This window comes from Prosthecobacter sp., assembly GCF_049294395.1.
Taxonomy (GTDB): domain Bacteria; phylum Verrucomicrobiota; class Verrucomicrobiia; order Verrucomicrobiales; family Verrucomicrobiaceae; genus Prosthecobacter.
On sequence record NZ_JBAQCR010000151.1, the window covers coordinates 1 to 83,071 of the forward strand.

73 protein-coding genes and 1 other RNA gene are annotated in these 83,071 nt (G+C 59.8%); 43 read left to right on the top strand and 31 right to left on the bottom strand.

Annotation, left to right across the window (positions count from 1 at the left end; translation table 11 throughout):
• On the bottom strand, positions 1 to 576 hold a 576-nt coding region (locus WAW39_RS10115; RefSeq protein WP_422318349.1), incomplete at its 3' end, for an RNA polymerase sigma factor.
• Positions 577 to 722: 146 nt separating this feature from the next.
• Here WAW39_RS10115 and WAW39_RS10120 point away from each other — a divergent pair.
• The gene (locus tag WAW39_RS10120) at positions 723 to 1,328 is read left to right on the top strand and encodes a hypothetical protein (RefSeq protein ID WP_422318351.1); all 606 of its coding nucleotides are present in this window, start codon (positions 723 to 725) and stop codon (positions 1,326 to 1,328) included.
• Positions 1,329 to 1,334: 6 nt separating this feature from the next.
• Here the strand turns inward: WAW39_RS10120 and WAW39_RS10125 are convergent, their stop codons facing one another.
• A complete protein-coding gene (locus WAW39_RS10125) occupies positions 1,335 to 2,225 on the bottom strand; it encodes a phosphotransferase (RefSeq protein WP_422318353.1) in 891 nt (296 codons plus the stop codon).
• Positions 2,226 to 2,246: 21 nt separating this feature from the next.
• Complete coding sequence (gene tsaA / locus WAW39_RS10130; protein ID WP_422318355.1) at positions 2,247 to 2,921, bottom strand: tRNA (N6-threonylcarbamoyladenosine(37)-N6)-methyltransferase TrmO; 675 nt, start codon at positions 2,919 to 2,921, stop codon at positions 2,247 to 2,249.
• A gap of 86 nt (positions 2,922 to 3,007) precedes the next feature.
• Here tsaA and WAW39_RS10135 point away from each other — a divergent pair, with 86 nt between their 5' ends.
• The 3 genes from WAW39_RS10135 (at position 3,008) to WAW39_RS10145 (ending at position 8,172) form a co-directional block, all read left to right on the top strand.
• Positions 3,008 to 4,330: a hypothetical protein gene (locus WAW39_RS10135; protein ID WP_422318357.1), complete on the top strand. Its 1,323-nt coding sequence runs from the start codon at positions 3,008 to 3,010 to the stop codon at positions 4,328 to 4,330.
• Between the two features lie 71 nt (positions 4,331 to 4,401).
• A complete protein-coding gene (locus WAW39_RS10140) occupies positions 4,402 to 5,184 on the top strand; it encodes a 3-keto-disaccharide hydrolase (protein ID WP_422318359.1) in 783 nt (260 codons plus the stop codon).
• A gap of 267 nt (positions 5,185 to 5,451) precedes the next feature.
• Positions 5,452 to 8,172 (top strand): beta strand repeat-containing protein, encoded by a 2,721-nt coding sequence (locus tag WAW39_RS10145; RefSeq protein WP_422318361.1) that lies wholly within the window; start codon positions 5,452 to 5,454, stop codon positions 8,170 to 8,172.
• A 98-nt stretch (positions 8,173 to 8,270) separates the two neighbouring features.
• Here WAW39_RS10145 and rnpB read toward each other — a convergent pair.
• An RNA gene (gene rnpB / locus WAW39_RS10150) (RNase P RNA component class A) lies at positions 8,271 to 8,710 on the bottom strand.
• 111 nt (positions 8,711 to 8,821) lie between these two features.
• On the opposite strand from rnpB, the gene WAW39_RS10155 reads away from it, so the two are divergent.
• Positions 8,822 to 9,295, top strand: coding sequence for a hypothetical protein (locus WAW39_RS10155; protein WP_422318363.1), 474 nt, complete (start codon positions 8,822 to 8,824; stop codon positions 9,293 to 9,295).
• A 14-nt stretch (positions 9,296 to 9,309) separates the two neighbouring features.
• On the opposite strand, the gene WAW39_RS10160 is transcribed toward WAW39_RS10155, so the two are convergent.
• The 6 genes from WAW39_RS10160 to gcvT form a co-directional block, all read right to left on the bottom strand.
• Positions 9,310 to 9,777: a DUF3828 domain-containing protein gene (locus WAW39_RS10160; protein ID WP_422318365.1), complete on the bottom strand. Its 468-nt coding sequence runs from the start codon at positions 9,775 to 9,777 to the stop codon at positions 9,310 to 9,312.
• Positions 9,778 to 9,823: 46 nt separating this feature from the next.
• Positions 9,824 to 11,353, bottom strand: a complete 1,530-nt coding sequence (locus WAW39_RS10165) for a sulfatase (RefSeq protein WP_422318367.1) — start codon at positions 11,351 to 11,353, stop codon at positions 9,824 to 9,826.
• Between the two features lie 25 nt (positions 11,354 to 11,378).
• Entirely contained in the window at positions 11,379 to 14,207 is a 2,829-nt protein-coding gene (gene gcvP, locus WAW39_RS10170) for an aminomethyl-transferring glycine dehydrogenase (RefSeq protein WP_422318369.1), read from the bottom strand.
• Between the two features lie 53 nt (positions 14,208 to 14,260).
• Complete coding sequence (locus WAW39_RS10175; RefSeq protein ID WP_422318371.1) at positions 14,261 to 15,085, bottom strand: aspartyl/asparaginyl beta-hydroxylase domain-containing protein; 825 nt, start codon at positions 15,083 to 15,085, stop codon at positions 14,261 to 14,263.
• 85 nt (positions 15,086 to 15,170) lie between these two features.
• Positions 15,171 to 15,551: a glycine cleavage system protein GcvH gene (gene gcvH / locus WAW39_RS10180; protein ID WP_422318373.1), complete on the bottom strand. Its 381-nt coding sequence runs from the start codon at positions 15,549 to 15,551 to the stop codon at positions 15,171 to 15,173.
• Positions 15,552 to 15,572: 21 nt separating this feature from the next.
• Positions 15,573 to 16,688 carry a glycine cleavage system aminomethyltransferase GcvT gene (gene gcvT, locus WAW39_RS10185; RefSeq protein ID WP_422318375.1) on the bottom strand — a complete coding sequence of 372 codons (1,116 nt, stop codon included), beginning with the start codon at positions 16,686 to 16,688 and terminating at the stop codon, positions 15,573 to 15,575.
• Positions 16,689 to 16,833: 145 nt separating this feature from the next.
• Here gcvT and WAW39_RS10190 point away from each other — a divergent pair, with 145 nt between their 5' ends.
• On the top strand, positions 16,834 to 18,957 hold the full coding sequence (locus WAW39_RS10190) for a M3 family metallopeptidase (protein WP_422318378.1): 2,124 nt from the start codon (positions 16,834 to 16,836) through the stop codon (positions 18,955 to 18,957).
• Positions 18,958 to 19,036: 79 nt separating this feature from the next.
• Here the strand turns inward: WAW39_RS10190 and WAW39_RS10195 are convergent, their stop codons facing one another.
• Complete coding sequence (locus WAW39_RS10195) at positions 19,037 to 20,242, bottom strand: MFS transporter (protein WP_422318380.1); 1,206 nt, start codon at positions 20,240 to 20,242, stop codon at positions 19,037 to 19,039.
• 134 nt (positions 20,243 to 20,376) lie between these two features.
• On the opposite strand from WAW39_RS10195, the gene trxB reads away from it, so the two are divergent.
• The 4 genes from trxB to WAW39_RS10215 all read left to right on the top strand — a co-directional run bounded on the left by trxB (position 20,377) and on the right by WAW39_RS10215 (position 23,420).
• A complete protein-coding gene (gene trxB, locus WAW39_RS10200) occupies positions 20,377 to 21,309 on the top strand; it encodes a thioredoxin-disulfide reductase (protein ID WP_422318382.1) in 933 nt (310 codons plus the stop codon).
• 76 nt (positions 21,310 to 21,385) lie between these two features.
• Positions 21,386 to 22,000 carry a L,D-transpeptidase gene (locus WAW39_RS10205; RefSeq protein ID WP_422318384.1) on the top strand — a complete coding sequence of 205 codons (615 nt, stop codon included), beginning with the start codon at positions 21,386 to 21,388 and terminating at the stop codon, positions 21,998 to 22,000.
• Between the two features lie 21 nt (positions 22,001 to 22,021).
• Positions 22,022 to 22,366, top strand: a complete 345-nt coding sequence (locus WAW39_RS10210; RefSeq protein ID WP_422318386.1) for a rhodanese-like domain-containing protein — start codon at positions 22,022 to 22,024, stop codon at positions 22,364 to 22,366.
• 79 nt (positions 22,367 to 22,445) lie between these two features.
• The gene (locus WAW39_RS10215) at positions 22,446 to 23,420 is read left to right on the top strand and encodes a magnesium transporter CorA family protein (RefSeq protein WP_422318388.1); all 975 of its coding nucleotides are present in this window, start codon (positions 22,446 to 22,448) and stop codon (positions 23,418 to 23,420) included.
• A gap of 18 nt (positions 23,421 to 23,438) precedes the next feature.
• Here the strand turns inward: WAW39_RS10215 and WAW39_RS10220 are convergent, their stop codons facing one another.
• The 3 genes from WAW39_RS10220 to WAW39_RS10230 form a co-directional block, all read right to left on the bottom strand.
• Positions 23,439 to 32,600 (bottom strand): autotransporter-associated beta strand repeat-containing protein, encoded by a 9,162-nt coding sequence (locus WAW39_RS10220; RefSeq protein WP_422318390.1) that lies wholly within the window; start codon positions 32,598 to 32,600, stop codon positions 23,439 to 23,441.
• A 378-nt stretch (positions 32,601 to 32,978) separates the two neighbouring features.
• On the bottom strand, positions 32,979 to 34,487 hold the full coding sequence (locus WAW39_RS10225; RefSeq protein WP_422318392.1) for an arylsulfatase: 1,509 nt from the start codon (positions 34,485 to 34,487) through the stop codon (positions 32,979 to 32,981).
• A complete protein-coding gene (locus WAW39_RS10230) occupies positions 34,484 to 34,636 on the bottom strand; it encodes a hypothetical protein (protein WP_422318394.1) in 153 nt (50 codons plus the stop codon). Before WAW39_RS10230 ends, WAW39_RS10225 begins: the two co-directional genes overlap by 4 nt.
• Positions 34,637 to 34,694: 58 nt before the next feature.
• Here WAW39_RS10230 and WAW39_RS10235 point away from each other — a divergent pair, with 58 nt between their 5' ends.
• Positions 34,695 to 35,867 (top strand): right-handed parallel beta-helix repeat-containing protein, encoded by a 1,173-nt coding sequence (locus tag WAW39_RS10235; protein WP_422318396.1) that lies wholly within the window; start codon positions 34,695 to 34,697, stop codon positions 35,865 to 35,867.
• On the opposite strand, the gene WAW39_RS10240 is transcribed toward WAW39_RS10235, so the two are convergent.
• The 4 genes from WAW39_RS10240 to WAW39_RS10255 form a co-directional block, all read right to left on the bottom strand.
• Positions 35,868 to 37,043 (bottom strand): serine hydrolase domain-containing protein, encoded by a 1,176-nt coding sequence (locus WAW39_RS10240; protein WP_422318398.1) that lies wholly within the window; start codon positions 37,041 to 37,043, stop codon positions 35,868 to 35,870.
• Positions 37,040 to 37,525 carry a TPR end-of-group domain-containing protein gene (locus WAW39_RS10245; protein WP_422318400.1) on the bottom strand — a complete coding sequence of 162 codons (486 nt, stop codon included), beginning with the start codon at positions 37,523 to 37,525 and terminating at the stop codon, positions 37,040 to 37,042. Before WAW39_RS10245 ends, WAW39_RS10240 begins: the two co-directional genes overlap by 4 nt.
• A gap of 104 nt (positions 37,526 to 37,629) precedes the next feature.
• Entirely contained in the window at positions 37,630 to 38,205 is a 576-nt protein-coding gene (locus tag WAW39_RS10250) for a DUF2062 domain-containing protein (RefSeq protein ID WP_422318402.1), read from the bottom strand.
• A 2-nt stretch (positions 38,206 to 38,207) separates the two neighbouring features.
• A complete protein-coding gene (locus WAW39_RS10255) occupies positions 38,208 to 39,011 on the bottom strand; it encodes an undecaprenyl-diphosphate phosphatase (RefSeq protein WP_422318404.1) in 804 nt (267 codons plus the stop codon).
• Positions 39,012 to 39,194: 183 nt separating this feature from the next.
• On the opposite strand from WAW39_RS10255, the gene WAW39_RS10260 reads away from it, so the two are divergent.
• From WAW39_RS10260 to WAW39_RS10270, 3 genes are all read left to right on the top strand, one after another.
• Positions 39,195 to 40,049, top strand: a complete 855-nt coding sequence (locus WAW39_RS10260; protein ID WP_422318406.1) for a M23 family metallopeptidase — start codon at positions 39,195 to 39,197, stop codon at positions 40,047 to 40,049.
• Between the two features lie 86 nt (positions 40,050 to 40,135).
• Positions 40,136 to 41,644, top strand: a complete 1,509-nt coding sequence (locus WAW39_RS10265; RefSeq protein ID WP_422318408.1) for an OmpA family protein — start codon at positions 40,136 to 40,138, stop codon at positions 41,642 to 41,644.
• A gap of 51 nt (positions 41,645 to 41,695) precedes the next feature.
• Positions 41,696 to 44,011 (top strand): tetratricopeptide repeat protein, encoded by a 2,316-nt coding sequence (locus WAW39_RS10270; RefSeq protein ID WP_422318410.1) that lies wholly within the window; start codon positions 41,696 to 41,698, stop codon positions 44,009 to 44,011.
• Here WAW39_RS10270 and WAW39_RS10275 read toward each other — a convergent pair whose 3' ends face one another.
• Both WAW39_RS10275 and WAW39_RS10280 read right to left on the bottom strand, forming a co-directional pair.
• Positions 44,012 to 44,656, bottom strand: a complete 645-nt coding sequence (locus WAW39_RS10275; RefSeq protein ID WP_422318412.1) for a bifunctional nuclease family protein — start codon at positions 44,654 to 44,656, stop codon at positions 44,012 to 44,014.
• A gap of 61 nt (positions 44,657 to 44,717) precedes the next feature.
• Positions 44,718 to 45,281, bottom strand: coding sequence for a gamma carbonic anhydrase family protein (locus WAW39_RS10280; RefSeq protein ID WP_422318414.1), 564 nt, complete (start codon positions 45,279 to 45,281; stop codon positions 44,718 to 44,720).
• A gap of 120 nt (positions 45,282 to 45,401) precedes the next feature.
• Here WAW39_RS10280 and WAW39_RS10285 point away from each other — a divergent pair, with 120 nt between their 5' ends.
• On the top strand, positions 45,402 to 45,674 hold the full coding sequence (locus WAW39_RS10285; RefSeq protein ID WP_422318416.1) for an HU family DNA-binding protein: 273 nt from the start codon (positions 45,402 to 45,404) through the stop codon (positions 45,672 to 45,674).
• Positions 45,675 to 45,730: 56 nt separating this feature from the next.
• Here the strand turns inward: WAW39_RS10285 and WAW39_RS10290 are convergent, their stop codons facing one another.
• Genes WAW39_RS10290 through WAW39_RS10300 form a run of 3 tightly spaced genes read right to left on the bottom strand, consistent with a single transcriptional unit; the run spans position 45,731 to position 46,713 of the window.
• Entirely contained in the window at positions 45,731 to 46,021 is a 291-nt protein-coding gene (locus tag WAW39_RS10290) for a CopG family antitoxin (RefSeq protein ID WP_422318418.1), read from the bottom strand.
• A 17-nt stretch (positions 46,022 to 46,038) separates the two neighbouring features.
• The gene (locus WAW39_RS10295) at positions 46,039 to 46,317 is read right to left on the bottom strand and encodes a BrnT family toxin (RefSeq protein WP_422318420.1); all 279 of its coding nucleotides are present in this window, start codon (positions 46,315 to 46,317) and stop codon (positions 46,039 to 46,041) included.
• An 18-nt stretch (positions 46,318 to 46,335) separates the two neighbouring features.
• Entirely contained in the window at positions 46,336 to 46,713 is a 378-nt protein-coding gene (locus WAW39_RS10300; RefSeq protein ID WP_397380537.1) for a VOC family protein, read from the bottom strand.
• Positions 46,714 to 46,811: 98 nt separating this feature from the next.
• Here WAW39_RS10300 and WAW39_RS10305 point away from each other — a divergent pair, with 98 nt between their 5' ends.
• The 8 genes from WAW39_RS10305 (at position 46,812) to WAW39_RS10340 (ending at position 54,770) form a co-directional block, all read left to right on the top strand.
• Complete coding sequence (locus WAW39_RS10305; protein WP_422318423.1) at positions 46,812 to 47,570, top strand: SDR family oxidoreductase; 759 nt, start codon at positions 46,812 to 46,814, stop codon at positions 47,568 to 47,570.
• Positions 47,571 to 47,761: 191 nt separating this feature from the next.
• The gene (locus tag WAW39_RS10310) at positions 47,762 to 49,222 is read left to right on the top strand and encodes an acyl CoA:acetate/3-ketoacid CoA transferase (RefSeq protein WP_422318425.1); all 1,461 of its coding nucleotides are present in this window, start codon (positions 47,762 to 47,764) and stop codon (positions 49,220 to 49,222) included.
• On the top strand, positions 49,219 to 50,361 hold the full coding sequence (locus tag WAW39_RS10315) for a thiolase family protein (RefSeq protein ID WP_422318427.1): 1,143 nt from the start codon (positions 49,219 to 49,221) through the stop codon (positions 50,359 to 50,361). The genes WAW39_RS10310 and WAW39_RS10315 overlap by 4 nt, the downstream gene beginning before the upstream one ends.
• Before the next feature lie 87 nt (positions 50,362 to 50,448).
• Entirely contained in the window at positions 50,449 to 51,153 is a 705-nt protein-coding gene (locus WAW39_RS10320) for a succinate dehydrogenase cytochrome b subunit (RefSeq protein WP_422318429.1), read from the top strand.
• Between the two features lie 18 nt (positions 51,154 to 51,171).
• Positions 51,172 to 53,088 carry a fumarate reductase/succinate dehydrogenase flavoprotein subunit gene (locus WAW39_RS10325; protein ID WP_422318431.1) on the top strand — a complete coding sequence of 639 codons (1,917 nt, stop codon included), beginning with the start codon at positions 51,172 to 51,174 and terminating at the stop codon, positions 53,086 to 53,088.
• A gap of 15 nt (positions 53,089 to 53,103) precedes the next feature.
• Positions 53,104 to 53,391: a hypothetical protein gene (locus tag WAW39_RS10330; RefSeq protein ID WP_422318433.1), complete on the top strand. Its 288-nt coding sequence runs from the start codon at positions 53,104 to 53,106 to the stop codon at positions 53,389 to 53,391.
• A complete protein-coding gene (locus WAW39_RS10335) occupies positions 53,384 to 53,959 on the top strand; it encodes a DUF6036 family nucleotidyltransferase (protein WP_422318435.1) in 576 nt (191 codons plus the stop codon). Before WAW39_RS10330 ends, WAW39_RS10335 begins: the two co-directional genes overlap by 8 nt.
• Before the next feature lie 22 nt (positions 53,960 to 53,981).
• The gene (locus WAW39_RS10340) at positions 53,982 to 54,770 is read left to right on the top strand and encodes a succinate dehydrogenase/fumarate reductase iron-sulfur subunit (protein WP_422318437.1); all 789 of its coding nucleotides are present in this window, start codon (positions 53,982 to 53,984) and stop codon (positions 54,768 to 54,770) included.
• Positions 54,771 to 54,776: 6 nt separating this feature from the next.
• On the opposite strand, the gene WAW39_RS10345 is transcribed toward WAW39_RS10340, so the two are convergent.
• Complete coding sequence (locus WAW39_RS10345; RefSeq protein WP_422318439.1) at positions 54,777 to 55,514, bottom strand: hypothetical protein; 738 nt, start codon at positions 55,512 to 55,514, stop codon at positions 54,777 to 54,779.
• Positions 55,515 to 55,611: 97 nt separating this feature from the next.
• The gene (locus WAW39_RS10350) at positions 55,612 to 56,625 is read right to left on the bottom strand and encodes a hypothetical protein (RefSeq protein ID WP_422318441.1); all 1,014 of its coding nucleotides are present in this window, start codon (positions 56,623 to 56,625) and stop codon (positions 55,612 to 55,614) included.
• Between the two features lie 98 nt (positions 56,626 to 56,723).
• Between WAW39_RS10350 and WAW39_RS10355 the strand changes: the two genes are divergently transcribed.
• From WAW39_RS10355 to WAW39_RS10370, 4 genes are all read left to right on the top strand, one after another.
• Positions 56,724 to 57,419 carry a zinc metallopeptidase gene (locus tag WAW39_RS10355; protein WP_422318443.1) on the top strand — a complete coding sequence of 232 codons (696 nt, stop codon included), beginning with the start codon at positions 56,724 to 56,726 and terminating at the stop codon, positions 57,417 to 57,419.
• Positions 57,420 to 57,461: 42 nt separating this feature from the next.
• A complete protein-coding gene (locus WAW39_RS10360) occupies positions 57,462 to 58,172 on the top strand; it encodes a prolyl oligopeptidase family serine peptidase (RefSeq protein WP_422318445.1) in 711 nt (236 codons plus the stop codon).
• 33 nt (positions 58,173 to 58,205) lie between these two features.
• Positions 58,206 to 60,392: an alpha/beta hydrolase family protein gene (locus WAW39_RS10365; RefSeq protein ID WP_422318447.1), complete on the top strand. Its 2,187-nt coding sequence runs from the start codon at positions 58,206 to 58,208 to the stop codon at positions 60,390 to 60,392.
• A gap of 253 nt (positions 60,393 to 60,645) precedes the next feature.
• Entirely contained in the window at positions 60,646 to 62,832 is a 2,187-nt protein-coding gene (locus tag WAW39_RS10370; protein ID WP_422318450.1) for a hybrid sensor histidine kinase/response regulator, read from the top strand.
• A 13-nt stretch (positions 62,833 to 62,845) separates the two neighbouring features.
• Here WAW39_RS10370 and WAW39_RS10375 read toward each other — a convergent pair whose 3' ends face one another.
• The gene (locus WAW39_RS10375) at positions 62,846 to 63,691 is read right to left on the bottom strand and encodes an SPFH domain-containing protein (protein WP_422318452.1); all 846 of its coding nucleotides are present in this window, start codon (positions 63,689 to 63,691) and stop codon (positions 62,846 to 62,848) included.
• Between the two features lie 151 nt (positions 63,692 to 63,842).
• Between WAW39_RS10375 and WAW39_RS10380 the strand changes: the two genes are divergently transcribed.
• Positions 63,843 to 64,199: a glutaredoxin family protein gene (locus WAW39_RS10380; RefSeq protein WP_422318454.1), complete on the top strand. Its 357-nt coding sequence runs from the start codon at positions 63,843 to 63,845 to the stop codon at positions 64,197 to 64,199.
• Positions 64,200 to 64,205: 6 nt separating this feature from the next.
• Entirely contained in the window at positions 64,206 to 64,838 is a 633-nt protein-coding gene (locus WAW39_RS10385) for a DUF2959 domain-containing protein (RefSeq protein WP_422318456.1), read from the top strand.
• Between the two features lie 142 nt (positions 64,839 to 64,980).
• Here the strand turns inward: WAW39_RS10385 and fdhA are convergent, their stop codons facing one another.
• The gene (gene fdhA, locus WAW39_RS10390; protein ID WP_422318458.1) at positions 64,981 to 66,177 is read right to left on the bottom strand and encodes a formaldehyde dehydrogenase, glutathione-independent; all 1,197 of its coding nucleotides are present in this window, start codon (positions 66,175 to 66,177) and stop codon (positions 64,981 to 64,983) included.
• A gap of 221 nt (positions 66,178 to 66,398) precedes the next feature.
• Here fdhA and WAW39_RS10395 point away from each other — a divergent pair, with 221 nt between their 5' ends.
• The 6 genes from WAW39_RS10395 to WAW39_RS10420 all read left to right on the top strand — a co-directional run bounded on the left by WAW39_RS10395 (position 66,399) and on the right by WAW39_RS10420 (position 73,461).
• Positions 66,399 to 67,169: a platelet-activating factor acetylhydrolase IB subunit gene (locus WAW39_RS10395; RefSeq protein WP_422318460.1), complete on the top strand. Its 771-nt coding sequence runs from the start codon at positions 66,399 to 66,401 to the stop codon at positions 67,167 to 67,169.
• A gap of 65 nt (positions 67,170 to 67,234) precedes the next feature.
• A complete protein-coding gene (locus WAW39_RS10400; protein WP_422318462.1) occupies positions 67,235 to 67,849 on the top strand; it encodes an HAD family hydrolase in 615 nt (204 codons plus the stop codon).
• A gap of 81 nt (positions 67,850 to 67,930) precedes the next feature.
• Positions 67,931 to 68,488: a UvrB/UvrC motif-containing protein gene (locus WAW39_RS10405; protein ID WP_422318464.1), complete on the top strand. Its 558-nt coding sequence runs from the start codon at positions 67,931 to 67,933 to the stop codon at positions 68,486 to 68,488.
• Between the two features lie 76 nt (positions 68,489 to 68,564).
• A complete protein-coding gene (locus WAW39_RS10410; protein WP_422318466.1) occupies positions 68,565 to 69,689 on the top strand; it encodes a protein arginine kinase in 1,125 nt (374 codons plus the stop codon).
• Positions 69,679 to 72,210, top strand: coding sequence for an ATP-dependent Clp protease ATP-binding subunit (locus WAW39_RS10415; RefSeq protein WP_422318468.1), 2,532 nt, complete (start codon positions 69,679 to 69,681; stop codon positions 72,208 to 72,210). The genes WAW39_RS10410 and WAW39_RS10415 overlap by 11 nt, the downstream gene beginning before the upstream one ends.
• 30 nt (positions 72,211 to 72,240) lie before the next feature.
• The gene (locus WAW39_RS10420; RefSeq protein WP_422318470.1) at positions 72,241 to 73,461 is read left to right on the top strand and encodes a hypothetical protein; all 1,221 of its coding nucleotides are present in this window, start codon (positions 72,241 to 72,243) and stop codon (positions 73,459 to 73,461) included.
• Here the strand turns inward: WAW39_RS10420 and WAW39_RS10425 are convergent.
• The gene (locus WAW39_RS10425) at positions 73,454 to 74,329 is read right to left on the bottom strand and encodes a discoidin domain-containing protein (protein ID WP_422318472.1); all 876 of its coding nucleotides are present in this window, start codon (positions 74,327 to 74,329) and stop codon (positions 73,454 to 73,456) included. The genes WAW39_RS10420 and WAW39_RS10425 overlap by 8 nt on opposite strands.
• 149 nt (positions 74,330 to 74,478) lie before the next feature.
• On the opposite strand from WAW39_RS10425, the gene WAW39_RS10430 reads away from it, so the two are divergent.
• The 4 genes from WAW39_RS10430 (at position 74,479) to WAW39_RS10445 (ending at position 78,376) form a co-directional block, all read left to right on the top strand.
• A complete protein-coding gene (locus tag WAW39_RS10430) occupies positions 74,479 to 75,837 on the top strand; it encodes an MBL fold metallo-hydrolase (RefSeq protein WP_422318474.1) in 1,359 nt (452 codons plus the stop codon).
• 9 nt (positions 75,838 to 75,846) lie between these two features.
• Entirely contained in the window at positions 75,847 to 76,323 is a 477-nt protein-coding gene (locus WAW39_RS10435) for a dihydrofolate reductase (protein ID WP_422318476.1), read from the top strand.
• Positions 76,324 to 76,637: 314 nt separating this feature from the next.
• A complete protein-coding gene (locus tag WAW39_RS10440; protein WP_422318478.1) occupies positions 76,638 to 77,360 on the top strand; it encodes a metallophosphoesterase family protein in 723 nt (240 codons plus the stop codon).
• Positions 77,357 to 78,376, top strand: a complete 1,020-nt coding sequence (locus tag WAW39_RS10445; RefSeq protein WP_422318480.1) for a glycosyltransferase family 9 protein — start codon at positions 77,357 to 77,359, stop codon at positions 78,374 to 78,376. Before WAW39_RS10440 ends, WAW39_RS10445 begins: the two co-directional genes overlap by 4 nt.
• A 10-nt stretch (positions 78,377 to 78,386) precedes the next feature.
• Here WAW39_RS10445 and WAW39_RS10450 read toward each other — a convergent pair whose 3' ends face one another.
• Genes WAW39_RS10450 through WAW39_RS10460 form a run of 3 tightly spaced genes read right to left on the bottom strand, consistent with a single transcriptional unit; the run spans position 78,387 to position 80,993 of the window.
• Complete coding sequence (locus tag WAW39_RS10450; RefSeq protein ID WP_422318482.1) at positions 78,387 to 78,653, bottom strand: hypothetical protein; 267 nt, start codon at positions 78,651 to 78,653, stop codon at positions 78,387 to 78,389.
• A 20-nt stretch (positions 78,654 to 78,673) separates the two neighbouring features.
• Positions 78,674 to 78,907: a hypothetical protein gene (locus WAW39_RS10455; protein WP_422318484.1), complete on the bottom strand. Its 234-nt coding sequence runs from the start codon at positions 78,905 to 78,907 to the stop codon at positions 78,674 to 78,676.
• 28 nt (positions 78,908 to 78,935) lie between these two features.
• A complete protein-coding gene (locus WAW39_RS10460) occupies positions 78,936 to 80,993 on the bottom strand; it encodes a multicopper oxidase domain-containing protein (RefSeq protein WP_422318486.1) in 2,058 nt (685 codons plus the stop codon).
• A 134-nt stretch (positions 80,994 to 81,127) separates the two neighbouring features.
• Between WAW39_RS10460 and WAW39_RS10465 the strand changes: the two genes are divergently transcribed.
• The 4 genes from WAW39_RS10465 to WAW39_RS10480 all read left to right on the top strand — a co-directional run bounded on the left by WAW39_RS10465 (position 81,128) and on the right by WAW39_RS10480 (position 82,944).
• Positions 81,128 to 81,451, top strand: a complete 324-nt coding sequence (locus tag WAW39_RS10465; RefSeq protein ID WP_422318488.1) for a hypothetical protein — start codon at positions 81,128 to 81,130, stop codon at positions 81,449 to 81,451.
• Positions 81,448 to 81,921, top strand: a complete 474-nt coding sequence (locus WAW39_RS10470; protein ID WP_422318490.1) for a hypothetical protein — start codon at positions 81,448 to 81,450, stop codon at positions 81,919 to 81,921. Before WAW39_RS10465 ends, WAW39_RS10470 begins: the two co-directional genes overlap by 4 nt.
• Before the next feature lie 9 nt (positions 81,922 to 81,930).
• The gene (locus WAW39_RS10475; protein WP_422318492.1) at positions 81,931 to 82,503 is read left to right on the top strand and encodes an RNA polymerase sigma factor; all 573 of its coding nucleotides are present in this window, start codon (positions 81,931 to 81,933) and stop codon (positions 82,501 to 82,503) included.
• Positions 82,504 to 82,614: 111 nt separating this feature from the next.
• Positions 82,615 to 82,944, top strand: a complete 330-nt coding sequence (locus WAW39_RS10480) for a hypothetical protein (RefSeq protein WP_422318494.1) — start codon at positions 82,615 to 82,617, stop codon at positions 82,942 to 82,944.
• Positions 82,945 to 83,071: the final 127 nt, after the last annotated feature.

Consider the following 83,071-nt stretch of genomic DNA (forward strand, 5'->3'; position numbering starts at 1 on the left):
GCGCTCCACGTGCTCCACGTGCTCCGCCAGCATCGCACGGCCACGCGCCAGACGCTGCTTCACCGCGTCTTCAGACAGCCCCAGAGACTCCGCCACCGCGCCCACGGATTCCTGCTGACGATAATACAGCACCATGGGTTCTCGATAATTCGATGGCAGGGTCTGCAGCGCGCTCCAAAGCATCGCCGTTTCCTGTTCATTGATCGCGCACTCATCGGGCGAAAGTTCGCCTGATGCCGGATGCATCACCTCATCTAGCTCAGTCGCCATCGCGGTGGGAGTGCGCTGCTGACGGCGCAGGAAATTATGGATCACATGCCGCGTAATGCCGCAGAGCCAGCCGCGAAGATTGCCCTTCTCACGCAGATTGCGCAACTGCTGCCACGCAGTGATGAAGGTTTCCTGGGCCAGGTCTTCGCTCACATGCACATTGCCGCAGGCGCTGTAGGCCAGCCCGCAGACGAGCGACTGATGTCGCTCCACGATGCGGCCGAAGGCCTGTGCGTCGCCCAGCAGGCTGAGTTCCACGAGTTGGGTGTCGTCTGTAGTTCCAGGGATGAGTGTTGCAGTATTCATGTCATCCTCCAGTGGTCGCCGCCGCATGCGCGGTGACAAAAAAATGTGTTCTTTCCCGCGAAACGTCAAACACAACGCAGCCACCAACCACTCAAGACCGAAACTTGCGCTATCATATCCAGCAGGCCGTGGCAAAAATCTCCCCCATGAAACTCTCCAGCTCTTCTTTCTTAACCGGGCTGCTCACCTGCCTTTTCGGAGCGCTCCAGCAGACTTCGGCTGAACCGATTCAGGTGAAAGCTCAATTTGTGCATGAGGATGGCCGTGCGATTTCTGGCATGACCGTGCGCATGGTCATTGGCAGCGAGAAAGATTCACGCGCTCCGAGTGCGGGAAAAACCCTCACCACCGACGGTGAGGGCCGCGTGAGCTACACCATCGATGCTCCCATCAAGGAGCGGAAGATCCAAACCGGCTCCGCCTTCTTCCGTTCGGCAGCGCAATTGATTGAGGTCGGCATCGAGATGGAATTGCTGGGGCGCCGGGCCTTGTATTGGATTGAACTGGACCTCATCAAGGCCGGCCCATTGATGGGCCAGGCTGCCTACGTAGCAGGTTCCAACGGTCGCTTTGACCAGATGCTCAAGTTCAATGATAAAACGCATAGCTGGTCCTTTCCTGACGATCCCAAAGGCATGCAACTGACCGGCACGGGAGCGAATGTTCTCCAGCATGACATGAAGAAAAACGCCGCAACGGGTCGCTGGGAAATCGATCTGAAAGTGGAAAAGCAGAAGTGGGAACAGCGCTGAAGCAGTTCAAGCCACGGCCATGCGGGCTCCATCCGTGAATGTCTGGAGCCAGTCGATGCGTCGCTGAAGCCGCGACTGACGCTCCTCGTTTGGATTCGGGTAGAGGATCGGATACCAGGCGGTCATCACAGCCGCGCGGCCGATGAGACTTTGCTGCAAGGCGCAGGCGTCAATGCTCCCTCCTGCCTCGCAATACGCATCACAGATCGCCTGCACAGTGGCGTGGTCTTCATCAAGAATCTGCGCATTCCAGATGATGGAGGCCACATCCCATTCGATGGGCCCAGCGAAGGTGTCTTCCCAATCGGTCCATAGCAGTCCGCGCGTGGTGTTTATGAGGTTGCCCATGTGGGCATCTCCATGCAGAGCCTGATGCGGATAGCGGTTGAGCACCTTGATGGAGCGCGTGAGGTGATCCCTCAGCATCTGCTGCGTGTCTGAAGGAAACAGTTCACGGTTTTGCAAAATCTCGAGGCTTTCCGTGAGGATCGCCAGCTTGGGAAGTGGCTCCTCAAAACGGCGCATGATGTCGTGGCATTGGCACAGCGTGTGCCCGATTTCACTAGCATCAGGCTCGGTATCCACGCGAGTGACAAACTGCCAAAAATTCATCGGATAGCCCAGATGCTCATGGGGCCCCGGCGGAAGATCGGGGTGCAGCGGGATCACCGGTGCGCCGCTCTCCGTCAAATGGTGGGCGATGGCATTCTCCCGCGCAAACCACTCCGTGCCCTTCCGTGGCCCGTCCACATCCTGCACCACGCGTGCCACCAGCGTTTCCGTGAGACGCAGCACCAGCGTGCTGCCGTTTTGAAGAATGTCGCAGCGGTCCGGCGTGATGCCATGGGCAATGGCTGTTTCCGTGGCGGCGCGGATGGGAAGATCGGTGTCGGTCATGAATTATTAAAGCGCTAAGACTCACCCCACCCACTCGCACGATTTCACGCACGCCCCTGCGAGCGTCGCTGCCCAGCGCACGCGCCAGCCAGCAATCTCCGTGGCATATTCCCGAGCTTCATCGTCGTGGTAAGCGGGCTGTGGCTGCAGGGCGAGCGATTGGTCAATGATCACACGCACGTCATCGGGCACGGCGCTGTCACAGTCCCAGCGCACCGGCAGCCGCTGCGGTGCTTCATCCGCGAAACCGCTGCGCGCATCAGGCAGCGAATCGGCAAAGCGGACATAGGGTTTGATGTCGAGAATGGGCGTACCATCGACGAGATCGACGCCTGAAACAAACAGGCGCGGCGCGGCATCGCCTTCGAGTTCCACGCGATCCAGCTTCACCACGCTGAGTGTCAGCCGGTTTGGCCGAAAGGGCGAGCGCGTGGCAAACACCCCGCGCCGTTCATTGCCCCCGAGCCGTGGCGGGCGCACCGTGAGGGCTGTGGGCTCTTCGATGACCAGATGAAACTGCGTGATGAGCCACAGGTGGCTGAACTGCTCAATGCCACGCACCGCCTCCATGCGCCGGTACGCAGGCTCAAACTCCACCACGCCCCAGGCACTGGGGACCAGCCCGGACTGCCGTGGCACACCGAACTTGTCGGTGTAGCACGTGCGCAGGGTGGCGATGATGTTCAATGAAATCATGAGACGAAGTGAGCGCGCACTTACTTGTTCGCATCCATTTTCTTCATCACTTGCCGAATCGGACGCCCACCTCATCTTCATCACACATGCCCCCCGCCCGCCTGCTGCTCTCCATTCTGCTCCTATCGCCCCCCCTCCATGCCGAACGCATGAGCTGGCTGGAGAACGACCGCATCAAGCTGGGCGTGGATCTTGATCATGGCGGTGCCATCACCTTTCTGGCCAGCGTGAAGGACGGTGCGAATGTGATCAACAACTTCGATCTGGGGCGGCAGGTGCAGCTTTCATTTTACTCCGGCCCTGTGCCCTTTGAAGCGGATGGGCAGAAGCCCGCGGAGCACTGGCGGCACATCGGCTGGAACCCGATTCAGACAGGTGACGATTTCAAAAATGCCAGCCGCATTGTGACGCACAAAAACGACGGCAAGCAGATCCACCTCACCTGCGTGCCGCTGCAATGGCCCCTCAACAACGTGCCGGGAGAATGCACCTTCGACTCCTGGCTGGAACTCGACGGCGCGGTGGTGAAGGCACGGGCGCGGCTCACCAACACGCGCAGCGACATCACGCAGTACCCTGCACGTTTGCAGGAGCTTCCCGCCGTCTATGCCAATGCTGCATTTCCTCGTGTGGTCAGCTACATGAATGACAAGCCCTTCACCCAAGATGCCGTGTCCGCAGCGCCCGCACCTCAGGGCAAACATCCGTGGTCTTTCTGGACCGGCACCGAGGGCTGGGCGGCGCTGCTGGATGAGAAAGACTACGGCCTCGGACTCATCACTCCGGGGCGAGTGCACTTCACCGGCGGCTTTGCCGGCAAGCCAGGCCCCAATGACACCCATGGCAACAGCACCGGCTATCTCGCGGGTCAGGCACTGGAAATTCTCGATCACAACATCGTCTATGAATTCCGCTACGAGCTAGTGCTGGGCACCATGCAGGAGATCCGCGCACGCGCAGACATACACCGCCCGCAGAGAAAACCCTCCTGGAGTTTCACGCAGGATCGCCAGGGCTGGCACTACCAAAACGCCCGGGACACCGGCTGGCCGGTGAAAGACCACCTGCACCTACAGCTTGAGCAGGACGATCCGCAGATCATCAGCCCGCAGACTTTCTGGCAGGCAGCAGATGCACCGTATCTCATCATTGATGCCGCCTTTCATACCAAGCAGAAACAGGGCATCGTGATGTGGCAACAGCATGGGACACAGGGCTACTCATCAGAAAACAAGATCTCCTTTCCCATCACCGCTGACGATGAATTTCACCGCCATGTCATTCCGCTGTCCTCCATCCCTAGCTATCGCGGCGGCATGCTGCGCCTGCGGATCGATCCCGTGGGCAGCGCCGAAGCTGGCGCATGGATGAAGGTGCGCAGCATTCAGCTCTCGGCCAAGCCGGAGTGAGTTGCATATGGGTGAAACAGTTCACAAGAGTCGGCGTCTTTCTTCGTTTAGTCGCACACCTCTCCATTACCATGCTCCGCTCAACCATCTGCGCACTGTCACTCGCCATCGCACTTCCCATTGCTGCCAAAGACCAGGCGGCACCGGAAGGTTTCACCCCCATCTTCAATGGCAAAGACCTCAGCGGCTGGAGCGGCAGCGACAAATACTGGTCCGTCGAAGACGGCTGCCTCACCGGCGTCGCCGATGGCAAGCTGGACTACAACCGATTCATCACCTGGAAAGACGGCAAGGTGAAAAACTTCGAGCTGCGCGTGAAGGTGAAAGTCACCCCCGGCGGCAACAGCGGCCTGCAATATCGCGGCCAGGAGCGCCCCGACCTCGGCGAGTGGGTCGTCACGGGTTATCAGTGCGATGTTGTCCCGGCGAAGGACGACTACAACGGCATGCTCTACGAAGAGCGCGGACGCCGCATTCTTGCTCACACCGGCGAGAAGGTCATCATCGATCCCCAGGGCCAGCCCTGGGTCGTCGGCAAGCTGCCCATCCAGAACTTCCCCGCCGACCAATGGCACGACTACCGCATCCTCGTTGAAGGCAATCACCACCAACACTGGATCGACGGCGTGCAAACCGTGGACGTCATCGACCTCGACGAAAAAGGCCGCGCTCTCGAAGGCGTCATCGCCGTGCAGGTCCACGTCGGCCCCGCCATGAAGATCCAGTACAAAGACTTCTTCGTGAAGCATCTCCCCGCCGATCTGCCCATTCGGACCGCTGCCGAAGCGATCATCCCCGCAGACGCCGTGAAGGTTGTGCCTCAGGGTGGCAAGCCGAAAAAAGCTGCGAAGTAATCAGTTGCTCACTTCCACACGTTTCCAGCTCCAGACACCTCGGATTGAAGTGCCCCACGGCGCGCCAGTCTCGCACAGGGTATGCCTTTGAAAGCGGTCACTGCGTGTCGGGTTTCTTTGGCTCCCCTCACTTGTGGTGCATGGCGCTACATTCCGTTAACTGGGAACTTTAACTGATGCGTTTTTGATTTTTTTGATTCGGAATAAGCCCGTTTCTCATCGCTATGCAGCTGTTGTGTGTCATTAAAGTCCCCCCTTTTTTGACCCATGTTTTGTGTTCTGACTTCCTGGAGAATCATTCCGGCCCTCATTCTCTTTGCCTTCGTATCGCAGACCGCTGCCAGCACTTTGATCTGGGATGGAAACACCAGCACCACAGGCCTTCAGGACGGCGGGGGAAACTGGAACAACTCGGACACCAACCGGTGGCACGATGGTTCAAGCTACCAGATCTGGAGCAGCACCACACCGGACAGCGCCATTTTTGGCAATGCCAGCGGCGCGGCGGGCACCATCACGCTCACATCGCCCATTTCCGCCAATGACCTCACGTTCAATCCCGCAGGCACCGGCACTTACACGATCACAGGTACGGCGACCAACAAGCTGACGCTCACCGGCGATCACACGCCTGTCATTCAGGTCAACCTTGATTCAGCGAGCGCCGCCACCATCAACGCAGTCGTCGCCGGGACTCAGGGACTTACCAAAACCGGCGCCGGCATTCTGGTGCTGGGGGGCACCGTGGCCAATGAATACACCGGCAGCACCACCGTTTCCGCAGGCACCCTGAAAATGTCAAAAACAGCCGGCCTGGCAGCCATCAATGGAGATGTCATCATCGACGGTGGCACGCTCCAATGGACTGCGGCCAATCAGATGGCTGACACCGCCAGCGTGACATTGAACACCGGCACGCTTTGGATTGGCGGACAAACGGAGACCATTCGCAATCTCACGCTCAATGGTGGCACCACCAATGGCGGCACCGGCTCCAATGGCGGCACCTTTACCATCACCGACACTCTCACCGTCACCAGCAACACCAATCTGGGGCTGAACAGCGGCGCCAACTGGTCTGCAAATACAGTCGTTTTCACCGGCAGCGGCACCGCCCTTTCTATGACTGGCAACAACAGCACCGTCATCTCCCAGTTCGTGGTCGGCACTGGCGGACTTTCGATAACGAGTCGAACGATCAGCCTCAACACGGGCAACGCAGGAAACTCCACCGCGAAGGGCAGCAAGATCGTCCTCAACGGCAACGTCACCGCCACAGGTGTGAACACCTTCAATAAAAATGGCACCAATGTCGGTGTGGCGCAGGTGGATCTCGGCAGCGCCACGCGCACCTGGAATGTCACCACGATATTGAGCACGGATGTCACCAACGTCGGTATTGCCATTGTCGGCACCGGCTCTGCCGGGCTGACCAAGACCGGGGGCGGCACGCTGCTTTTTTCCGGCGAAGACGCCAACACCTACACCGGCCTCACCACCATCTCGGCCGGCATTCTTCAAGTCGGCAAAAATGCAGGCGTCAATGCGATCGCCGGCGACATCCAGATCAACTCCGGCGGCAAGCTTGCTTACACCACGCTCAATGACCAGCTCGCAGACACCACCTCCATCACGCTCAATGGTGGCACCATCAACTTCAACAACCGTACTGAGACCTTTGCCAACCTCTATCAGATTGCCGCTGGCAGCAATGTGAATCCGGATCAAGGAAACGGCTCCATCGTCACCATCACCGGAACGCTTCGTGCCACCGCCGGTGGCACCATCAATCTCAACAGCGGCGGTCGCTGGACCGTTTACAACACGGAGTTTGCCAGCACCTTTACCGGGAATGCCATCGCGCTGAATGGCAACAGCACCACCAGCATGAACCGCTACACCGCAGGTTTGGCCGGCAACGGTGGCATCAGCCTGACCGGCCAGACCATCAGTCTTGCCAAAGGCACCACAGCCTCGGCCAAAGGCAGTGAACTGGTGCTCGACGGCACGCTCACCGCCAGCGGCACGAACAACATCAACGCGGGCGGTGGCACCATCGGCGTGGCGCAGGTGAATCTTGATGGGGGCCAGCGCGAGTTCAACATCACCAGCGGCACCACCACCAGCAACGCCGCAGTGGTCAGCACCACGGTCACCGTCACGAATGACGATTCCACGCCCACGGCTGGCGGCGTCACCAAGACCGGTGCTGGCACCCTGGTGTTCACGGCGGTGAACACCTACACCGGTGCCACCGTGGTGCAGGCGGGGACGCTGCGCCTTGGCAGCACAGGTTCCATTGATGCCTCTCCCACCATCACCGTCGCCAGCGGTGCCACATTTGATGTGGCCAGTGTCAGCGGCGGCTATGCCGTGAAGTCCGGCCAGACCCTGCAAGGCGGCGGCACCGTTTCCGGAGCCACCACGATCAACAGCGGTGCCACACTCTCCATGGGCACCACCGGCGGCGATGTCACCCAGACTCTGACGGTGACTGGAAATCTCACTCTCGCCTCCGGTTCCACCACCGTGTTTGATCTGGACACGCCCACCTTCACCAGCACCAACAGCTTTGACGGCAATGACGTCGGCACCGTCGGCTACAACACGTACATTCAAGGCTTCGCCACCGCCTCCACCGGCGACCACGACCGACTGATTTCTTCCGGCAGCATCACTCAGGCCGTGGGTGCCGCCATCACCGTCCTGGCCAATGGCATCACTCCGACCTACGGGCAAATCTTCAACTTGGTGGACTGGCAGACCACCTTCAACGCTTCCTCGAATCTTGGCACCAATTACCGCACTGGTGCGGGGGATGGCGCATTCGACCTCGACCTGCCGGACATCTCCGCCAGCGGCCTCGTTTGGGACATGAGTTTCTTTGCCTCCAGCGGCATCCTCGTCGTCGTGCCGGAACCCTCCCGCGCGCTCCTCCTTCTCATCGGGCTCGGCCTCGCATCGCTGCGCCGCCGCAGGGCTCGATGATGGAAGCCAGCAATCTGACAGGTTTTGAAACCGCCTGTGCAGCACCGCGCTCCTGTGTCACCAAAGGCGAAGGCGCCGGGATTTCTCCCGACGCCTTCATTGTGGATCGGCCCTCATAAGCCGGATTCTGTGTCCCCGATGCCCTTCGACACCTGGCTGTGATCATTTATCTGTCAGGCTGATCACTCAGCCTGCCCCCGCTTGCGCAGTGGAGCGACTATTACCCGGAGTTATCCATCCCTTGCGGGACTTGCGGCCAGGCGGGCCTTTCTCCTGTTCTGTCTTGCACCGCATGAGGTTTGTCGTGCCCCCTTCCTCGCGGTTGGGGCGGTGGGCTCTTACCCCGCCGTTTCACCCTTACCCCCTTTCGCTCTTGCGAGTTACGGAGGGCGGTTTGTTTTCTGTGATACTGTCTGTGACTGCGGCTTGCACCGCAGCCCCCACGCTTTCACGTGGCATGCTGCCCTGTGGTGTCCGGACTTTCCTCTGGCATCTCCGCCTTGCAGCAAAAATACCAGCGATCACTCCGACCGACCCGCCGTGAGAGTAAGGGCTTCAGCGGAAAGGGCAAGCCGGGTGTACGTGGAAAGATGCCGTGAAACTTATTCCCCGGCTCCGGTGTTGAACCGCATGCACCCACCACCGCGCCATGAAACTCCTGCCTTCTTTTCTGCTCGCCCTCACAATCAGCTTCTCTCTGACCCATGCCGAAGACGCCCCGAAACAACGCCCCGATGCCGCAGGCACCGGCGGCCCGGGCCGCAAGAAGATCAAGGAGATGCTGCTGCAGAAGTTTGACGCCAATAAAAACGGCACGCTCGATCCCGATGAAAAAGCTGCCGCCATGAAAGCCATGCAGGAACGCCGTGGCGGCGGCCCCAAAGGCGGCTCCCCCGGCGAACCCACGAAAGGCGGTGGCCCGATGCAGGCGATGCTTCTGCAAAAATTTGACGCCAACAAGAACGGCGTCCTCGATCCCGACGAAAAAGCTGCCGCCATGAAAGCCATGCAGGAGCGCAAGGGCAAATCAGGCGGGTTCCCCGGTGCTGCTGGCCCCAGCACGGAAAGTGGCAGCAAGTTCCGCCGTCCGCCGGAAGCACCAAAAGAAGGCGACGCCAAATAAGCTGGCAGCGATCCTTACTTCGCAACGCTGTCCTTGAGCAGCTTCAGCAGCGCATAGTCTGCGTACTGGATGTCGCTGATCTTCCATGCGCCGCCCTGCTGCACGCAGTGGAAGGTGATGCGCTTCTTCTCTTCAAAGTTCACAAAGGTCACCAGGACGGTGGCCTTGCCCTCTTCCGTCTTCGCCGGGTGGATCACGAAATTTTTGATCTCCATGTCCTGGGCGTCGTAGAGCGGGTCGCCATCGAGCGCGCCGACTTCGCCTTTGGAGTCGATGGAGTCCTTCCAGAGGAGATCTCCAAGCTCCTTCGTGAAGTAGTGGTCCACCAGCGCCCGGTCATTGTCTTGGAAAAAGGGTGACGCTTTTTTCTTCTCCGACTTGTAGAGCTCCGCGACCAGCGCATCTGGCGTGGCAGCCTTGTCAGCAGCGTGAAGAGTCAGACCGCAGGAAACAAACAGCAAAAACAAAGTCAGGAGGCGCATGCGGCTGTTATCGCCGCAAACGCGCCAAAGTCGAGTTCATCGTGCCTCACTCGTCCGCGTCCTTCTTGCCCTTCTTTTTGGGCGCATCCGGCAGAGGCACACCGCGCTGGCGGGCCTCCCACTCCGCGTAGCCTTTTTTGCTGTGATTTCCCACATACTGATAGGTGTCAAAGATCGCTCCATTACCCAGCACGCGCGGGTCTTTTTCCTCTTTGAGCATGGTCTCCAGCTTCGCGCGCAGCTCTTGTTTCTTCACGGCAAACTCGGGCACGTTGGCCAGGTTTTTCAGACACTCGGGATCCTGGGCGATGTTATAGAGCTCCTCCTCCGGGCGGTAGTTAAACGCGAGATCATAGAAGAGCTCCTTGTTCTCCACGATCCATGATTTCGTGGGCCCATCATCGCAGTTGCCGTAGCCGGTTTCCGGATTGCAGGCGGGCCAGCGCTCCGGGTGGTAGTTGTGGCTGTAGAAAAACTCGGGCGTGCGGATGGCGCGCACGGGATAACCCCAGTCGTTCGGACGCCCCAGATCGTGACGCTCCTTGCCAGCCAGCATGACTTTGCGATCTTCCACGAAGCCGCTTTTGTCACTGCTCAAAATCTTTACCAAACTGCTGCCGCTCATCTGCTCATGCTTCGGCAGTCCGGCCAGTTCGAGATAGGTCGGCGCAAGATCGCGCACGTTGATAAAATCTTCAACGACACGCCCCGGCTTGATCCCCTTCCCCCAACGCATGGCAAGCGGCAGGTGATAGCCGTCCTCATAAATCTGCCCCTTCACCCGTGGAAACGGCATGCCATGATCCGAAGTCACAATGACCAGCGTGTCCTCCAGCAGGCCGGACTTCTCCAGAAGGTCGAGCGTCTGCCCGATCTGCTTGTCGCCCCATTCCACCTCGATTGCGTAGTCCGCCAGATCACCTCGCACCGTGGCGTTGTCCGGCAGGTAGCCGGGCACCTTCACGTCCTCGAGTTTCTTGCCCAGACGCACACCGGAATCGAGCTCATAAGAGCGGTGCGGCTCCTTGAATCCCATCCAGAAACAGAAGGGCTGCGCCTTTTCGCGCTGCGCCAGAAAGGCTTCGAAGTTGCGAGGGTAGTCCGTGGTCGTGATGCCCTTCGCTGGTACTTCTTGTTTGAATTCATCAAACGCCGGCCCGGCAGGATTGCGCGTGCGGCCTTCCAGTTTGAACTCGCCCGGCCCCCAACCCTTGCCAGTGAGGCCCACGGTGTAGCCGCCTTTTTCCAACAGGTCGGGATACACGGCAAACTTCGGCGGGAAGATGCCCCCATGGCAAACCGCCTCCTCAAGCTGCCAGGAGTTGCGCCCCGTGAGGATGGTGGCGCGGCATGGACTGCACTTCGGATTGGAGGTGAAGGCGTTCTTAAACAGCACCCCTTCCTTCGCCACACGGTCAAAGTTCGGCGTCTTGACCCAGTCACAGCCATACGCACCCGCATGCTGCCAGCCCCAGTCATCAAAGATGATGAAAAGGATGTTCGGACGCGGCACATCCGCAGCACGGATGCCGGCAGCGAAGGCGAGAGCAGCTAGGACGGCCAGATGGAATTTCATGCGCCGTGAAACGCATGAGAAGTCCTCAACTTGCAGCCGCTTCTTCCACGCTCACACAGGTGCAGACGAGGTGGCGGTCGCCATACACGTTGTCGATGCGCGAGACCGGCGGCCAGTACTTGGACTCCTGCACCCACGGCAGCGGGAAGGCGGCGGCTTCACGCGTGTAGGCGTGCGGCCAGTCGCTCTTAGTGACGGCGGCGGCGGTGTGCGGGGCCTGCTTGAGCGTGTTGTCCGTGGGATGATACGTGCTGCTTTCGACACCGATCATCTCCGCGTGGATGCACTGCATGGCCTCACAGAAGCGGTCGATCTCGGCCTGGCTCTCGCTCTCCGTGGGTTCGATCATGAGCGTGCCGGAAACAGGCCAGCTCATCGTCGGCGCATGATAACCAAAATCCATCAGCCGCTTCGCCACGTCTTCCACGGTGACCTTGTGGAAATGGCTGAAGTCGAGAATGCACTCGTGCGCGACGAAGCCCTTGGAGCCCTTGTAAAGCGTAGGGAAATTCGCCTCCAACTTTCTGGCGACATAGTTCGCATTGAGGATGGCGTACTTGGTCGCATCAACAAGACGCGGCCCCATCATGGCGATATACATCCAGGAGATCGTGCAGATGCTGGCGCTGCCCCAGGGAGCGGAGCAAACCGCGCCTTCACGGCGGTCCGTCTGCCATGTGTGGTGCCCCGGCAGATGCGCACGCAGATGCGCGGCCACCGCGATGGGCCCGACGCCCGGCCCGCCACCGCCATGCGGAATGCAGAAAGTCTTGTGCAGATTCAGATGGCACACATCCGCACCGATGCGCCCCGGCGAAGTCAGCCCCACCTGCGCATTCATGTTGGCGCCGTCCATGTACACCTGTCCGCCATGGTCATGCACCAGTCGGCAGACTTCGACGATGGACTCCTCAAACACACCATGCGTCGAAGGATACGTGACCATCAGCGCGGCCACCTTCTCTTTGTTCGCCTCCAGCTTCGCCTTCAAATCATCGACCGAAATATTGCCCTGATTGTCACAGGTCACCGGCACGACTTTGAATCCGCTCATCACCGCGCTGGCCGGATTTGTGCCGTGCGCCGAGGTGGGAATGAGGCAGACATCGCGGTGGTCCTCGCCGCGTGCGGCATGGAAACGTTTGATCGCCAGCAGGCCGGCATACTCACCCTGAGACCCCGCATTCGGCTGCAACGACACCGCATCAAAACCGGTGCATTCAGCCAGCCAGCCTTCGAGGTCACTGAACATCGAGCGATAGCCCTCGGTCTGATCATGCGGCGCGAAGGGGTGCAGGCCGTTCACTTCCGGCCAGCTCAGCGGCATCATCTCCGCCGCCGCGTTCAGCTTCATCGTGCAGGAGCCCAGCGGAATCATGCTGCGGTTCAGCGCGATGTCCTTCGACTCCAGACGGTGCAGATAGCGCATCATCTCCGTCTCGGAGTGGTAGGAATTGAACACTGGATGCGTCAGAAACGCGGACTTGCGGTGGTGCCGCGCGGAGCAGTGCAGCGGATTTTCATCATCGAGCACCGGCGGCTGCTGCGCCTTGGAAATGCCAAAGGCTGTAAGCAGGTTGAGCAGCTCTTCTTCCCGCACGCGTTCATCCAAAGCGACTCCCACCGTGGTGGCGTCGATCTTGCGCAGATTGATGCCGAAGATCAGCGCGCGCTTGAGCAGGTCATCGGCGTTCGGCACGCGTACGCTCAGCGTGTCAAAGAAGTCGTCGCTCAGCACATCCAGGCCCGCACGCAGCAGCTCGCCAGCCAGCCATACCGCTGCGTCATGCACACGGTGCGCGATGGTCTTGAGTCCCTGCGGCCCGTGATACACGGCATACATGGACGCCATCACGGCAAGCAGCACCTGCGCGGTGCAGATGTTGCTGGTGGCCTTTTCACGACGGATGTGCTGCTCACGTGTTTGCAGAGAGAGCCGATAGGCAGGTCTGCCGGAGGCATCCTTGGAAACACCGATCAAGCGACCGGGCAGCCGGCGCTTCAGCGCATCACGCACGGCCATGAAGGCAGCATGCGGGCCTCCAAAACCCAGCGGCACACCAAAGCGCTGGCTGTTGCCCACGCAGATGTCCGCTCCGAATTCACCCGGCGGCCTGAGCACCGTGAGCGCAAGCAGATCAGCACTGACGACGAGCAAAGCTCCCGCCTCATGAGTCTCGTTCGCCAGTTCGGCAAAATCATGAATGACCCCCAGCGTGTCAGGATATTGCACGAGGACGGCGGCCAGTCCCTTGGTGCCATCATGCTTCCATTTCAGCACATCCCCCACCTCCACGCGGATTCCCAGCGCATCCATGCGCGTGCGCACCACCTCGATGTTGTGCGGGTGGCATTGGTCGGAGACAAACACGCGTGATGCGCCAGCCACCTGCGCCACCGCAAGGCCCAATGCTTCAGCACACGCAGTGCCTTCATCGAGCAGCGAGGCGTTCGCCACATCCAGCGCCGTGAGGTCGCGGATCATCGTCTGAAAATTGATCAATGCCTCAAGACGGCCCTGCGCGATCTCCGCCTGATAAGGCGTGTAGGCTGTGTACCAGCCGGGATTTTCGAGGATGTTCCGCTGAATGACCGGCGGTGTGAAGGTGTCATGGAAGCCGAGCCCGATGAACGAGCGCATGACCTTGTTCAGGCCCATGATCTGCCGCATGCGGCGCAACGCCTGCTCCTCGCTCAGCGGGGGTGCCAGATTGAGCGGCTCGCGCACGCGAATGCCTTCCGGCACCACCTGGTCGATGAGCTCATCGAGCGTTTTAAAACCGAGCGTTTGCAGCATGCTCTCCGCCTCGGCGGCGGAGGGACCAATGTGACGGCGGGAAAAGTTTGTAGGCATCGAAATCGGAGCGGTTTGAGGAGGCCGCCACGGTATCTAGCCGAGGGCCTGTGTCACTTGCCAAACAAGGCCCAGAATTTTTTCTCGGAGGCCTTCTGCTTGCCCTTAGCTTCGCGCAAAAACGGTGCCAGCGAGGCCAGATTCAAGATCAAGTGATTGAGAAAATTGAACGGCGCCCGCAGCGGACGCTCGAAATCCACGAACAGCACCACGCGATAGCCGTCGGTGTCGTTCCAGACTTCGTGATTGTAAGTGTCATCAAAGATGATCGCGCTGCCCTCCTGCCAGGCATAGACCTGATCGGCGATGCGAATGCGACACTGGTGGCGCGGCTCCGGCACCATCAGCCCGAGATGCATGCGCAGCACACCCGCGAAGGGGCCCCGGTGCTCAGGGATGTGTTTGTTCGGAGAAAGGATGGAGAAGAAGCCGGTCGTGCAGCCAGGGATCTGGGCCAGCACTTTCATGGTCTCCGGGCAGTGGCGGGCGTTTTCCTCGCAGTCCATGCCGACCCCTTTGAGAAAGAACGTCTTCCACTGGTCATCGCCCTGGATCATGCCGACCTCCTTCACGATGTCCTGAAAGCTGGGCATCGCATCGCGGTATTTCATCACTGAGTCGACTTCGGCACGAACCTTCTGCCAGTCTGCCTCAATACCCTTGACCCAAGGGAAGTGCCGCGAGTCATAGATCGGCGGATCACCATGAATGGAACAATGCGCAATGACCGCCTCGACGACGTCCTGCAGACGATTGGTGATGCGCTCCACCCAGCCGTTGGCCGGAAAGGTGCGATGACGGCGGTGATAAGCGTCAATCGGCTTGAGCTGAAAGCCGGCTGGGACGGTGGCGATGGAAGAGGATGCTTCGGGAGGCATGGGACTAAACTCCGTGACGAGTAACGAATCCGTCACTTTTTGCAGCCAAAAAATAGCGCGTCAAACGCTCAAAACCACACAGGCTTCAGGCAATGTGTTTGCCGTAGGTGGCGGCGTCCATCAATGCCTCAAACTCCGCAAGATTGGAGGACTGGATTTTGAAAATCCAGCCACCGGCATAAGGATCACGATTGAGAAGACCCGGGTCGCCGGTCAGCGCCTCATTGACGGCCACGATTTCTCCAGACACCGGAGCATAAATATCACTCGCCGCTTTGACAGATTCGATCACGCACACCTGCTGCCCCGCAGTGACCTGGGTGCCCACCTTGGGAGGGTCCACAAAGACCACGTCCGTCAGTTCCGCCTGCGCATGATCCGTGATTCCGACCGGAGACGGGCTTTGGGTGGGATCGATCCATTCGTGGGAGTCACGGTAGCGGAGGTTTTCGGGGACGTTGCTCATGGGGATGTCTGTTTGGGAATATTAAAGGGAGGGCTTGCGATAAAACGGCTTCTTCACCACTTCCGCCGGGAAACGCCGCCCGCGGATTTCGATTTCCAGCGTGCTGCCGATCGTGGCGGCGCTCAGCGGCACGTAGGCCATGCCGATGCCGGCTCCGAGGCTGGGAGACTGCGTGCCGCTGCACACCTCGCCGATGATCTCCCCGGCAAATGCCACCGGATAATGCGGCCGTGGTGGCGGAGCCGCGCCCGTCATGCGGAAGGCGGCCAGCTTGTCGGGCAGTCCGGCGGCTTTTTGCGCCACAAGAGCTTCACGGCCCGTGAAGTCGCCTTTGTCCAGATCCACAAAGAAGCCGAGTCCGGCCTGCAACGGCGTGCGCGTTTCCGAAAGATCATTGCCATTGAGCGGATAGCCCATCTCAAGCCGCAGCGTGTCACGCGCCCCGAGTCCGCAGGGCATGCCACCAGCAGCCTTCACGGCATCCACGATTTTGCGGAACCACGTCTCCGCCGTCTCTATGGGCATGAAAAATTCAAAGCCTTCCTCCCCGGTGTAGCCAGTGCCGCACAGCCACATCGGCCCTTCACTGGTCATGGAGACGAGGATGGTGTTGTGCTCAGGAAAAGATGCGGCACTGCCAAAGACCGCTGCCGCCACTTCACGCGCCTTGGGTCCCTGAATGGCCAGACCGGCGGTAAAATCACTCGCGTTGGCCATCATCACCTCATCATCCTTGTTGAGCTGCGTTTCCAGATGCGCCCAGTCCGCATCAATGCGCGAAGCATTCACGACGAGGTAAAATTCACGCTCGCTGGTGCGGTAGGCGATCAGGTCATCAATCACGCCGCCGAGTCCGTTCAGCAGCAGGGTGTACTGCCCCTGGCCGGGCTGCAGCTTGGTGATGTTGTTGGTCAGCACCCTGTTCAGAAAAGCCTCGGAACCGGGGCCGCTCACGATGAACTGGCCCATGTGGGAAATATCAAAAACGCCGACGCTCTGGCGCACGGCTTTGTGTTCATCGACGATGCCGGTGTACTGCACCGGCATGTCCCAGCCGGCAAAGGGCACCATGCGAGCCCCCATTTCCACATGCACGGCGTGTAGAGGAGTACGGCGAAGAGGAGTGGTATCAGACACAGTGCGCGCATGTTGTGAAGCACGGAGGCTTTGTCAATTCTCGCGGCATTTTAAGCCAATTTCTGAATGCCAATCTTATTTGCAGGCCCTCGCATCCACTCCATACTCCGCCTCCCCAAACGCCCGCGAAAAAAAAGCCCCAACCATGGCAGCCCCTTTCCTCACCCAGGACTTTCACATCCGCTGGTCCACCCTGACCCCCGAACACATCGAAGCAGACATCCGCGCCGCCCTTGAAAAAGCGCAGGCGAATCTGGATGCCGTCATCGATCAGGACCGCGGCAAGCTGATGAACTTTGACTCCGTCGTGCTCGGGCTCGACGAATGCACCCGCGAACTGAATGAAGCCTGGGGCCTGGTCACCCATCTCGATTCGCTGTGCAACTCCCCCGCCCTGCGTGAGGCGCACAACAAGATGCTGTCGGAAGTCAGCTCCTTCTTCGCCAAGATCCCCCTCAATGAGCACCTCTGGGACCTCTTTGTCACCTACAGCAAGACCGACGAGGCGAAGCAGCTCACGCCAGTGCGCAAACGCGCCCTGCAGGAGGCCATGGAAGGCTTCATCGAGGCTGGTGCCGATCTGCCGCCGGACAAGAAGAAGCGCATGGAGGAGATCGAAGCCGAGCTCTCCAAGCACACGCAGAAGTATTCCGAGAACGTGCTCGATTCCACGAACAAGTGGGAGCTGCTCATCGAGGACGTGGATCGTCTCAAAGGCCTGCCACAGACCGCCATCGAAGCCGCCAAGGCGGATGCGCTGGCCAAAAACCTCGGCACGCCTGAGAAGCCCGTCTATCGCTTCACTCTGAAGGCTCCCTCGATGATTCCTGTCATGGAATACCTCGAAGACGAAAGCATTCGCCGTCAGGTCTGGGAAGGCTCCTGCAGCATTGGCTGCGGCGGCGAACACGACAACACCGAGCTCGTCTGGAAGATCCTGCGCCTGCGCCATGAGAAGGCGCAGATCATGGGCAAGGCAAACTTCGCCGATCATGTGCTGAACCATCGCATGGCCAAGAACGGCCAGAGCGCCCTCCGTTTTATCACGGACCTCTATGAGCGCGTGCATGAGGCCTTCCAGCGTGAAACCATCGAGCTGCAGGAATTCCGCGCCGACAACGCCCACCAGGCCGTCGATCTGTTCGAGCCCTGGGAAGTCTCCTTCTGGAGCGAACGGCAGCGCAAATCGAAGTACGATTTTGATGAAGAAGAGCTGCGCCCCTTCTTCCCCATCGACAAGGTGCTCAACGGCATGTTCCAGCTGGCCGAAAAAGTGTTCGACCTTCGCATCACCAGCCGCGAGGTCGTGTACGTCGAGCCCGGCAAGGACGCCCCCGCCAATGTCAGCTCCCAGCCCGGCAAAGCAGGCCCTGTGGAGGTCTGGCACCCCGAGGTGAAATTTTACGAAGTGCGCAATGAGAAGGGCGTGCACATCGGCTCTTTCTACGCCGACTGGCATCCGCGTGACTCCAAGCGCGGCGGTGCCTGGATGAATTATCTCCGAATGGGCGTGCCACCCAGCGGCGAGCGCGACCGCCGCCTGCACCTTGGCCTCATCTGCGGCAACATGACGCCGCCTGTGGATGGCAAGCCTGCGCTGCTCACGCATGATGAAGTCACCACCGTCTTCCATGAGTTCGGACATCTGCTGCACCAGCTCTGCGGCAATGTGGAGATCCCCTCGCTCAACGGCGTCAGTGTTTACTGGGACTTCGTGGAGTTGCCCTCGCAGCTCATGGAAAACTTCTGCTGGGAGCGTGAGAGCCTCGATCTCTTCGCCCGCCATCATGAAACTGGCGAAACGATCCCTGCGCGCCTCTTCAAAAAGCTGCTCGCCGCCAAGAACTACCGCAGCGCCAGCGACATCATGCGCCAGCTCGCTTTCGGCAAGCTGGACCTCGAACTGCACATGCACCACGCGACCGATGAAGGCGTGGACCTCGACAAGCTCGCGCGCTCGATTCTCAAAGGCTACATCATGCAGCTCAAAACTGAGCAGCCGACCATGGCACGTCGTTTCGGCCATCTCTTCAGCAGCCCCGTCGGTTATGCCGCCGGCTACTACAGCTACAAGTGGGCCGAAGTGCTGGATGCCGATGCCTTCACCCGCTTCCAGCAGGAAGGCGTGCTCAATCCCACCGTGGGCCGCGAGTTCCGCGACACGATCCTCAGCAAAGGTAACTCCGAAGACCCCGCCAAGCTCTTCCAAAAATTCATGGGCCGCGACCCCGACGCCATGGCCCTCCTCGTCCGCGCCGGTTTGGCATAAAGTAGGATGGGCGTGGCGACAGCCCGCCCGTCCATGAGCGTGTGGAAACATCCACGACTACGCGCTTCCCAGACCTATTCTACGTCCTCGCCGCCCGTCCTCGATACGCCACGGCAAAGAACACACACACCGCCGCAGTCAGCGCCGTCTCTCCCCACCAAAAGCGGGGCCAGTCGGTGGTCTTGCCCACCGTGCAGGCATCAAACCACCAGCCACCGCCGAGGTAGCCGAGGAGATTACCCACACCGCTCATCAGCATGGCCAGCAGCGCCTGCGCGCGCACCCGCCATTTCGGATCAATGCGCTCCTCCAGGTAAATCTGTGTAGTGATGAAATAGAGCGTATAGGCAAAGCCGTGCAGAAAGGTGCCAAACACCACACTCGGCAGCGTGTTGAACGTATTGAGAGAGTAGCGCACCACACAGATCGCAATGCCGGAGAGGAAAACCCACTTCAACCGGAAACGCGTCAGCAATCCCGACAGCAGCAGCATGACCACCACCTCGGTCGTCTGACCAATCGAGATGACTGCGGAGATGTTCTGCACGCCAAGATCATGCAGCTGACGTGAAGTGTAGGGATAAAAAGCCGCCAGCGGAATGCAGTACAACGCCGCCGTCAGAAAGACCACCCGGTGATCCCGGTGTATAAGCAGCCCCAGCGCATCCAGGCCAAGGACCTGCTTCCAAGTTCGGTGCTGCACGATCTCCCCGGGCGGAATCATCGGCAGCCGCCATGTCAGCGTCATCACCACCAGCCACAGTCCCGCAGCGGTGACTCCTGCCAACAACGATGCATCGGCACGCAGCACAAAGCTCACGATCCAGCAGCCGACCATCCAGCCCCCCGTTGCCCAGGCACGCAGCGGACCGAACTGAACCTTGGCATCGTGCAGCTGGGAGAACACAATGCTGCTGGTCACGCTCCAGGCTGGCAAAGCCACAAGAGCCAGGATCTGCGCGCAGATCAAAACCGCCGCATCACTCCAGCCCCAGGCCAATGAACCACACGTGAGGAGCAGGGCAATGCTCGTTGCCGCTGTCAGCCACCGCAGCAGCAGCACCGGCGAGTGTTTTTGATCCGCCAGCGCTCCCACAAACAAAGGCGAGATGAACGCGGCGGTCGCAGTCGTGGCAAACACCCAGGGCACCAGATGCCCCCGGCCGTGCGCATTGAAGACGTTCGCCAGCGGCACACTCCACATCCCCATGGGCATCGCTGTGCAGAAAAACAGCGTCGCCAGCGATTTGCGGCTGGCCTTGGCATCCGGGGCGGGGTTGGACATCGTTGTTATTTTTGAAATAAGCCGGGAGGCGGTAAACTCCAACAACGAGTCTGTAAAAAGCGTTGGTTGCACCCCCGGCTCACCTTTCCATCTTCCGCGACCTTTCTACCTCCCCTCCCAACCTCCCCTTTCTCATGGAAAACGTCATCATCATCGGCACCGGCTGCGCCGGATACACCGCAGCCATCTACACCGGCCGCGCGAACTTGAAGCCTCTGATCCTCTCTGGCAACATGCCCGGCGGCCAGCTCACCACGACCACGGAGGTCGAAAATTTCCCCGGCTTCCCGAACGGCATCATGGGCCCGGAGCTGATGATGAACATGCAGACGCAGGCTGAAAAGTTCGGCGCACGCATCGAGTACGCCCTCGTCAGCAACGTCAAAAAGACCGCCGCAGGCCACTTCGAAGTGCACACCGACGGCGGCACCGTCTATGAGACCCACACGGTGATCGTCGCCACCGGCGCCTCCCCCAAGCACCTCGGCCTGCCAAACGAAAAGGGCCTCATCGGCCGTGGTTTGACCAGCTGCGCCACCTGCGACGGTGCCTTCTACCGCAACGTCCCCGTCTGCGTCATCGGCGGTGGCGACAGCGCCTGCGAAGAAGCCGGATTCCTCACCAAATTCGCCAGCACCGTCTATTTGATTCATCGCCGCGACGAATTGCGCGCCTCGAAAATCATGGCCGACCGCGCCCTCGCCAATCCGAAGATCAAACCGGTCTGGAACTCCACAGTCAGCGAATACCTGACCGACGAGAAGGGCGAAATGCGCGCCGTGACCCTCGAAAACCTCGTTACGGGTGAAAAGAGCGAGCTGGAGCTGAAGTGCGTCTTCGTCGCCATCGGCCACGTCCCGAACGGCCAGTTCCTCGGCGATCTCGTCGACACCGACGAAGGCGGCTACATCCTGCAGACCGAAGGCACCCGCACCAAAACGGAGGGCCTCTTCGCCGCCGGTGACGTGGCCGACCATGTCTATCGTCAGGCCATCACCGCCGCGGGCCAGGGCTGTGCCGCCGCCCTCGAAGCGGAACGCTACCTCGCCGATCACGGCGTGCATTGATTGACGCTGGACAGATGCGCTGCGGCAAGGCATATGAATCGCGGCTTCCCAAGCCGCGCACACGTAACCCTTACGCATGAGTCAATTGGTAATCCCCCCAGCCGTCCGCCTCGCTCTACTTTCCGCACTTGCTCTGCTGGCCTCCTGCCAGAGCTCGTCTTCGCGTGGACAGACGCAGTACCTCGAAGCCTTCTCCACCACAAGCGTCCCGCATTCCGCGCTGTACAATGCGGACCAGGACTCCTACTGGGATGGCGACGGCATGTCCGGCGCGCCCAGCATCATCATCGATATCAGCGACCAGAAGGCCTACTTTTACAAAGGCGGTGCGCTCGCGGGTGTCTCCGCTCTATCCACTGGCGACGAACGGCACGCCACCAAAACTGGCAACTTCAAGATCTTCGAGAAGGACCAGTGGCACAAATCCAATCTCTACGGCGACTTTGTGGACAGCGCAGGAAACGTCGTCCAGGCCAACGTGGACGTCACCAAGGACAAGGCGCCTCCCGGCACACGGTTCGAGGGCTCCAAGATGCACCACTTTATGCGCTTCGTCGGCGGCATCGGCATGCACGAGGGATTCCTCCCCGGCTACGCCGCTTCCCACGGGTGCGTCCGCATGCCTCCGCACATGGCGGCCATTTTTTACAACAACGTCTCCAAAGGCACCCCCGTCACGGTTCGTCCCTGATGCTTCGCTGCTGCTGAAATCATGACACCGGAAACACCGCTCGAAATCGACCCTACGGATGTCAGCAATCTGCTGCAGCATCCCGGCGAGCGCACCTTCCGGCTCATCGACTGCCGCGAAGAAAGCGAATGGCAGATCTGCCACCTGCCGCACGCGCAGCTCGTCCCTCTCTCACGCTTCGGTGAGCTGGTGCCCCAGGTGTTCACCGACACTCAGGAGCACGTCATCATCTACTGCCACCACGGCATGCGCAGCCTCCGCGCCGCCCAGTTTCTGCGGCAGCATGGCTTCGCCCGTGCCCAGAGCATGAGCGGCGGCATTGACGCATGGTCGGACATGGTCGACCCCGCTACGCCACGTTACTGACACACATCCGGGTGAGTTTGCTGTGGCACCCAGTGCCTGCGCGACTACCCTCACGCTACCCCCGCACACGCACCCACGCATGGTACGACTCATCACACAGCAAGGACAGCTCATCGACTGGAATGACGAAAAGACACATCCGTTCCCGGATAATCTCGTCTTCCTCGATTTGCTGAATCCCGGCCGTGCTGAGGAGCTGGAAGCGGAAAAATGGCTCGAATACCAGCTCCCCACGCGTGAAGAAATGCAGGAGATCGAGGAATCCAGCCGACTCTACACCGAGAAGGGCACGCTCTACATGACCGCGTGGCTGCCCGTCGGACTGGACAACCCGGATCCTGACAACACGTCCATTTCCTTCGTCATCGCGCCCGACTGCCTCACCACCGTGCGCTATGCCGACCCGCTGTCCTTCCGCATACTCGCAGATCAGGCGAAGCGCCAGTGCACCCTGCCCCTGACCAGCGATGCCGTTTTCCTCCTCCTGCTGGAGCTCATCGTCGCCCGCATTGCCGATGCGCTGCAGGGTGTCGAAGGCGACATGAAAAAAATCTGCCGCGACATCTTCAGCCTCGATCCGCACAAAGCGCACGCCGCGATGGAAAAAGACCTCAGCGATGTCGTCAAGCTGCTGGGCCGCCGCAGCGCCCTCGTCGCCAACGTGCGTGAGAGCCTCCTCAGCATCAGCCGCATGCTGCAGTATTTCCTCAACAACGCCGCCAGTTGGATGCGCGGAGACCTCGCCGCGCAGTTCCGCAGCGTCATGCGCGACATCAAGAGCATGGACGACTACACCAACCAGCAGACCCAGGAAATGACCTTCCTGCTGGAGTCCACCCTCGGCCTCATCAACATCCAGCAGAACCAGATCATCAAGATCTTCACCGTCGCCAGCGTGCTCTTCATGCCGCCGACCCTCATCGCCAGCATCTACGGCATGAACGTCGGCCTGCCCGCCGCCACCAACGGCTGGGCCTTCCTCCTCGTCATGATCATGATCGTGCTCTCCGCGATCCTGCCCATCGTCTACTTCAAGCGCAAGCGACTGCTGTAAAACAGGCGCGGCCGCCGGCTAGAACTGGTAGCTGAAGCGGATGCTGCCAAAGTGCGCCTGCAAATCATGGCGGAAGAACTGCCCCTGATAGGACAGCATGAGGCTGAACCGGTCGGTGAATGCAAGGCTCACCCCAAGTCCGGCCACCAGATAATCCTGACCAGGAGCCTGCTGGTCGCCAGTGGAGGAGAAGGGCACATTGATCAGTGACACACTGGTGCCGTTGTTGTTTTTGATGTTCTGCCGCTCATAGCTCAGACGCACCTGCGGTGTGATCGTCCCAAAGCTTGCCTTGATCTGCTTGGAGGCAGACCAGCCAACCCGGCTGACCAGAGATTGATAACTCTGCGCGTTGTAATGCAAGGCCGCCAGACCGCCGCCAGTTTCATTGTAGGCGTCAATCGAACCATGCAAGTAGTCCACGCCTGCGAAGGGGCCGGTGACCAGCGTATCATTCTGGAAACGCATGTTCCAGCCTGTGTTGTACTGCACCGAGTGCGTGTAGGTGCGGGTTGAGCCAAAGGCCGTCGGGAATGCCACCCCAGTGTTGCGAATGGAGTCCATCTGGTAGGTGCCAAAGCTGTAGAGCAGGCTGTTCCAGAAGCCGCCACGCACATAGGAGACGTAAGCAGACAGCGCCGGACCTTCGAGATGCAGGCTGCCTGCATTGCCGGTGTACCCCTGGCTGCTCTGCAGGAAGGATGCGGCAAATCCGAGGGTCAGCCCCCGTGAGAAATGACGCTCTGCACCGACGCCCGAAGCCCACGAGTCAATCTGCACACCTGACTGCGTGCGGATGGGATTGAGTTTGACGTTGCCGTAATTCACCGTGGCAAACACTTCCCATTGGCGGGAGCGCGCCACCCGTTTGGCTATGGGCGAGGCCTTCTTGGGATCACCGTCCCCTTCACCGACAATGACCCCGTCATCAAGTGCAGCGGTGATGGAGCCTGAATCGTCGTCCTCTTCACCACCACCAGCCCGAAGATTGAAGAGGTGCCCGTTCAGATCATTCGTCACGGTGTTGCCACCGGACACCAGCGCCTGCACTTCGACAGCGGCAAGTGCCAGACCGCCATTCGTGTCGATGATGGAGAACACACCATTGCTCTGGTCGAGGTAGCTAGTGAAGCCGCTCGCCAGGTGCAGGCTGCTGTCATTCAAAGCCAGACTGGCCGCGAAGCTCCCCGCATTGGCATCGCCGCTGTTGAGGTGAACCAGCTGCCATTGGTCGCCGCCGCGGAAGTTCGTCATGTCATTGGGATTACCGATGACGACCGTGCCGCCAGCCGTGGCATCCACCTTGCCATGCAGATTGATGGAATCTGCTGCCGTGGCATTGCCGGTGTTGTTACCCAAACCCGCGCCACTGAACAAATCCAGCCGGATCACGCTGCCAGCCCCCATCACCACGGCTCCCGAGCCCGATGTGGTGAGCGCGAAATTCGTCGGCGTCGCCGCCACTCCTGGATCACCCACGCTGAACGTGCCATTGATGAACATGGACTGGTTCACCGCCGTGGTGATGGCACCGGTTCCAGCCAGCATGCTGTCACTGCTGAGGTCCAGCCGCGTCGTGGTCACCGATGCATTGGCAATCAAGGCAGCGCTGTTCTGCACCGTGGTGGGACCGCTGTAGTCGCTGTCGGCGCTGACCACCAGCGTCGTTCCATCCACCACAAGATCGGAACTGGCGCTGGCTCCACTGATGCCTGTGCCGCTCACATACACCGTCCCGCCTCCCGTGATGGTGAGCACCGTGCCGTCCTTCACCAGACCGCCCGTGAGGTTCAAGATACCACCACCCGCATTGATGCTGGCATTCGTTTCCGCAGTGATCGCCCCAGTGTAGGTGCTCGTGCCGCTGTTGCGTAGCGCACCGCTACTGCCCGTACCGCTGCCATTAAGAGAAAGGGATTCGGCAGTACTGTAGTTCACGTTGTTGAGCAGCAGTGTCGCACCACTGCTCACCGTGGTGCCCGCGTCTGCTGTGCCCAGCGCATTGTTGTGGGTCACTTCCAATGTACCTGCGCGGACGTTCGTCGTGCCCGTGTAGGTGTTGTCGCCATTGAGTGTCAGCGTGCCGCTGCCGGCCTGGGTCACCCCGCCGCTGCCGCTGATCACACTGGCAAAATCGCTTCCCTGAACCACTCCATCCGTGCGATTGAATGCCAGCGTGCCATTGCTGATGAGCGCACTGCTCGTGGACAGCGAACCCGTCGTGCCACCGTTGCCGATCTGCAGCACTCCCGCACCGATCGTCGTGGCACCAGTGTAGCTGTTCGCCCCGGTGAGAACCCAGGTGCCAGCACCAGTCTTCGTCAGCGCGGTGGCATCCCCATTGTCGCCGATGATTGCGGCAAGGATGTTGCCACCCGTGTTTGTCCCGGTGAGGGTCAACGTGCGAACGCCGCTCTGACCGTTGAAGTCCATGCTACCGGTGTTCGTAAAATTCACAGCTCCGGTGCCAGAAGCATCCAGCGTGCCTCCGCTGCTGCCAATGCTGAACAGCCGGTCCGTGCTGGTGGCTCCGCCGGTGTACTGCAAGGTGCCGCCATTGAGCACCAAGTTGGACGCGGCATTGGTGGATGCCCCCACGTTGCTGCTGGCACCACCATCTGCGAGGACCGCCACACTGAGCACCCCTGCGTTGATCGTCGTGCTGCCTGTATAACTGCTGGTTCCAGTCAGCGTGGTGGTCCCGGAACCCGCCTGGGTGAATGAACCGCTGCCGCCGATCGCATTGGCAATGGTGAGGGCATCCGAACGGTTGATGATGAGGCTGGCGTTGTTGATCACTGCTCCCGTACCAAGCGTCCCCGTCGTACCGCCCGAGCCGATCTGAAGCTCGCCCGCGCTGATGGTGGTGGTTCCAGTGTAGGTGTTGCTGCCGGTGAGCGTGAACTTCCCCGAACCTTCCTTGACCAGTGACAACGCTCCTGCGCCACCGTCCCGAATGACCCCGCTGAAGATGGTGCTGGAGTTGTTGCTGCTGGTCGTCAGGGTGGCCGCAGTGGTGGAATTGTTTTGCACGGTGCCTGAGCCGGCCAGCGAGCCGATCCGCGTGTTCAGTCCATTCAGCTCCAAGGTGGCATGCGCCCCCACAATGATGGCCGATGCCAGATTGCTGCCGCCGATTTGCAGCACCCCGGAACTGACCGTCGTGGCTCCCGTGTAGGTGTTGGCTCCGGTGAGCAGCCAGGTGGCATCACCTTCAATGCTCACCGAGGTGGCCCCGCCAAAGTCACCAATGGCTGCGGCGATGATGTTCACCCCTGTCGCGTTCGTTCCGGAAAGCACCAGCGTGCGCGCACCACTCTCGCCATTGAACCCCATGCTGCCCGTGTTGGTAAAGTTCAGGTTGCCGCTGCCGGACACATCAATGCCCCCGCTGCCGAGCCCCAGGCTGAACAAGCGATCCGTGCTCAGGTTCGCGCTGCCTGTGTATTGCAGTGTGCCACCATTGATCACGAGATTGGTTGCCGCACTGCTGGAGGCACCGATGCCGCTGTTCGTCCCGCCGTTGGCAAGGGTCGTCACATTGAGCACCCCTGAGGTGATCGTCGTCACCCCGGTGTATGAATTGCTTCCGCTGAGCGTGGTCGTGCCCGCGCCTGCCTGGGTGAATGTTCCGTTGCCGCTGATGGTGTTGGCAATCGTCACTGCATTCGAACGGTTGACGACAAGGCTGGCGTTGTTGGTCACCGCACCGCTGCCCAGCGTGCCGGTGGTGCTGCCACTGCCGACTTGCAGCACTCCCGCGCTGACGGTTGTGGTGCCGGAGTACGTGTTCGTTCCCGTGAGCACCCAGGTGCCGGCCCCAGATTTCACCAGCGCTGTGGCACCACCGTTGTCGCCGATGGCTGCGGCAATCGTGTTGTTGCCGGTGTTCGTTCCGGTGAGGGTCAAAGTACGGGCACCGCTCTGGCTGTTGAATCCCATGCTGCCCGTGTTGGTGAAATTCACCGCGCCAGTGCCTGAGGAATCCAGCGTGCCGCCGGAGGTCGTGACCGTGAACAGTTTGTCCGTGGAAACTGCGGCGCCAGTGTAGCGCAGCGTGCCGCCGTTGAGGATGAGGCTGGAGGCCGCGTTGCTGGCGGCACCGATGTTGCTGGCCACCCCACCGTTCGCCAGTGAGGAAACGCTCAGCACCCCGGCGCTGACGACCGTGCCGCCGGTGTAGGTGTTTGCCCCCGTCAGCGTGAGCGTGCCAGAACCGTTCTTGTTGAAAGCCAAAAAGGCGCTGCCGCCATTCTGTATGAGTCCGTCAAAGGTCGTGCTCAGGGTGCCGCCAGAGTTCAAGGTCGCCCCCGTGGACGTGCCGTTCTGCACCGTGCCCGATCCGGAGAGGGTGCCGATGGCATTGGTAAAGCCATTGATTTCGAGAATAGCACCGCTCTCGAGCGTGACTGCGGAAGAATTGCTGAAAACATAGGATCCACCCGCCTGAAGTTTTCCTGCGTTGATCAGGGTGGCACCCGTGTAAGTGTTCGCACCTGAAAGCATCCAGGTGCCAGCACCTGACTTCGTCAGCGAAGTGGAGCCGCCGTTGTTGCCGATCACTGCAGCAAGGGTGTTGCTGCCGGTGTTCGTGCCGGTGAGGGTCAGCGTGCGTGCGCCGCTCTGGCTGTTGAAGCCCATGCTGCCGGTGTTGGTGAAGTTCACCGTGCCGCTGCCTGAGGCATCCAGCGTACCGCCGCTGATCCCCACGCTGAACAACCGGTCTGTGCTGGACCCGATTCCCGTGTATTGCAGCGTGCCGCCATTGAGCACCAAGTTGGTGGAGATGGAGGCGGCAGCGCCAATGCTGCTGTTGCTGCCTCCGTTGAACAGCGTGACGGCTTTGAGCACCCCGCTGTTGATCGTGGTCACTCCGGTGTATCCGTTGCTTCCGCTCAGCAGCCAGGTGCCGGCACCGGACTTCGTGATTGCTGTGGCTCCGCTGTTGTCACCGATCAGAATGGAGATGGTGTTGCTGCCGGTGTTGGTTCCGGTGAGGGTCAGTGTGCGCGCGCCATTCTGACTGTTGAAGCCCATGATGCCCACACTGGTAAAGTTCACCGCACCACTGCCCGATGAGTCCAGCGCACTGCCCGCCGCGGTTCCCACGCTGAAGACGCGGCTGGTGCTGACAGCACCTCCCGTGTACTGCAGCGTGCCGCCGTTGAGCACCAGATTGGTCACGGCATTGGTGGCCGCACCGATGCCGCTGGCAGAACCACCATTGGCAAGACTGGAAATGGACAGCACACCACCATTGATCGTTGTGGCCCCGGTGTAAGAATTCGCACCAGACAGCACCCAGGTGCCGGCGCCGCTTTTCACCAAGGCGGTGGAACCGGTGTTGTCACCGATGACAGCAGCGAGGGTGTTGCTGCCCGTGTTCGTGCCCGTGAGGGTCAAGGTACGTGCGCCAGTCTGGCTGTTGAGCCCCATGCTGCCTGTGTTGGTGAAATTCACCGCCCCGGTGCCGGAGGCATCCAGCGTGCCACCGCTGCTGCCAATGCTGAAGAGACGATCCGTGCTGACAGCGGCACCCGTATATTTCAAAACAGCGCTTGTGTTGTTCAGGATGAGGTTTGTGGCGGCGTTGCTGGAGGCACCGATGTTGCTGGCACTGCCACCATCCGCCAGGGTCGAAATACTCAAGGTGCCGCCCGTGATGGTAGTCGCGCCGGTATAAGTGCTGCTGCCCGACAGCGTCAGCGTTGTGATCGCCCCCATTTTGGTCAGGAACAGGGTGCCAGTACCGCCGTCCTGAAGCACGCCGCTGAATGCGCTGCTGATGTTTCCACTGACGATCAAACCCGAATTGTTGCTGCTGCCATTTTTTACAATCCCTGAGCCGGAAATCGAGCCGACTGCGGCTCCCAAAGGATTCCCGTTGGTGGCCAATGTACCACCGCTGTTGACGATCATCGCGGACGCATTCCCCAGTCCGCTGGCAACCCCGGCAGAGAGAATCCCCGCGTTCACCGTGGCACTGCCCCAGTTGTTGCTCAGACCGCTGAGGGTTGTGGTTCCCGTGCCGTTCTGGATCAAAGCACCTGTTCCGCTCATGGTGCCGGAAATCGTGATCGCATTGGATCGGTTGATGATGAGCGTGCCATTGTTGGTGATCGTCCCGCTGCCAAGCGTTCCCGTCGTACCACCGTCGCCTATCTGCAGTGTGCCGGCACTGATCGTGGTCACACCGGCATAGCTGTTGGCACCAGTCAGAATGGTCGTACCCGTTCCAGCCTGGGTGAGCGCACCTGTGCCGCTGATGCTGTTTGAAATGGTGACACTGTCAGAGCGTTTAAAGGTCAGGTTGGCATTGTCCGTCACTGCGCCGCTGCCGAGCGTGCCGGTGGTGCCGCCGCTTCCGACCTGCAGCACCCCGGTGCTGATAGTCGTCGTCCCCGTGAAGTTGTTCGTTCCAGTCAGCACCCAGGTGCCGACACCAGATTTCGTCAGCGAAGTGGCGCCACCATTATCTCCGATCGCAGCAGCGAGTGTATTGGCCCCCGTGTTCGTACCCGTCAGCGTCAAAGTGCGCGCACCGGTCAGACTGTTGAACCCCATGCTGCCTGTGTTCGTGAAATTCACCGCCCCTGTGCCTGAGGCATTCAGCGTGCCGCCCAAGGTGCCGATGCCAAACAAACGGTCCGTGGAGGAACCGGCGCCGGTGTATTTGAGAATGCCATTGTTGAGGACGATGTTGGTTGCCGAATTGCTGGCCGCCCCCAGATTGCTGGCCACACCACCGTCAGCGAGGGTCGCAACAGAAAGAGTCAGCCCGCCCGCAATGCTTGTCACGCCTGTGTACGTGTTGGTTCCGCTCAGGGTGTGCGAACCGGCATTCACCGTGACCCCGCCCGTTCCGCTGATGGTTTGTGACAGGGTGAGGCCGGCCGTGTTGTTCAGCATGAGCGTGCCATTGTCCACAATGTCCCCGCTGATGGAGCCGCTGCTGCCAAAGTTCCCAAGGATCAATGTGCCTCCGCTGATGGTGGTCAGGCCCGTGTAAGTATTGTTTCCGGTCAGCATCCAGGTGCCTGTGCCAGATTTGATCAGAGACGTGGCACCTCCGTTGTCGCCAATCACTGCAGCGAGGACATTGCCCCCACCATTGGTCCCCGTCAATGTCAGGGTGCGAGCACCAGACTGCCCGTTGAACCCCATGCTGCCCGTGTTCGTAAAACTCAGCACGACTCCGGAGGAGTCGAGCGTGCCCCCTGAGGTTCCCACGCTGAACAACCGGTCGATGCTCACGGCACTACCGCCCGTGTACTTCAAAGTTCCGCCGTTGAGAACGAGGTTGGTTGCCACATTGGAAGACGCGCCAATGTTGCTGTTGCTCCCGCCATTCGCAAGGAATGTGACGTTCACAACCCCCGCATTGATGACCGTCACACCAGTATATGAATTGCTCCCGCTCAGCGTGGTGGTGCCGGCACCCGCCTGAGTCACCGAACCGCTGCCGCTGATGGCATTGGCCACCGTCAGACTGTCAGAACGATTGAAAGTCAGATTGCCATTGTCGGTGACTGCCCCGCTGCCCAGGGTGCCGCTGGTGCCGCCATTCCCCACCTGCAGCACACCGCCGCTGATCGTCGTCACCCCCGTGTACGTGTTGTTGCCCGCAAGCACCCATTTTCCGGTTCCAGACTTGGTCAGCGCGGTCGCCCCCGAATTGTCGCCAATCACCGGCGTCATCGTGTTGTCCTGCGCATTGCTGCCGCTCAAGACGAGTGTCCTTGCTCCAGTCGAGGAGCCAAATCCCATGGCTCCCGTATTGGTAAACACCAGCGCCCCGCTGCCGGACGCGTCAATGGTCGCCACAGGATTGGCCGTGCCCGTGGGCACTTCAAACAGGCGGTCCGTCGAAGCTCCCGTCCCCACATATTTCAACGTGCCCAGATTGGTGATGGACAGATTGCCTGCAGCAGAACTCGAAGCCCCGATGCTGCTGGCCACCCCGCCATTTTTAATGTCACTCACCGTCACAACTCCCCCGTTGCTGATGATGCGGGTCACCCCGGTGTAAGTATTGGTGCCGCTCAGCGTCAGAGCTGTGTTTCCATTGCTGGTCACGCCACCAGCACCGCTGATGGTCTGCGCCAGATTCACCGATCCCGAACGCGAGACAAACAATGTCCCTCCAGTGTTGATGATAATGTTCCCGGAGCCAATGCTCCCGGTGCTGCCACCCACGATGCCAATCGACACCGCGCCTCCGTTGATCGTTGTCGTCCCTGTGTATGCATTGTTGTCATTGGTCAGCCGAAGCGTCCCAAACGTGTTTGCCTTCACCACAGAAGTCGCGCCACCGTTGTCACCGATGCCGCTGGCCAGCGAAATGATGCCGCCGGCGGTGCTGTTGCTGAATGCGAAGGTCAGCGTGCGCGCGCCAGATTCACCATTGAATCCCAGGTTGCCTGTGTTGGTAAAGTTGAGTGTTCCAGTCACAGGAAGAGCGATGGTGCCGCCTGCGGTGCCCACACCAAACAAACGGTCCGTGTTCGCGGTGATGGTGTTGGCATACTGCAGTGTGCCACCTTTGAGGACCAGATTGGCCGCCTCATTTGTAGAAGCACCTATGTTGCTGCTGCTGCCTCCGTTGGCCAGCGCGGTCACGCTGAGCACACCGCTGCTGATGGTGGTCGCCCCCGTGTAGGTGTTCATGGCAGAGAGCGTCAGTGATCCCGTGCCGTTCTTGGTCAGGCCGGAGCTGCCGCCGAGCACAGCGCCGATGATCGTATTCGCATTGGTGGTGATCGTTGAATTCGCAAGCGTCAGCGTATTCCCGCCACCCAGCACAGTGTACGCAGAATTAAACACCATGTTCCCTGCCGTCACAGCGCCCCCAAGTGTCACCGTACCCGCCGTCCCGCCAAAGATCGCAGAGTCCGGCGTGGAGTTGTTCCAGAGGGTGTCACCACTGCCGGTGTTCCAGTTGCCCAGTCCATCAGTCCAAGTCCCACTCCCACCCGTGATGATGCCACCATCTCCAGTCACAGTGTCCCAAGTCAACGTCGCTGCCTGCGAAACAGCTCCCATCTGCCCAAAGCCTGAAACAGCCAAAAATAACACCCCCACTCGTACCCGGAACCGGCGGAATACCTTCAAGGACACACCCACTTGCTTGGTCACCCTGAAGTAATGGGTTTCACAGGCTGCACTAAGATCATTGTTCATGTGTCGATTTATAAAAAGTTTTAACCACCAATTATCTTTTAAGATTTAATCTTGAAACAGGCATCAAACGGCAGCCTGACTTTCCACCAGCGCGCTGAATTCACCTTCAGAGAATACTCGCTTAGCGAGTAACAGCGCCTGCCCGTGCCAGCAGCAAAGACTCGCAGATGCCGCTGTGAAATAATAAGAAATTCACCTCGTGTGGAGGAGTGTAAACACAGGTGAAGCGGTCGATTTGCATAGTCCTAGGCGGCGAATTAAATTAAAGATTATATCAAAATAAGATAAAACTTTACCATCCCGCAAGGATAAAACTTCACTCCATGCAGGGTTCGACCAGCCCCGCCAACCTAAAAGCAAACATTCAAGATCAATTGATTACTTATCCAGGATCACCATCGGAAAATCCGCACTAGGTGCATGCTGCCCCGCCATAATCGTTTTCATCCTGGCGATGAGATCGGCATGACCGGCAGCCACGTCTCGAGTCTCGGCGGGATCGGTGGCAATGTTAAAGAGTTCTTCTGTTACGGTGGCAGCTTTGGCCTTCCCCTTGCCTTTGGGGGCAAGATTTCGGCGCACAAGTTTCCAGTCGCCCATGCGCAGGATCTGCTGGCCGCCGTAGCTGGCAAACTCACGGTAGAGGAACTCGCGCTCCGGCTGTTTTTCGCCTAGCAGCGTCGGAGCAAAGCTGATGCCGTCAGTTCGGGGCGTTTGGTCTTTGGCCCCCACGAGTTCGAGCAGCGTGGGCATCCAGTCCTCAAAACCCGTGATACGGTCGCTGGTCGTTCCGGCCTTGATCCTGCCCTGCCAGCGCACCACGCAGGGAGAACGGAAGCCGCCTTCATACAGCGTGCCTTTGCCATCGCGCCGGCCTTCGTTGGAGTTGAAGAAAGCGCAGTCCGTACCGGCGAGTCCCTGGTGCGTACCGCTCACCGGGCCGTTGTCACTGACAAAGACGAAGATCGTGTCCTTATCGAGGCCCAGTTCCGTGATGAGCGCCTGCATGCGCCCAATCTCACGATCCATGCGCGTGATCATCGCGGCATACGCAGCCTTGGGCTTGAAATGCGGAAGGTAGCCGTTGCCACCGGGATAGGGCGGGTCATCAAATTTGCCGAGGTATTCTTGCAGCGAATCATCCGGCACCTGCAGCGCCACGTGCGGCACGGTCGTGGGCCAGTAGAGAAAGAACGGCTTGTCCTTGTTGGCACGGGCGAATTTCAGCGCCTCTTCCGCGATGAGATCAGCCGAGTACTCGCTGCCCTTGAAGCGCTGGTAGCTCTCCGGCTTCGACGGGTCTTCATCAGCCCTGAGCTTGTCATTCGAAGGAAAGGGCGGATTCTTAAGCTCAATGGTGTGGTCGTTGTCCCACAGGTAGGTCGGATAAAAGTTATGCGCCACGCCCTGACAGTTGTAGCCAAACCAGCGGTCAAAGCCCTGCTTCAGAGGCTCCCCGGTGGAACCCGGTCCACCCAGGCCCCACTTGCCAAAACCACCCGTTGCATACCCGAGCGGCTTCAGGACTTCAGGAATAAGAACCGTGTCAGCGGGAATGGGAAACTGACCTTCGTGCTCGGGTTTGCCCAGCTTAGGCAACCCCTTGGCATCATCCGCCTGCCGGTTGTCGCGAATGAAAGCATGCCCAGGGTGCAGGCCGCTCATCAGCACGCAGCGTGACGGCGCGCACACTGCATTGCCAGAGTAGTGCTGCGTGAAACGCATGCCCTCGGCCGCCATGCGGTCGATGTTCGGAGTCCTGATGATCTTCTGCCCATAGCATCCCAGATCCCCGGGCCCGAGATCGTCAGCCATGATGAAGATGACATTGGGCTGGCGGGCCTGCACCGTCAGCGTCAGGGCGAGCAGAAGAAAGAGAGACTTCATGGTGGATGAGAAACGGCAGCAGGAGCAGTTTGTTTCGCTTTCTGCTTCGGCAGCGAATCGATCTTCCATTGCAGCCACAGCGTCAGCAGCAGCATCGCCGCAATGAGCAGGAAGATGACATAAAAGCCGGGACGGGAGAGAAACTTCATGAGATGAATCAGGCAAATAAAGCGAGTTTCACCCTGCTCGCTCCGTCTTTCCCTTGCCATGAAATTCACCGCCCTGCTTGTTCTGTTTTTTGCCGCCCTCCAGTCTGCACGGGCGCTCCCGGAGGCGGAGCTGCAGCGCTTCATCAATGAGGCCATCAAAGCCGGCGGCGGTGAGGTGGTCATTCCCCCGGGCGTACATGTCATCGAGCGCGGTCTCATCGTGAAAGACGCCAAGAAACTCCGCATCATTGGTCTCGATGCCGAGAACACCGTTCTGCAACTTCCGCCCGTCGCCTATGCACTCGCTACAGGCACCACGGCCGCAGGCACCACGACGATCCCGGTGAAATCCCAGCGCGGATTCAAGCCGGGCATGCGTTTGAAGATCGAGGCGGATGGCGAGCTCGACAGCTTCACCCAAAAGCCCAGGCCTTACCATCTTGCCATCGTGAAGGCCGTCGAGAAGGAGACCATCCAGCTCGAATCAGCACTCAAATTTCCCGTGCCAGACGGCACCATGATCCGCCATGAGGATGCACCGAACCTCATCGAAATTCGCGGAGCCAGCGAAGAGGTGAGAATTGAAAAGCTCACACTGGACGGCGGTCGCGTGGATGGCGACCCAGCCATTCGCGGCCATACGCAGCTCTGCGCCGTGTTGGCCTCGGGAGCCTACAACTACGAAAAAGGTCCCACGGGACCAAAGATAAAGAAACTCGGCATCTCCCGCTGCTTCATCCAGAACTGCCACGGCCGCGGCATCGCCTTGTACTCCGTGGAAGGAACCGAAATCGACGGCTGCACCATTCGTGACACCTCGGATGAGGCGATCGACTTTGATCACTTCACCGTGAAGTCCATCGCCACGCACAACCACATCGCCCGCTGTCTCCTTGGGGTGGAGTTGAATGATGCGAACGACTGCCTCGTGGCCGGCAATGAATTCCTCGAATGCGGCACCGGCATCAATCTCTGGCGCTGGTGCAAGCTGCCCGGGCTGAACGAAGGAAATCTGATCGTGCAAAACGTCTTTGAACGCACCCGGGGCAACGCCGTGCAGATCGCCACCGGTACGAAAGGCAACACCGTCGCACAAAATGAAATCAACGCTTCCGGCAAAAACGGCATCATCCTGTCCGGGGAAGCCCAGATCGTGAAAGCGAACAAGATCACAGGCAGCGGCATGAAGGCCCTTGTGATCCAGGAAGGCAAACACGATGTCTCCGAATGATCACCCGCCGTAAAGCGCCCGCACCAACCCCAGCGCGCGCTCACCCGGCAGAGCACCGATTTCCATCTGGTTCATCGCGTAGGCAAAGCTGATGCCGTTCTCAGGATCCGCAAAGGCAAGGCTGCCCCCTGCACCGGGGTGGCCGTAGGCGCGGCGGCTCGGGCCATAAAGCTGTCGCAGCTTGCCGCCATCAGACTCAGGGTCCTCGTTCAAGGGATCCTGCATCATGCCCGTGGAGAATGCGATGGGAGTGAGCAGCACGGAATCCACCTCCTGCGTAAGCGTCTGCTCAAACCGGCGCACCACTGTTTCAGGAATGAGCTGAACACCATTCCACACACCGCCCTGAGCCAGCATGGAGTAAAATTTGGCAAGCCCCTGCGCACTGCCCACGCCACCCATGCTCGCGTAACCGCGTGACCACATTTCGCTTTGATTGAAATCGCTGACCGCGTTCAGGCCAAAGGGCGAGGTGAACGTGCGCTGCGTGAGCGTGCCCGCCGTATTGAAAGCTTTGATGAAAGGCTGGTCACTGTTGGCAATGCTGATCTTCCCCGGATAGACCGGCGAGACGCGGTCCCACTGCGCACTGGGGAGCCCGATCCAGAAATCGAGCGCCATCGGGCTGCCAAACACCTCACGATAATACTCACCCAGCGATTCCGCCTCCGTGAGCCGACGCACGATTTCATCCAGCAGAAAACCAAAGGTGCGTGCGTGATAGCCTTGGCGCGTGCCAGGCTCCCACAAGGGCCGCTGATGTTCCAGCGCCTGAATCACGGCATCATAGTTATAGATGGGCGTGCGCTCATCCAAGGCGCACAAGCCTGCGGTGTGAGAGAGCAGGTGAATGAAGGCGATGTTGGACTTTCCACCTCCGACAAATTCGGGCCACACCTCCGCCACCGGGCATTCCAGCGGGATGCCCGCCTCTTCCAGCGCAAGCAGGCAGCACACGGCGGCAGGGCCTTTGGTGGCGGACCACACGGGGACGAGCGTGTCGCGGTCCCACTCCCGGGTATGTGCCCGGTCACGATGACCATGCGCAAGGTTCAGCACCTCCTGCCCATGCTGCCAGATGGAGACCGAGGCCCCCATCTCCCAGCGGGTGCGGAAGCTCTCTTCGAACCATGCGCGTACTGCCTGAAGATTTGCGGAACTGACAGGGGAACTCATGCGTGGTGGGACTCTAGTTGCGCCCGCAAACAGTCGAGATCGCGGTCTCTTCTGGCATGCTGGCGCAGTTCACCGTCCATCTCAAAAGCCCGCTTCAGATAGGAGAGAGATTTGTCCAGATGTCCGAGGCAGGCGTTGTAGCAGCCCATGTTGTAATAGTAGACCGGCTTGGCTCGCAGGGTGGCGGGGCCGCGCGAAAGCACATCCACCGCCTCGGCGGTGCGCCCGAGTTCATGCAGGCAGAAAGCCGCATGGATGAAGCCTCCGGGCTCCATCGGTTCCTGGGAGCAGAGCTTGGTGGCCAGTGTCAGGGCCTCTTCCCACCGGTGTCCGCCCATGAGGCAGAGCAGCGTGATCTCGATCACATCTACCCGGTTGTGCATTTCCGCCGGCAGTGGTGACAATTCCACCCGAGCCTCGTCAAAGAGACCCAGCTCCACGTATCCCTGGGCGGCGATGATCCTGCGTTCAGCTTCGGTCATTTTTTGAGTAAGAATGGCCTGATCAGAACGCAAAGCATGCGCGGGAACAAGGTTTTTCGTGCCTGACGACACGCAAAAAAGAGGTTCATTCGCCCATGGATGCTTCAAACAGCGGCCGCTTTCACGTCCCGCAATTTTTTTGCCATCTCCATGCGCAATCCAATTTCCCAGCAGCTCCAGGTGGCGATGTAGCTGACGAGGGACACCACTGCCCCGAGGATGATGCCCCCCATCAGCATGACCGGCGCATGCTCCTTGAGCACGATCCAGGCATCCACCATGGACTCCGGCAGATGCTTGGGAAACGGTGAGGTGGGCACCGTGGTGTACAGCGCCAGCACCCATTTCCCAATGGCATATTCCAGCCACGCCATGAACGGCACGGTGAATGGATTGCTCACCCAGCACATGGCGATGGCAATGGGGATGTTCACCCGGAAAATCGCGGACAGAATGACGGCCGTCGGCATCTGGATCGGCAGCAGTTGCAGGGTGATGAACATCCCCACCGCCATGCCGCCGGAAAGCGTGTGCTGCGTGGGCTTCCACACGCGCTTGTCGAGAAAGTGCCGTGCAAACCACCGCCGGGCCGGGCTTTGCCTCAGCTTGCGCGGATGTTTGAGAAAGCGGATGGTTTTGAACACCGAACGGCGAAACCAGCCCCGGGCGAGCGCGAGCATGATCAGTGTCCTCCCCCATTATAAACCCAGATCAGCAGCGCACTGCCAAGCGCGATGCGATACCAGGCAAAACCGTTGAACGTGTGTCCCTGAACAAAACGAATGAGCCACTTCACCACGATGAAGGCGGAGACGGCTGAAACCACCGTGCCGAGAACCACCATGCCCCAGTCTTCATCACCTGCCTTGCCGTCCTTGATCACGGAGAGGATTTTAAACGCCCCGGCCGCCATCAGAGTAGGAATACCCAAAAGGAAGGAAAACTCCGTGGCGGCAGGCCGTGAAACGCCAAAAGCCAGCGCCATCAGAATGCTGGCCCCCGAACGCGAGGTCCCTGGAAACACCGCCGCCAGCAGCTGCGCCAGCGCCACGGCCACCACAACCGCCCAAGTGATGTCCGCCGTACCCGCCTTGTCTTTGTGCAAAAATTCCAAAGCCAGGATGATGAAACCGCCAATCAACGTGGCCCACGCCACCGGCGGAATCGTTTCCGGCAGCTTGATGTCTAATTTCTTGATGATCAATCCACCGACGGCGGTGATGAAAAAAGACACAAACAGCTTCGCCAGATAAGTCCGTGTGGTGGCATCCCCCAGCGTGGTGGCCAGATGTTTCAGCCGCTGGGTGAAAACCGCCAGCACCGCCAGCACCGCACCGCTCTGGATCACCACATTGAACAAGTCGCTTTTCTGCGGCAGCCAGTGCAGATTTTGCGGGATGAGAAGGTGCCCTGTGGAGGAGATGGGAAGGAATTCGGTGACACCTTCAATGATGCCGAGGAGAATAATCGCAAGCCAGTCGGGCATGGCGGGTATGGAAAAAGGGGGTGGTGGTAAAGAGCTTGGAACAATCAGGCGGGTGGCGCAGTTTGCAACTTCACTGAATGCATTGAACCTGATAATTCGCAGCAAGCCGCCGTTCTCTTCCACCGCAATGGTTTTCAGGCTGGCCTTTGCAACGATTTCGACTACCATCTCCATCCCTTCGGCATGCCAGCCAGTGCCTCCCATTCTCCCATCTCGTTGTCCGCCCCCCGTTTTTCGTGGTGGCACGCGCTGATGTGTGCCTGCGCCGCGCTGCTCCTGACGGTGCCTGCCGCCGCCCAGTCCGGCTCCACGATTCGCGTGCGCCTGGCGGATGGCTTTGATTTTCCTGTGGGCAAGCCGGACGCTGACGGCTTTTACAAAGCACGCGGCTACTGGCCCAACGGTCATCTGGGTGAAGACTGGAACGGCCGCGGCGGCGGGGACACCGATCTCGGGGAGCCGATTTATTCCATTGGCCGTGGCGTGGTGATTTTGTCACAAAACATCGGTGTTGGCTGGGGTAACTGCATCTTGGTACGCCACATTTTCCGCGAGGCTGATGGCAAAGTCGCCATGGTGGATTCGCTCTACGGCCACCTGCATGAGCGCAAGGTCAAGCTCCATGACCTCGTCGAAAAAGGCCAGCTCGTCGGCACCATGGGCGGCAACAACGGCATGTACCCGGTGCATTTGCACCTTGAAGTGCGCAAGAATCTTCAGATCGGCATGAACCGCTCCTCGTTTGCCCGTGATTCTTCCAACTACTACAGCCCGACGGCCTTTATCAACGCACGTCGCGTGCTGCCTTCAAGCATGCAGAAATACTCCGTGCCGGTGAACAATTTCGCCCCCTACGGTCGGGCGCTGGCGGACACCAACAGTGATGGCTCAAGCGCCGCCAGTGTGGATGTGCCCGCCTTCAAAGGCAGCTCTGGCTCCGCCAAGGACGATTCCAAACAGGATGATGACTTCTGGTCACGCCTGAAAGCCAAAATGCGCAACGGCCAGACAACGAACGCTACTGACGAGAAACGCTGAGCAGGCCACGGCAGATAATAGCCCTTGATTCATCGCTACCCGTGGTGGCATCTTTGCTGCTATAATAGGACCTCTTACTCCCGGCCATGCAAATACCGCCCCGCTCCTCCCCCTCCCGATCCGTTTACGGCGGCAGTCTTGTGCCTGTTCTCATCGTCGTGGGCGCACTCGCGCTCAGCACCGCCATTTTCTTCCTCTTTACCAAGAAGAAAATTCAGTCCCAAAAGGACGCCGTGGCCGAAGCTCCTGGCTCCACCGACTCACCCGCCAGGTCAGCCGCTGAGGCCGCCAAGTCGGCTGCAGCCGCAGTCCCTGCCAAGCCACCCATGGTAAAACCTCCGGAGCCTCCTAAGCCTGCACCTCCGGCCTTTGCCTTCGCCCGCCCGCTGGATCTGGGCAGGCAGCTGGTGCGCAGTCTTACCACGGGAGATTTTGCCACCGCTGGCAAGCTCGCAGCCGCCTCAGATGCGGAGCAGTCAAACAGCGCCGCCAAGCTCTTCGAAAAGCTCGCCTCCATGGGCTACAAGCCTGCGGCGGAGGATCAGGTGGAGCTGCTCGGCCTTGTCGAAAATCGCACCCGCATCACCCTTCCCTTTGTCATGGCTGGCTCGCAGGAAACCGTGCGCATCCAGCTCGATCTGGAGCGTGACGAAAAAATGGGCTGGAAAATCGCCAAAGCCACCCTGCCCAAGGCCATGAGCAGTGCCATCGCCGCCATGCCGGCCACTTCCCCTGCTGCGGCTCCTGCAGCCGCAGCCGCAGCTGCAGCCACACCTGGCACTCCGGCATCTAAAACGGCCCCAGCCCCTGTTGTTGCAGCCTCCATGAAGCCGCTCTTCACCGTTGAAGACGGCACCGACGCGCTGGCCTTCGCCAGTGATTTTGTCCGCCACCTTCTAAAGCACGACTTCAATGCCGCACGCGCTTTTGTCGATGACAAAAAAGTCCCGGTCGAGCGCCTCCTCGGCCTCTGCATCGTCTTTGAGGAAGGCCAGTATTCTTTGAACCCGGCCAAGCCGCTCATCGTGACCATCGCCAACCCCGAAGTCTCCTGGGTCATTGCCCAGGTGCAGTCGGAGTCGCTCCAGCAGAACACCGAATTTGGCGTGGAGCTCAAGCGTGCGGACACCGCCCAGCCATGGAAAATCGTGGGACTCAATCTCTCAGACATCCTCGGTGCCTTCGCCAAAAGCGCCTCCAAGCTCGGCGTGCCCTACACGCCCATCGTGAAAAATCCCAAGGGCGGCGAATCTCTCGCCCTCTACTTTGAATACGACCGCGCCGAACTGCACCCCCGCGCCCTGAAGCAGCTCGAAGTCATCGCCGCCCTGATGAAGGCGGACCCGTCCAAAAAACTCCGCATCGCCGGCCACACCGATGAAAAAGGCGAGGATGACTACAACATCCGTCTCTCACGTGGACGCGCAGAGTCGGTGAAGAAGCAGCTCGCCGCCCTCGGCGTGCCAGCCGAGCAGGTGGAAACCACCGGCCTCGGCAAAGCCCAGCCGCTCAGCCCGAACAAAAAATCCGACGGCACCGACGATCCCGAAGGCCGCAGCCACAACCGCCGCGCTGAGATCTACCTCGATTTCTGATTCTTTGCCGCGTCTTGCACCGTTGTCGCGTCCGCCTAGTCTGGCGCACGCATGAAGAAAAAGTCCCCACCCGCCCCGCCACCACCCGAATCATCGTGGAAGGCCGGGCTGTTCCTCGGTGGCATTGCCGCAGGCGTGGTGGCCTTGGTCTCATGGGCTTTATGGCCGCAGAAAAAGTACACCCCTCTGCCCGCTCCCGTGGCGGTCTCCCTCGCGAAAGCTGAACCCTACGCAATGCCGGACGAAAAAACGGCCTTCGCCCAATACGCCGGCTCCCAAAGCTGCCGTGAATGCCACGCCGATCAGTTCGCCAAGTGGCAGGGGTCCCACCACGGCCTCGCGGAACGCAAACCCGACCCCAAGCTCGACGACCCGGGCTTTGTTCCCACCCGCAGCTTCCAGCACGGCACGCAGACGACTGAGGTGCGCAAAAACGGCAGTGACTACGAACTGACCGCCCTCGGCTTTGGCAATAAAATCACCCCCTACCGCGTCGAACGCGTCATCGGCCACGACCCACTGCGCCAGTTCCTCGTCGATGGTGGCCATGGCCGCCTGCAGGCCATGGAAGCCTGCCTCGATCCAAAGAAAAACGAGTGGTTCAATGTCTATGGCAATGAAGACCGCAAGCCCGGCGAATGGGGCCACTGGACCGGTCGCGGCATGGTGTGGAACCAGATGTGCGCCTCCTGCCACAACACCCGACTGCGCAAAAATTACGACGCCAAGACCGATGCCTACCGCACCACCATGGCAGAGATGTCCGTGAGCTGCGAATCCTGCCACGGCCCCATGAAGCCGCACAACACCTGGCAGCACGCCCATCCCGGTGCCAAAGGTGATCCCACCCTCACCAAATTCACCCGCGACCAGCACATCGAAAACTGCGCCGGATGCCACGCCCTCCGCAGTGAAGTCACCGGCGATTTCGTCCCCGGCGAATCCTTCTGGGACCACTACCGCCTCTCCATCACCGATCAAAGCGACACCTTCTACCCCGACGGCCAGATTCGCGGAGAAGACTACGAGTTCAGCAGCTTTCTCAGCAGCCGCATGCACAACGCCGGCGTGCGCTGCATGGACTGCCACGACATGCACAGCATGAAGACCGTCCTGCCCGGCAATCAGCTCTGCATGCGCTGCCACACCCCCGGCGGCTTCCCCAATGCACCGCCCATCATGCCTGAAGCGCACAGCTTCCATCAAACCGCCAGCACCGGCAATCAATGCGTGAACTGCCACATGCCCCAGACGGTTTACATGCAGCGCCACCCACGCCACGACCACGGCTTCACCATTCCCGATCCGCTGCTCACCAAGCAGTTCAACGTGCCCAACGCCTGCAACAAATGCCACACCGACAAAACCACCGACTGGGCGCTCGAAGCCACCCAAAAGTGGTGGGGCCCCAAAATGGACCGCAAAACGCGCACCCGCGCCACGCTCATCGCCCAGGCTCGCCAGGGAAATGAAGAGGCCCGCAGCGGACTCATTGATCTGCTCAGCAGCGATGAAATCCCCCACTGGAAGGCCAGCACCACACTGCTCCTCGACCGCTGGATCGACCAGCCTGCCGTACAAACCGCCGTGACCGCCCAGTTGCAACACGCTCATCCGCTCGTACGTGAGAGCGCCATCCGCACCCTCGAACCCGTCTTGCAAAACGGCTCGATCCGCTCCGCCATCGAGCCCCTGCTCAATGACCCCGCACGCAGCGTTCGCGTCTCCGCTGCATGGGCTCTGCGCGAAAGCCTGCACCTCGACTCCCCCGCCGGCCAGGATCTTCAGCACATGCTCAACTGGAACGCCGACCAGCCCAGCGGCCAGATGCAGCTCGCCCAGTTCGAGTTCGCCCGGCGCAATCTTTCCGCCGCCACTGCGCACATGGAAACCGCCATCCGCTGGGATCCCAACTCACCCCCTTTCCACCACGATCTGGCCATGATGTACAGCACCACCGGCCAGACCCAGCTCGCCATCGCCAAGCTGCGCGATGCCATCAAACTCGCTCCCAATCACGCCGAGTATCATTACGAACTCGGCCTCGCTCTCAGCGAAACGGGCGACATACCGGCCGTGATTCAATCCTTAGAGGAAGCCACGCGGCTCGATCCCAGCTTGTCACGCGCTTGGTACAATCTGGGCCTCGCCAAAAACGGCCAGGGCGACATCCCCGGAGCCCTCGGCGCATTACAACGCGGCGAACTCGCCAATCCCCGCGATCCCGGCATCCCCTATGCCCGCGCCACCATTCTCGCACGGCAAAACCGTATCCCCGAAGCCATCGCGGCACTCGATCGCGCCTTGCGCATCTCCCCCGGCTACGGTGAGGCTCTGGAACTCCGCGCCGCTTTGACGAGGCGCTGATCAGCCGTCCGCCTTCTTCCACTCCTCACCTTCCTCGTCGTCGTCATCGCCGCCGAAGCCGTCGTCATACTCATCCTCACTCTTGCCAGGTTCGAGGCCCGCAATCGTGTTGATGTCTTCATCGCTGAACTCCTCGATGTCGTCCTCATCATCATCTTCGTCCTCCTCCGCAGCCGCTTCAGCCGCCTGCTGCACTTCCAGCCCCTTCTTTTCGATCTGCGCCAGCGTGTCGCTCACATCTTCCACCGTATCCCACACAGACTTCGCCACAAAAATCGGCGCGCTTTGCTGCACCGCCATCGCAATGCTGTCGCTCGGGCGCGCATCCAGCTCGATCACCTTGCGCGTCGTCTGCAGTTCGTTCTCCGCAGAGATGATGAGCCGCGCATGGAAGACGCTGCCATTGATGTTGTTGATCACCACGCGCTCCACCCTGGCGCCAAAGGCCAGCAGCAGATGCCCCACCAGATCATGGGTCAGCGGCCGCTCTTTGGAGACCCCCCGCATGAACATGGAAATCGCCGTCCCCACCGACTCGTCGATGTAGATCACGAAGACCTTCGTTTCATTCCCCAGGAAAACGGCAAAGCTGCCCTCCAGCGGCAGCACCGCTCTCACCTGCACTTCGATGACGTCCTTGTTCATTAACTCCAATTAAAAACCGCACGCAGCCCGATGGCAACACACACCGTGGGTTTTTGTGCGCCTAAACTGGAGCCCCCCCGGCGATCTCCACCACCCCTCCGCCAAGTCCCATGGCCAGGAAACGCCGCGAGACCTCGACATACTTCAGCGCCAGCTTCGCATTCGTCTGCTGCTCCTCCAGAGACAGTGCACGCACCACCCGTGCCGGTGAGCCGACGACCAGCGAGCCCTCAGGAATGATCGTGTTTTTGGTCACCAAAGCTCCCGCCGCAATGATGCTGCGCGCTCCGATCTGCGCACCGTCCAGAATGATCGCCCCCATGCCCACCAGCACCTCATCCCCCACGGTGCAGGCATGCACCACGGCGCGGTGCCCCACCGTCACGCGATCCCCCAGCACGCACGCGCAGTCATCGCTCACATGCAGCACGCTGCCATCCTGCACATTGCTTTGCACACCCACCACGATGCGGTTGATGTCTCCCCTTAGGACCGCGCCGAACCAGACGCTGGACTGCGCCCCCAGTTCCACCGCGCCCAGCACAATGGCTCCTTGGGCAATAAACACATCCGCAGCCACAGAAGGCCGTGATTCAGGAAGCAAGAATTTCTTTAATGGATCCATGGGCAGGAAGAAAGATTTTATGATTGTGAAACGAATCGGAAAGCGCCATAAAAAGCGCCGCGCCACATGCATTCTGGAACGGACTGACCTTCTATCCAACAACGAATCTCACCCACGCTCATGAACAAAGCTCAACTCATCGACGCAGTGCAGGAAATCCTTGGTGGCGACACCTCCAAGCGAGCCGCCTCTGAAGCTCTGGACGCTGTGCTGACCGCCATCACCAAAGGTGTGAAAAAGGGCCCCGTGCAGCTCATCGGCTTCGGCACCTTCAAGCCGGTGGACCGCAACGCACGCATGGGCCGCAATCCCAAGACCAAGGAGCCTGTGGAAATCAAAGCCTCCAAGACCGTGCGCTTCGTCGCCTCCGCCGCTCTCAAGTCCTCACTCTAAGACAGGCCACTCACTTTCCCCCGCGCTTCGTTCACGGAGCGCGGGTTTTTTGTGCCTCAGTCTTTCAGTTCTTGCTCCATGCGCTCACTCAGCCACTGCTTGATCATGCTCTGGTAGTTCAGGTAGCGCCGGCGGGCCACCCGCTTGATGCGGCTCAGCATGCGCGGGTCAAACCGCAGCGTGATCGTGGTGGACTCACGCACATCCGCGCGATGGATGGACGCCTGCATCAGGCGCGCGTCCAGCTGATGCCTGGCCCAGAATTGTCCTTCGGCTTCGTCGCCATCAAATGCCGGCACATCTTTCCATGCTCGGACAGGCTTCAAATCGGCAGGTGCGGTTTCCATGATGGTGCTGGGTGGGTTCAGAGTTCTTCCGCCTTCTTGCGCTCGAAAAAGTCATGCTCCCCGGGAGTCATCAGCCGGGCGAAAATGACACGGTAGTGTTTGCCGTCGGTCCAAAACACACTGAACACCGACTTCCCCTGAAGTGATTTGCCCAGGTTGTAGTAACGAGCCTCCGCGCTCCCCTCCTGGCCGTCCGGCAGCAGCTTGATCGAGAACGGATCCTCAAACGACTCCTCAATATCCTTCGGAGGAAGGAGTGAGAGGTCAAACGCGGCGCCGATCCAGTCAAAGTCCATGGAGTTGTATTTACGAGATTATTTGCGGTATTCGATCAGTTCTATCTCATAACCCTCGGGAGCGTCAATGAAAGCAAATACACCGCTCGAGCTGGGGGTCGGCCCGTCCGAGAGCGGATAACCCAGTGCAGCGGCATGTTTGGCAAACTCTTCAATGCTCTCCACCTCAAACGCCAGATGCGTCAGATCGCTGCAAAAGGTCACCGGCCCGCTGGCGGGAAAGCTGCAAATCTCAATGAGTTCATCGCTGTTCGGTGTCTGCAGAAAGACCAGCTCGGAACCACGCGGCGACTTGTGGCGGCGCACTTCCTTCAGGCCGAGCACCTGCGTGTAAAAGTTGATCGTCTTTTCGAGATCGTTCACCCGGTAGCGGGTGTGGAGGAGTTTTTTGACCATGATGCACGGTTTATGCCACAGGCTGCAGGACGTGGCAAATGATCCTCCATGTAGAGGAAAGCTTGATGTGTCGGGCGACGTCTCCTAAATCCTCACACATGATTTCCATCGATCTCACAGGTAAAGTCGCCCTCATCACCGGCGCATCGCAGGGTATCGGCACGCAGGTGGCCCGCACCTTCCATCGTGCAGGCGCCACGGTCGTCATCAACCACCTCGGCACCCCCGGCACCACGGAAGGCGCTCAAGCCCTCGCCGATGAACTCAACCTCCTCCGCACAGACAGCGCCAGCATCATTGCTGCAGATGTCGCCAAACCCGAGCAGGTGCAGAGCATGATGGGAGACATCCAGGCCCGTCACGGCGGCCTCGATTTCCTGGTGAACAATGCCGCCATCATCAAGGACCGCACCATCGCCAAAATGGGCCTCGATGAATGGGACGCCGTCATCGATGTGAACCTCTCCGGCGTGTTCTACTGCTGCAAATACGCCCTGGAGATCATGCGTGATGGCGGTGCCATCGTCAGCTTCGGCAGCATCGCCGCCATTCAGGGCTTCTTTGGCCAGGCCAACTACGCCGCCGCCAAGTCCGGCGTGCAGGCCATGATGCGCGTCCTCAGCCGCGAAGCCGCCCGCAAGCAGATCCGCGCCAACGCCATCGCCCCCGGCGTCATCGATACCGCCATGGCCGCCACCATTCCCGAAAATGTCCGCGCCGAGATGATCAAAAACGTCCCCCTCGCTCGCTTCGGCACCACAGAGGAAGTCGCCAATGTCGTCCTCTTCCTCTGCTCTCCGCTGGCATCGTATGTCACCGGCCAGACAATCGAAATCAACGGCGGCTGGAGAGGCTGACTAAATACTCCAAAACAGCTCTCCCTCTCCCCGCCCCTGACTCACGACAACGCATATTCCTCTTCGGGGAACCGGAGCGCAGCGGAGATAGACGAAGTCAAAGGGCCGGGGTGAGGGGACAACGGAAGCCCTTCGCCAGCATGAAGTGGCCCCTCTACATACCTCCCCTCCAAGGAATATAAAACGTTTCAATGCGCGCCCCAGCCATACTAGCCACAGCAGACGAAGCCATCGCCGCCATTCCCAGCGGTGCCACCGTGGCCGTCAGTGGTTTCGTCGGTGCCGGACATGCGGAAATGCTCACTGCCGCCCTGGAGCGGCGCTTCCTGCAAACCGGCACGCCAAACGATCTCACTCTTTATTACTGCGCAGGTCAGGGAGACCGCGCAGAGCGCGGCTTGAACCACCTCGCCCATCGCGGCTTGCTCAAACGCATCGTCGGTGGCCATTGGAACCTCGCGCCAAAACTCGGGGCGCTGGCTCTGGCCAACGAAGTCGAGGCCTACAACCTGCCTCAGGGCGTCCTCTCCGTCCTCACCCGCGAAATCGCCGCCAAACGTCCCGGCTTGTTCACCCAGGTCGGGCTGAACACCTTCATCGACCCCATTCACGGCGGCGGCATGCTCAACGCCCGTACCACCGAACCACTCGTGGAGCGCATCGAACTCGATGGTCAAATCTGGCTGCGCTACAAACCCATGCCCATCCATGTGGCCCTGATCCGCGCCACCTATGCCGATCCTCGCGGCAATCTCAGCATGGAGCGCGAAGGCCTGATCAGCGAGGTGCTGCCGATGGCGCAGGCCGCGAAAAATCACGGTGGCATTGTCATCGCCCAAGTTGAAAAGATCGTCGATCAGCTGTCCGATCCCAAATCCGTACGCGTCCCCGGTCTGCTCGTTGATTACATCGTCACCTCGGGCGGCCAGCAGCATGACCAGACCTTTGGCGAAGTCTTCAAAGAAGACTTCGTCGTCACAAGTGACGGCACTTTCACCCTGCCCCCAATGCCGGAATCCGAGCGCAAACGCATCGGCGCGCGTGCGCTGCGCGAAGTGCGCAACGGCGACATCGTCAATCTCGGCATCGGCCTTCCCGAAGCCGTGGCCATGGTCGCTGCGGAAACCGGCCGCCTGAGTGAATTCACCCTCACAGTCGAAAGCGGCCCCACCGGCGGCGTGCCTGCCTCCGGTCTCAGCTTTGGCTGCAGCCACTTTCCAGAAGCCATCATCGACCAGCCTTCTCAGTTCGACTTCTACGACGGCGGCGGGCTCGACATCGGCGTGCTCGGCGCCGTCGAAATCGATGCCGAAGGCAGCGTGAACGTCGCCAGCTTTGCAGACCGCTTCGCAGGCGTCGGCGGTTTCGTAAACATCGCCCAGTGCGCACGCCGCCTCGTCTTCTGCTGCACGTTTCAGGCAAAGGGAAACGCCAAGTTCGTGAATCACATCCAGCACGTCTGCTTCCACGGCCCCTCCGCCATCGCCCGCAGCCAGCAGGTGCTTTACGTTACTGAACGCGCCGTGTTCGAACTCACCCCGCACGGCCTCCGCCTCATCGAAATCGCCGCTGGACTCGATCTGCAACGCGACGTCCTCGATCACATGCAGTTCAAACCCCTGCTCGCAGAAACCATCTCCATCATCCCATGAAACCCGTTTACATCATCGACGCCAAGCGCACCCCCATCGGCCGTTTCGGCGGTGGCTTGAAAGCCCTCACCGCAGCAGAACTCGGACACGCTCTCGGAGATGCCATGCTTCCACAGGAACTGCGCGCCCACATTCAGCAGGTCATCCTCGGCCATGTTCTTCAGGCAGGCAGCGGCATGAACGTGGCGCGTCAGATCGGACTCAAGCTCGGCCTGCCGCAGGAAGTCCCCGCCTACACCGTCAACATGGCCTGCGGCTCCTCTCTCAAAGCCGTCGCGCTCGCCGCCGATGCCATCCGCAGTGGTGAGAACGATCTCGTGCTCGCCGGCGGCGTGGAGATGATGAGCCGCTCCCCGCATTACGCCATGGATCTGCGCTGGGGCAAAAAGCTCGGCGATTCTTCCATGCAGGACGCCATGTTCGTCGATGGCCTCACCGATCCCCTTCTCAAAATAGGCATGGGCGAAACCGCCGAACGCATCGCCGACAAACACGGTATCACCCGCGCCGAGCAGGATGCCTTCTCCGCACTCAGCCAGAGCCGTGTCGCCGCCAGTCGCGCCGCCTTGAGCCGCGAGATCATTCCCGCCGGCGATTTGACCGAAGACGAGCATCCGCGCGCCGAAACCACGGTCGATACCCTATCAAAGCTAAAGCCAGCCTTCCGCAAAGACGGCACCGTCACCGCCGGCAATGCCTCAGGCATCAATGATGGAGCCGCTTTGGCCTTGCTAGCCAGCGAGGACGCCGTCTCACGCCACGGCCTGAAACCCCGCGCACGCATCATCGCCAGCGCCGCTGTCGGCTGTGATCCCGCCTTGATGGGCCTCGGTCCCGTGGGTGCCATTCGCAAAGTCTGCGCCCAGACCGGCTGGAGCCTCGGTGAAGTTGATGCCATCGAGATCAATGAAGCCTTCGCCGCCCAGGCGCTCGGCTGCATCAAGGAGCTCAATATCGACACAGCGAAGCTCAATCCACGCGGAGGCGCCATCGCCCTCGGTCACCCCCTCGGCGCCAGCGGCGCCCGTGTGCTGGTCACCCTTCTGCACTATCTCGAAGATCACGGCCTGCGACGCGGCATCGCCAGCCTCTGCATCGGCGGCGGCATGGGCATCGCCATGGCGGTGGAGCGGGATTGAGACGTGTTCGCAGCAGGCATTCCTCAGGAAAATTGCACGCTCGGCTTGCACAGCCGCATCGTATCTCCATGATGAAATCCTCCCCACATGAGCGCTGTTTTTGACTCCCTTTCGCGATTTTACGCCTCCTCCATTGGCAAGAAGATTCTTGTGGCCCTCACCGGCCTCGCACTGATCGGCTTTGTACTTGGCCACATGATTGGCAACCTGCTGATCTTTGTCGGCAAGGACGCCATCAATGAATACGGTCACATGCTTCAGACCGCGCTGCATGGCGGTGGTGTTTGGATCGCCCGCATCGGCCTGCTGGTCGCAGTGGTGATTCACATCGTGGCCACCATCTCTCTGACCCGCGCCAACCGCGCCGCACGTCTGGACAAGTATGGTCAGCACAAGGCGCAGGTGAGCAGCAAATCCTCCCGCATCATGATCTGGAGCGGCCTGACAATCCTGGCCTTCATCGTTTACCACCTGCTGCACTTTACCGTCCACGCCGGCAACAACTACGGCACCTACAAGACCACGCTCCACGGCGAAACCGTCCATGACGTCTACCGCATGGTCATCGCAGGCTTCTCCTGGGCCCCAGCGGTGTTCTTCTACATCCTCGCCATGCTGCTGCTCACCAGCCACCTCAGCCACGGCTTCAGCAGCCTGTTCCAGACACTCGGCGTCGCCACGGACAAGACGGAGCCGCTGTTCAAGAAACTCGGTTACGCCTTCGCGGGTCTGATCCTCGTGGGCAACTGCTCCATCCCCATCGCCATCTACTTCTTCGGCTACGGACGTTAATTTTTTCTGCGACTCGCCATGTCTCTTAATTCCAACATTCCCTCCGGCCCGATGGCCACGAAGTGGTCCAAGCACAAGCAGGACTCGAAGCTCATCAATCCGAAGAACAAACGCAAGTTCACCGTGCTCGTCGTGGGCAGCGGCCTTGCTGGCTCCTCCGCAGCGGCGACGCTCTCGGAGCTCGGCTACAAGGTGAAGTGCTTCTGCTTCCAGGACAGCGCCCGTCGTGCCCACTCCATCGCAGCGCAGGGCGGCATCAACGCGGCCAAGAACTATCAGAACGACGGTGACAGCGTTCATCGTCTTTTCTATGACACCGTCAAAGGCGGCGACTTCCGCGCCCGCGAGGCCAACGTGCATCGCCTCGCCGAAGTCAGTGTCAACATCATCGACCAGTGCGTGGCGCAGGGCGTGCCCTTCGCGCGTGAATACGGCGGCATGCTGGCCAACCGCTCCTTCGGCGGTGCTCAGGTGAGCCGCACCTTTTATGCCCGTGGTCAGACCGGACAGCAGCTTCTGCTCGGTGCCTACTCGGCCCTGAACAAGGAAATCGCCTCCGGCGGCGTGAAGATGTACCCGCGCACTGAAATGCTCGATCTCGTGACCGTGGACGGCCACGCCAAGGGCATCGTCACACGCGATCTCGTCACCGGCAAAATCGAATCTCACGCAGGTGATGCCGTGCTGCTTTGCACCGGCGGTTACGGCAACGTCTTCTACCTCTCCACCAACGCGATGGGCTGCAACGTCACTGCGACGTGGCGCGCTCACCGCAAAGGCGCGTTCTTTGCCAATCCCTGCTACACGCAGATCCACCCGACCTGCATTCCCGTCAGCGGCGACTACCAGAGCAAGCTCACGCTCATGTCCGAGTCCCTCCGCAACGACGGTCGCGTCTGGGTCCCCAAAAAGAAGGAAGACTGCGGCAAGGCTCCGGACCAGATCCCAGAAGCGGACCGCGACTACTACCTGGAGCGCAAGTACCCCAGCTTCGGCAACCTTGCCCCTCGTGACATCTCCTCCCGTGCAGCCAAGGAAGCCTGCGATGACGGACGCGGCGTCGGCCCTGGCGGTCGCGGCGTGTATCTCGATTTCGCGGAAGCCATTGGCCAGTTCGGAGCCAAGACCATCGCCGAGCGTTACGGCAACCTCTTTGACATGTACGAGCGCATCACCGGTGAAAGCGCCTACAAGCGCCCGATGCGCATCTACCCCGCCGTTCATTACACCATGGGCGGCCTCTGGGTGGACTACAACCTCATGAGCAACCTCCCTGGCCTGCACGTGCTTGGCGAGGCGAACTTCTCCGACCACGGCGCCAACCGCCTCGGTGCCAGCGCGCTCATGCAGGGCCTCGCGGATGGCTATTTCGTCATCCCGACGACCATCGCCAACTACCTCGTGAATCAGAAGCCCGGCAGCATCACCACCGAGCATCCTGAATTCAAGAAGGCTGTCGAAAACTGCACCGCCCAGACCAAGCGCTTCCTCAACATCAAGGGCAAGCGCAGCGTGGACAGCTTCCACCGTGAACTCGGTCTCCTCGTTTGGGACAAATGCGGCATGGCCCGCACCAAGGAAGGCCTTACCGAGGCCATCAACCGCATCCCCGCCCTGCGCGAAGAATTCTGGCAGAACGTCAATGTCCCCGGCAGCGGCGACTTCACCAATCCCGAGCTCGAAAAAGCCGGCCGCGTGGCTGACTTCATGGAGTTCGCCGAACTCCTCTGCCTCGACGCCCGCCACCGCGAAGAAAGCTGCGGCGGCCACTTCCGCTCTGAATATCAATACCCGGATGGCGAAGCCAAGCGCGACGACGAAAACTTCAGCTACGCCGCCGCTTGGGAATACACCGGCAATCTAAGCCAGCCCATCCTCAACAAGGAGCCGCTGACCTTCGAAGAAGTCCACCTCGCCGTCCGCAGCTACAAATAGTGGTTTCCTGCCGTCATGACCCGCGAATCTGAGTCCGAACTCCTCCATTTCTGCGCCACCCAGCGCGGGGAGTTCCACGAAGACGCGTGGACCAGCTTCGCCCCCATCGAAAAAAAAGAGATGGCCGCCGTCTGCCTCTTCCTGGCAGGCGTGGACTGGTTCGGGCATCAGCAAGACCTCCGAAACGCTGCTCGCAAATTGCTCAATGGTGCCGAGACCACCTTTGGTGTACTCGCTCGTTCTCTCCGCTTCGACACTCCTCGATTCGCCAACTCGCTCAAAAGGAGGCTCGGCCATGCATAGTCTGCACCCAGAACTCACCCGCGCCATGGGCGAAATGATGGATCGTATAGACGGATTCCTGCGCGACAGCGGATACGCCGGAGAGCCCGTTCAGATGTATCTCGCAGGAGGCATGGCCGTTCACTACTACTGCGGCACACGTTACACGGATGACGTGGACGCCACTTTCTCCCGACGGCTGATCCTCCCATTTGAAAAGCTGGTCATCGACTACATGCGTGAAACGGGAAAGCCGTCCTGCATCTACTTCGACACCACTTACAACGACACCTTCGCTCTCCTGCATCCCGATCATCGCGAGTGCTGCGTTGAATGGGAGGGGATGGGCAATGAGCACCGGCTGATTCATCTGCTCGTCTTCTGTCCGGTCGATCTGGCTGTCTCGAAACTCTCCAGGTTTTCACCGAACGATCAGGCTGACATTCTCGCACTGGCCCGCCAGCGTTATTTCACCACGGATCAACTCCAAACCCGCGCCACTGAAGCGCTCGACCATTACGTTGGCGAAACGCGCTGGATTCACCTCAATCTGGCCCAGATCAGCCAGGAAATCGCCCTCGCCGCTTAATTTTTCATCAAACCAAGTTCCCATGTCTCAACTCAATCTGCACCTCAAAGTCTGGCGTCAGAACGGCTCGCAACCCGGTCATTTCCAGGACATCGACGCCCCGGACATTCCCGATCATGCCTCCTTCCTGGAGATGATGGACATCGTCAACGAGCGCCTCATCTCCAAGGGCGAAGATCCCGTGGCCTTTGACCACGACTGCCGTGAAGGCATCTGCGGCATGTGCTCCATGCAGATCAACGGCGTTCCACACGGCCCTGAAAAAGCCACCACGACCTGCCAGCTTCACATGCGCAAGTTCCGCAGCGGAGACACCATCTGGGTCGAGCCTTTCCGCGCACGTGCCTTCCCGGTCCTGAAGGATCTCATGATCGACCGCAGCGCCTTTGACCGCATCCAGCAGGCCGGCGGTTTCGTCAGCGTGCGCACAGGTGCGCCGCAGGACGCCAATGCCCTGCCCATCGGCAAGGAAGTCGCTGATTCCGCCATGGACGCAGCCGAGTGCATCGGCTGCGGTGCCTGCGTGGCCGCCTGTAAAAACGCCAGCGCCATGCTCTTCGTCTCCGCGAAAGCCGGCCAGCTCAATTCCCTGCCCCAAGGCCAGCCTGAAAAAGACCGCCGCACCCTCGGCATGGTCCGCCAGATGGACAAAGAAGGCTTCGGCAACTGCACCAATCAATACGAGTGCGAAGCCGCCTGCCCCAAGGAGATCAGCGTCCGCTGGATCACCAAGCTCAACCGCGACTATGCCGTGGCTGCCGTCAAAGACGCCTTTGGCAACAGCCGCAAGGAAGCGGGCGGCGGAGATTGATCCGTTTTACGGCTTCGGCTGCCCGGGAGGAGGAGCAGGCTTGTCCTGCTCCGGTGGCGGACGGCGGAACCCGTCCTTGGGCTCTCCTCCCCGCTCACGAAATTTCATGAATTCCTGACCCGCAGCCTCGCGGTAGATGTCGCGGAATTTTTTGAAGGCCTCCATGCGCTCTGCAGTAGGCAGTGTATCCAGCCTCGCCAGGGCTTCTTTGACACGCGGCAGCTGCAGCAGCCGCTCATGGAAAACCCGCGTCTCATCACGACGCTCAGGCCGTGAGATGGATTGCAATTCAGCCCCGAGTCGGATGGCCGCCATGTGGGCGAAATTGGGCGAATCCGGCTTCGGCATCTCTGGCAGGCCACGCTGATCCATCGGAAACTGCGGTTTGATCTTTTCCAGGATGCCCACGACTTCAGGATCAATTTCCTTCAGGGCGTTGTGCAGCGTGTTGCGCATCTCCTCATTCGCCCGCAGTGCTCTGTCCCGCGATTCGATCACCTCGGGACGCTGCCAGGCCTTTTCGAAAGCGGCCCGCACCTTCTGCTTCTCGACTTCAGAGAGTTTTTCAAAGCCGTCAAACCCACGGGGTCTGCCCATGCCCGGAGGTCCTCGATGTTCTCCTTCACGATACGGCGGCGGGCCGTCGCCAGGTTTGGGCGGAGGTGGCGGCGGCATTGGTTTGTCACCTTCCGACTGAGCGAGAGCAGCCGTGGCGAGGGTAAATAGGAAGACCAGAGGTCGCATGGCGGTCATTTTCCGCCGCTGCACCCTGTTGGCAACTTGATAGCTGGTCTCAGTCTTCATTGAGGCTAATAACCCGTCTGCCAGCCAAAAGTTGCACTCACTTGATGCGCTCCAGTTTCAGCAGGGGTGCCGCCGGCGAAGCAAACTGCGCCACGTAAAGGTTTCCCTCGGCATCCACAGCCACGCCATGAGGATGAATGAAGGTCTTGTGATCGCTCTGCATTGGCTGCAATACCCCATCCACATAAACAGCCGCTGGTGCACCTATGTTGGACACGATCCGATACTCCCGGTCCACAATGGAAATGAAGCCGGGGGAGTTCTTGTCCTTCGGCCACTGATCACCCAGATGCGGCACAATCACATTCTCCCCCCAAAATACGATGTCCCTCGGATTCCCGCCGGGCATGGCGATTTTGTCGATGAACTGCCCGTCTGCCGTAAAACGTTTGATCTCCTGCTGGTCGCTCATGGCGATAATCACCCGTGTTTTTGCGGAATCCGACACATCAATTCCGCCGCCATGCGGCCCCCAATGCTTCAGTTGGTTCTCCCCTTCCCCCAGATTTCCACCCCACGAGCGCAGCAGCGAGCCATCCGGTTTGTAGTGAAAAATGTAGTCCTTCCCGTAACCGTCGAACACGAAGAACTCCCCGTTCGCGAAATGAATCGTTTTCGAGGGCCGGTACTCATTCGCGCTCGCATGCAGCTTCGCCTGCTCCGGCCATGCAAAATGCGCCAGTTCTTCGCCATCCAGCGTCAATTTGCGCACCTCATGGAGCTGCGTGTCTGTGATGAAGAGCACCTCGCGCTCCCCTTCACGCACCAGACTCATCCCATGCGCTCCCGGCATGCGCGCCGTCCAGTGCTTGATCAAGGCCCCCGTTTTCGGATCGAGCACAACCACATTGTTCCTGACGTCATCCGTCAGAAACAACAAGCGTCCATTTGCATCAATGTTCACTGCGTGACCATTTTTGACGTTCACCTGCGCAAGCGCCTCACGTCCCCAGCCAGGCACCACCCGATAACGAAACTCCCCTTGGCCAAGAATGTCTTCAGCATGGGAAAAACCTGCTGCAAGCAGGCACAAGATAACAAAACGAATCATGCAGCCATGCAATCATGCCTCCCGCCCCGGCGCAAGATCAACGCATGGATGGTTTGCCAGCACCCGTATTGCTGCGAGGGTGATCCCCGCTTCCTCTCATGGTCTTCATTCTCATTGTCGCTGCTCTTTTCCTCGGCCTCGCCGTTGCCCGCTGGGCTCAGGCACGCCATGAGTCGATGATGCTCAAAGGCTTTCGGGCGAATGCCCCCACCGCGCATACGGGCAGCGAGATCGCCCTCATGTTTTTAAAATCCGAAGGCGTGGATGACGTGCAGATCGTCGAGCACAACGCTGTTGTGACCGATTACTTCGATCCGACCCGCCGCCGGCTGTTTCTGAGACGGGATGTCGCCGAGGGCACGACTTTGTCCGCTTGGGCCATCGCCCTGCATGAGGCGGCGCATGCGCTGCAGACAGGAGAGGCTCTCAGCGAACTTAAGTGGAGACAGAGCTGCATCCGCATGAGCCGCTACCTTCCCATGGCCGCCGTCTTCGCCATCGTGGGATTGATGATCGCCCGCATTCTCATAGCGAAGAACGCCATTTTCGTCACCGCCGGCGTCATCGTCATCCTGCTGCTGCTGAACCTCGGCAGCGTGCCGCTGGAGTTCAACGCCAACAAGCGTCTGCGCCGTTTCCTGGATGGTTATCTCAAAAATCATCCGCAAGCTGGTGGTCGGCTTGATGAACTGCTTTTTTGCATGGCCATTCGTGAAGTCGGCGATCTGCTGCGCTCGCCCCGTTATTTCTTCCTGAGCGCCCTGCCCGGCACGGGAAAGATGAGGCCGCAGTGATCTGAGTGGCAAGGCGTCCATCTTGGGTGACGTTGTATTCTCATGGTCAAACTTGCCGCCTTCTTCATTCTTGCCACCTCGTCCGTACTTCTCGCAGACACACAAACACCGGCTTCATACAGCGGTGATTTTGTCATCAAGGTCAACTACCGCTACCTCCTGAGCAAGCCGGAGGGCTACACAGACAACAAGGATAAAAAATGGCCTCTGGTGGTCTTCCTCCACGGTTCAGGTGAACGGGGCACCGATCTTGAACTGATCAAAAAACACGGACCGCCGAAGCTGCTGGCTGCCGGGCAGAAATTTCCCGCCATCATCGCCAGCCTGCAATGCGAACCCAACAACCTGTGGAATCCGCACAGTGTCCAGGCGGTCACCGAACACTTGGTCAAAACGCTGCGTGTCGATCCCAAGCGCGTTTATCTAACTGGCATCAGCATGGGCGGCTTCGGCACCTGGGAAACCGCTTTTGAGTATCCTGAGACCTATGCCGCCATCGCGCCCATCTGTGGCGGTGCTGGTGTGCGCTGGGTGACGGCGCAGCGTCTCAAGAGCATGCCCTGCTGGATCTTCCATGGCGACAAGGACGGCGCGGTTCCGATCGAGAACAGCCAGAAGATTTATGATGCTCTGAAAAAGATCGACGCGCCGGTCAAATTCACCATCTACCCCGGCGTCGGTCATGATTCGTGGACTCAAACTTATGCCAACCCAGAGTTCTGGAGCTGGCTGTTTGAGCAGAAGAAGCCATGACAGGCGGCAGGTCCGGCGGGCGTTTGATCTCTCATGATCCGCCCTCTCCTCCCGCTACTCATTGCCACCTCATTGCAGGCTCAGGTGCTGCCAGGCACCCAGCCGCTGGAGCCGAATCCCGATTTCTCCGCCACCATGGTGGCGGGGATCGACAAAATGGCGCTGCGGCTCATCGACCAGTCGAAAACAGGCCGCAAGCCGACCCGCGAAAAATTGAAGGCCATCATCGGTGCGGTGGACGAGCGCCTGCCTATCACGGCGCTCGAACTCGTGGGTGATACAAACAATCCGGCGCTCCTGGCGGAAACCGACACCGCACGCATCCTGCGGGTGCGCTGGCCAGTGTTTGACGGCGTGCATGGAGAGGGCATCCTGATTCAGCCGAAAGACAAGCCAGTAGCGCGGGTGATCTACATCCCGGATGCGGATACTGATCCCGAGAAGCTGGCGAATGACGCCATGCTGGCCTATAGCGGCTGCGAGATCGTCATCCCTGCGCTTATCAGCCGCAGCAGCGAGTTCAGCACCAATGACAAGTTTGGCGTTAAGACGAACGTGCCGCACCGTGAGTGGATCTACCGCCAGTCGTATGAGCTGGGACGTCACATCATCGGTTACGAAGTGCAGAAGATGCTCTCCCTCGTCGATTACTTCGGCACGCAGACGAAGCTGCCGCTGCTTCTAGCCGGACTCGGTGAAGGCGGCCTGATCGCCATGTACTCCGGAGCCATCGACGAGCGCATCAGCTCTGTCTATGTGTGGGGCTGTTTTGAGCCGCGTGAAGGCGTTTGGGCCGAGCCGATCTACCGCAATGTCTTCAACCTGCTGCGTGACTTTGGCGATGCCGAAGTGGCCTCCCTCATCGGGCCACGCCCCCTGGTGGTGCAAAACCTCGGCTTCCCGAATGTGCAGGGCCCGCCGAAGGCAAAGCCGGGCGAACGTGAAATCGCAGCCCCTGGCAAGATCAGCAAACCGACACTCGAAGCCGTCAAGGCCGAGGTCGCCCGCGCCAAGGCACTCGTGCCCGGTGACTGGCTGATGCTGGCCACGGAGGAGCATGGCCTGAAGGATGTGGTCACCCATCTGCTGCCCTCAGAAGTTGCCGAACAGCTCGTGAAACGGATCGAGCCGATCATGCCACAGAAAAACGAGCAGCATGCCCGAGTGGATGTCACGCGCCAGAAGCGCATGGTGCGCGAACTGGAGACATTCACGCAACGTCTGCTCGTCAGCACCGAAATGGAGCGCAAAACACAATTCTGGGACAAGCTGCCACTCAAAACCCTGGCGGAGTTTGAAAAGCATACCGCCGGTGAGCGTGACCGCTTTTGGAATGAAGTCATCGGCCGCCTGCCAGATCCGAGCCTGCCAGCGAATGCCAAAAGCCGCTTTGTGCGTGAGACTGACAAGGTCAAGATCTATGAGGTGACGATGGATGTGTGGGACGATGTCTTTGCCTGGGGATGGCTGTGCATGCCCAAGGATCTCAAGCCCGGCGAGAAGCGCCCCGTCGTCGTCTGCCAGCATGGTCTGGAAGGACTGCCGGAAGACACCATCACCACGGATGAGACCAACCGCGCCTACGGAGCCTACAAGGCTTTCACGCTGCGTCTGGCTGAGCAGGGCTTCATCACCTTTGCTCCGCACAATCCCTACCGTGGCAAAGATGCGTTTCGCACGCTGCAGCGGAAGCTCAATCCGCTGGGCCTCACGCTCTACAGCGTCATTAATGGCCAGCACCAGCGCATTCTGGAGTGGCTGAAGGCGCAGCCGTTCACGCAGCCGGGCAAGATCGCCTTCTACGGCCTGAGCTACGGTGGAAAATCCGCCATGCGCACGCCTGCCGTGCTGACGGATTACTGCCTGAGCATCTGCAGCGGCGACTTCAATGAATGGGTGCGCAAGTGCGTGAGCACTGACATGCCCATGAGCTACATCCACACCCATGAGTATGAAATCTGGGAGTGGAACATGGGCCGCACTTTCAACTATGCGGAAATGGCAGCCCTCATCGCGCCGAGGCCCTTTATGGTCGAGCGCGGTCACAACGACGGTGTGGGCGTGGATGAATGGGTGAACTACGAGTTCGCCAAGGTGCGCCGGCTTTACAACAAGCTCCTCATCGGTGACCGCACGACCATCGAGCACTTCGACGGCCCTCACACCATCCACGGAGTTGGGACATTTGAATTTTTGAAACAGAATCTCGGGTGGAAGTAATTTCCTGCATTTAACAAAGCTCTCCAATCCATTCCGGACTTAGAGGCAAAGGCTTAGGTTCTTTTGAACCAACTGCCAAGGGATGGCCGTGGCCATTCACCTATGGTCTCGCGCAATGAGCGTGACCCATTTTTTAAAGAAGCCTGTATTCTCCCTGCCGGCGCGCCAGGAGCTGCCCAATTTGCGGCATTTTTTCAGGCGTCTTTGGCTCATCTTCGGGGGGTCTGCACTGCTTCTGCTGGTCAGCTTTATCGTGTTTGAAAACATCGGAGCCACTCTGGAAAAAGAACGTACCGCGACGGTGAACGCGGTCAATTTGCTGGGGAGGCAGCGTGCAGACAGCCAGACACTCAGCCGACTGATGCTTCAGGCGGAGAGCAGCACCGCACCGCTGCAGACTTACTATCTGGGACGCATAGATCTCGTCTGGGGCCTCATGAACACCTGCGAGGAAACCCTCCATTCTGGCAAGCTGGTGAAGCACGCCACAGGGAACCAGCTGGCCAGCATCCTGCAAAAGCTGGAGGAGGCCCATGGAAGCTATTTAAAGGCAGCCAAGCTGATGAGGAGGCTCTATCCCCGCACCGACGCCACCCCCACTCTGCTGAGGGGCATGGGAGAATTGCTGACCGAAGACTGCGACGCTCTGGCAGGTTCCCTGGATCAGGCCGCCCAAAAAATTCTTCAGGTCAATGCGGACATCAACGAGCATATCCGGCTGCTGGACTGGTTGCAGATCGGAGTGACAGGAGGCATCGCCTTGATGACAGCCCTGCTGCTGACGCGCGGACAGATCTCCACCATGGAGCGGCTGATCGACACCAGTGTGAAACTCCAGGAACTGACGTATCTGCAGAATGGCGTGCTGGAGAGCGCCGCCTGCGGCATCATCAGCACCAACACGAAGGGACTGATCGCCACGTTCAACTGCGGAGCAGAAAAGCTCACCGGGTATTTACGGCAGGAGGTTGTCGGCAGCCTGACACCGGAACTGTTCCATGATGCGTCCGACATGGAGCGCATGGCCGCCGAGGTCTCGCGCGAAACAGGAATGACCATTGCACCGGGATTTGAGGTGTTCGTGGCCCATGTCAAATGCGGCATCCTGAGAGAACGGGAATGCACCTACGTGCGGAAAGATGGCAGCCGCGTCTCCGTCTCCCTGAATATCACAGCCATGCTGGACGAGGAGGGAGAGATCACCGGCTTCCTCGGCATCGTGACCGACATCACTGAGAAGAAGAAGCTGGAGCAGCAGTTCCTGCGCGCACAGCGGATCGAAAGTGTGGGCACGCTGGCAGGCGGCATCGCCCATGACCTTAACAATGTGCTCACGCCGATCATCATGTCGATCGAGCTGCTGCGACTCACCCATACGAACGAACGCACACTCTCCATCCTGGGCAACATTGAAAGCAGTGCCAGGCGCGGGGCGGATCTGGTGCGGCAGATCCTCACGTTTGCGCGCGGAGTGGAGGGCAGACGGACGGAATTGCGCGCCGGCCCTCTCATCAAGGACATCCAGCACTTCGTTCAGGACACCTTCCCCAAGAACATCTGCTGTTTCAGCAAACTGCCTGACGAACTGCCTTCATTTCTGGGGGATCCCACGCAGCTGCATCAAATTCTGCTCAATCTGTGCGTGAATGCGCGTGATGCCATGCCCGACGGCGGAACACTGACCATCGCTGCCGGCTGTTCCGTCATGGACGAGGCCGCAGCAGCCTTGCAAATGGATGCCAAACCCGGCCCCTATGTCACGATCAGCGTGAGTGACACCGGCAGCGGCATTCCCCCGGAGGTCTTGGACAAGATTTTCGACCCCTTCTTCACCACCAAGGAGATCGGCAAGGGCACGGGGCTCGGCCTGTCCACGGTGCTGAGCATCACCAAGAGCCATGGTGGCTTCGTCACGGTCACCAGCGAACCCACCAAGGAAACCGCCTTCACCATCTGGCTGCCAGCCGTTCCCAATACAGGCAGCTGCATCAAATCCCCACTCAAGGAGGAACCACCGATGCCGCTTGGCAAAGGCGAGCTGATTCTGATCGTGGATGATGAGGAGGCCATCCGCACCACCACGCGGCAGACCCTCGAGGCGCTGGACTACCGCACCCTGGTGGCCGCCAATGGGGCTGAGGCAGTGGCGCTTTATACCCAGCACAACGCGGAAATCGCCGTGGTGCTGACGGACATGATGATGCCAGTCATGGATGGCCCGGCCACCATTCAGATGCTCCAGCGCATCAATCCCGATGTGAAAATCATCGCGGCCAGCGGTGTCGCCCACCTGGGCGGGCCGGCCAAAGTGGCCGAGATGGGTGTCAGGCACTTCCTGCCCAAACCTTACACGGCCCAGACTGTGATGACGACTCTTCACCTCGTGATCAACGAGGCAGACACTTGGCGGGAAGCGCCGGTCAGCAGCATGACCTTGTAAGGAGCCGCCCCCCTCAGCTTTTCATTGGCGCTGTCGAGAGCACGGGCTGGATGTGATGTTCGGAGACGAGCGTGACGAGCAGATTGTTCACCATGGTGGATTTGGAGGCTGCGTCGAGCTGCACGATGCCGTCGGTTTCAAGCTTGCGCAGCGCCATTTCGACCATGCCGATGGCGCCATCCACGATGATCTGGCGCGCGGCGAGAACCGCCTGTGCCTGCTGGCGGCGCAGCATGGCCTGGGCAATTTCCGGGCTGTAGGCCAGATGGCTAAGCTGGGCCTCCAAAATCTCAATGCCCGCCAGACTGGTGCGTTCCTCAAGTTCCGCACGCAACTGGCGTGCGATGTCCACAGGGTGGCTGCGGAGGGCGATTTCCCCGGGCGTGTGCGGCTCATAGGGGAAAAGATTGGAGAGGTGGCGCAGTGCCGTCTCCCCCTGCAGACGAACGAAGTTATTGCAGTTCTCGACGGCAAAGGTCGCCTTGGCCGAGTCCACCACACGCCAGACGATCACCGCTGCGATTTCAATCGGATTGCCATGAGCATCGTTGACCTTGAGCTGCTCGCTTTGGAAGTTGGCGATTTTGAGGGAGATCTTCTGCCTGCCGGCGAAGGGGTTGATCCACCAGAACCCGTTGTGAACGAGGCTGCCGGTGTACTTGCCAAAGAAAGTGAGCACCACGGCTTCATTGGGAGAAACGATGACGAAACCCTTCAGCAGCAAGAACCCGATGATGGCCGCTGGAACTGTCAGCAGTGGGATGTACTGAGGGAATTGGTAAAAGCTGATGGCCACAAGACCAAGGGCCGCAAAAATGACGAGGATGCCGGGAAGGGCCAGAGCATTGCGTTCTTTCATAATCAGAAGGTTGTTTAGGACGCAATTGAACTGGTTTCTTGAATTCCCGTCACTGAGAATTTTACAGAGATTTTCCGCCCACCTGCGACCACGACAGCCCATTTGCATTCGCTGCATCGTCCGCTAGGCTGAAGGCGTAACCCAACGCGCTATGCAAACACCCAAAATCACCGCCTACCTGAAAACCTACTGTGGCTGGAGCGAAGGCGTCCGTGCCATCTTCCGCAAATACGATCTCGCTTTCGAAGAGAAGGACATCATCAAAAATCCGGCCTTCCGCTGGGAAATGGAACAGAAGAGCGGCCAGCCGCTGTCCCCCTGCGTGGAAATCAACGGCACCATGCTGGCCGACATCAGCGGCGCTGAAGTGGAAGCCTGGATGAATGACAACGGCCTGCTCGAAAAGAACGAAGCTCCGGCCGATGCACCGATCGATTCCGCCTGCACCGACGCGCAGCACGCCGCCATGGCCGCAGGTCAGGTGGGCACCTTGAAATTCGTGGGCTGATTCTGCATGCGTTCCCGGCTTTTCCTCCTTGGGCTGGCGGTTTCACTCGCTGCCTGCAACACCGTTTATTACGCCGCCTGGGAAAAGCTGGGCTACGAGAAGCGTGACCTGCTCAAGAGCGCGGTCAAGAAGGCTCGTGGCGAGCAAAAAGATGCGGGTGAGCAGTTTCAAGATGCACTCACCCAGCTCAAAAAGCTGACCAACTACAACGGCGGCAATCTCGAGTCTGCGTACAACCGCTTTAAAGGCGAATATGAAGACTGCGAAGCCCAGGCAACTCGGGTACGCGGCCAGATCCGCGAGGTGGACACGGTGGCGCGGGATCTCTTCCGCGAATGGGAGAGCGAGATCCGCCAGTATGAAAACGCCTCTCTGGCGGCCGACAGCCGCCGCAAGCTGGCGGACACTCGCAGCCGGTTTGAGCCCCTTTCACGTTCCCTGCACTCGGCCGAAGCCACGATGGAGCCCGTGCTGCGCCAGTTTCACGATCAGGTGCTTTATTTGAAGCATAATCTGAACGCCGCAGCCATTGGCTCGCTGCGTGGTACGGCGGACAACATCCAAAGCGACATCCAGCGACTGCTCGACCAGATGAACCGCTCCATTGCTGAGGCGGACCGGTTTATTCAGACGCTGTAAAAAGTACGACAGACACTCTTGTCTGTCGGTCTGGGACAATTTGTGAACGCTGATCGACAGACAGGAGTGTCTGTCGTACTCCAGAAAAAAGCCCCCCCGCTTCGCAGCAGGAGGGCTTTCCAACCTAACTCTCAAAAACCTATCAGGCTTTGATCATGCCGTGAGGGTCGATGACGTACTTGCGGGCAGCGCCCTTGTCGAAGTCCACGTAGCCTTTGGGAGCACCCTTCAGGGAGATCACCTGGACATTGGTCGCCTTGGCGATTTTGATCTTGTCGTGAAGGATGGCCATCATGAGGCGGCGATGGTACTTCATGACCGGGCACTGGCCGGTGACGAAGGTGTGGCTCTTGGCCCAGCCGAGACCGATGCGGATGGAAAGACTGCCCACTTTGGCAGCTTCATCGACCGCGCCTGGATCACCCGTGACGTAGAGGCCGGGAATGCCGATGGCACCGCCCGCCTTGGTGAGTTCCATGACGCTGTTGAGCACCTGAGCAGGCACTTCCTTGCTGTGGTCATGGCCGCAGCCACGGGCTTCAAAGCCGACGCAATCCACCGAGCAGTCCACTTCAGGCACGCCGAGGATGTTTTCGATCTGATCCTGAATGGAAGCAGAGAGGGAAACGTCCACGGTTTCACAACCGAAGCGGCGGGCCTGGGCCAGACGCTCCTTGTTCAAATCACCGACGATGACGACAGCGGCGCCGAGCAGATGACAGGAAGCCGCACAGGCGAGGCCGACAGGGCCGGCACCAGCGATGTAGACCGTCGCACCCGGGCCCACTCCTGCGGAGACGGCACCGTGATAGCCGGTGGGGAAAATGTCCGAAAGCAGGGTGAGGTCTTTGATCTTGGCCAGCGCCTGATCGCGATCCGGGAACTTCAGGAGATTGAAGTCAGCGTAGGGCACCATGACGTATTCCGCCTGCCCACCGACCCAGCCGCCCATGTCCACGTAGCCATAAGCCGCGCCAGGACGGGCAGGATTCACATTCAGACAGATGCCGGTCTTGCCTTCTTTGCAGTTGGCGCAACGTCCGCAGGCGATGTTGAAAGGCACGCTGACGATGTCCCCTTTCTTGATGAACTCCACATCGCGCCCCGTCTCGATGACTTCACCAGTGATTTCATGGCCGAGGATCAGCCCCTTCTGTGCGGTGGTACGACCGCGCACCATGTGCTGGTCGGAACCGCAGATGTTGGTGCTGACGACTTTAAGGATGACTCCGTGATGGCATTTGCGCTTTTGTTCGCGCAATTCCAGTTTCGGGAAATCAATGCTCTGAACCTCTACCTTACCGGTACCCATGTAGGCGACACCATGATTGCTTGGCATAATATTGTGTGGTTGTGGTTGGTTGAATTTAGGGGATTCCCGGTCATGCTAGTCAGAACCGGCAGATCGCGTCAATCCCAGTGAAGGAAAAACGTTGGCAGCCAGGAAGGAGCGGTGCAGGGGCCGGGAAAAGGCTGACGCCGCTGGGATTAGCTAAACGAATGGCACCAGATGCTCTTTCGGATTGCCTGCCCGCGAGCAGCCCGCCACAATGCGCATGCATGAAAATTACATCACTCGCATTGTCCCTGCTCCTGCTTGCCACCACCGCCCTCCGGGCACAGACCCCGGCTCCTGCCGTCAAGCCAGCCGCTCCGGCGGTTGTCATGCCCCCGCAACCACCGGATGTGCCTGCGGAGAAGTATGGCAAAGATGGCAAGATCAACCCCGGCTTCATCGCTTCGCATGAGAAGTTCGTGAACATCGCCAAGGAAGGCAAAGCGCAGCTCGTGTTCCTGGGCGACTCGATCACCGCTGGCTGGGCAGGCGCTGGCAAGGAAGTCTGGGCAAAGGCCTTCGCCGGCTACACCCCTGCAAATTTCGGCATCGGCGGCGACCGCACACAGCATGTGCTGTGGCGCATCCAGAATGGCGAACTTGAGGTCATCAAACCGAAGGCCGTGGTGCTCATGATCGGCACAAACAACTCCGGATCGGATTCCGCCGAAGGCATCGCCAAAGGCGTCACTGTCATTGTCGAAACCATCCGCGCCAAACAGCCGCAGGCGAAGATCCTTCTGCTCGCGGTTTTCCCACGTGGCGAAAAAGCCAGTCCGAATCCAGGCCGCGACAAACTGAAGGTGGTCAACTCCATCATCGCCAAACTCGACGACGGCAAGAATGTCTTCTTCCTCGACATCGGCGACAAGTTCATGCAGCCCGACGGCAGCCTGACCAAGGAGATCATGCCAGACTTCCTTCACCTCTCCCCTGCCGGCTATCAGATCTGGGCTGACGCAATTGGTCCAAAGCTCGCTGAGCTGATGAAGTAATCCGCCCCGTCATTCTCAGCACGAATTCATCTGGCACACGCGAGACCTGCGTGCATAGGAAAGCCATGCCCCAGCCCGTTATTCTTTCCGACATTGGCAAAGTCCTCATCGATTTCGATTTCAGCATCGCCGCCCGGCGGCTGGCGCAGCAATGCGACCATCCGGCGGAGACGGTGCTGACATTGTTCGATGACATCAAAGGCCCGTATGAGGTGGGGGACATGGATGATGCGGAGTTCGTGCGGCAGGGCATGGCGCGGACGGGGTTTCGAGGCTCGCCCGATGAATTCGCGGCCATCTGGTGCGAAATCTTTGCCCAGAATGAGCCCATGCACGCGACGCTCTCCGCGCTGGAGGGAAAGCTGCCGATGCACCTGCTCTCCAACACCAACGAGCTGCACAAAAGCTACTTCCTGCGCGAGTTTGGGATCTTCCAGCATTTCCAAGATGGAGTGTACTCGCACACCGCCCGCTGCGCCAAGCCGGGAGATGAGATCTTCCTCAAGACCGCCGCGCAGCTGGATCTGGACCCCGCGCGCACGTTTTACATCGACGATCTGGAGGCCAACATCGCCACCGCGAAACGCCTGGGTTTTCGGACATTTCATTACAGCTTTGTGAAGCATTCGCAGCTTCAGGCCGAGCTGAACGAATGGCTGGCAGCTCAGGGCATTGGTTGACGGGCGCGAATACCTGTCATACCCAGTACGTGCTGCCGTTCGTATCACTTGTGTGGCATGATAGCATGCACGACTAAATCCATGAAATGCGACGTTTGCGAAAATGAGGCCACCGTGTTCCTCACCCAGATCATCAACGGTCAGATGACCACGGTGAATCTGTGTGAAACCTGCTCCAAGGCCAAAGGCGTGACCGAGGAAACCGGCTTCGGTCTGGCGGAGGCATTTCTAAGCCCCTCCCACCGAACGGAGTCGGACACGATGGAAATCGTGTGTGACGCCTGCGGCTTCACGGCCTCCCAGCTGAAGAAGATCGGACGCATGGGCTGTCCGGAATGTTATGCCGCCTTCCGTGATGGATTGGACGGGCTGCTGCGCAACATGCACAAGGGAACCCGGCATGTGGGCAAGCGCCCGAGCCACCTCAGCGCTGTAGCCCCTCAGATACTCCCAAGGCAGCGAGCTTCAGCCTTGAAGGAAGCACCTCCACCGGCCCCGGTGCCGACTCCTCCCGTGCCGCCACCGGACATTGCCAAGCTCCGCGCCGAGCTGGATCTGGCCGTGAAGGAGGAGCGCTACGAGGACGCCGCCAAGTTGAAATCCGAGATCGAAAATCTCCAGCCCAAGGCCTCCAAATGAAGGATGTCTCAGCTGGAATGATCCTTCCTCATCTTTCAACGCGTATCTCTATTGCACCGTCCAACTTCGTAATCTCATGATGCGTTTTGCCACCTTGATCAAGAACCCCGCCGACTGGATGAAAGGCGCGGGGCCGCACTCCGACGTGGTCATGACCTCGCGCGTGCGTCTGGCACGCAATCTTCGTGGCTACCCCTTCCCCGGCTTCAGCCAGGAGCGCCAGCGCATCGAGCTGCTGGAACGTGCACGCCCGGTGGTGGAAGAACTGCCCGAAATGCGGGACGGCTACAGTGAGGACTACACTGAGCTCAGCAAGATCCGCAAACAGGTGCTGGTGGAGCGCCACCTCGTCAGCCGTGAGCATGCAGCACGGTCATCCGGCTGCGCCGTGGTCGTGGACCGCAAGCAGAGCATCTCCATCATGATCAATGAGGAGGACCACTTCCGCATCCAGGGCATCCGCCCGGGGCTCAACCTCACCAGCGCCTTTGAAGTGGTGGACCGTGTGGACACGGAGCTGGAAGGCCTGCTGCCGTATGCGTTTGACCCCAAACTGGGCTACCTCACCGCCTGCCCCACCAATCTCGGTACGGGCATGCGCGCCTCCGTCATGCTGCATCTGCCGGCGCTGGTGCTCACCGAGCAGATCAACCCGGTGATCAAGGCCATTGGCAAAATCGGTCTGGCCGTGCGCGGTCTCTACGGCGAAGGCACCGAAGCTCTGGGCAACCTCTTCCAGATCTCCAACCAGCACACGCTGGGTGAGGCGGAGCCGGAAATCATCGCCCAGATCGAAAAAGTCATCGAAGGAGTAGTCCGCTCTGAAGTGACAGCCCGTGCCAAGCTCAAGGAGGACCACCAGACGATGCTGCAGGACCAGATCGGGCGTGCCTTCGCCATTTTGAGGTATGCGCACATCCTTACCTCCAAAGAGGCACTGAACCTGCTTTCCATGCTACGTCTCGGGGCAGATCTCGACCTTGTCGGGAACTGTGACCGCAGCCTGATCGACATGCTTCTGCTTGAAATTCAACCTGCGCATCTGCAGCTCAATGCTGCGCGAGAATTGTCCCCTGAAGAGCGTGACAGCATGCGCGCTGATTTAACCCGCACGCGGTTGCAATCCATCGACGGCCCGGGTAGCTTTCCACCATCACAATCTAACAATGGAGGCACCACCTCCCCTACTAATGATGAATAATTTCACTCCACGCGCCCAACAGGTTCTGGCCCTTGCCCGCAAGGAAGCCGACCGTTTCAACCACAATTACGTCGGCACGGAGCATCTCCTGCTTGGCCTGATCAAACTCGGCCAGGGGGTCGCAGTCAACGTTTTGACCAAGCTCGGTCTCGACCTCGAGACCGTGCGCATGCAGGTGGAGCAACAGGTCGGCTCCGGCCCTGAGACCAAGATGGTCGGCAACATTCCTTACACCCCGAGGGTGAAGAAGGTGCTCGCACTGGCCTCGAAGGAAGCCAAGGCGCTCAACCACAGCTACGTCGGCACGGAGCACATCCTGCTCGGCCTCCTCCGCGAAGGTGAAGGCGTGGCCGCTCAGGTGCTGCGCAACCTCGATGTGAACCTCGACAAGGCGCGCAGCGAGATCCTCAAGGAACTCGACCCTAACTTCTCCTCCCAGAATGAAGAGGAAGAGGAGGAAAGCGAACCCGTCAATCCAACGGGTAACACGCCTTCCGGCGACAAGAAGAAGAATGAGAAGACCCCGGCGCTCAAAGCCTTCGGTCGCGACCTCACTGAGCTCGCCATCAAGGGGGAAATGGACCCCGTCATCGGTCGTTCGGAAGAAATCGCCCGCGTCATCCAGATCCTTTGCCGCCGCACCAAGAACAACCCGGTGCTCATCGGTGAAGCCGGTGTCGGCAAGACCGCCATCGTCGAAGGCCTGGCCCAGGAAATTGCCGCCGGCAACGTTCCTGAAATCCTGCGCGACAAGAAAGTCATCACCCTCGACCTCGCACTCATGGTCGCCGGCACGAAGTATCGCGGCCAGTTTGAAGAGCGCATCAAGGCGGTCATGGATGAAATCCGCCGCAACAAGAACGTGATTCTCTTCATCGACGAGCTGCACACCATCGTGGGTGCAGGCGGCGCTGAAGGAGCGATGGATGCCAGCAACATCATCAAACCTGCGCTCAGCCGTGGTGAACTGCAATGCGTCGGCGCCACCACGCTGAATGAATACCGCAAGTACATCGAGAAGGACTCCGCGCTCGAACGCCGCTTCCAGAGCGTGAAGATCGAGGAGCCCTCCGTTGAGGACGCCATCCGCATTCTCTTCGGCCTGCGTGGCAAATACGAGATGCACCACAAGGCGAAGTACAGCGAAGACGCGCTCCGCTCGGCGGTGAATCTCAGCTCACGCTACCTGCCTTCCCGCTTCCTGCCTGACAAGGCCATCGACATCATGGACGAGGCCGGCTCCAAAGCCCGCATCGCCGCCATGACCCGCCCGCCCGAACTCAAGGTGATTGAAGCCGAGATCGAAGAGATCCGCGTCGAGAAGGAAGGTTCCATCAAGGAGCAGGATTTCGAAAAAGCCGCGAGCCTCCGTGACCGTGAGAAGAACGCGAAGAAGCGTTTTGATGACGTGCTGGAAGCCTGGCGCACCAACAATCAGGAGCGCATCGTTGACGTCACCGAAGAGGACATCATGTCCGTCGTGTCCAAGTGGACCGGAGTTCCGCTGCAACGCATGGAACAGGCTGAAGCCGAGAAACTGCTCAAGATGGAAACCGAGCTCAAGGGCAAGGTCATCGGGCAGGACGAAGCCGTCATCGCCATCAGCAAGGCCCTGCGCCGTTCCCGCGCTGACTTGAAGGACCCGCGTCGTCCGATCGGCTCCTTCCTCTTCCTCGGCCCGACCGGTGTCGGCAAGACCTTCCTCGCGAAGAACCTCGCCGAATTCATGTTTGGCACCGCCGAGTCGCTGATCCAGATCGACATGTCCGAGTACATGGAGAAGCACACCGCCAGCCGTCTGATCGGTGCGCCTCCGGGATACGTCGGTTATGAAGAAGGCGGCCAGCTTTCCGAAGCCGTGCGCCGTCGCCCTTACTCCGTGATCTTGTTCGACGAAGTCGAAAAAGCGCACCCGGATGTCATGCATCTGCTGCTGCAGATTCTGGAAGAAGGCCAGGTCACCGACAACTTCGGCCGCAAGATCGACTTCCGGAACACCATCGTCATCCTCACCTCCAACATCGGTGCGGAGCAGATCAAACGCCAGACCAGCCTGGGCTTCATGGCCATGCAGGAAGACGCCGCCGACAACGCTGGCATCAAGGGCAAGATCACCGAAGCTGCGAAGAAGTTCTTCAAGCCTGAGTTCCTCAACCGCCTCGACGACATCGTCATCTTCCGCATGCTCGAGAAGGAGCAGCTCAACAAGATCGTCGATCTCGAAGTCAGCAAAGTGGTTGTCCGCCTCAAGAAGAAGAACATCCACATCACCCTGGACGACAGCGCCCGCGAGTTCCTCATGAAGGAAGGTTTTGATCCGCAGTATGGTGCGCGTCCGATGCGCCGTGCCGTGGAGAAGAACATCGAAGACCCGCTGGCCGAGCATCTCCTTCGCGGAGACATCCGCGAAGGCGACATCGTCAAGGTCTCCTTTGACGACGAGCACAAGCGCCTCAAGTTTGCAGCCGACAAGCGCGAAACCACTGACATTCCGGCTCCGGCCGAGACGCCAGCCCCTTAACCGGGAGAGGTCCGCCGGGCTCTGCCTGCCATGATCCGTGCCCTGATCCTCGTTCTCCTCCTCGGCAGCCTCGGCTGCTGGTTGGATCGTGAGCATCAGGCGGGGCGTTTCCAGCGCGTGGATGAGTTGTTCCTCGACTTTCTCGTGGCCAATGCGCGGGATCGTTTTGTCGCGGCCGATGATCATGCAGTGACCTCTTCGCCGGTTGTGCTGGTGAAGATGCGTGTGGCTGACAAGGCGGAATATGCCGGCTGGCCCCCGCGCCCGCTGGACTGGCAGATGGTTCTGAAGGGCTTGCAGGCCTACAATCCAGCGGTGGTCGTGGTTCCTGAAACACTGTTTTGGGGCCGCCCTTCGCCCGAGTTTGTGAATGAGGCAGCGCAGGCTTTAGTGCCCTTTCCGAGCACGGTTCTGGGCGTTGAGGCCCAGCTGGCCGCCAGCCGTGAGGCACCCGCATTTCTGGGCGGTCTCGAAAGCTCCCTGCCCCCCTTTCAAAAGGTGCAGGGGGACATTGGCTCCGTTCCGCCTTTGGGGGCCTTGATTGCTGCGCCGGATGACCTGCTCCGCCGACAGGCCGAGATCGGCATTGCTGTGCCGCTTGATGCCAAGAACGCCGACAAACTGGCTTATGCCATGCAGGAGAGCGGCCATCTGCTGCCCACCGTCCTGGCCCAGACTCTGGCACGTTTCACCCAGACGCCGTATGCCACTCAGCGCCTGCTGCTGGGTCCTGGAGCGGGTGCTTACCTCTCCAACGGCGCTTTTGTGCCTCTTTCGGCTGCCGGTGAATTCGTCATCAACACGAAACAGCCCGTTCACGAGGTGGATGCGCTCCATTTGATGACCTCGGAACTGGCCGATGCCCTGTCTCCGCAGGACAAGGCGAATCTCTCAGGGGACAAGGTGATCGTCATTGGAACCGATGATGACGCGCAAAGCGGACTGGCACGCCTGCATGCCCAGGCGCTTGCTCAGGTCCTCGCCCTGCCACGTCTGCGGCTGCTGCCTGCCTGGGCGCAGTGGATCATCTGGGGGGCCGCCGGACTGACGGGGCTTTGGCTGGTGTTGTTTGTACCGCGCAGCAAAGCCATCCTGCGCGGCACGCTGTGCATCTTCGCGGCACTGGTCATCTGCTTCCTCGCCTTTCAGTCCAGTTTGATCTGGTGTCCGCCGACGATTCCTGCCGCCCTGATCGCCGTATCGACGGTGTTTGCGCGAATCGCCGGCCGCAGGAAGCAGACTCTTACCTGACTGCCTTTTTGACTGGGACGGCAAAGACCTGCACCTCGATGTAGTGGTTCATCTCGTTGGCCGAGCTACCATTGCTCCATAGGCGGACGTAACGAGCCTTGGCAGCTTTGCCTTCAATGATGCGGCCATAGTTGGTTTCAATGTAGGCGGGGTCTTTGCCCTTTCCCATGTTGGAGGAATCATCATGGTCGGAATTCCACAGGGTGGTGACACCGGTTTTGAACTCGGGATCGTCCGACGCCAGGATGATGACGTCGAGGTAGGCGTAGGCAGCCTTGTGATAATGCCATACCGCGATTTTTTGCAGTGTGTGGGTGGCTTCGAGATCAATCTGCACCCACTGCTTCCCAGGCATGAGTTCGACGAAGTTCCCATCCGAGCCGTCGGCATCCCCGTCAGTGATCAGCGCGAGATCGCCGATGATAGGAGCTTCATCAGAGGAAGTGACCTTTTTCCCCTTCGCGACATTCACCGTGCCTTTGAGAGCCTTGAAACTCTTGATACGCTTCGAAGGGTCAAATAACTCGATATTGGGAAGTTCCACCACCGGAGGGCTGATAAACATTGGCTTTGGAAGGTCTATGGTAATTTCCACCTCCCCCATCATGCTTGAATTTGCCTGCTGGGTTCCAGCAATGAATTCCTGATCCTGCGGGCTCAGGCTCACCAGTGGCACCGTGATGATGGTCCCGTCTTCACGCCTGAGCAGGAGATTGTCGCCCGTACGACGAACCAGTTCTGCCCGGAGCTCATTCTGGCCGCTGGCATCCTTCCAGACGCGGTCTGCGGATTGGAGCGCCCCCGCCGCCAGACATAGGCAAATCAGAATCCCAGGCTTCAGCGGCAATTGTTTCAGGTGCGTGAGCATGATGCCAAAAGGTGAAACAAGAACGCCGGACGGCAACCAGATAGCAGGCACCTTCCATGCGAGCCAATGGGGGCAGCCCCCTCAATTAGCCCTTGTGGAACACTGGCAAGCCCCTAGTGTCCGCCTCCCCTCCCCCAAAAAATTATAGCATGCGTTTTCGCAACCTGACCCGCCGGCGTGAGATCGGCGCCAATTCCTACCTCCTCGAAGCCGGAGATTCTCGCGTCGTGCTGGATGCCGGCATGCACCCGAAACGCGCAGGCTACGAAGCCCTCCCGGATTTCGCACCGCTGCCGCACAAGTCGGCCAACGCAGTGATCATCACGCATGCGCATCACGATCACATCGGCTCCATGCCCGTGCTGCAGCGCAAGCAGCCGAACACCCCCGTGCTGATGACCGAAATCACCGGCGAGCTGGCGTCAGCGATGTTGCACAACTCCGTCAACGTGATGACAAAACAGCGCGAGGAGGAAAGCATCACGGAATACCCCCTCTTCACCCACCGCGAACTGGATGACATCCGCGCCCAGTGGATCTACCGCGACATCGACCGCCCGTTTGAGATCCCGGACACCAACTTGGAGGCCACGATGTTCGACGCCGGTCACATCCTCGGTTCCACAGGCGTCTTGGTCCGTGAAGGCAGCAACACCCTGTTTTACACCGGGGACGTGAACTTCGAGGCGCAGACAATCTGCCGCGCCGCCGACTTCCCCACCAGCGGCATTGACGTGATGATCGCCGAGACGACGCGTGGCGATTATGCACGCCCGGAAGGTTTTTCCCGCAAAGGCGAAAAAGAACGCCTCGCCGGCGTGATCCGCGAAACGCATGAAGCCGGTGGCGCCGTCATGATTCCCGTCTTTGCCCTGGGCAAAACGCAAGAGGTCATGCTGATGCTGCACGAACTGCACCAGGAAGGCCTCATCCCTGAGATGCCGCTCTACATCGGCGGTCTGAGCACCAAGATCACCGTGCTCTATGATCACTACGCCTCCCGCAGCCGCCGCAGCTATCCCGGCTTCCGACTGCTGGACGACATGAAGATGCTCGTACCACGCAAGAGCAAGAAACGGCAGGAAATCGTTTCCAGCCCGCGCTCCCTTTACGCGCTCTCCAGCGGCATGATGACGGAGCATACCGTCTCTAATACCTTTGCGCAGAAATTCCTCGATAACCCGCGCAACACCGTCTGCTTCGTCGGCTACACCGACCCCGATTCCCCCGGCTACAAGATCCGCAATGCCACGCCCGGCACGATGATCAAACTCGCCAAGGACATGCCTGCCGTGGCGCTGCACGCCCGCATCGAGAGCTTTGACCTAAGCGCCCACGCTTCACGTGAGCAGATCGCCGAATACATCGAGAAGGTGAAGCCCAAGAAGCTCCTTCTCGTCCATGGCGAAGAGCCCGCGCAGATGTGGTTCACCCGCCGCTTCAACGAAAGCATCCCTGAAACTGAAATCATCCGCCCAGAACCGAATCAGCCAGTCGATCTCTGGTAACTTCCGGCCATGCCGCGCCTCATCGCCATTGTCGCCATGTCGAGCAACCGCGTCATCGGACGCGAGGGCAAGCTGCCGTGGCATTTCCCGGAGGATTTGAAGTTCTTCAAGCGAACGACGCTCGGTCACCCCATCCTCATGGGGCGCGCGACGTTTAACTCCATTGGCAGGCCGCTGCCCGGACGCCAGAACATTGTTTTAAGCCACACGATGGCACCACGCGAAGGGCTCACAGTCATTCGCAGCGCCGCCGAACTGCCGCAGGTGTGCGGTGAAGCCGAAACCGTCTTTGTCATCGGCGGGGCACGCGTGTTTGAGGAACTCCTGCCCCAGTGTGACGGGCTGTATCTGACCTTGATCGCCGAACCGTACGAGGGCGATGTTCTCTTGCCCCCCTTCGAACATCTTTTCCAGTTCAAGGAAATCGTGGGTCAGTCGGAAGGCTTGGAATTTCGCTATTACGAAAGACTGGCGAACGTGAAATAACACCAACGCCAAGGTGTTCTCACACCCTCCTTACAACTCATTTACGAGCGCCTGACGCATCGTTTTCGATCTGTGGGAGAATACCATCAGACAACGAACCGGAAACGGTTCAGTCAAAACTTTCAAATAGTGGTTCCTTCTGGCTGTTGGACTCTATCAAGCGACGGGACGGATCAGGTGATCCGCCCCGTTTGCTTTTCCAGCCAGGGGTGCAGACACCAGGTTCCCTTCCTCACGGTAGGTTTCTGATACTGAAATGCTTGATTTCCCTGCTCATGTCCCGAAGGTGCAGCAATCGCCGCCAACCTTAGACGATGAAATTCGCCATTTTCGGAGACATCCACGCCAATCTTGAAGCCCTGCAGACCGTTCTGTGGGACGCTCAGGAACAGGGTTGTGCCAATTACGTCTGCCTCGGCGACATCGTCGGCTACGCAGCCAACCCGGTGGAATGCCTGCAGGCAGTGCGGGATCTTGGCTGCCCGGTGGTGCGCGGCAATCACGATGAAGGGGCCGCCAGCGAGAGTTCCCTCGAAGAATTGAACCCCCTGGCCCAGAACGCCCTGCTCTGGACGCGTGAACAGCTCAGCGAAGAGCAGCGCCAGTGGCTGCGGGATCTGAAGCTGGTGCGCCAGGTGCGCGATTTCACCATCGTTCACGCCACACTCGATTCTCCCGGCAACTGGGGCTACGTGACCAACCGCTTTGATGCGATGGCCAGCTTCAGCTACCAGTTCACCCAAGTGTGCTTCTACGGCCACACGCATGTGCCGCGTATTTTTGAGAAGGACGACGCTGTGCGTGCCGCCCGTGGCACCGACGTCATGCTGCAGCGCGGTGTGAAATACTTCGTCAATGTGGGCAGTGTCGGCCAGCCCCGTGACGGCGACTGGCGTGCCGCCTACGCTATCTACGACGTGCAGGCGCAGACGATCTCGATCCGCCGGCTGGAATACGACATCGAAACCGCGCAGGGTAAAATCCGCGCCGCTGGTCTTCCCTCTCTGCTGGCCGACCGTCTTGCCTTGGGCAAATGAGCGCCGCCACGCGCCAGCTTCCCAGCCTGCGCGATTTCCGCTCCGCGCTCATCGTCAAACCGAGTTCCTTGGGCGACATCGTCCACACTCTGCCTGCGGTGAAAGCGCTGCGGGATGCGCATCCGCAGCTGAAAATCCGCTGGCTTGCCAACACCGAGTGGACGCCGATCCTGCAGGGCAGTCCGCTGCTTGATGAAGTGATCCCCTTCCCGCGCAAAACTTTTCGCGGTCTGACAGGTCTGGCGCGCTTCTGGAACTGGCGCCGCACCTGGATGACGCTGCCACGTGAGGAACCCGAGATCGTGCTCGATTTTCAGGGCCTGCTGCGCAGCGGACTCGTCAGCAGCTGGCGTGGATCGCAAATCGTCATCGGCCTTTCGGATGCCCGCGAAGGTTCCCGTTTCTTTTACAACCACACCGTTCCGGTGAATGCCGGAGCCCATGCGGTGGACCGCTATCTCGAGCTGCCGCGTGCCTTGGGTATCCGCATCGAGCCAGAGGATATCGCCTTTGAGCTCGCTCCCGGCGCTGCGCCCGCCGGCTGGACTGAGGCTCTGCCGGATTTCATCGCAGTGCATCCTTGGTCGCGTGGGGAAGGCAAATCTCTCTCCAATTCCTCCCTGCAGGCGCTTTGCGATGCTTTGGCTCCGCATCCCGTCGTCCTCGTCGGCATGACGTCCGACCCGACCCGACCCACCGGAAGCCATATTCATGACTGGAGCCAGCGCACCTCCCTGCCCGAACTGATTTGGATCATGCGCCAGGCAAAGTTTTGCATCAGCGTGGACAGCGGCCCCATGCACATCGCTGCGGCAATCAATCCGCGGACACTCGGCATCCATACGTGGAGTGATCCGCGCAAGGTTGGCCCGTATCCTTCCGGTGCTCACGTCTGGAAAGGCGGACGCATCGCTCCACGCGGCGCATTCAGCGCGGAGGAATGCCAGAGCGATGCCAGCGTGACCGATCAGGACGCACGCGGCATCGGCGAATGGGTGTGCCTGAGACTGGCCTGAGGTGCTGCGGCTATTTCTTCGCGGCAGCGTCCTTGACCATCTTCACATACTTGGCGGGATCGGCCTTGAAGTCCTTGAGGCAGGATTTGCAGCAAAGATACACGTCCGTGCCTTCGTGGGTGACTTTGACCGGCTTGCCCATCTCACCGCCGAAAGCCTCGCCGGAGACGGCGCAGGTTTTGAGCGGGTAGGAGGCAGGGATGCCTTCAGGGGCGGCGTGCAGGAAACTGACGCTGCAAAGAGCGGTGACGAGGAGGAGACCGAGGATGACTTTCATGGTGATGTGGTACGGATGGATTAACGGGAAAGTTTGGCCAGATATTTGGCCTGATTGGCTTCAAACTTTTTCACGCAGGGTTTGCAGCAGAATTTGATCTCCTGCCCGTTGTAGACCTTCGTCACAGGATCGCCCATGGAGCCCAGTGTGTTGCCGCTGACGAGGCAGGTCTTGAGTGGGTAGGACTTTGTTCCAGGGGCGGCCTGCAGGCCGAAGGAAGTGAGCAGGAGAAGGATGGCGAGTTTGGTTTTCATGAGTGTGTTTTTGTTTTTGAAGGGTGGCTTAAAACCAGAAGCCAAGACCGGCACCGAAACCATAATCAGTATGATAGGCGGTGGAAAGGGACAGGCGCTTGGTGAGCATGTACTCCGCGCCAAAGGCGAGCTCCCATATCTGCTGCGTGTCATACTGAGCACGGGCATTGACGCTGAAGCGCGGGGTGATCTGAAAGGTTCTGCCAATGATGAAACGGAAATCGCCGGTGCTGCCCACATTGGCGGTGAGCACGAAAAGATAGGGCAGCCGATACCAGAAGCCGGCGAGCGCACGGTTCTCCGAGCCAGAGATATTAGTGAGGCGTGCGCCGGTGAAGACGCCGAAGTTGGGATTGATGTAGCGCTCGTAGAGGAGGTCGATTTCGTATTCAGTTTTGTTCTGCTCACGATTGCGGCCGATTTCCCACGGCACTCGCAGGGCATTGCGACCGCTCATCAACGTGGCGGTGCCGTCGGAGAGCTGGGAGAGCACATTGAAATCCGCAAACGGGTAGAGCATGGGCATGGCGTGCTCTCCCATGGCAGGCATGTGCGGCATGAGGTGAGTAGGAGCTCCCAGCTTCGGCGTTTCCTTTTGATAACTGACGATGCGGGCCATGCCCTCCATCATGTGATAGAGGATGTGGCAGTGGAACATCCAGTCGCCCTGTTCATTGGCCTCAAACTCGATGGTGCGTCGGCCCATGGGCGGCACATCGACGGTGTGCTTCAGCGGTGACCACGCCCCCTGGCCATTGAGCAGGCGAAAGAAATGCCCGTGCAAATGGATGGGGTGATGCATCATCGTATCGTTCACGAGTTCCATGCGGAGGATTTCACCGCGCTTCACGGGGATGACGCCGTCCTCATCAATAGTCTTGCCGTTGAAGGACCAGATGTAGCGCTGCATGTCGCCGGTGAGGCGCAGCGTCAGCTCGCGCACTGGCAGGCCGGAAGGCAGCGTGGTGGGCTTCACCGCGCGCAGCTGGCGGTAAGGTGCCATGGGGCGCGGCGGCGGCTCCGCAGTGCTGTCGGCATCCATGTCGTCCAGCGCGGCCATGAGCATGTCATCCATGCTGTAGAGATTCGGTTTTGGCACTGTGGGAGCGGGATGTTCAGCACCGTTGCCAAAGAAGGCGCTGCTGCTGCCGGAGCCATCCTGCGCCGTGGCGCGCAGCTCCCAGCGACCATTTGCCGGGACGGTAAGCAGCACGTCATACGTTTCTGCGATGCCCATGAGCAGCCGCTGCACTTTCATGGGCTGCACTGAAGTGCCGTCTGCGGCGACGATGGTCAGCGGGCCCGTGGCTGACTCCAGATAAAAATATGTGGCCGCTCCGGCATTGATGAAGCGCAGGCGCACGGTTTGCCCGGCCTTGGCAGGAACCTCGAATATACGGACACCATTGATGAGGAACGCATCATAGGCCACGTCCGAGATGTCCATGGGCGGCATTCGTGAGCGCTCGCGCGCCAGATACTCCTTCAGCATGCCCTTTTGCACGGCTCCAGCGATGCTCTGCGCCGTGCCCTTTTTCACCGGATACCAGTTCGTGCCACGCTTGAGACTGCGCAGCACCTCGTGCGGGTTTTCGTTGGTCCAGTCGGAAAGCACCATCACTTGGTCCAAATCCGCATGCTCGGCTTCTCCTCCACGTGGCAGCACCACGATGCTGCCAAACACCCCGCGCTGCTCCTGCAATCCGGTGTGCGAATGAAACCAGTAAGTGCCCGCATGCCGCAGAGGGAAGGTGAAGGTGTGTGTCTGCCCGGCCTTGATCGGCGGCGTGGTCACATAGGGCACGCCATCCTGTTCATTTGGCAGCAGCAGGCCGTGCCAATGGGTGGAGGTTTCCTCATGCTTCAGGCGGTTGTGCACATGAATGACCGCCGTGTCGCCCTCACGAAATCGGAGCGTCGGGCCAGGCATCGTACCGTTGATGGTCAGCGCCTTCACGGCTTTGCCTGCTGGAGACAGCACCTGCTCCGCGATCTCCAGATCATACTCCACCGTGGCTGCCATGGCAGACGGCAGCGCTCCAGTCAGCAAACTGAGGCAGGTGAGGATGGTAAAGCGGGTGTGCATTCAAACCGATAAACACCACATCGGACCGAAACCCTCGGTAATTCTCATCATTCGCAATCCATCACAAAATTAGTGCACTTTCCGCAAGGGTTTGGGCGGGCCCTGGTGTTAGTCATCGTAGCATCCTTGATTCCATGAACGACGACCAGCTTCATCAGCGCCTGCGCGAATCCCCCGCACCCGTTTCACTGCCCAGTTCTTTCACCCGGGAAGTGTGGGCGCGCATTGAGGCCGCAGAAGCCACCTCTCTCCGCACAGCCCTGTCTCAGCTCTGGCAGGCCTGGCTGGGCACGCTCGCACGGCCTGTGCCTGCTTTTGCCACCATCGCCGTCTGCATGCTGATAGGAGGCGGCTTTGGTTTGATCCAACAGCGCGATTCCTTCCCGGCGAGGGGTGAGCTGGCTTATGTGGAATCGATCAATCCCTTCCTGCAAATGGACCACGAGGTGTCGCCATGAAGCGCGGCCTGATCATCCTCATCGTTGCTGTCATCCTTGGGGTTGGCATGTTTTTTGGCTCGCAGCAGATGCTGCGTCCATGCGACTGTGTACAGACAGAGCAGATGCCAGTCGAAAACGGCAGCCTGCTGCCCGAACTCCAGTGGCTGCGCGCCTCCCTGCATCTCACCGACCCGCAATTTGAAAAGGTGCAGGCACTGCATCTGGCCTATCAGCCGAAATGTGCGGAGTTGTGCATGCGCATCCAGCATTCAGACCATGCACTGCAGGAGGCTGCCTCTCGAAGCCGTGCAGTGACGGCCGATGTCACGAAACTCATGCATGAGCGCGCTGATCTCACTCAGGAGTGCCAGCAGGCGATGCTGAAGCATGTCTATGAGACAGCCGACTGCATGGCGCCGGAGCAGGCGGACAAGTACCTGAAGATCGTGCTGCCCCATGTGCTGGGGTCAGTCCATTCATCCCACTGATTCATCTGCATGTCTGACACGCCTCCCGACGCCGACATTGCCGCCATGCAGCGACTCGCTGCGGGTGATGATCTTGCGCTGAACGGCCTGATGGAACGCTGGAAGGACAAAGTGGCCGCATTTCTCCTGCGCATGACCGGCAATGCCGCCGCTGCCACTGACCTCACGCAGGAGACGTTTGTGAAGCTGTATCAAAGCCGCGCTCGCTATCACCCGTCTGCGCCGTTTCCAACTTATCTCTTTCGCATTGCTGCCAATCTCGCTCGCAATCATGCACGCTGGAAGCAGCGCCACCCCACGGTGTCCATCGACAACGAAGACGATCATGTACCCGAAAGCGTGGAGACCCAGCCCGGCCCGGATGAGCAGATGGAACGCGGTGAACAAATGCAGCGCGTCGAAGCCGCCCTCGCCGCACTGCCTGCGGATCTGCGCGAGGCCATGCTTCTTTTCACCTATCAGGAGATGAGCTACGCAGAGATCGCCGCCGCCGTGGGCTGCAGCTCGAAAGCGGTGGAAACACGCATCTATCGCGCGCGCCAGATTTTGCGCGCCGCACTTGGAGGTTCGCAAGCGGACTGACTCTGCCTTGTCATGCAGTATGCGTGCCTTGTGGTCCTCAAGGGTTTGCCGAAGCATCGGGGTTTGTCTGGTTGAAGCAGATGCTTCTTCAACACTCAACAGAACCACATCATGAAAACGAAACTCATCAAATCCATCCTCACCGGAATCATGGCGGTCAGTGCATTGGCTCTCGTATCCTGCCAGGCCACCGCTGCCAAGCCCGCCAGCTGCTGCCCCACCAGCGCGGTGACCTGCAGCAAGTGCCACACCGTCACGTTCAAATCCCCCTCGGTCACTTCAGCTCCTGGTGACAAAGGCATCATCACCCTCCACTCCTCCAGCCACATGAGCTGCCCGGACTGCGAGACCAAGCTCGTCGCCTGGGGCAAGAAGGGCGAACTGCCTACCCACACCTGCAAGACCTGCGGCGGCACTCTGCATCACTGCTCGATCCACTAAGCTGGTGCGCGGCATCCACACGGGCGGCGTCTGTGATCCAGACGCCGCTTTGTTTTTATCGAACGTGCGGGACTTTGAGCCCAAACCAGACCACGGCGCACAAGGCGAGCCCACCACCCGTGCCAAA

What these genes read in the sequence shown, in the direction of transcription:
- WAW39_RS10430 (WP_422318474.1), top strand. Translation starts at nt 74,479, where the DNA reads ATGCGTTTTCGCAACCTGACCCGCCGGCGTGAGATCGGCGCCAATTCC.
- WAW39_RS10270 (WP_422318410.1), top strand. Translation starts at nt 41,696, where the DNA reads ATGAAGAAAAAGTCCCCACCCGCCCCGCCACCACCCGAATCATCGTGG.
- WAW39_RS10260 (WP_422318406.1), top strand. Translation starts at nt 39,195, where the DNA reads ATGCCAGCCAGTGCCTCCCATTCTCCCATCTCGTTGTCCGCCCCCCGT.
- WAW39_RS10340 (WP_422318437.1), top strand. Translation starts at nt 53,982, where the DNA reads ATGTCTCAACTCAATCTGCACCTCAAAGTCTGGCGTCAGAACGGCTCG.
- WAW39_RS10480 (WP_422318494.1), top strand. Translation starts at nt 82,615, where the DNA reads ATGAAAACGAAACTCATCAAATCCATCCTCACCGGAATCATGGCGGTC.
- WAW39_RS10155 (WP_422318363.1), top strand. Translation starts at nt 8,822, where the DNA reads ATGAAACTCCTGCCTTCTTTTCTGCTCGCCCTCACAATCAGCTTCTCT.
- WAW39_RS10350 (WP_422318441.1), bottom strand. Translation starts at nt 56,625, where the DNA reads ATGATTCGTTTTGTTATCTTGTGCCTGCTTGCAGCAGGTTTTTCCCAT.
- WAW39_RS10395 (WP_422318460.1), top strand. Translation starts at nt 66,399, where the DNA reads ATGAAAATTACATCACTCGCATTGTCCCTGCTCCTGCTTGCCACCACC.
- gcvH (WP_422318373.1), bottom strand. Translation starts at nt 15,551, where the DNA reads ATGAGCAACGTCCCCGAAAACCTCCGCTACCGTGACTCCCACGAATGG.
- WAW39_RS10215 (WP_422318388.1), top strand. Translation starts at nt 22,446, where the DNA reads ATGGTACGACTCATCACACAGCAAGGACAGCTCATCGACTGGAATGAC.
- WAW39_RS10160 (WP_422318365.1), bottom strand. Translation starts at nt 9,777, where the DNA reads ATGCGCCTCCTGACTTTGTTTTTGCTGTTTGTTTCCTGCGGTCTGACT.
- WAW39_RS10175 (WP_422318371.1), bottom strand. Translation starts at nt 15,085, where the DNA reads ATGCCTCCCGAAGCATCCTCTTCCATCGCCACCGTCCCAGCCGGCTTT.
- WAW39_RS10295 (WP_422318420.1), bottom strand. Translation starts at nt 46,317, where the DNA reads ATGGACTTTGACTGGATCGGCGCCGCGTTTGACCTCTCACTCCTTCCT.
- WAW39_RS10285 (WP_422318416.1), top strand. Translation starts at nt 45,402, where the DNA reads ATGAACAAAGCTCAACTCATCGACGCAGTGCAGGAAATCCTTGGTGGC.
- WAW39_RS10345 (WP_422318439.1), bottom strand. Translation starts at nt 55,514, where the DNA reads ATGCGACCTCTGGTCTTCCTATTTACCCTCGCCACGGCTGCTCTCGCT.
- WAW39_RS10280 (WP_422318414.1), bottom strand. Translation starts at nt 45,281, where the DNA reads ATGGATCCATTAAAGAAATTCTTGCTTCCTGAATCACGGCCTTCTGTG.
- WAW39_RS10470 (WP_422318490.1), top strand. Translation starts at nt 81,448, where the DNA reads ATGAAGCGCGGCCTGATCATCCTCATCGTTGCTGTCATCCTTGGGGTT.
- WAW39_RS10415 (WP_422318468.1), top strand. Translation starts at nt 69,679, where the DNA reads ATGATGAATAATTTCACTCCACGCGCCCAACAGGTTCTGGCCCTTGCC.
- WAW39_RS10240 (WP_422318398.1), bottom strand. Translation starts at nt 37,043, where the DNA reads ATGAGTTCCCCTGTCAGTTCCGCAAATCTTCAGGCAGTACGCGCATGG.
- WAW39_RS10275 (WP_422318412.1), bottom strand. Translation starts at nt 44,656, where the DNA reads ATGAACAAGGACGTCATCGAAGTGCAGGTGAGAGCGGTGCTGCCGCTG.
- fdhA (WP_422318458.1), bottom strand. Translation starts at nt 66,177, where the DNA reads ATGCCAAGCAATCATGGTGTCGCCTACATGGGTACCGGTAAGGTAGAG.
- WAW39_RS10190 (WP_422318378.1), top strand. Translation starts at nt 16,834, where the DNA reads ATGGCAGCCCCTTTCCTCACCCAGGACTTTCACATCCGCTGGTCCACC.
- WAW39_RS10210 (WP_422318386.1), top strand. Translation starts at nt 22,022, where the DNA reads ATGACACCGGAAACACCGCTCGAAATCGACCCTACGGATGTCAGCAAT.
- WAW39_RS10455 (WP_422318484.1), bottom strand. Translation starts at nt 78,907, where the DNA reads ATGAAAACCAAACTCGCCATCCTTCTCCTGCTCACTTCCTTCGGCCTG.
- WAW39_RS10250 (WP_422318402.1), bottom strand. Translation starts at nt 38,205, where the DNA reads ATGCTCGCGCTCGCCCGGGGCTGGTTTCGCCGTTCGGTGTTCAAAACC.
- WAW39_RS10265 (WP_422318408.1), top strand. Translation starts at nt 40,136, where the DNA reads ATGCAAATACCGCCCCGCTCCTCCCCCTCCCGATCCGTTTACGGCGGC.
- WAW39_RS10400 (WP_422318462.1), top strand. Translation starts at nt 67,235, where the DNA reads ATGCCCCAGCCCGTTATTCTTTCCGACATTGGCAAAGTCCTCATCGAT.
- WAW39_RS10255 (WP_422318404.1), bottom strand. Translation starts at nt 39,011, where the DNA reads ATGCCCGACTGGCTTGCGATTATTCTCCTCGGCATCATTGAAGGTGTC.
- WAW39_RS10360 (WP_422318445.1), top strand. Translation starts at nt 57,462, where the DNA reads ATGGTCAAACTTGCCGCCTTCTTCATTCTTGCCACCTCGTCCGTACTT.
- WAW39_RS10205 (WP_422318384.1), top strand. Translation starts at nt 21,386, where the DNA reads ATGAGTCAATTGGTAATCCCCCCAGCCGTCCGCCTCGCTCTACTTTCC.
- WAW39_RS10300 (WP_397380537.1), bottom strand. Translation starts at nt 46,713, where the DNA reads ATGGTCAAAAAACTCCTCCACACCCGCTACCGGGTGAACGATCTCGAA.
- trxB (WP_422318382.1), top strand. Translation starts at nt 20,377, where the DNA reads ATGGAAAACGTCATCATCATCGGCACCGGCTGCGCCGGATACACCGCA.
- WAW39_RS10335 (WP_422318435.1), top strand. Translation starts at nt 53,384, where the DNA reads ATGCATAGTCTGCACCCAGAACTCACCCGCGCCATGGGCGAAATGATG.
- WAW39_RS10125 (WP_422318353.1), bottom strand. Translation starts at nt 2,225, where the DNA reads ATGACCGACACCGATCTTCCCATCCGCGCCGCCACGGAAACAGCCATT.
- WAW39_RS10435 (WP_422318476.1), top strand. Translation starts at nt 75,847, where the DNA reads ATGCCGCGCCTCATCGCCATTGTCGCCATGTCGAGCAACCGCGTCATC.
- WAW39_RS10420 (WP_422318470.1), top strand. Translation starts at nt 72,241, where the DNA reads ATGATCCGTGCCCTGATCCTCGTTCTCCTCCTCGGCAGCCTCGGCTGC.
- WAW39_RS10310 (WP_422318425.1), top strand. Translation starts at nt 47,762, where the DNA reads ATGCGCGCCCCAGCCATACTAGCCACAGCAGACGAAGCCATCGCCGCC.
- WAW39_RS10305 (WP_422318423.1), top strand. Translation starts at nt 46,812, where the DNA reads ATGATTTCCATCGATCTCACAGGTAAAGTCGCCCTCATCACCGGCGCA.
- WAW39_RS10225 (WP_422318392.1), bottom strand. Translation starts at nt 34,487, where the DNA reads ATGAAGTCTCTCTTTCTTCTGCTCGCCCTGACGCTGACGGTGCAGGCC.
- WAW39_RS10385 (WP_422318456.1), top strand. Translation starts at nt 64,206, where the DNA reads ATGCGTTCCCGGCTTTTCCTCCTTGGGCTGGCGGTTTCACTCGCTGCC.
- WAW39_RS10135 (WP_422318357.1), top strand. Translation starts at nt 3,008, where the DNA reads ATGCCCCCCGCCCGCCTGCTGCTCTCCATTCTGCTCCTATCGCCCCCC.
- WAW39_RS10460 (WP_422318486.1), bottom strand. Translation starts at nt 80,993, where the DNA reads ATGCACACCCGCTTTACCATCCTCACCTGCCTCAGTTTGCTGACTGGA.
- WAW39_RS10325 (WP_422318431.1), top strand. Translation starts at nt 51,172, where the DNA reads ATGTCTCTTAATTCCAACATTCCCTCCGGCCCGATGGCCACGAAGTGG.
- WAW39_RS10195 (WP_422318380.1), bottom strand. Translation starts at nt 20,242, where the DNA reads ATGTCCAACCCCGCCCCGGATGCCAAGGCCAGCCGCAAATCGCTGGCG.
- WAW39_RS10245 (WP_422318400.1), bottom strand. Translation starts at nt 37,525, where the DNA reads ATGACCGAAGCTGAACGCAGGATCATCGCCGCCCAGGGATACGTGGAG.
- WAW39_RS10330 (WP_422318433.1), top strand. Translation starts at nt 53,104, where the DNA reads ATGACCCGCGAATCTGAGTCCGAACTCCTCCATTTCTGCGCCACCCAG.
- WAW39_RS10145 (WP_422318361.1), top strand. Translation starts at nt 5,452, where the DNA reads ATGTTTTGTGTTCTGACTTCCTGGAGAATCATTCCGGCCCTCATTCTC.
- WAW39_RS10230 (WP_422318394.1), bottom strand. Translation starts at nt 34,636, where the DNA reads ATGAAGTTTCTCTCCCGTCCCGGCTTTTATGTCATCTTCCTGCTCATT.
- WAW39_RS10465 (WP_422318488.1), top strand. Translation starts at nt 81,128, where the DNA reads ATGAACGACGACCAGCTTCATCAGCGCCTGCGCGAATCCCCCGCACCC.
- WAW39_RS10320 (WP_422318429.1), top strand. Translation starts at nt 50,449, where the DNA reads ATGAGCGCTGTTTTTGACTCCCTTTCGCGATTTTACGCCTCCTCCATT.
- WAW39_RS10220 (WP_422318390.1), bottom strand. Translation starts at nt 32,600, where the DNA reads ATGAACAATGATCTTAGTGCAGCCTGTGAAACCCATTACTTCAGGGTG.
- gcvP (WP_422318369.1), bottom strand. Translation starts at nt 14,207, where the DNA reads ATGCCTACAAACTTTTCCCGCCGTCACATTGGTCCCTCCGCCGCCGAG.
- WAW39_RS10365 (WP_422318447.1), top strand. Translation starts at nt 58,206, where the DNA reads ATGATCCGCCCTCTCCTCCCGCTACTCATTGCCACCTCATTGCAGGCT.
- WAW39_RS10475 (WP_422318492.1), top strand. Translation starts at nt 81,931, where the DNA reads ATGTCTGACACGCCTCCCGACGCCGACATTGCCGCCATGCAGCGACTC.
- WAW39_RS10450 (WP_422318482.1), bottom strand. Translation starts at nt 78,653, where the DNA reads ATGAAAGTCATCCTCGGTCTCCTCCTCGTCACCGCTCTTTGCAGCGTC.
- WAW39_RS10355 (WP_422318443.1), top strand. Translation starts at nt 56,724, where the DNA reads ATGGTCTTCATTCTCATTGTCGCTGCTCTTTTCCTCGGCCTCGCCGTT.
- WAW39_RS10290 (WP_422318418.1), bottom strand. Translation starts at nt 46,021, where the DNA reads ATGGAAACCGCACCTGCCGATTTGAAGCCTGTCCGAGCATGGAAAGAT.
- WAW39_RS10445 (WP_422318480.1), top strand. Translation starts at nt 77,357, where the DNA reads ATGAGCGCCGCCACGCGCCAGCTTCCCAGCCTGCGCGATTTCCGCTCC.
- WAW39_RS10440 (WP_422318478.1), top strand. Translation starts at nt 76,638, where the DNA reads ATGAAATTCGCCATTTTCGGAGACATCCACGCCAATCTTGAAGCCCTG.
- WAW39_RS10375 (WP_422318452.1), bottom strand. Translation starts at nt 63,691, where the DNA reads ATGAAAGAACGCAATGCTCTGGCCCTTCCCGGCATCCTCGTCATTTTT.
- WAW39_RS10405 (WP_422318464.1), top strand. Translation starts at nt 67,931, where the DNA reads ATGAAATGCGACGTTTGCGAAAATGAGGCCACCGTGTTCCTCACCCAG.
- WAW39_RS10235 (WP_422318396.1), top strand. Translation starts at nt 34,695, where the DNA reads ATGAAATTCACCGCCCTGCTTGTTCTGTTTTTTGCCGCCCTCCAGTCT.
- WAW39_RS10140 (WP_422318359.1), top strand. Translation starts at nt 4,402, where the DNA reads ATGCTCCGCTCAACCATCTGCGCACTGTCACTCGCCATCGCACTTCCC.
- tsaA (WP_422318355.1), bottom strand. Translation starts at nt 2,921, where the DNA reads ATGATTTCATTGAACATCATCGCCACCCTGCGCACGTGCTACACCGAC.
- WAW39_RS10315 (WP_422318427.1), top strand. Translation starts at nt 49,219, where the DNA reads ATGAAACCCGTTTACATCATCGACGCCAAGCGCACCCCCATCGGCCGT.
- WAW39_RS10120 (WP_422318351.1), top strand. Translation starts at nt 723, where the DNA reads ATGAAACTCTCCAGCTCTTCTTTCTTAACCGGGCTGCTCACCTGCCTT.
- WAW39_RS10165 (WP_422318367.1), bottom strand. Translation starts at nt 11,353, where the DNA reads ATGAAATTCCATCTGGCCGTCCTAGCTGCTCTCGCCTTCGCTGCCGGC.
- WAW39_RS10410 (WP_422318466.1), top strand. Translation starts at nt 68,565, where the DNA reads ATGATGCGTTTTGCCACCTTGATCAAGAACCCCGCCGACTGGATGAAA.
- WAW39_RS10380 (WP_422318454.1), top strand. Translation starts at nt 63,843, where the DNA reads ATGCAAACACCCAAAATCACCGCCTACCTGAAAACCTACTGTGGCTGG.
- WAW39_RS10425 (WP_422318472.1), bottom strand. Translation starts at nt 74,329, where the DNA reads ATGCTCACGCACCTGAAACAATTGCCGCTGAAGCCTGGGATTCTGATT.